The sequence below is a fragment of the Bradyrhizobium diazoefficiens genome (assembly GCF_016616885.1).
GTDB lineage: Bacteria > Pseudomonadota > Alphaproteobacteria > Rhizobiales > Xanthobacteraceae > Bradyrhizobium > Bradyrhizobium diazoefficiens_F.
In genome coordinates this window covers 2,619,190-2,734,532 of record NZ_CP067102.1, presented here as the reverse complement: position 1 = coordinate 2,734,532, position 115,343 = coordinate 2,619,190, and the positions used below count along the sequence as shown (strand labels likewise).

Here is a 115,343-nt window from a genome sequence, read left to right as displayed (position 1 = left end):
CGCAAATCAATGCGATGCTGGAGGCGACGGCCACACCGCGCCATCGGCTGTTGGGAATAGGGATTGCGCTCCAGGGTATCGTGAACGCGGACACCGGCCGGCATCTGTGGAGCCCGGCGCTGTCCGTCACCGACATCGATCTGGCGAAGCCGGTGCATCAGGCTTTCGGCACCGAAGTCGTGATGGCGAATGATGCCGTCGCGGTTGCGCTCGCTCTCGCCGCCGCGGAGCCGTCATTGGCGCAGGGCCTCATGGCCCTGATCCTGATCGGTCACGGCGTCGGCATGGGCATCGTGGTCGACGGCGAGGCGCGTTTGGGCGCCGGCGCCGGCAGCGAGATCGGCCACACCAAGCTGGGATCGAACGGCCCGCAATGCCGCTGCGGCCAGCGCGGCTGCATCGAGGCCCATCTCGCCGACTATGCGCTCTACCGCGACGCCCGCACCTTTCTCGACTTGCCGCCAGCGGCATCGCAGCAGCCTTCCGAAGCGCAGATGGCCCTTCTGCACGAGCGGGCACGGAGCGGGGATCCCCGTCTCGCGCACGTCTTCCAGCAGGCAGGTCGCGCGCTTGCCGAGGCGGTCGCGGCCACGATATCCGTGCTGCGCCCGCACCATGTCGTCCTGGCAGGACCCGGCCTGCAGGCATTCGACATGATGCGGCCCGCCTATGAGGAGCGGCTCGAGCAAGCGGTATTGCCATGGTTGCTCAAGTCCACGACGATCCATCTGCGTCCGAGCGAGTCGGCGGCCATTGTCGATGGCATGATGCGACGAACGCTGCGGGTCGTGGACCGAAACCACATGGACACAACCGAATAAGCGACGGTCCTAGCAACCGATTCCCGCCATGGCGGCGACGAAGCACGACAGCCGAAGCACAGGCAACCTCGCGATTCTCTCGGCCAAATTGTATCATCCGCGCATGAGAGAATCCGGCACCGTGGAAGGCGACGCAACACGCGTTCGCAAGATCATCCATATCGACATGGATGCCTTCTACGCGTCCGTGGAACAGCGCGACAATCCCGAGCTGCGCGGCAAGCCCGTCGCTGTCGGTGGCTCGGCCGAGCGCGGCGTCGTTGCCGCAGCGAGCTATGAAGCGCGCAAATTCGGCGTTCGGTCCGCAATGGCGTCGGTCACGGCGAAGCGGCAATGTCCCGACCTGATCTTCGTGAAGCCGCGCTTCGAGGTCTACAAGGCGATCAGCCGGCAGATCCGCGAGATTTTTGCCGAGCACACGGAGATCATCGAGCCCTTGTCTCTCGACGAGGCCTATCTCGACGTGACGGAGAACTTGCAAGGCATCCCGCTGGCCCGCGACATCGCGCTGCGGATCCGCGAGAAGATCAAGGCCGAGACCGGCCTCAACGCGTCGGCGGGCATTTCCTACAACAAGTTCCTGGCCAAGCTTGCCTCCGATCACCGCAAGCCCAACGGTCAGTTTGTAATCTCCCCTGAGATGGGACCCGCCTTCGTGGAGACGCTGCCCGTCGGCAAGTTCCACGGGATCGGACCGGCGACGGCTGCGAAGATGAACGCACTCGGCCTGTTTACCGGTCTCGACATCCGCAACCAAACGCTCGAGTTCATGAACGCGAACTTCGGCAAGTCGGGCGCCTATTACTACTGGATCTCGCGCGGCGTCGACGAAAGGCCGGTCCGGGCCAACCGGATCCGCAAGTCCATCGGCGCGGAGACCACGTTCTCGACCGACCTTGCCGAATTCGACGCGTTGGTCACCGAGCTTCGGCCCCTCGTCGACAAGGTCTGGCGCCATTGCGAGACGAGCGGCAACCGGGGCCGCACCATCACCTTGAAGATCAAGTTTGCCGACTTCGAGATCATCACACGCAGCCGATCCCTGCTCGCGCCGGTCGCAGGCCGGGACGAGCTGGAGCGCCTCGCCTGCGGCCTGCTCGAAGTCGAGATGCCGCTGCCCAAGCGGATCAGGCTCCTCGGTGTCTCGCTGTCGTCCCTCCAGCTCGGAGACGATGCGGAGCCGCAACTGACCTTCGAAATTTAATCCGAACCCCTGCGGCCATTTTCTCTCACCGACCCGGAATCAGGCCGCAATCTCTTCCGCCCCGGTCCTTCCCTCATCGCGCTTCGCGTTGATGAGGTTGAGGAGATGCGCGGCCGCGCGGGCGTCGCATAGGGCGCGGTGGTGGTCCTTGAGTTCGATATTGTAGGCACGGGTGAGCTTCCCAAGCCCGTAGGATTTGTGACCGGGGTAGTGCCGGCGCATGCCCGCGCAGGTGCAGAGTTTTGGAAAGCGGAAACGGCGTTCGAGGCGCTCGTATTCCGCGGCGATGAAACCATAATCGAAATTGACGTTGTGGGCGACGAAAACGCCGTCGCCCATGAACTGCATGAAGCTGTCCGCGACCTCTGCGAATAACGGCGCGTTCCGCACCATCTCGTTGGTGATACCGGTCAACGCGACGATCTTGGCCGGGATCGACCGCTGGGGATTGAGCAGCGAATGCCACTCTGCCACGACCTGATGATTGCGGATCTTCACGGCGCCGATCTCGGTGATGCGATCGCCGCCGGTCCAGCCGCCGGTGGTCTCGATGTCGACGACGACATAGTCCTGGTCCGGATCGAAACGGAAATCGGCGCGGCCGATTTCCGCGGGAATGCCGGCGTTGCCGAGCTGACGAAGCCGCGCCAGCTGGTTGCGCCTGATGACGTCGCCCTCGGCCTTCACTTCCATGAACGAGACGCTGCCGTTCGCCACGAGCATGAGGTCGGGGAAGCCATCGCGCATCGCGCGATAATCTTCACACATCAGGCGAAGGATGGTGGCGAGGCCAGCAGCACGCGCGCCTGCAAGCAGCGCGCGGAGTGCATCGATATCGACATGGTCCCAGGCGAACACGCCGTTCGGCTTCCCCCACTTTGCGGCGACGATCCGCAGAACCTGAGGGAGCGCGGCTTGCGAAGCGACGGCTGCAAGCTTGGTCTCAATCTGACTGGCAAAGAGCTGCGCGAAGGTTCTGTCCTTCAGGCAGTGCGGCATCCAATCGAAACCGCTGTGCAGCTGTCCGGATTCGAACAGCTCGTCCCAGAACAGCAATCCGAACAGGCAGTGCCAGAGCGTGTTTTCGGCGTAGAAAACCTCAAGGCCCTGCCGGCGCAAGACGCCCGCAATTCCTGCTTCCGGATTGCCGCGCCAGGTATCGTCGACCCGGAGCGTTCGCCCCGCCCGCAGCAGCTCGGTGCATAGTCCCGTCCGGCGTCCATCGAACTTCCGGGCATAGAAATCGCTCGCGAAGACGAATTCGTCGTCGCTGGCGGGATCGTCGATCATCCGACGCAGCAGCTCCTCGGCGGCGTCCTTGTCGCCTTCCGCGTAGAGCAGACGGGCGAGACGCTCGTGACATTCGGCCGAGGCGCCGGCGCGATAGAGCTGCACGGCCAGCCCGACCTCCCCCTTCTTCTCAAAGTGCAGACCCGCCTTGTGCACCGCGCGGCTCCGCAGATCGACAGCGTAGTCCGTGGGGCAGACAGGACCGCCGAGAACGTCGGCAATGGAATTGCGATACACATCGTCTGATTTGGTCTCGAACTGACGCAGCAGGCGGGCGTAGTGGAAGCATGCCCTCGCCTCATCCGCGTCGGCAAACCGGGCGCTGAAATCCGCCTGGTCGTTCGTGCGCAAGATGCCGAGGTCGCGCAACGCGAAGTTCTTGAGGGTGTTCTCGGTCTTGCCGAAATAGAGATAGAGCAGAAACTCCAGCGGCTCGGTGTCACCGAGCGCAATGAAGGCCTCGCCGCCGCAGTGCTGGAATGCAGTACCGAACGGCAGGTTGGCGAGACAATACTCCGTCAGCTTGCCCTTGGGCCATGAGGCCCGGACATCGTTCATGCCGGCGGCCTTTGCGCCGTCAAACAGCACCGGCTTTGCAAGACACGCCACGAACGCTGCGTAGTCCTTCTCGATCAGGCCCCGGACGCAGCCGGCAGCAGCAAGCTCCCCCAGCGCGCCGAAAAGGTCGGCGATCTCGGTGTACTTGAACGTGGCGGGATTGAAGACCGTGCCGTTCCGGTTGACCATCCGGATGAACAGGCACTGGGCGTCTTTGGACAGCGACGAGAAGCGAGCGACAAACGCATGATGCCCTTCGGTCAGCACCGGACCGTAGGTCTCGCAAACGAAGCCCAGCATCTCCGTGAAATGGTCGTGGTAGTAATAGACCGGCAGGACAGGCAGCGTCATCCGTGCTTCGCCCTCGGCACGGTGCAGGGGGATTCCGCTCTGGTCAGATTTGCGCGGGCGGCGGAGACACCGCCCGCCCCTGGGTGATGGACGGCCATGTTCGACTTCTGTTCTTTTCGTCCGACAGTGTCAAGCTCGGAACGTCGAAGCGTCGAGTATCACAGCGATCGGCAATTTCAGGGAAGCAAAACATCTGGCTGGGGCGGGAGGAATCGAACCTCCGAATGGCGGAATCAAAATCTGTTCGGTTATTCAACGATTTCAGAGCGCATTTGGAAAATATGACCGAATTGGCCTTTAATAATATCAATTGCTTAGCATGCATTTCCAAATAAGGAAGCGGTTCTCCCGGGGATCGCCTCTGAATAACGAGGAGCTTGCGCGCCTCAGTAGCGCGGTTGATCGAAGATCAGATGCATCCCGAAATGACTCCTATTCGATGGCGCCGCGACCGCCGAAGTAAACCTCTGTATATTCCAGGTTCCGCCAAATCCTGTGTTAAAGGTGCGCCTTTGATTTTACGGAGGGCGTATGAAAAAGTCCGACGTGACATGTCCGGAGTGCGGGGCGGGCTTTCGACGTCTTGAATTGCAGTTGGGACCCGGCGCCACCGGCGAATACCGCTGCCCTGTCTGTCATGAGGTCTTGGAGGAGTTTGAGGGCAACGCGCTAGTCGCCTATCGCATGACTATACAGCCGTCGATTAAAGGCATTCGAGATTAGGGTCGTCTCAGTGAGTGGCTTCACTGATCTTTGTGCGGCTCGCACTGAATCGGACGAAGCATCCGATTCAAGGCGATAGAGCGCCTACCCAAAAAGCCAGGCGACGGTGAATATGAGGCAGCCGGCACAAGCTCCGACGATGGTACCGTTCATGCGAATATATTGGAGGTCGCTTCCGACAACGAGTTCAAGGCGATCGGAAAGGGTAGCCGTATCCCAGTTTCGCACGACCTCCGCGAAGAAAGAGCCGATCTCGCTGCGCCACGCGATGACGGAATCAGCCAAGTGCTCCATCACTTCATCGATGTGCCGCTGCATCACAGTGTCAGTCGCCAGCGCCTCAGCTACAATCGAAATGGGCTTTTCGAGCCCTCGTCGAAGGCGCGATGATGGTTGCGCCAAGTCGTCGAGCATCGCCTGGCAGAGTTCGTCCCAAACCGATCTGACCCAAGCCTGCGCCTCGGGATGAGCCAGCAGACGCCTCACGCCCTCATTTATTTTTTCCCGCTGCTCCGGTGAATTGAGCATGTCGTCGATTGTCGAGGCGAGCGCCTCGCGAAACCTCGAGGAGATTTCGCTGTCCGGCTGAGACAAGCCGTCGAACAACTCGGTGACACCATTGATAATGGCGGTCGCAATCCGGCGATCGATGGCCTTCGGGATCCACCAGCGGCTGCGCGCGGCCACCACCTTTTCGATCTGGTCGCGGTTCTTCTCAAGCCGGTCGCTCGCGACCTCGCTGATGCGTTCGAACAGAGCATTTGCTTCCTCGCTCGCCGTAAGAAGACGAAGGCCGCGTGCAATCATCGGCGCGAAATCCGCCTGAAGAAGCTGGTCGCTCAAAATCCGCTGCACGAACTCATGAAAATCCGGGTTTCGTAGCGAGTGGATGAGATAGGGCAGCATTGCCGTGATCGAGTCTGCGATCAGGGGTGCAGTGCTTGGCGCCGCGAGCCAGCCTGCAAAGCGTGCCCCAACACCCATTTGGCGCAGCTTCGGCAGAAGCACATCCCGCGTCAGAAAATTGCGTTCGATGAAATGCCCGATCGTCCGGCCGATCCTGTCCTTGTTCTTGGGAATGATCGCGGTATGCGGAACAGGGAGTCCCAGCGGATGGCGAAAGAGCGCCGTTACGGCGAACCAATCGGCGATACCACCCACCATGCCCGCTTCCGCGCCGGATTGGATCAGCAGCGTCCCGAAGCCGGGCTCTGGAACCAACCGTGTCAAAGCGAATATACCTCCCATGCCGGCGAGCAAGGTGCTGGCTACGATCCGGTTTCGTCTTAACCGGTTGCGTGCCGCCCGGTCCGATTCGCTTGTCAATAGTGGGAGCGGGTTGCGCGGCGATGCCGGTGCGTGCTCTGGAGACATTTGGCTCTCGCTTCGGTGCTGCCTTCGTTACCCCCTGCATGTATGATCGGCTTTCTTGAGCTGCACCTGGACGCGATTGAACCGAGTGGAGGCGCGTGTCGAGATGACCCCAATTGCTACCATCCAGCATCAGATCCCGGGACGGCTGCGCCTTCGAATTCCAGCACGTCGCGGGGACGTCTCGTTCTTCCATGGCATAGTCCAGGCGCTCTCAAAGCTTCCCGGCGTCGAAAAACTCGATGCGATTCCCCTCACCGGAAGCATCATTATTCGTCACGATGGATCGGCGCAGGCGATTGCCGCGGCGGCCACCGAACAAGGGCTTTTCGAAATTGGACCAGAGGAGCCCAAAGAGGCTCCAGCTCCATCCACTCGCCGACGGCCCTGTTCCGGATTGCGCAGCACAGCGGCCACGGGATTGAGCGGATTGGCACTATTCCAGGTCGCAAGGGGCCAGCTGACCGGCAATGCTGCCGAGAATTTCTGGAACGCGTATGGAGCGCAGCGGATTCTCGGCCGTCCAGAGATCGCAGCAGGGTTTGTGCTGCTTGGCATTGTCCAAGTGCTAAGGGGCCAGTTGCTCGGGTCGGCCTCCTCACTCTTGTTCTATTCCCTGATCACGCGTCAGCTGGCGTCAGTCGATCGCGGTGCGACCGCATCCTACAACTCGGGGGTGACGGCCCCGAGCGTCTCGGGAGATCAGCAGACCGGCTATTAGGATTGCCGGACTTTCCGCATCCAGGGCGCTTGCCATTTGGCGTAGACCAGGTTCCCACTTGGGAGAACATCGGAACTAAGAAAAAGATAGGCTTCATGTCACATTAGATTCGTCAAATCGGGTGCAGTGTCCGGCCCGCCAGCGTGGCTTGCCAACGCTAAGGACCGCAGATCATGCACGCACTAACCCGGGCTTTCGTTGTCCATCGCACAGCGACACGCATTCGGATCAAAATACCTCAGCGGCGGCGACAGCAGGCTTATTTCGCTGCACTTGAGCGGGTTCTCGTCGAACATCCCGATGTTGTCCGCGTGCACTCAAATCCTCTCACGGCCGGGGTGATCATCGAGTGTCGGAAAGGATTCGACTTGACGGCGCAACACCGCCGGTTTCTCGGATTGGAAATGCACGAAACAAAGGGCGTACTGTCGACGGGCGGTCGTCTGGCCTCCATTGCGCGACCGAATGATGGAATTGACGCCCTCCCGGGGGCACTCACCTTCGCCTCGGTGACACTCAAATTTATTGTGGCGATCACCACCAAGCAGGTCGGTGTACAATTAATCGAATGGGTCATCGATGCCATCGTTCAAGCTGCAAGGCATGAGGCTCACCGACGCGCTATAGGTCACCAGCCGCTCCTCGTTGCACCTTCGGAATAGACAGCGACACAGCGGTGGCCCATTTCCACTCCAGTCGTTTAGCGACCTCCAATGAGGTCTCCGAACGACTATCGATATCAGGCCTGTGGAAGCGCAACCGTTTCAGCCCGGCGCGCGCCTCAGAGCTACGCATTTGCGCTATTGCGCTCGGCAGCACTCCGCCTGCAATCATGGCACCGGCATCTACCAAGCCGAGCGGTGCGACGTTAAGCGCGTTTCGCACGCCCGGAATGAGCATGGCCGCGAGTTGCGCGGCGACCGAGCCGGCAATGATCTGCACCAAACGTGACTGCGACCAGGGCGCACTTGGTTCGAGTGCGCTTGTCTTGGACGAGCGATAGTTGAGAGTGTGCAGAAGTTGGCCCACGGCCAAACTGCCAAAAGCCATTGTTCTCCCCTGCGGCGAGTTGAAGCCGTGACGCATCGCACCGAATACCGCCGTCCCGAACGCGCTTGCCGTGAGGACCGCGGCTTCGCTGCCGAGGCGGGAGAATTGGTCGGATCGGATTATCGGTTCATCGGCGGCGCGCGGTCCGCGCTCCATCACGTCGGGATCGATAGGCTCCATAGCGAGACCGATCGCGGGAAGGACATCGGAGATGAGATTGATCCATAGGAGCTGAATTGGCGAGAGCATCTCACCAAAGCCGGCAGCGGCCCCCGCCAGCATCAGCAGGATCTCGCTCGTGTTACTGCTGATGATGTAGTGAACCGCATTGCGGATACTGGTGTAGGTGCCACGGCCTCGCTCGATGGCGAGCGGCAATGACGCAAGATCGTCATTCGCAAAAAAGATGTCGGCGACTTCTCGTGCTGCTGCATCTCCGTTTCGTCCCATAGCCATCCCAACGTTAGCCGCACGCAGCGCCGGGCTATCATTGATGCCATCCCCGATCATCGCCACCACGGACCCCGCCTCCTGAAGGGCACGCACGATCTGAAGCTTCTGCCCGGGACTGATTCGTGCGAAGGCATGCGCCTCGCGCGCCTTGGCAGCGAGTTCGAGAGGCGCTATGTGGTTAAGGTCTGCCGTATCGATAATCCTGACCTGACCATCTGAACTAAGGCCAATTCGTTCCGCCACTGCGCGCGCCGTCGTACTCTGATCGCCAGTCAGCATGATGGTCTGGATGCCAGCGTGATGCAGCTTCTGCATCAGCGCGGGAAGGCCGGACCGCACCGGATCGGCAAGTCCGACAAGGCCGCTCCATATCAGTTCTTCTATTTGTATCTCGCCTGCCTCAAGATCGGCACTAGGCACCTGTAATTCACGGTACGCCATTCCCAGCACCCGAAGTGCCTGCTCAGCCATCTCGGCATTTTGAGCTTCGATCTGAGCGCGCCGTGCCGCGGTGAGAATTTGCCGAGTACCGTCAGGCAATGCTTCAAACGCGCAACGTGCCAACACCTCGCCGGGGCTGCCCTTCACCGCGATCAAGACGCGAGCTTCGTCAGCATGCGTCGTTGCCATGAACCTGTAGGCCTCGGTGCGATGCTGAATCGACCGCCTTACGTAACGGCGCCGCAGCTCGCTCACGTCAATGTCGTGATCGAGTGCTGCCTGAACGAGCGCAATTTCAGTTGCTGAGCCGCTGAGCTGCATTTGCCCGTCGCGCTCCTCTACCTCGGTCTCGCTGCAAAGAGCTCCGACCAACAGCAGCATACGAAGACGACGGTCCTGCTCCGGTCGGGCAACCAGCCCACTCTGGTCCACTAGGCCGTTCTCCCGTCGGCCGCAGACGCGGTCACCGATAGCGACGACTTCCAATGACATGGAGCCGTGGGTCAGCGTCCCCGTTTTGTCGAAGCAAATGACATCGACGGAGGCCAGCGTCTCCAGTGCTTCGAGCCGTCGGACCAGAATTCCCTGCTGCCGCATCTCCTCGACGCCAAGGGCGAGCGTCGTCGTGGCAACCATCGGCAGCCCTTCCGGAACAGCCGCGACCGCTACCGATAGCGACGAACGCACCAGCTGGAGGACCGCCAGCCCCCGCAGCCATCCCACACCGAATACGGCAGCGCTTGCTGCGAGTGTGGCCCAGACGAGTTGTTCTCCGAGCTCGCCGAGATGTCGTTGCATCGGAGTTTCGGGTGTGTTGGTTGCGCCGACAAGCCGCTGGATACGTCCGAGCTGGGTTCTCGCCCCGGTCGCCACAACGACAAACGTTCCACTCCCGCCTGTCACGATGGTCCCCCGATGGACCATGTTCATCCGGTCAGCGAGCGCCGCCCCGTGAGGGACAGTTTCGACTGATTTTACGACCGGCAAGCTCTCACCAGTGAGAGCAGCCTCGCTGATAGTGAGCGCGCGCGCGCTTACGAGTCTGCCGTCGGCGGAGACAACGCTCCCGCGCCGGAGAAGGACGAGATCGCCAGGGACGAGCAGGTCGGCGCGTACATCCATCTCCGATCCGTCGCGCACCACGCGCGCGGTCAGCGACGCGGGGGCTCCGAGGCTCCGGATGGTCTGCTCAGCCTGATTTTCAGTTGTAAACCCGATAGCGGCGTTGAGCGCCACGACAGCCATGATCGCCCCGGCCTCGAGCAACGTCCCGGTCACGACTGAAACGACGGCGACCCCGGCCAAGAGTGCCACTGGCATGCTCTGGAACTGATCGAGAAAAATACTGAGCTCCGAGCGCTGATGCAGCAGCGGGATTGAATTACCAAGCCCTTGAGCAAATCGTTCCGTCACCCGCGCGCTCGATAGGCCGTCCGAACAGGAGGTGTCGAGTTCGGACGCGATGGCTCCCGTCTCAATTGTATGCCACGGGAGCTCGGCCGGATCGTCTACGGCGGGCGTGATCTCGCCCAGGAGCAGTCCGCTTATCCGTTCGACGAGCTGATCGATCGAGATCGAGTCCTCGTAATGGATGAGGATGTTGCCAGTGAGGGCGCTGGCCGAGACGTCACGGATGCCAGACATCCCGGTGAATCCCCGCTCCAATAGGGTCGCAATTGCCGGCGCGCCACGCATACCTTCGATCTTCAGCCGAACGCGTCCGGCCACCGCCGTGTGCAGCGGCACGATCGAGATGGGCATTTGGGTTTGCGGGTTCCGCAACGACGGCGGAACTATCGCCCCTTCGTTTGATGGAACAACAAGACTCATCGCCCTCGGACCCGTAGCGTGCCGAGTGACACAACCCCGCTGCGCCGCGATCAAATCGCTGCATGCAAGCTGGCCGGGATTAATTCAATTCGAAAGCTACGTGCCCTGATGAGCAGCTTCCGACTTTCTCGACCTTTTCGATTTTTCCTCTTGGTCGGTTTGTTCGGCAAGCTCAGACCGAGCCTCGGCCAGCACGTCGCCGGTCTGCTCATTGAGCTCTGCCAATGCGACCCGACCTTGATCGTAGGCGACGAGCCCGGCCTTAATGACCGTTTTTGCGATCGGCCTGAGGACGGGGATAAGTGCCGGCGCCACGACTCCGGCGCCGATACCTATGGCCAGCCCGGTGACAATATTACCACCTTTGAAGATGTCCTCAAAAAAAGCCATGGGGATCCTCCTTTCACTGGCTGGATCGCCAGCGCACCTGCCCTCAGCTAACGTCAACGAGACGGCCAGGGCGAAGTTGCTGCGGGGCTGCTGAGATTGCGCTCCCTGATGTCAGAATCAAGCCTGATAATTTTTAATTTTGGCAAAAGACCTGCCGTTTCGCAGGAGACAACGCGCGGCCCAGGCGCGTTCAACCGGGGAGGCTCGTGCGGACGTTGCAGTTCAATGCGGAGACCCGAGAAGAGATTAGAGTTTCCCAGTGGTCAGATCCAAGGAGCAACGACATCACTCCACATTTTCCAGTGGAATTTAGGTGAGATCGGCGAAGGGAGAGCGACTCGCCCCCGAGCTATCCGCTGAGCGAATTGCGGCACGCGCCAATTGCGCACAAGTGGATCATTTCGATTGGTGTCCGATTTGTTCGCCGCAATATCCTATTCTACGATGAGGAGGTAACAGACCCGCCCCGAGTAGCTTTCGCGATATATGTTGGGATGAAGCCACGGAGGTAAGCTGATATATCATCAATATAATTGCATGACGCCGTTTAGCTCGATTCTGGACCGAGCGAAGCTCCGTTTCCAAACGCGTCCAAAAAACTGGCAGGAATAGAGCCGCTTACATAACGAACTCAGCAGCTTAATTGCTGGCTGGGGCGGGAGGGATCGAACCTCCGAATGGCGGAATCAAAATCAGTTTGATTATTCAATGATTTCAACGCGCGTTTGGAAAAACGGTCGAAAACACGCCCTAACAATCTCAATAGGTTGGCCGCCATTTCCAAATGAAGACGGCCTTGCAACGAGCGGGGCCGCAGCGCACCAATGCCCGAAGGCAAAGGTCACTCGGTCGACACAAGGACATCGTGTGACAGCCACAGCGTCGCGATACTCGTAGGCACCACACACCGCTAACGGACCGGCATAGTCTGCGAGATGCGGCCTCGCGAATTCGGCTGAGGCCGTGCATTCGATTGTTGGCGCTTGAAGGCTAACGTTAAGTTTACTGGCGCACGAGGCTCAACGAACGACATCCGTCTCCGGAAAGCCAAGCCCCCTTCGGCTTCCACCAACAAGCGGAGACTCACCATGATGAACCTGACGCTCCTGTCGACCGGCCTGATCGCGGTCGCCATGCTTTCGACTCCTGCCATCGCTCGCGAGCATCACATCGCTTTGCGGCGATCGTGTCCCAGGGAGTGGTGTAACTGGCGGTGGGACACCGCGCTCGCCGGCAAGGGCCGGACTGGTCAGCTGGCGATAGCCGGAAGGCTGACGGTTGGATCATCGCTCAACGGCGCGATGGTTTCCAGCGTCATGTAGCGGGCACGTTGGACGGCCCATTCATCGTTCTGCTCGAGCAGGATCGCACCGATGAGGCGGACGATGGCATCCTCGTTGGGGAAGATGCCGACCACCTCGGTGCGCCGCTTGATCTCGCCGTTGAGGCGCTCGATCGGGTTGGTCGAGTGCAGCTTGGTTCGATGCTGCGGCGGGAATGTCATGTAGGCCAGCACATCGGTCTCCGCTTCGTCGAGGAAGCCGGCCAGCTTGGGCAGCTTGGGGCGGAGTTGATCGGCGACCTTCCGCCATTGGGTTCGCGCGGCCTCGGCATCGTCCTGGGCGAACGCGGTGGCAATGAAGGCGGAGACGACGCGCCGCCCACTCTTGCCGGCATGCGCCAGCGCGTTGCGCATGAAGTGGACGCGGCAACGCTGCCAGGTGGCGTTGAGCACCTTGGCGACGGTGGCCTTGATGCCCTCGTGAGCGTCGGAGACGACCAGCTTGACGCCACGCAGGCCGCGGCGAGCAAGCTTGCGCAGGAATGCCGTCCAGAACGTCTCGGCTTCGGAGGGACCGATGTCCATGCCGAGCACTTCGCGGCGGCCGTCACTGTTGACGCCGACCGCGATAATCACCGCGACCGAGACGATGCGGCCATTTTGGCGCACCTTCACGTAGGTGGCGTCGATCCACAGATATGGCCAGTCGCCCTCGATCGGCCGGGCGAGGAAGGCCTTCACCTTGTCGTCGATCTCGCCGCACAGCCGGCTCACCTGGCTCTTCGAGATGCCGGTCATGCCCATGGCCTGCACGAGGTCGTCCACCGAGCGGGTCGAGACGCCCTGCACATAGGCTTCCTGCACCACGGCGGTCAGCGCCTTCTCGGCCATGCGGCGTGGCTCCAGGAAGCCCGGGAAGTAGGAGCCCTTGCGCAGCTTGGGAATACGCAGCTCAACTGCGCCGGCGCGGGTCTCCCAGATCCGGTCGCGGTAGCCGTTGCGCTGGGCCAGACGTTCGGGGTTCTTCTCGCCATAGCCCGCTCCGGTCTGGCCTTCGACTTCCAGCTCCATCAGCCGCTGGGCCGCAAAGCCGATCATCTCGCGCAACAGATCGGCATCAGGGGTCTTCTCCATGAGCGCGCGCAGGTTCATCATCTCGTCGGTCATCGGTGGTTCCTCGAATCAGGTTGGTGTCAGCAACCCGACCCTACCGACGAATCATCGATGACCACCGCAAAGCCGCCCGCCCGCTACGGCGCTATTTGACGGCGCGCGTGCGGGCGGCTTTGCTCTACCGAGCTACACCATCAATTGGGACACGACCCTTTGCGGCATTTCGCAGAACGCGCGAATGCCTCCACTTCGCCAGCCGCAGTGAACCTGGGCGGCCGTCCCTGCTATCCCGCACCGCGTGTCGGCGCATTTGCGACGGCGCCGTGGACCGGAAACAATGTCCCCTGCGAACCAGGACCCGGCGAGTACTGATACGTTCGGATCGGGGCCACCGATCGGCCATCAAAATCAACCGGTGGCCTTCGATAAGGTGCATTGGCCACAACGGTGCTCGCCTGGAATTCGTGCAAGTCGGACTGGAGGTTGTCCTCCAGTCCGATTTCTTGTCCCTACGGGACCTCCGGCAGCATAGAGATAACCGACAACGGTCACTCCGCCGTCGCGGATGATCTCACGGAGAGTGCGGACGAGTAGCAACATCTTGGTCCGTTTCATCAGCAGAGTGTAGCCCACCCGATGTACGTAGCGTCCACGATATGCATTGGCTTTAGAGCCATTATGGCTTTTGGTCCGCGGTTGGTTCAACCCTCTGATCGCTTCGCAGTTTTCAACGGCCTGTCGGATTAGCGCGAACTCAATCCCCGAGCCGGCCTTTAGCGCAATTTTCGCTAAGCCGACTTAATTTTAGCCAAGCCATTCGCGGCCATATGGCTAGGCTACCCTGGGCTGAAAAATCCAGGAGCCGCGCATGCCGACGCAGATTGTAATGGATCACACGGGCGACACGCGTCACGTCTTCGACGTGAACGACGTTGAGGCGCTCGCCAAAGCAGAAGAACGGTTCAAGGCGCTTGTCGGGAAGGGATTTACGCCCGCTGTTCGCGACCCGGCCGGCGAAGCCAGGGTTGCACGCTCATTTGGTCCGACTGCGCAAGAGATGCTGTTCTATCCGCGGCTCGTCGGCGGCTAACGGCGGCCGAACATGTTGCCGGATAGGCTTGTCACTGCGGCAAGGGCTATACGCAGGCGTTGGATAGTTGGGCGGGGTTTCTGCGAGCGCTGCGTCGCCCTAAGCCGTGCCCTCACCAGCAAAGACGTTCGCGAGGACCGCGGCATGACGCTCCTGAGAGAATGGCTGTTGCCTGAGCAGCGCGCGCAACTTGATGCTAGCAACTGGTTCGACGTTATCGGCTGCGACACTGGGAAGCGATACCGCATTCGTTACGGCCGGGCAGCGAACGTCGTTGAAATCAGCGAAGAACACTGCCCAGTAATCGGCTGGTGTTTTGTGCCCAGGGGATCGCTGGTCGCCGGCGACATCATGCTTGCGCAAAAGATCGCTTTGGAAACCGATGAACACACTGCGCTATCGGTGGCACAGCCGTTTCCCGTTCATGCCCCACTACACATACGGGGTCAATCTTCGCTCACTCACTGATCAGAGCGGAGAAATGATCCACGGGAAATCGCCGGTTTGCGACGAATGACTTGAGATGCAAGGGAGGTAATATGCGCGGATGTTCAAGCGCCTCGACGAAGCAGCAGCAAGCGGTCTGCGAGCTCGTCATGGAAGGATTTGGCAACAAGTCGAGTACACGGCGTAAGGTGGCTCGCTGTTAGAGCGATCCAGATCCATGGCGTTTGAATCGGCGAGCTGGAAAGCCTCCATGCGGATCAATGATGGAGTGGCTGACGGCGCCAATCAGCCACCGGCCCCCGCGCCTATTCACGAGCACGCTCGCGAGCTCTCCGACATCCCGATACCTCGGTTTGATTACGACAGCAAACGTGTCGATCCGGTCTCCCCCGGGTATAATGGACCTCGCGGCTCAATGGGCTACTACTCAGGCCTGATCACGATCAGCGACTGAACAGATCGGTCGAATTTCAAGGAAGCAGGAGAAGCCGATGAACGGCCTTGTGTGTGGACGCAATCGCATCAGACTGGACGATCTCGATCTCGATGCGGCGCGTACAGTGAAGCCGCCCTTCGATGAATGGGGCGCCGGCGTCTTGCGGGTCCGGAGCACACGATGATGGAGCCAGCTATCGAATTGCCTTGCCTGGAAGAACTCACGCTGCTGAACGAGCTCAGCCACAGGGTCAAGAACGAGTTTGCCTGTGTGATCGGCATCGTTGCTCACGCTGCAGTTCATTCCGACAACGAGGAGGTCAAGACCGCCCTGACAAGGGTCTCTGAACTGCTTCACAGGTTTGTCGACGTCCATCGCGCCATGCAGAGGCCGGAATATCACGCTTTCGTGGACGCAGCAGCGTATCTTGAGGAACTATGCGCGTCGATCCGCCGGTCCAGGCTCGATCATGCGAAGATAAAGCTGGTGCTCGCCACGTCGCCACTGCAATTGCAGTCGGACCAATGCTGGCGACTGGGTCTGATTGTCTACGAGCTCATAACCAACTCGGCCAGGCACGCCTTTGCTAACGGGAGCGGCGAAATTCGCGTCGAGTTGTACCGGGCGGGACCGTTCGCAGAATGCAGGGTGCTCGACAACGGATCGGCTCCAGCCATAATACAACCTGGCCGAGGCCTGAACGTCGTCCGCGAACTCGCCAAAACTCTTGCCGGAAAGCTCGATCACCAGTTTGGAACGGCGGGAACGAGATCAATTCTCACCTTTCCGTCGTGCTGCGAACCTCAGAGAAACGCGCACGAACGAATCCTGCCCATACAGGGCAGCCGTATTGCAGCGGAGTAGTCCCCGAAAAGGCCTTCCGCTACTTCGACTGATGCGGCAAAGATCAAGATGGTCCGAGCGTCGATCGCGGGCCGAACGCTGCCTAATCCAGACCTTGCAGGCGCGCTCGCGGCAGGATCGCGCGCGAGCACGTCAAGACAGGGGCACTACCGCAGGCACTGTGAACTGAAAAATGGCGCCTCGGGAAACGTTCGCGCTCGCCCACAAGCGGCCGCCATGGGCCTCGACGATCGAACGACAGATCGACAAGCCCAACCCCAGACCGCTCGGCTTGGTTGTGTAGAACGTCTCGAAAAGGCGATCGCGACCTGCTGGCGTCAGTCCCGGACCCGAGTCACATACGGTGACAAGCACGCCACCCGAGTCGGCGATCCCGCTGCTGATCGACAATTCGCGCGGCCCCTCACCGACGCCACTCATGGTCATGGCTTCGATTGCGTTGATGATCAAATTCAGGAGCACCTGTTGCAATTGGACTCTATCTCCCTCCACCATCGGTAGGCCGCCCGCGAAGTCCGTATGGACAGAGACGCTGTTCGTCGCCGTTTCGCCGCGAGTGAGCTCTATCACCTCGCTGACCGCGCCGTTGATCTCCCACCGATCCCGGCGGCTCGGCGCCTTCTTGACGAGATCGCGGATCCGGCTGATGACCTCGCCTGCGCGATTTCCATCTCTCACGATGTCGTGGAGGATCTGCCTTACCTCATCAATATTCATCATCGGACCATCAAGAAAGCGCAATGCGGCTTGCGCATTCGTCATGGTCGCGGCGATCGGCTGCTTCACTTCGTGAGCAATGGAGGCCGTGAGATGTCCCATTGTCGCCACGCGGTTGGCGTGGGCCAATTCCATCTGCATTTCGCGATTTCGGCGGTCGCTCTCGCGGGCTTCGGCCTCGGCCCGCTTTCGATCGGTGATGTCGCGCGCCAGCGAAATGGCCAACCGCTGGCCACCTTGGCTGAACTCTCGCACGTGGATCTCGACGGGGAACGTTGTTCCGTCCCTTCGGCGGCTGCGGCTCTCATACGTCACGATTTCCGAAGCCTCGATGCGCTCCCTCATGTGCCGCATAAATGCTGCGTTTGCATCTGGATCGAAGGCACTCGGAGCCATGCCGATTAATTCGTCGCGGCTATAGCCTAAGGCTTCGCACGCTTGGCGATTGACGTCCAGGATGGTTCCGTCGTCGCGATGCAGCATAAACAGGTCGGTCGCGTGGTCTACGAAGGTGCGGAAGCGCGCCTCGCTCGCTCTCAGCTCCTCCTCTGCCCGCTTGCGCTCGGTAATGTGCCGACCCACGCCGCGGTACCCGATAAAGCGCCCCGTCTCGTCGAAAACCGGGAGCCCCGAAACGGACACATAGCGCTTGCCGCCATCAGGCGTGGGACGCGCGAGCTCGAAGTCACGGAACGGCAGGTGGGCATCGAGCGTCTCCCGATGCTTGCACCACGCATCTTCATCAGGCTCCAAGTGGGGCACTTCCCAGCGCGTCTTGCCGAGTTCGGAGCCCGTCGCCGGCGCGTCGCTAACGCTTTCGGCGAATTCCTGGCGAATGAAGCGATGCTGCGCGTCGGTCTCCCAGTATGCGTCGAAGGAGAATTGCACGAGCGTGCGAAAACGCTCCTCGCTCTCACGCAGCTCCTGCTCGGACCGCCTGCGTTCGGTCAGATCGAGCACGAAGGCGACGAGCTGGCGTTCTTCATCGAACGCAGCCACACCCACCAGGACGGGGACGCGGCTGCCATCTTTACGAAAATACTCCTTCTCGAAGGGTTGGATGGTCCCGGTACTGTCAAGTTCAGCAAGCGCCAGTGCGGTTCGCTCGAGTGATTCGGGCGCTGTTAGATCCATCCATTGCACACGACCCGCGACCAGATCCTCGCGGTCATACCCGACGATCCTCAGAAACGCATCATTTGCCTCGATGATGCCACCATCCCGCGTCGAAATGCAGATTCCGATGATGTTGGCCTCAACCAAGCGCCGGATCTTCGCCTCGCGCAGCTCAAGATCGCGGTACAGCCGCGTGTTTTCCAGCGAGACGGCCGCTTGCGAGGCGAGCAGCTTCAGTACTGCAATCCGGGCCGGCGCAAAGACGCGGGGCGCGAGGTTGTTTTCCAGATAGAGTACCCCGCTGAGCTTGGCCTGGTTGATCAAGGGCAGACAGAGAATGGAACGCGCCTCGCGCTGACGGATGTAGGGGTCCGCAAGAAACGAAGGCTGAATCGCGGCATCGTCGACAATGACGCTCTCGCGGGTGCGCAGGACGTAGTGAAGAACCGTCTCCGGCAGCACAGATCCGGTTACGGGTGCATCGCGAATCTCCACGAGGATCGTCTCGCCCGAGGTCGTTGCTTCTGCCGCGATCCATTGCTCGGCCGCGTGTGACAGGATCAATAGGCCACGCTCGGCACCCGCCTGCGCGATTGCGGTACGCATGAGCGTGTCCAGCATTTTCTCAAGAACGATCTCGCCCGAAATGGCCTGCGACACCTTGATCACGGTCGCGAGGTCAAGGTGTTCGACCGGCGTTGCGATCGTGCCCGTCGGGCTGGGCACCGGCTCCTGCTTACCGAGCTCCGGATAAAGCTCGTCGAGCTGCCGCACCTTGCCGCCTGCTCCCCAACGCAGGAAGCAGTAGCGGGCGTCCTGCAAATACACACGGGAAATCTTCTCAAAACCACGCGCCGCATAGAAGCGGGCGGCGAGTTCATTGGCGAGCGCCTCGGTATGTAAAAATCCGTTGGCGCGCGCCGACTGAATTGCCTGTTCGTAGAGGTGCTCGGCATCCAGCTTGCGGCCCTCCAGGCGCGCCAGTTCGGCGCCGACAAGCGCCGCGCGGTTCTCGAAGTTCTCCGGGCAGTTCGCCGCCCAGACCTGGAGCTGCTTGTGATGTGCAGCCAGCGCGTCCAAGTGCTGCGCCCGTTCGTCGGCCGATGCGGAATCGCGGTAAGCGGCTTTGGCCAGCGCGCCGTAAAAGTGAAACTCGGCTTCCTCAAAGAACGAGGACGTGGTCCAAAGCAGCCGTTGCGCCTTCGATGCGGCATCGATGGCCGTCACGAAGTCGCCAGCTATATAGCGCGCCTGCAATTTTCGGATCCAGTACCAGCACGCAGCGAGCGCCAAGGCCGGATTGCGGGACAAATAGTCTTCGAAGCGAAGTTCATCGAACTGCCCGTCGTCAAAGCAGCCAAATTCCGGCGTTAGCCCGCGAAGCATCCGAATCAGCGCAAGTTGCGGTGTGATGTAGTCAATGACAGGGCCGAACCGCGCTTTCCCGGCGAATGCGAGGCTATTCTCGGCTTCGCCTTGCACGTCCAGCAGCGGTTCGCCGGCAAAGAGAAGATCCGAGTTGAGATTGTTGCACGTGTAGCCCGCATACATGAGATCTCCGATCCGGTTCGCCGCCTCGAAAGCGCGGCGCAGCAGATCACGGCAATCCCGCACGTGTTTCATCCAGGGCACAACGTAAACCGAGAAGCAAAGATAGGTGCTCGCCTCGAAGCGCCTTAGCCCGCGTCGTTCCACGAGTTCGTAGCCGAGCTGCCCAAAGCGAAATCCCGCCTCGTGGTCGCCGAAGCGCGGTCCGGCGATCCTGGCGAACCATACATATGTTAGACACGAAGCATCGCAGTTGCCGTGCTCGAGGCTGAGACCGACCGCCTTGCAGACCGAGAGGGAAGCCAAATTCGCGTCCGTAATCAAGGCTGACGGGAAGATCTTGCTCAGAACATCGACCGTCGCGAGGGACGCCGGGTCGGTCATCAAGGGCAGGTCGATAAGTTCCTCAATCGCGCGGCTTCCGAGTTGCGACCAAATCCGCTCATACTCACGGTGCGCTTCCTCGTCCTGCGGACGGGGTGACCACTCGATCCCGACATGCCGGAGATAGTCCAGACAGACGAGCACCGCCCGGTCGCTCTGATCGAGGGCCGTGCAGACATCTATGCGCAAGCACGCGACGAGGGCTTGTTCGACCGTTGTCGTAGCCCGACTCGACAGCGCCGCCAATCGCCCGTCTGCGGCGGACAATTGGCCGGTCAAAAATTCGCATTCCGCCCGATTCAGCTCCAGCGTGAAGGCAAGCTCACGCCTGCGCTCCCAGCTATCCTTCGCCAACAGAGCCACTCCGGCATTGAGATAGATGAGCGCCGAGGCGTAGGCCGTCGCCCCCTTCGCACGCCTGCCGGCGATCAGGTCGAGCGCGGCGAGCTCGTCCCGCTCCTCTCGTAAGGTGATCAGCGCGGCGCCGCGGTTGAGCTGACCAACGATCTCAAAGATCGCCTCCTCACGTCTCTCGGGAGGCGTTTGAGCCACGAGCAGACGACCTATCCGAAGATGCGCCTGGGCGCGCAATGGCTCCGGAATCAGCGAATAGGCGGCCTCCTGCACCCGGTCATGGATAAATTTGTAGGAGCTTTCGAGACGCACAACCAACTCGAGGCGGGCCGCCGGCCACAGCGCCGCGTGCAGACGTTCCTCCGAGCTCCCGAGAACGGTCGAAAGCAGCGCGCTCGCGGCAACGTTGCCGAGGCAGGCGAATTGCTGCAACGCCTGCTGAGTTTCGGCCGGCAAGCGGGTGAGCTTGGCGACCATGAGGTCCACGACGTTGTCGGTGTAGCTTTTGGCGCGTATGCGATCGAGCTCCCAGCACCAAGTCGCCGCCTCGTGGTCCAGGCGGAGCAAGTCCTCTTCCGCGAGCGAGTAAAGAAATTGAATCACGTAGAACGGATTGCCGGCAGTCTTCTGGTATAGAAGTTCCGCGAGGTCTGCGGCGCGTACCGACTCACAGCGAAGGGCGTCCGCGATAAGCTGCTCAAGGTGCTCTGGGGCAAGCGGGGCAAGCGCGATCTCCTCTACCTTCGCGCCTACGTGCTTCATTGCTTCAAGCTTTCGCCTAAGCGGGTGAGCGGCGTCGACCTCATTGTCCCGGTAAGCGCCGATCAGCATGAGGTGTTGCAGCTCCGATCGGCCCAGCAGATCCTCCAACAGGTCGAGTGTCGCCGCGTCGAGCCACTGCAAATCGTCAAGAAACAGGGCCAGCGGATGTTCCGGTCGGGCAAATACGCCGATGAAGCGTCGGAACACCGACTGAAAGCGGCTCAGGGCCTGCTGTGGCGCCAGTTCAGGGACCGGCGGCGGATCACCGATGATGAGCTTCAGCTCGGGAATCAACTCGGTTATGAGCCCTGCATTCGGCTCCAGTGCCTCCAAAAACGCACCTCGCCAGCTCGCCAGCTCGATATCGCTCTTGCCGAGAAGAGGCCGCACAAGGCTCTGAAAAGCCTGCACCAGCGTCGAATACGGAATGTCGCGTTTGTATTGGTCGAATTTGCCGGCTGCAAAGAGCCCACGCGGCGGGACAAGCACCTTCTGCAGTTCATTGACAACGGAAGACTTGCCTATGCCGGAATAGCCGGACACCAGGACCAACTCCGGCGCGCCGCTTTTGATGATCCGATCGAACGCTGCAACCAAAGTATCAACCTCGCTCTCCCGTCCGTACAGCTTCTCCGGAATCAACAGCCGGTCCGGCATATCGTGTTCGCAGAGCGAAAAATCCTCAATGTGGCGAGCCCGCTCCCACATGCCGAGACAGCGTTGCAAATCACGCTCAAGACCAGCAGCCGTCTGGTAGCGATCTTCGGCGGTCTTGGCGAGCAGCTTCATGACGATCTGCGAGAGCGGAGCAGGAAGACTCTCCAGCCGCTCGCCCGGCGACACCGGCTTTCTGGCGATGTGACAGTGCACCCATTCCATTGGGTCGGCGGCGGAAAATGGCAAGGCGCCGGTAAGCATCTGGTAGAGCGTGACACCAAGCGAATAGAGATCGCTACGGGAATCGATAGAGCGGTTCATGCGTCCGGTCTGCTCAGGCGCCATATAGGCCAACGTGCCGGCGATGGTCTCAGGGGGATCGAGCGACTGTCGCTCGCGAGGAAGCCGTGAGGCGATGCCGAAACCAGTAAGCCGCACCTCCCCGGTCCGGCGATCGACCACGATGTTGCTCGGCTTGATATCCTTGTGAACCAAGCCTCGTTGGTGAGCCTTGCCTAACACCGCGGCGATTCCGATAGTGAGGTGCAGGAAGCTACCGATCTCCATGGGCGCTCCGATCAGCCGCTCGAGCGGCTCACCGCAGGAGTCGTCGAGCACCAGCATGATAGAGGCGCTCTCGTGCAACAGCTCCAACGGCGGTACCGCCCAAGTCGCGTCCAGTTCATCCTTCAATGCGCATTCATGGGCGAAGCGTGCGAGGATGCCGGGGGATGGATGCTCCCCAGCAGGCACGACTACCAGCACAGCGCGCACCTTCTCATCGTCGTCCAACCGCCACCCTCGGCAGAACACGCGTTCGCCGTCCTGCCAAAGGATTTGCAGACCCTTGTTGTCATCAGGGCCCAATCCATTTTTTCGGGTCACTTGGTCCAAGTGGCGGGTCTCCGGACGTGCCGATGGCGCGGCGTTCAAGTGTCGTTCGAGTTGCCCTCGTGCCTCTTCAGCGCGCGATGCACGCAGTCGAGCAGTCGAGGTTCATCGAATGGCTTGCTCAAGAAGTCCACGGCTCCCGCTCTCATTGCGCGTTCTCGAATTCGCTCCTCCGGAAAAGCCGTTATGAAGATCATCGGCGTATTATAACCGTTTGTGACCAAGTACTCCTGCAGCTCAAGGCCGCTCATGCCGGGCATCTCCACGTCGGCAATCAGGCATGACGTTTCATGCAATCGAGGCGACAACAGTAATTCCTGAGCCGAAGCAAACGCATGTGCGGAAAATCCCAATGACCTCAACAATCTTGCGGTCGCGGTGCGCACCGAAGCATGATCATCGACGACCGCGATTGTCGGGACATTGTCCAGGCGACTTACCTTGGTTCGAGGGAAGGCGACCGGGATCGCACCCCGACTGTGGTGCCGCCTGAGTGCAGGATAGGGTGGAATTTGAGGTTGAGAATTATACTTGGGTATCGAGGGGCCGGCAGCGGCGCATCTTGAGGGACTATGCGGATCGATCAGCCGGTCTCAACGCATCAATCACGAGGCATGCTCCGAACCTGCGGACGCGCTGCGGCGATTAATCCATCCCGCGCTGATCATCCTTGAGTGGTCAGCAGGGTGAGCGGGCAGCACAAATTGAAAGACGGCGCCGTTCGAGCCGTTCGCAACCGCCCAGAGTTGCCCGTCATGCGCCTCAATGATCGAGCGGCAAATCGAAAGTCCCATTCCCATGCCCTGGCTCTTTGTCGTGAACAGCGGATTGAATATCCGATCGAGCTGTTTCGGATCCACTCCGGCGCCAGTGTCTGTCACCGATACGATGACACCGCCGGAACTGTGGACTTCCGACGTCACACCCAACACCCGCGGCCTCTCGTTGGCGGCCATCGAATCGATCGCATTCATGATCAGGTTCACGAACACCTGCTGCAGCTGGACCCGATCCGCATTCACGCGTGGCAGACGTTCGTGGGCTTGAACCCGGACCGCTATCCGAGCGGCCCGCAACTCTCCGATCAACAAGGCGAGGGTTTCCCGGATGAGCTCGTCGATATTGAGCGGCGATCTGGACCTGGCGTCCTTCTTGAAGATCGCCCGAATACTTTCGATCACCGCTCCAGCGCGGCGGCCGTCGACCACAATTTCCTGGAAAACCAACTTTGCTTCTTCAAGATCCGGCCTGCTACGATCCAGCAAGTGTGCTCCGGCGGCGGCGTTGGCCATCATCGCTGATAAGGGTTGCTTGATTTCGTGAGCGATAGAAGCCGACAGCGCGTCTGCTGTCATCAAGCGCGCCTGACGCTCTCGACGCTGGGCCAGCACCGCACGCAGCAGCCGTGCGTATAGAGTCGTTATCTCATACAACAATACAAATAGAACAAGGCTGCCGGATACCAGCCCGAATACCCGCCCGCCATACCAGCCAATGCTGTAGCGGTTTGGAGTAGGAAAAGAGATCAAACAAATCTCGATGACATACGCGCACATGATCACCACGAGCCACAGATCAAGCACCGAGCGTCGCCGCCGCCATAGCAGAGCGGCTGCGGAGAGGCTCGACAGGGACGCGAATCCGGCAGCATAGGGCCAGAAACCGGAAAGGTGGATTGTGTCGATCATGAGGTGGGGTAGAAACTCGTCGCCAGCTATCACGAGAAATGTCGCTGCACACACGGCGCTCGCAGTTGCAGCGACACTCGAAAGGATCGCCACACTGACTGAGCCCGTCGACAGCCGTTCGGCTGGATCGCGGTCCTTGAGTATCGTGTAGGCGATGACGAATGCCGGAAAACCGGCGTACCAGACGATGTAGAGCCACGCGGTAGTCTGCAGCCCGGCGCCAAGCAGGCCACTGGGCGCGAAGATGCCCGGAAATGTCAGCATCCATGGGACCAGTATAAGCGCCGTGAACAGATAACCGCTTGAGATCGCCAGGAGCGCGCGAGACCTCAATATGGAGAACTGGGCAAACAGCAAGACTGCGGTGATCGAGTCGTTCACCAGCATCGCAGCGGCATAGGCCGGGACGAACGCGTTGATCCGCGCCAGCTGAATGTGCGAGAGCGGTCCCGCCATGAGGATAAATCCAACAAGCAGGATCACTACAACGCCGAGCGCAAGCCGCTTTTGTGTCAGGCTCGGCGCCAGCTCCGAGAGGATGAGCTCCTGCTCCTCAGCGCTGCCCTGAGATGTGCTCATTTTTGCGGGCCTTTGGAAAGGCACCCAGCGGACGGCTCATGCTTGGGATCGCCCGGAGGGCCCTGTTGGACCAGCTCCCGCGGCAGACGTGGCTGATCGTCCAATCTGATCAAGGGTCGTTCGGGCGGTCTTGGCGCATCGCCAGTGCCCGCTCCACGCATTCGAGCAGCCGCGGCTCATCGAATGGCTTGCTCAAAAAATCGATCGCCCCCGCCTCCATCGCGCGTTCTCGAATCCGATCCTCTGGAAATGCCGTGATGAAGATCATCGGCGTGTTATGGCCGTTGGCAATCAGATACTCCTGCAGCTCTAGGCCGCTCATGCCGGGCATCTCCACGTCGGCAATGAGGCACGAGGTTTCAAGCAGTCGCGGCGATGACAGGAATTCCTGAGCCGAAGCAAACGCATGGGCTGAGAATCCCAGTGACCTCAACAACCTCGCGGTCGCCGTACGCACCGAAGCATCGTCGTCCACGACCGAAATCATAGGGCCATCAGTCACGCGACTTACCTTTGTTCGAGGGGAAGACGACCGAGGTCGCACCCCCGATAAACGGCGCCGCCTGAGCGTATGATACGGCTGATTTGAGAGATGAGAACTATACTCAGGTATCGAACGGACCGTATCTCAGTGTTGGAGCGTCGGAGACTTTACCCCAAGGGCTTCAGCCATCCTGACCAGATCGGCCACCGATCTGGCTTCCATCTTCTTCATGATATGGCTACGATGCACTTTCACCGTGATTTCGCTCAGATTGATCTGAGCCGCGATTTGCTTGCTCATCAATCCGCTTGCGACTAGAGCCATGATTTCGCGCTCACGAGCGGTGAGGGATGCGAAGTGCGCCCTCATGTCTGCGATCGCATGTTCATTTTCGCGGCGCTTCTTGTCGCGCTGGATCGCAGCCGCGACGGCATCCAGAAGGTCCTGGTCACGGAACGGTTTGGTGAGGAAGTCGATGGCACCGGCCTTCATGGCTCGCACTGACATCGGAATATCGCCGTGCCCCGTAATGAACACGACCGGAATAGGAAGGGCGGCCTCCGTCAATCCGGCTTGAAAATCAAGGCCACTCAGCCCAGGCAGGCGGATATCGAGCACCAGACAAGCAGGAGCATCCGGCCGCTCGGCCCCCAAGAACTCCTGGGTCGACGCAAATACTTCAACCTTCAACTGGACCGAGTAGAACAGCCGTGCAAGCGCCTCACGCATTGACGCATCGTCATCGATGACGAAGACGGTCGGCTCGTCCGTGCCTCCAGCCGGCTTCGTTGATGAATTCTGCCTCATCTTGGTCCTTCACCATCTGCAGCCGGTCCGATTAAGCAAATCACAACACTTCAGCGGCTCGGCCAAGCTGAGGTCAGATTGTAACGAAATCCACTGGACAGGCAAATCCCGCACGCTCCGCCGCCTGTTATTTGCCTGCTCCAGCCGGGATGGCTAATCCTGGCCTTCCCGGGTGTTCCAACGAGCGGTATGGTTGCGGAATTTCAGCCTCCAGGGCGAAAGCCGTCAGGAGGCTTTGGTCTCGGTAACGAACGTTGATGATGCGCGATCCAGTTCAGGAGGTGCTGCGGTTGTTGGTCGGCGTCCTCGCGCTGGCAGCACTAACATGGCTATGTTTTTGGCTGAACCTGGGCCTGGTGTCCGCGGCCTTCACATACCTGATTCTCATTGTTCTGCTGTCACTCTCCGGCGGCCTGATTTCTCTCATCGTTCTATGCTTCGCTGCCGTTGCATCCCTCAACTACTTCTTTGCGCCTCCCATCTTCTCCTTTCGAGTTGATTATCCGGAAGACTTCATCGCGTCGGCCGCGTTCCTGATCACCTCCCTGGTCATCACCGGCCTCGTAGGCAGGATGAGGGCGGGGCGAGACCAACTGGTACAGATCCTGGACGGGCTGCCTGCCCTGGTTTGGAACATGTCCTCAGACGGCACAGCTGACTTCTTCAATGATCGCTTCCTGAACTACACCGGCTTGTCCGCTCAGCAGTCGCGGGGCCCAGGCTGGCTGAATGTAGTGCATCAGGATGATCGCGCCTGTGAGGAGTGGAGCACCGCGTTCGCGACCGGGAAGCCGTTTGAAAGAGAAATACGCATTCGAAGCGCTGGCGGTGAATACCGTTGGTTCATTGTCCGCCTGGTACCGATCTTGGGCGAGCGGAATAATATCTTGAGATGGTGCGCCAGCGCCGGCGACATCCAGGAGCGCAGACGAGCGCTCGAGGCCTTGCGCGATAGTGAAGAACGGTGGCGCGCGGTGTTCGAGCACAATCCGACCATGTATTTCATGCTGGATGCTGCAGGAACTGTGCTCTCGGTCAATCCCTACGGCGCCGGCCAACTGGGCTACGAGGCGACCGAGCTGATAGGCTGTTCCGTGCGGGACGTGTTTCACGTATCCGATTGGCCGACAGTCCAGCGCAAGGCCGCCATCTGTCTGGAACGGCTTGGCGAGCCGACAAGCTGGGAAGCACGAAAGCGGCGCAAAGACGGAACCACCCTGTGGGTACGCGAAACGGCCAAGGGCATGCTAGTCAAACAGCAGCCGGTACTCTTGGTCGTCTGCGAGGATGTCACCGATCGCAAACGCGCCGAATATCTGGCTCAACATGTCTTTGACACGTTACCAGACGTCGTATCCGTGATCGGTAAGGATTACCGATACCGACGATCCAATCGGGCACATCAGCGAGTTTGGGGACTAACCGCCGACAAGCTCATCGGGATGCACGTTGCCGATGCCATGGGAGGGGACGCGTTCGAGCAACTGGCCAAACCGAATTTGGATCGGTGCTTTGCTGGGGAAGAGTTCAACTTCAGTCAATGGTTCGATGGTCCCGCCGGACGAAGATACTGGGTCGTGACCTATTCGCCGCTCCAGCTCGAAACAGACGCGGTCGACAGCGCGCTTGTATTGGCGCGCGACTTGACGGATCACATGCTGGCCTCCGAAGCCGTACGGGAGGCCCAGGCCGAACTTGCGCATGCAAATCGAGTGGCGACAGTCGGTCAACTAACCGCCTCGGTTGCGCATGAGGTCAATCAGCCCGTTGGAGCGCTGGTTACGAACGCCCATGCCGCCTTGCGCCTGCTCAGCGCAACGCCTCCTGACCTGGAGCTGTCCTCCAGGGCTCTCGAGGATATCATCAAAGACGGGCGCAGGGTCAGCGAAGTCATCAACCGGATCCGCGCATTGGTCAAAAAGACGCCAGCGCAGATCGACAAATTAGATATCAACGAGGTGATCACCGAGACGATGGCACTGACCCGCGGCGAGATTATCAAGAACCGGATATCACTGGAGGCAGACCTTGCATCCAATTTGCCGTTCGTTCGCGGAGATCGGATTCAGCTGCAACAAGTCATCATGAATTTGGTGATGAATGCTATCGAGGCCATGAGCAATGCCGACAACGACGGACGAGAGTTGCAGATTAGCTCCGCAAAGGACCGAGAGGACGGCATTTCGCTCACGGTTCGCGACTCAGGTCCGATATTGCGCCCAGAAGCTCTGGACCGTTTCTTTGAGGCTTTCTACTCCACCAAAACCAGCGGGATGGGTATCGGACTATCGATCTGCCATTCAATAGTTGACGCACACGGCGGCCGCATTTGGGCCACTGCGAATGCTAGCCGAGGCGCTACGCTTCACATCGTCCTGCCGGCGTTGCGGGAATCTGCGTCTCGAGATGTTTCGTGACCCCACAACCGTTCCCCACGGTCGGACGTCGGCTGGCCTGCACAATCACCCTAAGCTTCGGCGGTATTGCGTGGGAGTGATCCCTGTCGTCTGCCGAAATGCTGACGAAAATGAGCTCGTCTCGCTGAACCCCAGCGCGAGCCCGATGTCAGTCACTGACTGTTCCGGATCTCCCAGCAAGGCCTTGGCGCGCTCGATACGGCGATTGATGTGATACCGGTGGGGTGGCATGCCGAATGATTGCTTGAATGCGCGGCAGAAATAGTAAGAGCTTAGACGAGCGAGCGCCGCCAGCGCAGCGAGCGAGATAGGCTCGGCCAGGTGTTCCTCGATGTACCCTGTGACGGCGCGCTGCTGCCAGACAGCCAGCCCACCCCTCGCCAATGGTTTGCCGCGTGCAGAATCCCCGTGGTTCTGCATCAGCTCATGCGCGACGATCACCCCAAGCGCTTCACAATAGCGCTCGTTTTCACAGCCCTGGTCGATTGCCGCTGTCAGCTTGGCGGCGGCATCCCACAGCCCGCTATGTTCGAACAACAGTCGGGGTGCAGGTTGAGCATCCGGTGAATCCGCATCGATGGCAGAAATTTTGGCCGGATCAAGATAGAAGCAGGTCATACGACTGGGAACGCGCGGCTGCTGCCACTCGTGGTATTCGTGACCGGCGGGCACGAAGGTGAGCTTGCGCTTGAGCGTTCGCAGCTTCGAAAGCGGCAGAGTCCGAACGAACGTCTCGCCCTGGTCGCGAACACCTTCTTCATGGACAACCAGCAGATGGCACGGTGCACGGAATCGAAACTCGACCCTGTCATGTGCGACGCACCGGACGATCTCGACGGTGATCCCATCCCAGGCGATCGCCCGACGACTGACGGCATGAGCAGGAAATATCTCAAGAGCGTGGCGACTGGCTTTATGCGTCCCGGGGTCACGGGGCTGCTCACCGCGCCCGCCGCGCGGCAGATGATTGTATTCGAGATGCGGATGATCGATGCGCGGCAGCCTCGTCTCTTCCTGATGCTGGCGGTTGTTTAGAACGGAGACTTCGGAGAAGTCGGCGAGCCGTGCAGCGTTGACATCGAACGAGTAGGTCAGCATCGTTGCTCCCCTTGTGCGGGTCCATGCGGCCCCTGCTCCTCGACAGTCGTAGGGTTAGAACGGCGACCGCTCAATCGTAGCGAGGTTGACGCGACTAAATCGCTCGTTTCGGCAGCAGATACCCGTAGGTCGCGGCTCTCATACCTAGGTTGCCTGCCCTATACCTCGGTATGCAATGGAGGCAGATGGTGGGCCACAGCGGAGCCGATCGAATGACTTCGCGCAGAATATGGGTGAGCACGCTCGCCAAATGGGGAGCGGCTATCTTCCTTCGACCACCGGGATAGTAAACTGAAAGACCGCGCCCTGGGGATCGGTCGGACTCGCCCACAGGCGTCCGCCATGGGCTTCGACGATCGAACGGCAGATCGACAAGCCGAGCCCCAAGCCGCTCGGCTTGGTCGTATAGAAGGACTCGAAGACGCGATCACGCATGGATGGCTCCAGTCCCGGACCCGAGTCTCGCACTCTCACGAGCACGCCGCCCGGCTCGATTGTGCCGCTGCTGACCAGTAATTCCCGCGGTCCCTCGCCGAGGCCGCTCATGGCCTCGATCGCATTGATGATCAAGTTCAAGAGGACCTGTTGCAGTTGGACGCGGTCCCCATGAACAATTGGCAAGCCGTTCGCGAGCTCCGCGTGAATGGAGACGCTGTTCTTGACCGCCGCGCTACGGGTCAGTTCCAGCAGTTCACGAATCGCTTCGTTTATGTTCAAGCGATCCCGCCGGGGTGGCGCTTTTTTGATGAGATCCTGGATACGACTGACGACCTCTCCTGCTCGATTGCCGTCTTTCAGCATGTCGTTGAGTATCTGTCGTACTTCATCCAGATCCACCGTTGGGGCGTCAAGAAAGCGCAATGCAGCTCGCGCGTTGGCGACCGTCGCGGCGATCGGCTGCTTCACTTCATGGGCGATCGAGGCCGTTAGCTGCCCCATGGCCGCAACGCGGTTTGCGTGCGCCAACTCCATCTGCACCTCGCGATATCGGCGTTCGCCCTCGTGCGCTTCGGCTTCAGCCTGTTTGCCCTCCGTAATGTCGCGTGAAACTGAGAGCAGTTGCTCGGGCTGGCCGTCTGCATTGCAGATCGGGGTGGTGATGACGTCCCACCAGCGCGGAGCCCCCTTCGCCGATGGACAGAACGCCTGAAATTTCCCAATTCCGCCAGCCCTTGCAGCGGCGACGGCTTCGCTGATCCTTGGGCGGTCCTCCGGCTGCCAGAAATCTATCCAGCAGGCATTCATGTAAGTCTGGATATCGTCTATTTCGAGCAACCGCTGACCGCCGCTGCTCATGAACAGCAGGTTTGCATCCAGGTCCAGCACCTAGATGCAGTCCCTGCTGCTCTCGATGATTCTCCTCTTAAGCTCTTCGCTCGCGCGCAGCTCGTCCTCGGCCCGTTTGCGCTCGGTCAAATCGAGTACGAAAGCGACACCTTGCCGTCCGCTTTCTTCGAAATCAGCCAGACCGATCAGGACTGGCACACGGCTGCCGTCTTTCCTGAAAAACTCCTTCTCGAACGGGTGCAAGCGCCCCGTCCTCACGTACTCCGGCCCCCGTTGCACATCGCCTTCGAGCCACTCTGGCGGCATCAATTCCGTGCAACGCAATCGGCCCGCCGCAAGATCTTCGCGGTCATATCCCATGATGCGAAGAAATGCGTCATTGGCTTCGAGAATTCCGCCTTCGACCTCCCAGATGAAGATGCCGATAATATTGGCGTCTACCAGGCGCCGGATTTTGGCTTCGCGTAGTGTGAGATCGCGATCCAAGTGGGCACGTTGAATCGCAACCCCCGCCAGATGGGTGATCTGTTCTATGATCTCCTGATCGCGCGCGCTTGGGCTCCGCGGCTCGCTATAATACATGGCGAAGGTGCCAATCACCTTGCCTTCTGAGGACATGATGGGCGTCGACCAGACGGCGCGCAGCGAAGGAAAGAGAGGCAGAACATCGCGAAGCTCGTCAAATGACGGGTCGGTCGTGATATCGGAAACGATGACTTGTCTGGCGAAATACGCCGCGGGCCCGCATGATCCGACCTTGGGTCCAACCGCGATTTTTCCCTTGACAGCCTCGACATAGGCTGGAGGAAGGCTCGGCTTCCCCACATGCCTCAGCCGGCCGTCCTCGACCAGAAGGATCGCAGTGAGCGCATCCCGAGTATGCTCTTCCACCAGCAGGCAGAGGCAATCGAGGATATAGGGAAGCGATTCCCCTTTGGCCACCATCTCGAGAATGCGATTCTCTCCAGCCAACAGGGCCTCCGCCCGGTTGCGATCCTCGATGTCCGTCAGGATTTTATACCACCTCAGAATATTTCCTTGGTCATCGCGGAGCGGGACAGCGCGCCCTAAGAACCAACGGTATCCCCCGTCGGCAGCGCAACGGAAACGCGCCTCACCTTCGAACGGCTCGCCGGTGGCCAGGGACTCACGCGATTTGTGCAAATATTGCTCAGCGTCTTCTGGATGAATTGCAGCCTGCCAGCCCGAACCCACGGTATCCTGCCGAGATAGGCCGCAATATTCGGCCCAGCGCCTATTCGCAAATGCGTTGGAGCCGTCAGGCAACATCGTCCAGGCCATCACCGGAATGGTTTCGATGATGTCAAAAAGCTGCTTGTCACGCGGGCCTACGGCCTCCCCAGCACCATCCGATTTTGTAGCGGCGCCGTCCATATGGCGAAGTGGCGCCGCACCGCCCAAGTGCGGCCGGCGTTCGTCCGTGTAGGTCAACTCGCGTTCTTCGACTTGGGAAGGCTCGCCGTTAGTCATCGCGTGTCAACTCCGCCGCGTCGCGTGTGAACTCGACCGCTCCAGACGAGGCTTGTTCTTCACCGATAACAACAAATCGTGCCCTTTGCGCCGGCCAGCGAGAGCGAAACTCCGGTCAGCGGCGACCCGCCGGCGCCGGGCTGGACGAGACGCCAACATCGTTCACACAACCAAGCCGCATTCGAGAGCAGCGGGCCATGCCCACCCTCGATCTCACGGTATGCTCCGGGATGATAGCGCGGCGTTTATAGATGAGAACTATACTTGGGTATCTACAGCAGATCGCCGCTCACGCGGCAGCCGGAACAAAAGTCCACGTGCTGAGCGGACCCTGATTGCAAGGCTTGCGCATTTGAGTCGCGCCTATTGGAGGACCGCAAGGTCGAGTGACAGATCCGAGAGGGACCCGATGACAGGATTGACGCGAATAGCCGTTGCCGAAGTGGGCGGCGTTAAAAGGGCGAGCACCATACACCTTCGTATCGTTCCGTGACGCCTTTCGATGCCGGACGATAACCTACGTTCAATTGAGACACTGATCGCAATCGTCTTAGGCTGCATGCGTTGGACAAGCGCGCAGGCTCATGAAGTGCAGTGAAAACCGATGATCGACGTACAGCGATGCTGAAGCCAAGAGGAGACCACGATGCCCAACTGCTCCGAAAGTCCTAGATCCGGCAGAGCCGCGCGATGCGCGGTCTGTGATGGCAAGTTTGGTCTCGTCCGGCACTACTCGTGGCGAACTCCGCTGTGTTCCAAGACGTGTGTCGAGCGCTTCAGAGCTCGCAGGAAAAGTGAGCGCAATCGGGCGTTCGACCAGTTGCTGGAGAACCGTGGGAGGATTTCATGACGGTCCATATTTCACAACGAGGCAAGGAATATCTGGAGATAGCACGGACTTTGCTCCGCGCTGCCCAAACCATGACCGACACAGCGGTTGCCGGTCAGCTTAAGGCCCTTGCCGACGATTACCAGCGGCGAGCCGAAAAGGCTTCGCACGTTGATGCGGCCAATGCTCATCGTAGCGACCGGGTTGTCCTGTCATGATCAAGATCATCGCCGTGCTCTGCAGTCTTTCTTCTCCGGCAAATTGCCACGAGCAGACCATCACCACCTCGGACTTCGCTGACGTGTCGATGCAGTCCTGCCTGATGGGCGCGCCGCAGCTCGCTGAGTGGATGAACCAGCATCCGGCCGAACGCCTGGCCGCGTGGCGCTGCGTGATTGGCAAACAGGATGGCAAGCGAGCTTAGGGGCAAGCAGCTCCACCGGATGCTTTGAACTGCTCCACCGGTCATTCGATCGCACCTCTGCAACAACAAAGGGCAAATCTGGACGGCCTACGGTACGCGCATTCTGTCTCTAGGCGATCGCCGGACTGCTCCCACCGACTAGGATCGTGCTTCAGCAAAGAGCGATCGAAGTGCACGCGCAGCAGGCGGCCCGGCTTCGTCGTTGAACCAGAACGCCACGATAGTCTGTGGAAGCTGCATGCGTGCTGCGATGGCTGGACGCAATCGACGTGCACGTGCGGGTTGGCGAGCGCCCAACTTTTCAGCCAGTCACGCCTTTCCTAATTCCGCTAGCACCTTGTCCGGCGTAAACGGCACAGAACGCAGCCGCACTCCCGTTGCTTCGAAAACGGCACCCGCAATCGCCGAAGGCACGACGGCGCAGGCCGGCTCCCCGCCACCCCAAGGGACTTCTTCCGGCCGATCGATCAGGTCGATCACGATCTCGGGGATTTCCGGAAAGGTCAGGATGGGATAGCTCGCCCAATCGAGGCTCGTGACCATCGACCGATCGAATGTTACCTGCTCCTTCAAGGTGCGGCTCACCGTCTGAACGATGCAACCTTCGATCTGATTCCGTAACCCGTCAGGATTGATGATTTGTCCGCAATCATGCGCGACATAGAAGCGCTTGACCGCAAGTTGTCCAGTCTTGCGGTTGATCTCGACCTCGGCGACTACGCCGACATAGGTGCGGACCAATTCGTATTTGACATAGGCGAGTCCGCGTCCAGTCACAGTGTCCGCACCACGATCGCTCTTCGGGCGCTCACGCCATTTGCTTAATTTGGCGAGCCGCTCGAGAAGCTCCTTGCCGCGAGCGTCGGTGAGATGTCTCAGCCGAATCTCGAGCGGATCGGTGTCCGTTGCGGCGGCGATCTCGTCTAGAAAGGACTCGTTCGCAAACGTGTTCTGCAACCGCCCGGGTGAGCGGATCCAGGCCGGCCGCAACGGTGTCGATGCCAACCGGTGAGCCGTCGTCGTGACATTCGGAAAGGCGTAAGGGACTGCCAGGTCATTTAACACACCACCGGGGCTGAGCTTGCCGAGACTGTCGAGTCCGGCGAGTTCGGAGCCGACCAGTGTCACGAAACCGGCGGTTCCATCCGGCACGTAAAGCTCGGATTCCCAGGCCGCTACGGCTCCAACCTCGTCGATCGCGGCGCGCATGTCGAGAAGCGTAGGCGGTCCTTTTGGATCCCAGCCGTGCTCGTCCGCGCGCATCCATTGCACGCGCACCGGCTTGCCGACCGCGCGCGACAGCAGAGCCGCGTCGGCCGCGGCATCCTCATGTCCGTTGCGGCCGTAGCACCCCGCCCCTTCGACATAGATGCAGCGCACGTCTGCATCTGATATCGCGAGCGTGGCAGCGAGTTGCTTGCGCAGGTCGTGCGTTGCTTGCGACGCAGTCCAGCACGTCAGCTTACCGTCGGCGAACGTTGCCACGGCGCAGGAGGGGCCGATGGAGCCATGGGTATGGATGGCGAATTCGTAGGTTGCAGCAAGCTTGTTTGGTGTGCTTGCGAGCGCAGAACGAGAATCGGCAGTGCGGCTGGTGACATCGTCGCGGACGACCGGGGTGCTGCGCACGTGCTGCCATATTCTGCTTTGATCCGGCAACCCCTCCCACTTGGACCAGGTCACTGCCAAATTGCTGGGCGGCCCTGATTGCGCTCCACTCGCTTTTCGCAACGACGCCGAGAAAGTTATTGATGCGGACTACCTTGACGATGCCGGGGATGTCAGCGACTGACGATTCGTCACAGGACACGAGTGTGGCACCGAATCCGGACGGGCGTACCACCCGGCCGTGTAACATGTCCGGCAGCTTGAAATCCTGCATGAAGGTGAAGCGGCCGTTGACCTTGTCAGGAATGTCCAGCCGAGGCACGGCCTTACCGACAATCGTGTAGGCATGAGGGGATTTTTCCCGCACGTCTTTGGCGACATCGAGTGCCAATGTCGTGCCGTCCACGACCTCGCCAATCGGCAGCCGCCTGCCATCGCCGGCCGTTATGACGCCCTCGTGAAGCGACAACGTTGAAATGTCCCGCCGCAGCCGGGCGGCCGCCCGACGGAGGACAGCCCGGCGCGCAGTCGCGGCGGCCCGGCGCAACTGCATGCCGCCGTTCTGAATCGAGAGACTTCCTGATGTCACGCCCTGGTCGGGAGTCAGCGCCGTGTCGCCCTCGACGAGGGAGACGTGGCTCATCGGAACGTCAAGCTCCTCGGCAACGATCTGGATCAGCGCCGTCCGTACTCCGGTGCCGAGATCGACCTTGCCGGAGTAGACGGTGATGCGGCCGTCCCGCGTAATGGCCAGAAAGCCATCGACCCGATCCGGCGAGACGGTTTTCGGTCCAGAAACAGGCTTGGCCGTGCTCGAAGATAGCGGCAGTCCAAAGCTGACAACGAGCGCGCCGCCTGCCTGCAGCACCGAACGTCTATCGATCTGGTTCATGGGCCTGTCTCAGGTGCCAGCGGCGCGCAGGACCGCGCCCACGATGCGCAGGTGCGTGCCGCAACGGCATAGATTATTCGCCAATTCGGCTTTGACCTCTCCTTCATTCGGCTTTGGGTTGCGCGCCAGGAGCGCGGCGGACTGCATGATCATGCCGTTGATGCAGTAACCGCACTGCAGAGCCTGCTCCTGGACGAAGGCCTCCTGAAGCGGATGCGGCTTTGCGCTCGTGCCGAGCCCCTCGAGCGTGACGATCTTGCCTTTGACCGCAGATAATGGGGTAACGCACGAGCGGATCGCCGCTCCATCAACATGCACAGTGCAGGCGCCGCACTGGCCGAGACCGCAGCCGAAACGCGGACCATGCAGACCGAGTTCATTTCGCAAGATGTAGAGCAGTGGTGTGTCAGGGTCATCGACGGCTACCGAGACGGTTTTGCCGTTCACGTTGAGGGCCGTTGTCGCCACAGCATCTTCCTCTTGCTTGTCCCGATTGAGGTGGGGGAATGCGGCCGGCCACCGCACTACGGAGGCCAGCCGCGCCCAAGCCGGTTGCGACACGGGGGCGGGAGGAGACAACCGACCGACCAGAACGTATCGATCCGTTGGACGAGCGACTTTAGCTCTCTTGCTGCGGTCGTTGCGATCTTGCGCATTTGCGCTCCGCGGCGACATCTTCGCCGCAGTGCCTGCGCGTAAACCTGCGCTCGCGCCGTTGGGCAATAGCACGCAAAGCGCGGCAATCACCCAAAAGCATCAGATGAATTGATGACTATCTCGTATAGCGACTAATCAGGACAAGCTGCGATCAAACGCAGTGGGCAAGTACATTATGACCGAAAGTGAAAAGACCACCCTCCTGACCCGCCGCCGGATATTTGCGTCCGCGGTTGCGATAGCCGGCGCGATACGCCTAGCGCCCGTAACGCGAGCCGTTGCTGCACCCGAACGTCGCGCCGCTGACCTTCGCCTGACGGCCGAAACCAGAATCCTCTCCGTCAACGGCAAACCGGCACAAGTATTCGGCCTCAACGGCCCGAAGGGAAAACCTGGCATCGCCCTCTTGCCCGGCGAGCGCTTTCGTGTCGACCTGCTGAATCGGGCCGGCGCAGCCACTATCATCCACTGGCATGGCCAGTTGCCACCCTGGAAGCAGGACGGCTTTCCCTGGCCGCAGACGCCGCCGATCCCGGCCGGCGACACCCACGCCTATGACTACGCACCTATAACCGGCACGTATTGGATGCACTCGCATCACGGCATGCAGGAACAGAGATTAATGTCCGCGCCGCTGATCGTGCATAGCCCGGAGGATCTGCGCGCCGACCGGCAGGAGGTGGTGCTGATGTTGCATGATTTTAGCTTCCGCACGCCGGAGGAGTTGCTCGCGGGGCTCACCAACCCGAGCGCGACAGAGAAGAGCGGCATGCGCAGCAGCATGAACATGGGATTTCGAATGGGTGCCCTGAACACCAGCTCCGGCATGTCCGCCGTGGGCATGGGGTCCGGCATGAAGATGGACCTCAATGACATCGACTACGACGCCTTCCTCGCCAATGACCGCACGTTGGCCGATCCGCAAGTCATCCGCACCGAACCGGGCGGACGGGTCCTGCTGCGGCTGATCAACGGCGCGTGCTCGACCGAGTTCTGGATCGATCTCGGTGGGCTCACCGGGACCGTGATCGCCGCCGACGGCCATCCGGTTCGGCCGGTGCGCGGCACCCGTTTGCCGCTTGCCATTGCTCAGCGGCTCGACGTCATCATTGATCTTCCCGGCAAGGGGGCCTATCCGATCCTCGCGCAGGTCGAGGGCAAGCGGGCGCGCACCGGGATCATCCTTGCGGCGTCCGGCGCGCCCGTGTCACGCCTTGCCACGGAGGCCGCAGAATATGCACCGCCCGTCGATCTCTCGCTTGAACATCGCCTGGAAGCGGTGACGCCTTTGGCGCCGCGCGCGCCCGACGTAACGTACCGGGTGATCCTCGCCGGCGGCATGTCGCCGTATGCCTGGTCCATGAACGGCCAATTCTGGCCAGACGTAACCCCACTGATGGTCACCACAGGGCAGCGTGTGGTGATCGAGATGATGAACGCGTCGATGATGGAGCACCCAATGCACCTTCATGGCCACGCCTTCCAGGTGATCTCCCTAAACGGTACCCCAGTCGCAGGCGCTGTGCGCGACACCGTCCTGGTGCCGCCGATGGGCAGCGTCACCATCGCGTTCGACGCGAACAATCCCGGCCGCTGGGCGTTTCACTGCCATAACCTCCATCACATGATGACGGGCATGATGACGGAATTGCGCTACTCCGGAATCATTTGAGCTCTTGGCCATTCTTCGCTGCATTCAGACAGCCGGAGACTTCGAGCGCGATCGGGTCCGCAAGAACTCCGCAGTCTGAGCAAAGAGCGACAAGTTGGATCGTGATGAATCGCCTAAAACTTTCCGCGGCACCAATCGCGAGGTATTCACAACATGCGGAACACAATTGACACACTCCTCCCGGCGCTCGCCGTTGCCATAGCAACCGGGATGATGTTTGTCGTCTCATCGGCCAAGGCGACCGGCAACGCCACGGCGGGACAGCAGGTGTTCGCCCGGTGCGCCGGATGCCATTCGACGACGCCGGGCGAAAACAAGATCGGCCCGTCGCTGGCCGGCGTTTTCGGCCGCAAAAGCGGATCCGAGCCTGGCTACAACTATTCGCCAGCGCTGAAGGCAGCGAACATCACATGGGACGAACATACTCTCGATCAGTTCCTCGCCAATCCCGCGGCCGACGTCCATGGCACCAAGATGTTCATCAACCTCCCGCAAGCGGCAGACCGCGAGAATGTCATCTCCTACCTGGAGACGTTGAAGTGAGCACAAATGACAAAGATTGAAGTCAGCATCGGGATAGTCGCCACGCTCTTCTGCATGTCGGCCCACGGCCAGACCGTCAAAGTGCTGCTCCTCGATCAGACCGGTGCCCAGACAGTCCTGCAGGCCGCCGAGAAGACGGCGCAACAGCGGAATGCGCCGTCTGCCATCGCAGTTGTTGACCCCGCCGGCGATCTGCTTGCATTCCAGCGAATGGACGGGGTCCGCCCGGCAAGCGTCGATCTCGCCATCGGGAAAGCGCGAACGGCTGCGCGCCTGCAAAGGTCGACGGCGGAAATCGAGGACAGCATCAACCAAGGTCGGACGGCATTCGTTACCGCCGGTGTCATGGCGCTGCGCGGCGGCATGCCGATACGCGTGAATGGCGAAGTCGTGGGTGCAGTCGGTGTTGCTGGACTGAGCAAGGAGACCGACACCGACATCGCGAACACCGCTGCAGCGGTTCTCAGCCCCTCGTCTGCCGCACCTCAGCGCAATTGAGAGAGCTGCCGTTGGCGCGGACAGCGGCGTCACGGTGGATTCGACGCACGCGCGTGGCTACCGTTGCATGTACCCATCGCTAAGCGTCTGCATGAAGCTGACTAGTGCATCCTCCTCCTCGTCGGAAAGACCGAGGCGTCCGACGAACTTGGTGTTCATGTTGCGGGTGGATTCCGGGGCCGGCCAGCACGCAGTCCCCTCGCCCGGATCGTTGCGACCGCAGCGCGGCAGCACGTCACGCGTGTTGTAGAAATGCACGATCGACTTGAGACTCGTGAAATAGCCGTTGTGACCGTAAGCCTTGACGAAGTCCGGGTAAGGCCTCTTGTCGACGTTGCGCAGCGTCGGAACCTGAAAGCGGCCGACATTCGCCGGCGCGAGCGGGGCCCAGCGCGCATCGACGGATGAAGGTTGGCTAAGCAGATGATCGGCGACGAGAAAGCCGGCGACGCCCGGATCCACATACGATGAGCCTGCGGGATTGGCGCGATAGCCACGTGCGTCCGGTTGCTGTTCGGCGTAGTACGGAAGCCGCGGATTTGCGGGAGTGCCGATGTTGCTCGCTGTGAAATCGGTGAACAGCGGATCTTCGCCGGGCCCTCCGTCGCGGTGGCAATTGTTGCATTGCCCTTTGCCGCGGAACAGCGCGTAACCCGCCTGCTCCTGGGGCGTGAACTGCGCCTTCCCCGCCTGCACCGCATCGAACTTGGACGTAAGCGCCGTCACCTCCGCCGATGCTTCATAGCCGGAGATGGACTGCGCCATCTGGTCGAACGTTGTCGCGGCCCGGCCGCGATCTATCGGCGTCAGGTGAACCGGCGTCGGATCGTTCGCAGGAGGTGGCCCTGGTTGACTGCACACCTGCTCCACGTCACCGGGCCACTGGATGGCAAATGCCTGTAGACCCCAGACGGCCTCGAACAGGCCGCGATAGGGCCGTTGGGCGGCTCGATAGACCGCACAAGCGACATCGGGCAGGCCCATCTCGACGGGATTGGTCGGTGGCCCCTCTGCCTGTTCGGCCGCCGGGTTACCCAATCGGCGGCCCGTTGCGCGCATGTCCCAGAAATTGCCGCCGACGAGATCGCCCTGGCCGGGATTGTAATGCAGCACGGGCGAGAGCGGCGCGTAGGCGTGCGATTGCGGCTTGCGATTGCTGAATCGGGTGCGCACCGAACCCGGATAGGAGGCGGTCGTACGATTGAGCTCGGACACCGGCCCCGTGAAGCCCGTCTCAGGTGTGTGACAAAACGCACACGCCTCGTTGCGATTCACCGACAGCTCCTTGTCATACAGCATCAACTTGCCGAGCAGTTCGATCTGCTGCACCTGATTGTCAGGTGGCGCCGCCAGCCGCTGGAGGCTTTCTGCTTCGATCCGGCCGATCTCTGCCTCAACCCGCGCAATTTCCTTCAAGGCGGCCGGCGAAAGCGTTGTGCCTGTCTCCTGCGCCCACACGACGGCAGCCCCGGCACAGGTGAGCACCACAATCGCGGCCCTGATCGAGACGTTCATCCGGCGTGATCTCACAAATAGAATGTCCATTGGCATGCTGTTCTCGGCGACATCGGGACGGAGCGCTTGTTGGTAATTGTTTCAATCAGCGAGTTCTTGCCTGAAACAGCCCAGACGGCGTTGCGCACGAGCAAGCAGTCTCAGTTCAGAACGAGTGATCGCAGCAATCGCAATCAACAAAAGACAAGGGCTGTCAAGTTGATTTTCGCCGCGGCGACTAGCTTTGGGCATGTCGTCAACATCGGCTGCTCATATGCAACAAGTCAAGATCAACGGTGCTTTGCACAATATTGATGCCGATCCGCAGATGCCTTTGCTTTGGGCGATCCGCGACATTCTCGGGTTGGCCGGCACCAAATTCGGCTGCGGCATCGGCGCCTGCGGCGCATGCACCGTGCACATGGACGGACAGGCGGTACGCTCTTGCGTGACGCCGTTGTCGGCCGCAGCCGGGCATGAGATCGTCACCATCGAAGGACTAAGCTCCGATGGCACGCACGCCGTCCAGCGCGCGTGGCGCGCCAACAACGTGCCCCAGTGCGGCTACTGCCAGCCGGGCCAGATCATGCAGGCCGCGGCTCTCCTCAAGGAAACGCCAAAGCCGACGGATCAGCAGATCACCGATGCCATGTCAGGCAACATTTGCCGCTGTGGCACCTACGCGCGGATTCGCGCCGCGATCAAGTCAGCCGCGGAGACCATCTGATGACGAGGGTCGTAAACCTCAGCCGGCGCGAAGTCGTCGCGGGCGGCGCCACCGGCCTCGTTCTCGGCTTCACGATCGGATTCAGCAACTTTCCGGCTCTCGCGGCTCATGCTCATGCGAGCGGTGTTTTTGAACCCAACGTCTACCTGATGATCGATCAGACCGGTTTGGTGACGATTGTCGCGCATCGGTCGGAGATGGGCACGGGAATCAAGACGGGATTGCCCATGGTGCTCGCCGATGAGCTTGGCGCCGACTGGAGCCGCGTCAGGATCGTGCAGGCCCAGGGTGATCCGAAATATGGCGACCAGAACACTGATGGGTCCCGCAGCATGCGGCAATTCTATCAGCCGATGCGCGAGGCGGGCGCGTCAGCCCGGCAGATGCTCGAGGCGGCGGCTGCCCGTGTCTGGAACGTCAACGCAAACGATTGCCAGGCGCGCAATCACGTGATCGTTCACGTTCCAACGGGTCGGCAGCTGTCGTTCGGCGATGCCGCCAAGATGGCGGCGACAATGGAGATCGCGCCACTCGATCACATGGAATTGCGTTTCACGGCGGCGGACGAACGGCGCTACGTCGGCAAACCCGTTCCCATAGTCGATCTCGACGCAATCACGCGCGGCACGGCGACCTATGGCATCGACGTCACCCTTCCCGGGATGAAGTACGCGTCCGTCGAGCGCTGTCCAGTCTACGGCGGCAAAGCCTTGCACTTCGACGCCACGGACGCGCTGAAAGTCCCCGGCGTCGAGCAGGTGGTGGAGATTCCGGCCACCCCTATTCCGTCCGGCTTCTATCCCCTCGGCGGCATTGCCGTCATCGCCAGCAATACCTGGTCGGCGCAGCAGGGCCGCGCAAAGCTCAAGATCACTTGGGATTTTGGCGCCAATGCCGATCACGATTCGACGACTTATCGGGCTGAGCTTGAGGCAACGGCGAAGCAGCCCGGACGGGTCGTGCGCAGCCAAGGCAACGTCGACGTCGCCCTCGGCGAGGCCCATCGCCGCATCTCGGCGGATTATTTTGTGCCCTATTACGCGCATGCGCCGATGGAAGTACCGAACGCCGTCGCCCACTTCGCCGATGGGAAGTGTGAGATCTGGGCGCCCACGCAATTCCCGCAGTCCGCACGTACGACCGCCTCCCAGGTCCTCGGCGTGCAGTTCGAAGACGTCACCGTCAACGTAACGCTGCTGGGAGGCGCATTCGGCCGTAAATCCAAATCCGACTACGTGGCCGAGGCGGCACTGCTGTCACGCCGCATCGGCGCGCCGGTCAAGGTCACGTGGACGCGCGAGGACGAGATCCAGCACGATTATTATCACGCGATTTCTGCCCAGCACCTCGAAGCCGGGCTCGACGCCGAAGGACGCCCGTCGGCCTGGCTGCACCGAACCGTCTTTCCGGCCATCGAATCGACCTTCCAGCCAGACGTCACGTACGGCAGCGCCGGTGAGCTGCAGCAGGGCGTGACCGACATGCCCTACGCGATCGACAATGTCCGCTGCGAAAACGGCCAGGCGGCCAACCATGTCAGGATCGGCTGGTATCGGTCGGTCTACAACATTCCTCACGCGTTCGCGGTGTGCTCGTTCGCCGATGAGCTTGCACACGCGGCCGGCAAAGACCCGCTCGAATATCTGCGCGAGCTGTTGGGCCAGCCGCGCAAGCTCGACTTCGCCGCGATGCACGTCGATTATCCCAACTACGGCGCATCGCTCGATACTTATCCGGTCGACACCGGCCGACTACGAGGTGTCCTTGACCTGGTCGCCCGCAACAGTGGATGGGGCAGCAGCCTGCCGACACGGCACGGACGCGGCGTCGCCGTCCACCGCAGCTTCCTGAGCTACGCGGCAGCGGTCGCGCAGGTCGCCGTCGGTAGCGACGGCCAACTCACCATTCCCAGGGTGGATATCGGGCTCGATTGCGGTCTCGTCGTCAACCCGGACCGCGTGCGCGCCCAGCTCGAAGGCGCCGTGATCATGGCCATCAGCAACGCGCTCTACAGCAATATCAGCATCAAGCAGGGGCACATCGAGCAGAGCAATTTCAGCGACTACCTGGTCGCTCGTACCGATATCGCACCTGAAACTCACGTCCACCTCGTCGAGAGCGACGCGCCTCCCGGCGGGGTTGGCGAGCCCGGCGTACCACCGGTCGCGCCAGCCATCTGCAACGCGATTTTTGCCGCAACCGGTAAGCGAATTCGTGCGCTGCCGATCGACCCTGCGCAATTGAAGGTCACCTGACAGGCGGAACGGCCGCTTCGGCCAAGGGGACTGGAAAGGCATCGAGTAAGGAGCAAGCTTATGGCTGATGAAGCCAAGACCCTCGAAAACAAGGCACTCGACTACAAGGCTCCGGCGAGCACGCCTGTCCGAATCGGCATGGAGCGCGTCGAAATTCAGGGAACGCCGCTCCAGGTCTCACGCGTCGCGCTAGGGACGTGGGCCATCGGGGGCTGGATGTGGGGCGGCACGGATGAAGCGGAATCGATCAAAACGATTCAAGGGGCGGTCGAGCACGGCATCAACGTCATCGACACCGCGCCGGCCTACGGGTTCGGCCGTTCCGAAGAAATTGTCGGCAAGGCACTCGCAGACGGTGGTCTGCGCTCCCGTGTGCAGATCGCCACAAAGGTCGGATTGGAATGGAAGGATGGGCGCGTATTCCGCAATGCCAGCCGCGCGCGGATCCTGCGGGAATCGAAAGATTCTCTTCGTCGGCTTCAGACCGACTACATCGATATCTATCAGATCCACTGGCCGGATCCGTTGATCACGATCGAGGAGACTGCCGAGGCGATGCGCGACCTGTGCGAACAGGGAACAATCCGCGCAATCGGCGTCAGCAACTTCTCGGTCCTGCAGATGGAGCAGTTCCGGCGAATTGCGCCACTTCACGTGCTGCAGCCGCCCTTCAATTTGTTTGAGCGCGGCATCGAGACCGATATCCTGCCGTATTGCCGCGAGAACAACATTGCGACCTTCGGGTATGGCGCGCTGTGCCGTGGTCTCCTCTCCGGCCGAATGCGGCCGGAGAGCAAATTCGAAGGGGATGACCTCCGACGAACCGATCCGAAATTCCAGCAGCCGCGCTTTGCGCAATATCTTGCGGCCGTCGAGCAGCTCGATTTACTCGCGCAGCGACGCTTCGGCAAGCGAGTGATCCACCTGGCCATCCGGTGGATGCTCGACCAGGGCATCACGACGGCGCTCTGGGGTGCGCGCAATCCGGCGCAACTTCTCCCGGTCGACGAGGTGAGCGGCTGGCATCTGGATGAGACGGCCAGAGCGGATATCGATCGCATCCTGCACGACACGATTACCGATTCGATCGGCCCGGAGTTCATGGCGCCGCCGGCACGGAGTTCTGCAGCGCACTAGGCCCAAGGACCAGGCGTGGCGGTAAAGGCATTAGCTTCTTAGAAAGGAAACGGCATGAGCAGCACAGTGGCGGACCAATTCGTAAAGATCCTCGTCGCGGCTGGCGTCAAGCGAATGTATGGCATCGTCGGCGACAGCCTGAACGGGCTGACGGACGCGATTCGTCGCGACGGCAAAATCGAATGGATCCACGTCCGGCACGAGGAGGTCGCAGCCTTCGCGGCTGGCGCCGACGCTCACCTTACCGGCGAGCTCGTCGTCTGCGCGGGCAGTTGCGGGCCCGGTAACCTGCATCTCATCAATGGCCTGTTCGACTGTCATCGCTCCAGGGTGCCGGTCCTCGCCATCGCCGCGCAGATCCCGTCGAGTGAAATCGGCTCCGGATATTTCCAGGAGACGCATCCGGAGCAGCTGTTCAAAGAATGCAGTCATTATTGCGAGGTCGTCTCCGGTGCCAACCAGATGCAGCGCACGCTCGAGCTCGCCATTCGGCAGGCCGTCACAAACCGCGGCGTTTCCGTGATCGTCATTCCGGGCGATGTTGCGCTACAGCCAGCCGAAATGGGATCGGATCCGCAGCCCGCGAACCTGCTGCCGGCCCGACCGGCCGTGCCGGCAGCGAACGATGCCTTGGATCGATTGGCCGCACTGCTCAACGGAAACGGGCGCGTGACGATGCTCTGCGGCTCCGGCTGTCAAGGCGCTCACGAACAGGTTGTGGCGCTCGCCGAGCGCCTCAAGGCGCCTGTCGTTCACGCACTGAGAGGCAAGGAACATGTCGAGTGGGATAACCCATACGACGTCGGCATGACTGGTCTCCTCGGCTTTTCATCGGGCTATTACGCGATGCTGGATTGCGACGTCCTGCTGATGCTCGGGACCGACTTCCCGTATCGGCAGTTCTATCCGCGCGGTTCGGAGGTCAAGATCGCACAGGTCGATCTGAGAGCGGAGGTCATCGGGCGACGAACTCCGGTCGATCTCGCCGTGATTGGCGACGTGCGCGCGACGATCGACGCGCTTCTGCCGCTCCTCAAGGAGAAGCGAGACGGTAGTCATCTTGCCCAGGCGCGCGAACACTACGGTAAAGCACGCGAAGGGCTCGATGAGCTAGCTCGCAAGGGCAGCGGCAAGTTGATTCACCCGCAGCAGATCGCGAAGGCCGTTAGCGATTTGGCCTCCGATGATGCGGTCTTCACCTGCGATGTCGGACTGCCGACCGTCTGGGCAGCGCGATATCTCGCGATGAACGGCAAGCGGCGGCTGATCGGGTCATTCTGGCACGGCTCGATGGCCAATGCGATGCCGCAGGCAATTGGCGCACAAGCCGCTTTTCCGGGCCGACAGGTGATCTCGCTCTCGGGCGACGGGGGCTTCACCATGCTTATGGGCGACTTGCTCACACTCGTGCAGCACCGCCTTTCGACGAAGGTGGTGGTGTTCAACAACGGCGCACTCGGTTTCATCGAGCTCGAGCAGAAGGGCACCGGTTTCCTCGATTTTGGCACCGAGCTCAAGAACCCCAATTTTGCGGCCATGGCCGAAGCTGTCGGCATTCGCGGCATTCGGATCGAGGACCCCACCAAGGTGGAGGAGGGAATCGCCGCGGCGCTTGCGCATAATGGCCCCGTTCTCATCGATGCCGTCGTCAGCCGGACAGAGCTTGCGGTGCCGCCGTCGATAAACGTCGAGATGGCGAAGGGCTTCTCGCTCTACATGGTGAAGGCGATCATGAGCGGCAGGGCCGACGAGGTCATCGACCTCGCAAAGACCAATCTCTGGCGGTAAGGGCGGCGGCATCATGGAGATCACGGCGCTACTTCTGTCACGACTGCAGTTCGCGTTTACCGTTTCGTTTCACATCATCTTTCCGTCCTTCACGATCGGCCTGGCAGCGTGGCTCACTGTCCTGGAGACCCTCCATCTCGCGACGGGGCGCCCGGCGTACCGGGTGCTGTTCGACTTCTGGCTCAAGATCTTCGCGGTGGCTTTCGGACTCGGCGTGGTCTCGGGGGTCGTCATGGCCTTCGAGATAGGCACGAACTGGAGCGACTTTTCACGGATGACGGGACCGATCCAGGGGGTGCTTCTCTCGTATGAAACATTCACTGCTTTTGCGCTAGAGGCGGGTTTCCTCGGCGTACTTCTGTTCGGCCGACCGAAAGTCCCTCCGTGGTTCTACCTGTTTTCGACCGCAATGGTCGCCCTCGGCACCACGCTGTCGGCGTTCTGGATCATGATCAACAACAGTTGGATGCAAGTTCCGGTCGGGTATGTCGTCGAGAACGGAATGTTCGCGCCAAACGATTGGGCCAAGATCATCTTCAATTCGGTGGTCTGGTCGCGCTTTCCGCACATGCTTCTGGCAGCTTACCTGACCGGCGCATTCTGCGTGGCTGCGACGGGCGCCTGGTATTTGCTGCGGGGAATGTTTATCGCCGAAGCAAAAATTATGCTGCGTATGGGCTTGTATCTCGCGGCCGTGCTCGTTCCCGTCCAGATCATTTTCGGTCACCTCAACGGTGAATACGTTGTCCGCTACCAGCCCGCGAAGATGGCCGCCATCGAGGCGCGATGGCACAATGAACAGCCGGCATCCGAAGTGCTGCTCGCGTGGCCGGACGTCGCCAATCGGCGCAACCTTTTCGCGATCACTTTGCCCCCGCCTTGGGGCAGCTTGATCGACTCTGACAGCCTCGACGCCGCGGAAGTCGGGCTCGATAGCATTCCCGAGAGCGATTGGCCCCCGATACTCATTCCCTTCTTCAGCTTCCGAATCATGGTCGGCTGCGGCGTCCTTATGTTGGCTCTGGCCTGGGTCGGAACATATTTGAGCCGCAAAGGGCATCTGGCGCGGAACCGGACGGTGCTCTGGGCAACGTTTCTCAGCTTTCCTCTGCCCTTCGTCGCCACCTTGACCGGCTGGTTCACGGCGGAGGTAGGACGTCAGCCCTGGGTGGTCTACGGCGTGCTGAGAACCGCGGATGCAATGACGCCCTTCCTCACGAGGGGCACGGCAATGATTTCGCTCATCGTTTTTTGTGCGATCTACACTTTCATCTTTGCGTTCGGCATCTTCTACATCTACCGGCTGCTGCGTGCAGGACCGGTCGGTCGCCTCCTGCCGCCAACAGCCGTTCTTCCTAATCGGCCCCTGTCAGCCGTCGACCGGCCAGATGCGGCAGCAGCCCTCGTTCGCCTTCCGGCCGGAGAATAGCCATGGTCATGTTCTGGGTGACGATCCTTGCCGTTAGCATTCTACTTTATGTCTTGCTGGACGGGTTCGATCTGGGCGTCGGCATGCTGTTCGGGTTGGCTTCCGACGAGCAGCGAAGGCACGCCATGATAGGCGCCGTGGCGCCGGTCTGGGACGGCAACGAGACCTGGCTCGTCGTCTCGGGCGTGATCCTCTGGGGGGCGTTTCCGGTTGTCTATTCTGTGCTGATGTCGGCGTTCTATCTCCCGGTTGTGCTGATGCTGGCGGGTCTGATCCTGCGCGGTGTGGCGTTCGAGTTTCGCAGCAAGGCCGCGCGGATGCGGTGGATCTGGAACGCAAGCTTTGTGGGAGGCTCGCTTGTCGCAACATTCATGCAGGGCTTGATGGTAGGCGCTCTCGTGCAGGGCCTGCCGGTCTCCGGCGACCGGTATGTCGGCGGTGAATTCGGCTGGTTCAGTCCCTTTGCGATTGCATGCGGCATCGGTCTGTGTGTCGGCTACGCGCTGCTCGGTGCCTGCTGGCTTGTGCGAAAATGCGAGGACGAGGTCCGCGACCAGGCCTATCGCCTCATTCCCTATCTGGCAGCCGCGTTGCTTGTCATCTTGATCGTCGTGTTCGCCTACGCGTTAGCCGGAGATTTTGCAGTGATGACGCGTTGGCTTGACCGGCCATCCTTGTTCGTCTTCCCGGTCATTGGCATGTTGGCCGCGATCACGCTGGCCGCCAGCGTTCACCGCCATCAGGACGCGCTCCCCTTCCCCATGGTCGCTCTCATCTTTGTGGCCGCGTTCGGCACGCTGGCGATCTCGTTCTGGCCCTACATGATTCCGTTCTCGATCACGATCGAACAGGCGGCCGCCCCTCATTCGAGCCTTGCTTTCATGTTCTGGGGAGAGGGGCTCTTCGTATTCCCTCTCATGCTGCTCTACACCGTGATCAGCCTGACCGTGTTCAGAGGGAAAGTCGCAGCGTCAACAGACCATTACTAGGCGGGCGGGCCTCGCAAGCTTCGCCCTTCCACCAATTTGCCGCCCTCAGGCGCGGCCATTTCGAGACCACACAAAACGGAGCGATCACAAGATGACCACACCCGTCAGCAAAAAAATCGAACCGGCACTCGGCCACCCCACCAGCTACCAGTTGCTGCACGATCCGCGCCTCAACAAGGGCACCGCCTTCACCGAGGCCGAGCGCCGCGCCTGGGGTCTCGAAGGTCTGCTGCCCCCCGCCGTCACCAATATTGAGTTGCAGGTATCACGCCGGCACGCCGAGATCGCCGCGCTCGACAATGATCTCCTGAAATACCTTGTGCTTTCGGATCTGCAGGCGCGCAACGAGACGCTCTACTACGCGACCCTGATGTCCGACCCGGCCACCTATATGCCGCTGGTCTACACGCCGACGGTCGGCGAAGCCTGCCAGAAGTTCGGGCACATCTTCCGCCAGCCGCGCGGCATGTATCTGCCGATCAGCGCGCGCGGTCGGGTCAAGGAATTTCTTTCCAACTGGCCGGAAAAGGACGTGCGCTTCATCGTCGTCACTGACGGTGAGCGCATCCTCGGTCTGGGCGATCTCGGCGCCGGCGGGATGGGCATTCCAATCGGCAAGCTCGCGCTCTATACCGCTTGCGCCGGCGTTCCGCCGCAGGGCTGCCTGCCGATCGTTCTCGATGTCGGCACGAACAACGAGACCCTGCTCGATGACCCGCTCTATCTCGGGCTGCGGCAGCACCGCGAGCGCGGCGACGCCTATATGGCCTTTGTCGACGAGTTCGTAACTGTCGTGCAGCAGCTCTACCCGAAATGCTGTATCCAGTGGGAGGATTTCGCCAACATCAATTCCGTCCCGATTCTCGCGCGCTATCGGGACAAGATCTGCACCTTCAATGACGACATCCAGGGCACTGCCGGGGTGGCGTTGGCCGGCATCCTCGCCGCTTCCCGCCTCACCGGGAAGAAGCTTGCCGAGCAGCGATTCCTGTTTCTCGGTGCGGGATCGGCTGCAACCGGCATCGCCGAGCTGATCAGCCTCGCGATGACGCGCGAGGGCATGGATCCCGCCGAGGCGCGGCGGCGCAACGCGCTGTTCGACGTCCACGGGCTGCTGGTGACCTCGCGCACCGATCTGGCCGAATTTCAGAAGCCGTTCGCCCAGGACCGGGCGCCCGTCTCCACTTTCGCCGAGGCTGTTGAGTCAGTGCGACCGACCGGCATCATCGGGGTCAGCGCCGTTCCGAAACTGTTCAATCAGGCGGTGATCAGCGCGATGGCGCGCGTCAACGAGCGGCCGATCATCTTCCCCTATTCGAACCCGACCTCGCGCTCCGAGTGCACGGCCGAGGAAGCTTATCGCTGGTCGAACGGGCGGGCCATTTTTGCCAGCGGCAGCCCGTTCCCGCCGGTGGAGATCGCCGGCCGGCGCTTCGTACCGGGCCAAGGCAACAACGTCTACATCTTCCCGGCGCTGGGCATGGCGGTGTTTGCCACGGAGGCGACTCGGGTGACCGACGAGATGTTCCTGGTCGCTGCGCAAGCCGTCGCCGAGCAGGTCACCGAAGAGAACCTCTCGGTCGGACTGATTTATCCGCCGCAGAGCCGTATCCTCGAAGCATCGCTCCATGTCGCGGAGCGGATCGCGGCCTGCATTTTCGACCAGGGGCTGGCTGGCGTGAAGCGACCGGACGATATCAGCACGCTGATCCGCAGCCGCGTCTACCGTCCCGGCTATCTGGGGTGATGCGGATGGCCGACGTGTTGCAACGCGATCCCGATCAGGACTTCACTCGTGCAAATCCGCGCTCTGAGTCGGCGACGCTGCACCTTGGCGACCGCGTTGGCGACATGGCGCTGCACCGCATCGTCGTTGTGGGCGGCGGTGCAGCAGGGCTCGAGCTCGTCACCCGGCTCGGCGATCGCCTCGGCCGCAAATCACGGGCGTCCATTACCCTGGTGGAGTCGGCCCGAACCCATCTCTGGAAGCCGCTCCTGCACGCGGTGGCGGCAGGAAGCATCGATCCCGGCGAATACGAGGTGAACTATCTCGCGCAGGCGCATTGGCACGGCTTCAGATATCACTTCGGCGAGATGATCGGGCTTGATCGCACCAGCAAGGAAGTGCATCTCGCCGCCACCTTCGACGACGAGGGGCGCCAGATCACGCCGCCCCGCGCGGTCGGATACGACACATTGGTGATCGCTATTGGCAGCGTGACCAACGATTTCGGGACGCCAGGCGTCGCAGAACATGCCGTTCCCCTTGAAACCCCCGCACAGGCCGAGCGGTTCAACCGGCGACTTGTCAACGCCTGCCTGCGCGCGCAAACACAGCCGGGCCCGGTGCGGCCGGGTCAGCTTCACGTGGCGGTGGTCGGGGCTGGCGCGACCGGGACCGAATTAGCCGCTGAGCTCCATCGTACCACGCGCGAGGTGGTCGCCTACGGCCTTGACCACATCGACCCAGAGCGCGACATCCGCGTAGTGTTGATCGAGGCCACGTCGCGCATCCTGCCTGGCCTGCCGGAGCGGATCTCCGAGGCGACGCGCCGCCTGCTTGACCAGATCGGTGTCAAGGTTCGCACCGGCGCAAAAGTCAAGGAGGTGACGCCGGTGGGTGTCACGCTCGCCGACGGATCGTTCATCGCGTCGGAGCTCGTGGTATGGGCCGCCGGGGTCAAGGCACCGGAGGTATTGGGCCGGCTCGACGGCCTCGAGAACAATCGCATCAATCAGCTCGTCGTCGAGCCGACACTGCAAACGACGCGCGATCCCGCAATTTTCGCGATCGGCGACTGCGCTGCTTGTCCGCGCCCTGGCGCATCCACCCCGGTTCCACCGCGGGCGCAGGCCGCGCATCAAGAAGCGGCGCACATGGTGCGCCAGATCGAGCGGCGGCTGCGCGGGCAGCGGCTGCGAGCGTACAAGTACCGCGACTTCGGCTCGCTGGTTTCGCTCGGCAGATGGAGCACGGTCGGAAACCTGATGGGCTTTTTCGGCCGCAGCATCTTCGTCGCGGGCCTGTTTGCCCGGGTCATGTATCTCTCGCTGCGCATCATGCATGAGCGCGCGCTGGGTGGCACCTCGCGGGCACTCCTCGCTCTCGTCGCCCGCGCTCTGACGCATCGGACCGGCCCGCCGGTAAAGCTGCATTGATTTCGCAGCTTTCGGGGCAGTGATCCACGAATTCCGAAATCGCCTCTTCACGGAAGTCATGCCAAGGAACGAAGTAAACGCGCTGGAGCGCTCGGTCTCTAGTTGCACCGATCGCTGTGATCGTACTCACCATCGCATGCGGAGCTCACGATATCCGATGCTGAACCCAAATCGGAGAACAAAAGGGCCGATCTCTGCGTCGGCTTCGCGAATCCGGCAACTGCAATGACGAAGACATCGTTTCGATTGGTTCCGTCGTTGCTGACGCTCGCGGCCACCGGGTTTGCCGTGTTGCTCGGCTGGGCAATGTGGGAATCGTATATGGGGACGCCCTGGACACGCGACGGTACCGTTCGCACCTATGTCGTGACCATCGCGCCGGAGGTAGAGGGGCGTATTGTTCAGCTAACGGTGGGCGACAATCAGTTCGTGCACAAGGGCGACTTGCTGCTGGTGATTGATCCGACGAACTACAGGATCACGCTCCAGTTGGCTGAAGCAGCTGTCGCGCAGGCTCGGGCCACGGCCCAGAATGCGCAGCGACAGGCAGCGCGGCGCCGCATGATGACCGATCTGGCGGAGACCGTCGAAGACAGACAGACCTATGAGGCCAACGCCGCTGCGGCCCAGGCGCAATACCAGCAGGCTATCGCCAGCCGCGATCAGGCAAAGGTCAATCTGGAGCGCACCGAGCTCCATTCTCCGGTGAACGGGTGGGTAACCAACCTCTTGGCGCGACTTGGGGACTATGCCGGCGTTGGACGGAACACGATCTCGGTCGTCGACGCCGATTCCTTCTGGGTGGATGCATATTTCGAGGAAACGCAACTAGCCCTCATGCACGAAGGCGATCCTGCCAGTATCAAGCTGATGGGCTACAGGCAGGTCGTGCACGGCGAAGTCGGCGGCGTGGCGCGCGGCATCAACATCGCAAATGCGCAATCCGACCCGCAAGGGCTGGCTACGGTGAATCCGATTTTCACCTGGGTACGCCTCGCTCAACGCATACCTGTGCGCATCCGGATCGATCAGGTACCTGATGGAGTTCGGCTGGTCGCCGGCATGACGGCGACGGTCCAGATCGACCCGCGAGATAAGCCACGCAGGAACTGAGCACGGGCTCACCACACGGACTTCGGTTGCGCATCACCCGCGTCTGCAAGTGCCCGGCGAAGGACGCACCAGAGACGCTCGGCCGAGCCGCCGAGCTAAACCAGCGCAAGATCTCGCGCAATGCGGCAATAACTGCAAAGCCACGCCTTTCCGGCGCTGCTAAATCAGATGCGCCTGGTGACCTCATCCTCCCCCCAAACCAGGCTCGCTGCGGCCGTCCATTCGTCCCTAAGTGGACGGCCGCTTTCTTTTTTCTGCCGAACGCGCGCTCCGCGTGCCGCCGGCCGGTCGACTGCTCCAATGGAGTGCCAAAAATGCATGACATTACAAGACCAACCCGCCTTGTTGGCCTATGTGGGAGCTTGCGCAAAGCCTCCTATTCACGTGCGACCTTGTCGGGCCTGCATGACAATCTTCCGCTGTCGACAAACCTTGAAATCTGCGATCTGCAGCTTCCGCTCTATAACGAGGATGAGGATCGAGCCGATGGACCGGAGCAAGTGCGGCTCTTTCGAAAGGCCATTGGTGCCAGCGACGGCGTTGTCATCGTGACGCCGGAGTACAATCACGGCATTCCGGGCGTATTGAAAAATGCCCTGGATTGGGCCTCGCGCCCATTTGGAAAGTCCGTGCTGATCGACAAGCCGGTGCTGGTCATAACGGTCTCGCCTGCCTTTACTGGCGGAGTGCGAGCCCATGCGCAGGTCAACGAGACGCTCCTCTCGATTCCCGCCCGCATCATGGCCGGGCCACAGGTCGTTCTCGGGGGCATTGCAACAAAGGTCAAAGACGGCATCGTCGATACCCATTACCTCGCCTTCACTCTGGAAGCTATCGATCGGCTGGTCACCATGTCACGACAACGGACGTGACCGAGCGTTGGAGATTGCAAGATGAAGATCGGCGTCATCGGACTTGGTCAGATGGGCAGCGGACTGGCCTTGTCGCTCCTGCGGGCCGGCCATGATGTCACGGTCTACAACCGCACGGCAGCAAAGGCCGGCGAATTGCTGAAAAAGGGCGCTGTCGCGGCGCCGCGCATATCTGACGCGTGTAGTGGCGATGTTATCATGACCATGCTGGCCAATGATGCGGCGGTTGAGAGCGTCGTCTATGGCGCCGATGGGCTGCTCGCGAGCCTGCCTAAGGGCCGGGTCCATATCTCATCGAGCACGATCAGCGTGGCGCTTTCAGAGCGCCTTGCGGCTGATCACGCGAAGGCCGGCCAGCGGTTCGTCGCGGCACCGGTGTTTGGGCGCCCTGATGTTGCAGCGGCCGGAGATCTCTCCGTCATTGTCGGTGGCGACAACGACGCGGTCCAGGCTGCCGCACCTGTTTTCCATGCAATCGGGAAGCAGACGTTTGTGGTTTCCGACAAGCCCAAGACTGCCAATCTCGTCAAGCTCAGCGGCAACTTTCTCATCGCGTCCGTCATCGAGTCATTGGGCGAGGCCGTCACGCTTGTCGCCAAGGATGGCGTCGACCGCCAATCATATGTCGACATGCTGACGTCCACCCTGTTCGACGCGCCCGTCTACAAGACTTACGGCAAGCTGATCGTTGAGGGAAAGTTCGAGCCCGCTGGCTTTGCTGCGCCACTCGGCTACAAGGATATTCGGCTTGTGCTGGCGGCTGCCGGCGATTTGCGCGTTCCCATGCCGGTCGCAAGTCTGCTTCGCGATCGCTTCTTGACTTTGCTGGCTCACGACGGTGACAAGCTCGACTGGTCTGCGGTCGGAGCATTGGCTAGCCGAGATTCCGGCACCTCTTGATCCCTTAGCGGACCAACAATCCAATCCGCGGCTGGACGAACCTGCACTGCGCCGAGCAGCTTGCAGCAATGAGCGTTGCTGCGCTCGACTCCCGCATCCGCATCAACGGCAAGAATGACGCAGCACGAGCAATTTGCGCCAAGCCGCGCCGTGTTCATCACCTATTATTCGGAAGCAAGAAGGCCTTCGCCGGGCGACACCCGGCGCCGCGGGGAAGCACACCGGTGAAGATGACGGCGCGGACGTCGCAGCGGGGCGCTGGCTGTTGCTGTAGTTCCTCGCGACCGCACCCGCGAACCATAAGGATGGAAAGAAATGCAGCACGCTACGATAACGGAAGCGAGTTTCAGGCCCGAAGCAGCCTCGGCCCTCGAGGCCGGCGTTCATCCGGTTCACCGGATACTAACGCCGTTTCCAGTCGCCTATTTTACGGGAGCACTCGCAACTGATCTCGCCTATTGGCGGACTGCGGACGTGATGTGGGAAGATTTCTCGGCCTGGCTGATAACGGCCGGCCTGATCGTGGCCGGCCTGGCGCTCATCACCGCCGTGATCGAAGTTGCAACCGGCAGGCAAAGGGCAGCTTGGGCGCGCGTGACTGGCTATGTACTCGCAGTCCTCCTCGCGCTGGTGAATATCTTCGTCCACAGCCGTGACGCGTACACCGCCGTTGTGCCGACGGGCCTGATGCTCTCGGCGCTCGTCGTCATCATTCTGTTGGCCATGGCCCCAACCGGTTGGGTCCTCACCTCGTCCCGTCATGTTGGAGCAGACACGTGATGCCGATCCTCAAGACTGCCCGCGCGGCGAACCTGCCGCGTCTTGCCACCGTCTTTGTCGCGGTTGCCGGCCTGGGGCTCGCGAGTTGCGAAGACGGCGGCGGCGACCCACGAAGCCAGATCGGCGCGCATCCCACGCTGCCCGCGTTGCAGCAATATCTGCTGCCGCCAATCCGCATTGCGGACCCGGTCGGGTGGGAAAACGGTGAAAAGCCGACCGTGCCGCAAGATTTGCAGGTCCAGGCAATGGCCACCGGCTTGGCGCATCCGCGCTCGCTTTATGTCCTCCCGAACGGTGACGTGCTGGTGGTTGAGAGCAACGGTCCGAAGGCGCCGATTTACCGTCCCAAGGACATTATCACTAGCTGGGTAAAGTGGTTCGCCGGCGCCTCAGCAAAGGACGCAAACCGCATCACGCTGCTGCGCGATGCAAATGGCGATGGCATTCCCGAAGTCCGGACCGTCTTTCTGGACCATCTGAATTCTCCTTTTGGCGTAGCCCTCGTCGGTAACGACCTTTACGTCGCCAATACCGATGCCATCGTCCGCTATCCCTACCAGGAAGGACAGACCAGCATCACGGCCGCGCCGACCAAGCTGACTGACCTTCCCGGCGGTCCGATCGATCATCACTGGACGAAGCCGCTGTTAGCAAGTCCGGATGGCTCGAAGCTTTATGTCGGGATTGGCTCCAACAGCAACATCACCGAAAACGGGATCGGAGCCGAATATGAGCGGGCCGCGATCTGGGAGGTCGACCGTGCATCCGGCGCCCATCGCATTTTCGCCAGCGGAACGCGCAACCCGACCGGCCTTCAGTGGGAGCCCGAAACAGGCAAACTCTGGGCCATCGTTAACGAACGCGACGAGATCGGACCAGACCTGGTCCCGGACTATCTGACCGCGGTGCAGGACAGAGGCTTCTATGGCTGGCCCTACAGCTATTACGGCCAGCACCTGGACCCGCGAGTTCAGCCACAGCGCCCGGATCTGGTGGCCACAGCGATTGTGCCGGACTACGCCCTAAGCTCCCATGTGGCGCCACTCGGCGTAGCAATGTACGCGGGCGGCGATCTCCCTGCCAACTATCGAAGCGGTGCCTTCGTCGGCGAACACGGAAGCTGGGATCGAACTCCACTCAACGGTTATAAAGTCGTCTTCGTGCCGTTTACCGGCGGAAAGCCCAGCGGGCCGGCGCGGGATGTCGTCACAGGATTCCTTGATCAAAACAATCACGCCCGCGGACGGCCCGTTGGTCTCGCGATCGATCGCGCCGGCAGATTGCTGATCGCCGACGACGTTGGAAACACGGTTTGGTGCGTATCGTCAGTTCGCCCAGGCCCCAAGCCAGCCACTTAGCAACAGACGGTCCACGCTGCGGCACCGGTCGCGAAATCGTTTCAAGACCCGGCATGCGCCGGGTCTTTGTCGTTGCGTGTTTTCCGGTGCGTGCATCACGCTTCTGTTCTGCTCGAGCGCGCGCCTCGTTCAGTCTGATGAACGCAAGTATAGTGGAGAGGCTCGTTAAACATTCCCATCTCCTGCCTGTCGCGAGGCTTGTGGCCTTCCTCGGCCATGCCGGCCTTGGACAACGCCTGTGGGCGGATAACCCGCCCCCTTGAAAGGAGAATGTTATGAGAAGACGAATGACGACGATTATGGCAATTGCGCTGCTCGCCGGCAGCCTTGTGGCCACTGCCGCGCAAGCCCGCGGCGGCGGTGGTGGTGGCGGGGGACATGGGGGCGGTGGCGGATTTGGTGGAGGCGGCCATATGGGCGGCGGCTTCGGCGGCGGAGGCCATCTCGGTGGCTTTGGCGGAGGTCACATGGGCGGCTTTGGTGGAGCCCACATCGGCGGGTTTGGGGGGACTCACTTTGGAAGTCACGTCGGTGGCTTCGGCGCAGGTCACATGGCGCATGTAGGTCGCGCCCACTTTGGACGACGCCGTTATGCTCACGGCTTTTACGACTATGGCCTCGATTGCCCATATTACCGGCCATACACCGGGCGATACCCCTGCAACTACGACTACTACTGATCGGGTTGATCGGCTCGACGCGACAGCAGACCGCAATGAGGAACTTCATTGCGGTCGCTCTGACCTTTTTGCAGCCAGACTGGCGGTCACCGGGGCCGAGCAAACAGCACACGCGTATTCCACACTCGCGCCACTTCGATACCGATGTACATAAGAAGATACCAAGTTGCGATAACACCAAACCCGAGTGCAATACGAGGACTAAGCGATCTCCGTTACCCTCGCACCAAACGACTGGTCCAAAAGCTGGTCGGTCTCGGTGCTCGCCCCAAAGGCGCGGCTGAAACGGAGAATGCCAATGAGATCCTCCCTGATTGCCGCGGCACTTCCGGCACTCCTTTTCTGCAACGTTGCCATCGCGCAGGGAATACCGGCGCCAACCCCGAGCCTGAGCCCGACGTCGCCGCTTGGCCTGGGAACGGGTTCGACGGTTTCCCCGACCATTCCTCTCGGCGCCACCGAACTCGCGTCCCCCGGAATCAGTCCGGCTCCGACAGGTGTAACGGGCACAATCGCGATGCCCGGTAGCACCACCTCATGTTCAACGGTCGGGATCTCACCATCGACGATGTCCGGATCGACCTCCACTTACGACGGCGGCGGATTGGCCGTTGGCGGTGCAACGCCGGCCGCCGCCGCAACGTCTGGAATGTCGACGTCGGGCATCTGCGGCTCCGGCTCGGGAAGCGTCGCTGCATCGTCGGCTCCAACGCCAATGTCGCCCACAACGACGGGAGGCCTCGCTCAAACCGGCATTCCGTTGGGATCCACCGAAATCGGCAATCTCGGAGTCAGCTCCGCAGTACCAGTGCCGATAACAGGAGTCTCGCCCACCACGGGTAGCGTGACGACTAGCGTGGCCCCAATGGCCCCCTCTGTGTCGTCGCCGCCCTAGGCCTCAACGACCGACACAAAAGGCACGATCGGAACGTCAATCCTTCCAGGCCAGTGAGAGTGATCTCTCACTCGCAAACGAGAGCAAGCATGAAAAAGAAGGTCATCGTTCCCGTTGCCTTGCTGATCGCCGCTGTTGCGGCGGGCGGCCTCCTCTTCTTCACACGCGCTGACCCAGTCGAGGCTACCGCCACGCCCGCGGCTTCGCCCGCGGTGCCGGTCGTCGGCGGCGTAGTCGCCCAGCATGATGTTCCGATCTATCTAAGCGGCGTCGGGACCGTGATCGCGTACAACACCGACGTCGTGCGTGCTCAGATCCAGGGAGAACTCCTCAGCATCAACTTCACTGAAGGTCAGGCAGTTCGTGCCGGCGATCTGCTCGCGCAGATCGACCCGCGTCCTTACCAGGCGATGGTCGAGCAGTACACGGGTAACCTGCAGCGGGATCAGGCGCAGCTTGCAAACGCCCAGGCAAACCTCATCCGCTACAACGCGTTGGGCAAGAACGGCTGGGCCACGCCGCAACTGATTGAAACTCAAAAGGCGCAGGTCCGCCAACTCCAGGCGGCCATCAAAACCGATCAAGCGTTGATCGATGCCGCGAACGTGCAACTCGGCTACACCCGCCTCACCTCCCCGATCGACGGTGTCGTCGGGATACGTCAGATAGACGTCGGCAACATCATCAGCCCGTCTACCACGAACGGACTCGTCGTCGTCACGCAAATCAATCCGATCTCGCTGATCTTCACGCTTCCCGAGACTGTCCTCCCGCAAATCCAGCAGCAACAGCAAAGGACCAACGCCCCGCTCCCGGTCCTTGCCTACAGCCAGGACAATACAATCTTGCTCGATCAAGGCGTGCTTGGCCTTGTCAACAACGAGATCCTGCAGACAACGGGTTCGATTCAACTCAAGGCGAATTTCCCCAACCAATCGCACCGGCTCTGGCCCGGCCAACTCGTCAATGCCCGACTGCTTGTCGATACAAGACACAACGGCCTGACCGTTGCCGCCTCGGCTGTTCAGCAGGGGCCGAACGGATCTTATGTCTACGCCATCAATTCCGACAGCACGGTCCAGATCCGGCCGGTCAAGGTGACGCAGATCGGCGGCGGCCAGGCGCTCATCGATTCCGGTCTTACGGCAAACGAGCAGGTCGTGGTCGACGGACAATACAGGCTGCAACCGGGCACGCGTGTTACGCTGCTGCACGGAACGGCGGCGGATGAGGCTATCGCACAGACCGCCCAACAGGCGCCGATTCCATGAACATATCCGCGCCGTTCATCCATCGGCCGATCGCTACCGCTCTTCTGATGGTCGGATTGCTGGTCGGAGGCCTGGTGAGCTACCCACTCTTGCCGGTGGCCTCACTGCCCAACGTCAATTTCCCGACCCTCCAGGTCACGGCGCGATTGCCAGGCGCTGATCCGCAGACGATGGCGTCTTCAGTGGCGACGCCGCTTGAATTGCAGTTCGGTCAGATCCCGGGCCTCACCCAAATGACGTCGGCGAGTGCGCTTGGCTTTGTCCAGGTCACGCTGCAGTTCGATTTGAGCCGCGCCATCGATGGAGCAGTGAGCGACACGCTCTCGGCGATCAACGCTGCGCAAGCGCAGCTACCCCTGAACATGCCGTATCCGCCCACGATCCGTAAGGTCAATCCGGCCGACACGCCAATCCTGGTACTCGCCCTGACCTCTGACAGCCTGCCGCTGACGACAGTTGACGCCTATGCAGAAAACATCCTGCTGCAAAAGATCTCGCAGATATCCGGCGTTGGTCTCGTGGGTATCGCAGGTCAGCAGAAGCCCGCCATCCGCGTGCAGCTCGATCCGCAGGCGCTCGCTGCTCGCGGCATCAGCCTTGAGGACGTACGCACGGTACTAGGACAAGCCAACGTCGATTTGCCCAAAGGCACCCTTAACAGCCCGCGCCTGACCTACACGCTCAATACCAACGATCAGCTGCTCAAGGCCGACGACTACGCCAATCTGATCCTCGCCTATCGCAATGGAGCGACGGTTCGCGTCCGTGACGTCGGCCGCGTGATCAGCGCGGCCGAGAACGACCTGATCGCAGGCTGGTACAACCAGGACCGGGCGATCATCCTGCCGATCCAGCGCCAGCCTGGCGCCAACGTCATCGAGACCGTCGAGAATATCAAGAAAATGATGCCGACCCTCCAGGCCTCGATCCCGCCGGCTATCAAAGTCAGTATCATTACCGATCGGACCGAAACCATCCGTGCCTCGGTGAGCGACGTCCAGTTCACGTTGCTGCTCACCATCGCGCTGGTGGTGATAGTGATTTTCGTGTTCCTGCGCAATTTTTGGGCGACGATCATTCCGGCGGTGACGGTGCCGCTCTCGCTGGTCGGCAGCTTCGCGGTTCTCTATGAGCTTGGCTACAGCCTTGATAACCTCTCGCTGATGGCATTGTCGATCGCCGTCGGCTTCGTGGTCGACGATGCCGTCGTGGTGATCGAGAACATCGTGCGGCATATGGAGCTCGGCTCTTCGCCGTTCGAAGCGGCGCTGAAGGGTGCCGGCGAGATCGGCTTCACCATCGTATCGATTACGTTGTCCCTGATTGCCGTCTTCATTCCGCTGTTCCTGATGGGCGGATATGTCGGCCTGTTGTTCCGGGAATTCGCGATCACAGTTAGCGCGGCTCTGGTGTTGTCGCTGCTGATCTCGCTGACGCTTACGCCGATGATGTGCGCATATCTACTCAAGCACGAGAGCAAGCAGCACGGACGGCTCTACCGGCTTTTCGAACGTGGCTTCGATGGCTTGCTCAACCTCTATGAGGCCGGCCTCAAGATCGTGCTGCGTCACCGGTTCATTACCCTGATGACGATGCTCTGCACTATCGCGCTAACCGGATATCTCTACGTGATAATCCCCAAAGGCTTCTTTCCGCAGCAGGACACCGGATTGATCATAGGCCTGTCCGAGGCGGCACAGGATATCTCATTCCAGGGGATGGCCGAGCGCCAGCAGGCGTTGCTGAACGCCGTAATGCAGGATCCTGCGGTCGCCTCGGTCGGGTCGGGCGTCGGCGCCGGCGGCGGCAACACGACAGTCAACAACGGCCGTGTTTTCATTGCGCTCAAGCCCCAGACTCAGCGCGCCAGCATGGACCAGGTGATCGCGCGGCTGCGCACCAACCTCGCCAAGATCCCGGGGATCACGCTCTACATGCAGGCCGCGCAGGATATCACCATCGGCGGACGGATATCGAAGACGCAGTACCAGTACACATTGGCGGATGCCGACCCGGGCGAGCTGAACCATTGGGCGGCGCTCTTTCTAGAGCGGATAAAGGCTACTAAGGGCGCAGCCGACGTCACCACCGATCAGCTCAATGCCGGACCGATGCTCGATATCTCGATCAAGCGTGACGTCGCCTCGAGCTACGGTATCCAGCCCTATGCAATCGACAACACGCTCTCCGATGCCTTCGGTCAGCGTATTGTCTCAACCATGTTTACGACGCTGAATCAGTATCACGTCGTCATGGAGGTTGATCCCAAGTTCCAGTATGGGCCCGAGGCCCTCAACGGCATCTATGTCAACTCATCGAGCGGGCAGCAGGTGCCGCTGTCCACCCTGGTCGATAGTGCCGTGACGGTCGCTCCGCTCGTGGTCAACCATCAAGGCCAATTTCCGTCGGTGACCGTCTCGTTCAATCTTATGCCGGGCACCGCGATCGGCCAGGTCGTCGGCGCGATCCAACAGGCTGAAAGGGACCTGCATAAGCCGCTCTCGCTTCAGACTAGCTTTCAAGGCAACGCCCAGGCATTTGGCGCAGCGCTTTCGAGCACGCCGATCCTGATCGTCGCCGCGCTCTTCGTCATCTACATCATCCTCGGTGTGCTCTATGAAAGCCTGATTCATCCGATCACCATCATCTCGACCCTGCCGTCGGCCGGCCTCGGTGCGCTGCTGCTGCTGATGGCGGTTCACTTCGATCTGAGCGTGATCGCGATCGTGGGCATCATCCTGCTGATCGGCATCGTCAAGAAGAATGGCATCATGCTGGTCGATTTTGCTCTGCACGTCGAACATGAACAAGGGTTGACCGCCGAGGAGTCCATTTATCAGGCCTGCATCATGCGTTTCAGGCCGATCCTGATGACCACGATGGCGGCGCTCCTTGGCGGTGTTCCGATTATGCTCGGCAGCGGGAACGGATCGGAGCTTCGCCAGCCGCTCGGCTATGCCATTGTCGGCGGCCTCGCTCTGTCGCAACTGCTCACGCTCTATACGACGCCGGTTGTCTATATCTATCTCGATCGGCTGCAGACCAGGCTGTTTGGCGGGAGGAAGCCGGCCGCCGCAAGCCAGGCTGCCCCCGCGCCTGCTGAATGAACGATGATGACGAAAGGGCTCCGATCAGTGGCACGACCTGACTCCCACCCTGATGTAACGCGGATTTCGTATGCGGCCCATCGCTGCTTTCTAAATCCCGCCTGTTGCGCTTCGTCGATCCAGATCGTTCGTTTCAGGCGTCGGTCTCTTGACGGACGGGGCAGCTGAGATGAGCGCAGAGGAGAACAAGGATCGTTGCGGACTAACCACTCGAAGCCTGAATGCACCTTCTGCCGACAACCGCGGTTCAGGCTACTTCGCTGACATTCGACGCTTCTCATTGCTCGAGCGAGAACGGGAATATCAGCTCGCCAAGCGCTGGCGAGACCATGGTGATCGTGATGCTGCGGACCAAATCGTCACCAGCCATCTGCGGCTGGCCGCCAAAATCGCGATGAGATATCGCGGCTATGGTCTGCCGACCTCGGAATTAATATCGGAAGGCAATGTCGGCCTAATGCAGGCCGTTCAACGCTTCGAGCCCGATATGGGATTTCGTTTTTCCACCTACGCAATGTGGTGGATTAAAGCCGCGATACAGGACTACATCCTGAGATCCTGGTCGTTGGTGAAGATCGGCACGACTGCGAACCAGAAAAAGCTGTTCTTCAAGCTACGGTCGGCCAAGGCCAAGATCGCCGCTCTCGATAACGCCAGTTTGCGCCCTGAACAGGTGACGGAAATTGCAACGACGCTGGGGGTGACGGACCAGGACGTGGTAGATATGAATGGACGCCTCGCCGGCGACACATCGCTAAACTCACCGGTACGCGAAGGAGAACAGCCCAGCGAATGGCAAGACTATCTCGTTGATGAGAGCCCATCTCCGGAAACCATCGTCCTTAACCACGACGAAATGGATCACCGGCAAGAAGCGCTCGCTCGCGCTATCAGCGTACTCGATCATCGAGAGCGGCGCATCTTTGAGGCGCGTCATCTCATTGATGATCCACCAACGCTGGAGGATCTTGCACTCGAATTCAACGTTTCGCGCGAGCGCATTCGCCAGATCGAGGTGCGCGCCTACGAGAAGGTACGGATTGCAGCGAGGCGATCATTGGAACGAACCCTGCAAGGAGCAATGCACGCGTAGCGACGATCGTAATCCGCGCAAATTTTCACCAAACGCCGCAATCTCGGCCGAGTGCTCCTAACCGGGAGCTCGCATAATGAGTGCTCCGACCGCGATTCCCAAGGGGCACCATGAGTACGACCGCCATCCATATCGTAAGCCCAGCTCAGTTTGATTCCGGAACAGCTCAGACGCCTGGCTCTCAGCGTCGTGCGGCTATCGCTCCAGAACTGGCTATCGCTTCGGCAATCTGGGGCGGTCTGTTCGAAGTGGCCCCTGGACTGCGTACGGGACTCCACCACCACGGACAGCAGGAGACTATCGCCTACGTCCTTTCCGGCATCTGTGAAGTGCGCTGGGGTGAAAGAGGCGAATTCGTCGCACATGCGAAGGTCGGCGATTTCATTCACGTCCCGGCTTTCCTGCCGCATATGGAAATCAACCCTTCGAAGCTGGAGCCGTTTCGGTGGGTTGTCGTACGTAGCACAGCGACGCCCATCGTGGTCAACCTGCCGGACGACACCTGGACCTAGGGTCAAACGCTGCGGCCGTGCATCGGCCGGACTGGGCCGCATTCGGGCGGGGGAGCTTATATGAACTACGACGCATTCTTTGCCGGCGCCCTGAGCCGGTTGAAGCACGAGCAGCGCTATCGTGCCTTCGCGGACCTTGAACGCATCGCGGGTCGCTTCCCGCACGCCATCTGGCATTCTCCCGGCGGACCGCGCGAGGTGGCGATCTGGTGCTCGAACGACTACCTCGGAATGGGCCAGCACCCGAAGGTGATCGAGGCCATGGCAGCGACCGTGATGCGCCTCGGCGCCGGCGCCGGCGGGACACGAAACATCGCCGGCACCAATCATCCCCTGATCGAGCTGGAGCATGAACTCGCCGAGTTGCACCGCAAGGAGGCGGCTCTCGTTTTTACGTCGGGTTACGTGTCAAACCAGACCGGAATCGCGACCATCGGAAAGCTCATTCCGGACTGCCTGATCCTCTCCGATGAACTCAACCACAACTCGATGATCGAAGGCGCGCGTCAATCCGGTTGCGAGAAGAAAATCTGGCGGCACAACGACGTCGATCATCTCGAACGGTTGTTGCAAGTGGCCGGACACGACCGGCCGAAGCTGATTATCTTCGAAACCGTCTATTCCATGGATGGCGACGTGGCGCCGATGCACCGCATCTGCGACCTCGCCGAATACTACGGTGCGATGACCTATGCGGACGAGGTGCACGCCGTGGGCATGTACGGCGCGCGCGGTGCCGGCGTGGCGGAACGCGATGGGGTGATGGATCGGATCGACGTCCTGGAAGGCACGCTCGCCAAGGCATTCGCCTGCGTGGGCGGATACATTGCGGGAAACAGCATCTTGATCGACGCCGTGCGCTCGTATGCACCGGGGTTTATATTTACCACCGCTTTGCCGCCTCCGATTTGCGCCGCTGCCACCGCCGCGATCCGACACCTCAAGGCTTCCAATTGGGAACGCGAGCGACATCAGGAACGAGCTGCGCGCGTCAAAGCCGCGCTCACTGCTGCCGCGCTGCCGGTTATGCCGAGCGAGACCCATATCGTACCGGTACTGGTCGGAGATCCCGAGAGGTGCAAGGCGGCCTGCGATTTATTGCTCGCCGAGCACGGCATCTACATCCAGCCAATCAACTATCCCACGGTACCGCGCGGAACCGAACGGCTGCGGATCACACCAACCCCCTACCACGACGACATGCTCGTGGATGCTCTCGCCCACGCACTGGTGGATGTGTGGGCAAGGCTAGAGCTTGCGCCAAAGGGCTCGTCGGCAGCAGCTGATTATGCGGCTCGTCTTTGCGCCCAATAACCAGTGGCCCCTAGGTCAGCGCCCGCCCCCGCGCAGATAGAAGCAACTCCGGCGCAGTCACGGCAATAGAGCCACAGTCGTCCCAAACAGAAAGGCTACATCTGCTCCAGCCAGTCTTTCGCAAACGCAGTTATGCAACAGACGAGCTTGCGAACAGAAACGGGCAGCCGCACCAGCGGCACCGTTGCCGGCTAACTAACGCCTCGCATACAGGAGCATTTCGTGGCCAAACGCCCTACCCTCACCACAACCAGCGGCATGCCGGTCGCCGACAACCAGAACAGCATCACCGCCGGCCCACGCGGCCCGGTTCTGATGCAGGACTTCCATCTCCTGGAGAGGATGGCGCACCAGAATCGCGAGCGTATTCCAGAGCGCACCGTGCATGCCAAGGGATCGGCTGCCTACGGTACGTTGACCATCACAAATGACATCACGAAGTACACGAAGGCCAAAGCGCTACAGAAGGGCAAGAAGACCGAGGCTTTCCTGCGCTTCTCCACGGTGGCGGGCGAGCGTGGCGCGGCTGACGCTGAGCGCGACGTGCGGGGCTTTGCCCTCCGCTTCTATACTGAGGAAGGCAACTGGGACATCGTGGGCAACAATACGCCGGTGTTCTTCCTTCGCGATCCGCTGAAATTCCCCGACTTCATCCACACCCAGAAGCGGCACCCGCGGACCAACATGCGATCGCCGACCGCGATGTGGGATTACTGGTCGCTATCACCTGAAAGCTTGCACCAGGTGACCATCCTGATGTCTGACCGCGGCTTGCCCCAGAGCTATCGGAATATCGATGGCTTCGGTTCGCATACCTATTCGTTCATCAACGACCGGAATGAACGCCATTGGGTCAAGTTTCACTTCAAGACCATGCAAGGCATCAAGAATTGGACCAACGCCGAAGCGGCCCAGAAGGTCGCCTACGACCGCGAGACCCATCAGCGCGATCTGTTCGACTCGATCGAGAAGGGCGATTTCCCGAAATGGAGGTTTTCCGTGCAGATCATGCCGGAGAGCGACATCGACAAGCACTGGTACAATCCGTTCGACTTGACCAAGGTGTGGCCTCACGCGGACTATCCACTGATCGAGGTCGGCATCCTCGAGCTCAACCGCAATCCGACGAACTATTTTGCCGAGGTCGAGCAGGCGGCGCTCGCGCCATCGAACATCGTACCCGGCATCGGCCACTCGCCGGACAAGGTGCTGCAGGCCCGCATCTTTTCCTATGCGGACGCGCATCGTTACAGGGTCGGCATCAATGCGCACCAACTTCCGGTAAATCGGCCGCGAGCAGAGGTGAACGATTATCATATCGACGGCACGATGCGGCTCGAGGGCAAGCCTTATCCCGACGCTTACTACGAGCCGAATTCGTTTGATGGCCCGCTTGGGGACCACAGCTTCCGCGAGCCGCCGCTCAGGATCACGGGAGATGCCGCCCGCTATGATCATCGCGACGGCAACGACGACTATCGGCAGCCGGGGGAGCTATTCCGGCTGATGACGGCCGATCAGAAGCAGCAGCTGTTCAACAACATCAAGGAAGCGATGGACGGCGTGCCGCCAAAGATCGTCTACCGTCAGCTCGCTCACTTCTACCGCGCCGATCCCGCATATGGTGCCGGCGTCGCCAACGCCCTCGGCGTCGATTTCAAGCCTGGGATGGTCGCCGCGGAGTAGGCCTGCGCTTTGTCGGCCGGCGGCGCTTCCGCGACCGCCGGTCAAGCCATAACGTTCCGCAGCGCCAAGCGATCGCGCCAAGCGGTCATTCCGTTTCCGGAGAGAGCAATGTCCTACAGAATTGCGTCCAAGCTCCTAGCGGAGTTCGTCGGCACCTTCTCGTTCGTATTCATCGGTGCAGGCGCCGCGGCGATAGTCGGCACCGGTGTCGGCCTGCTCGGCGTCGTTGCAGTTGCCTTTGCACACGGCTTGACGATCATGGCGTTCGCCTTCGCGTATGGCTCCCTGTCGGGCGGGCACATGAACCCCGCCGTCACCGTCGGCGTGCTCGCCGCCGGCGCGATGCGTGTCGGCGAGGCGGTTGGCTATATCATCAGCCAGCTCATCGGAGGTATCGCAGGCGCACTGTTGCTGCGGACCGTCTTAGGTGGTTCAGCCACCGGCCTCGGCATGCCGACGCTCGCTCACGACCTCGCGCTCGGCGCCACGACCCTCACGATCACGCCCACAGTCGGCTTTTTGATCGAGGCCGTGCTCGCCTTCTTCCTGGTTACAGTGGTACTCAGCACGGCGGTTGCGGGTCGCGCCGGCAGCCTCGCGCCGCTTGCGATCGGAATGACGCTGACCCTCAACATCCTGATGGGTGGGCCGCTCACTGGCGCCCCGTTCAACCCAGCGCGGGCGCTCGGCCCGATGGTCGCCACCGGCAACTACGGCGATGTCTGGCTGTACTTGGCCGCCCCTATCGTGGGTGCCATCATCGCCGCTATTCTGCATACCGTTATCGCGTGGCTCGCCCATGAGGACGCAGCATCCGCGCCGGGCAGGACCGGACAGGCACCCGCCGAATGACCCCGTCTCTCAAGACTCATTGTTCACGGCCGACCCAAATTCCGCCAAGGCCGGTCGGCCACAACGCGCCGCGGCTCGACAGCTCAATATGAAATCATTCGATCAGCTTACGGAGCAGGAGATCCTCGCGCTCGCCATCAGCAGTGAGGAAGAAGATGGACGGATCTATGCCGACTTCGCGGAAGATTTGAGAGACGAACATCCCGACACGGCGCAAGTCCTCTCCGATATGTCTGTGGAAGAGAACGAGCATCGGCGCGCATTGATCGAACTCTATTGTTCAAGATTTGGAAATCACATTCCGCTCGTGAGACGACAGGACGTCCGCGGCTTCGTGCAACGAAAGAAGCTTTGGCGCGTCCGCCTCCGGGGCATCGAAGCCGTGAGGCAGCAAGCAAGCCAGATGGAGCAAGATGCCCGGCGTTTCTACGACCTGGCCGCTTCCCGAACGATCGATGCTTCTATTCGCATATTGCTCGGCGACCTGGCGAGAGCAGAATTGCAACATGAACGAACGGCAGGAGAAATTGCGGCCAAACGCCTACCGCAGGAGGCCAGAGGCGTTGAGGACGAGAACGCCCGGCGCAGTTTCATCCTCCAGATCATTCAGCCGGGACTCGTCGGACTGATGGATGGATCGGTTTCGACGTTAGCCCCGGTGTTTGCAGCCGCGTTTGCCACGCACAACTCGTGGAATGCCTTTCAAGTCGGCATGGCCGCGTCGCTCGGCGCCGGAATTTCAATGGGATTTGCAGAAGCTCTCGCCGATGACGGAAAGCTGTCAGGTCGCGGTACGCCATATTTGCGAGGACTTGTTTGTGGTCTCATGACAGTCGCAGGAGGCATAGGGCATACGCTTCCATACTTGATACCAGACTTTTTCACTGCGACCGCGACAGCCGCAGCCGTTGTTGTGGCCGAGCTGCTCGCGATTGCCTTCATTCAATGGAAATACATGGACACAGCGCCGATCTCCGCCGCCGCCAAGGTCATGCTCGGAGGCGGACTTGTTCTCGCGACCGGCGTTCTCATTGGAAACGGCTGATCCAACCGCCGATCTGCCATCTGTTTCGCGCCTTTCAGCACCGTCCGCCTGAAAGCAGCTCCCCTCATTCGATCACGTCATCTGTAAAACGCCCTGTTCGCGCAGGAGTGATGTCCGCGCGCTTGGCTTTGTCGGATGCACTTGCCACATCGTCGTTGCTTAGAAACGTCCGCAGGAAACAGACCAACCAGAGCAGCGGTTATCGCGGCGCGAATTGTCCGCACAGAAAGCAAAACGGAGAACGATTATGACTGCATTGAAAGCTTTGGTCGCGGCAACTCTATTCTCGACGATCACCATCACGTCTGCAAGCGCCCAGCTCCCCGTTTGGGCCATCCAGAATCCAGACACGTTTCAGGCCGAGTACCCGAACCGTGACGTCCTGAATGGAGGCGCGCCAACGCCTGCAGGCAGAGCGGGTATGGAGCTGCCTGATGGCGGCGCTCCTCCCGGTTATCGGGCGCGCGGTGCTTATGCGGCCATGGTTGGCGCGCCTTCCTCTTCCTGCGCTCGGCGCTATCGCTCCTACGATCCCGCATCTGCCACCTTTCTCGGGCGCGATGGTCGGCGCCATGCCTGCGAGTGACGCGAACAGCCTCCTGATATGGATCGGGAATGCGACCGCCACTCGGCGGCGCGTTCACGCTCTGACAACGTTACTGGTGACGAGCACGACCTGGTCCAGGGCGTGGACTGATAAAATCGACGCGAATGACCCATTGCGGACGAGCACCTTCCGCACCGAGCGCTACGGTGACACCGATGAAGGTGGAGGCTTGCCATGCTCGACGACGCCATGATCGTCTGGTTCGCGCTGACAGCGGGCAGCGTCGTCTTCGTCGTCTGGGACTCGATTTTCAATGGCGTCACCAGCTGGGTGCAGCGCATCGCCTGGATCCTCGTCACGATCTATACGGGGCCGGTCGGCGCGTTCTTCTACCTGCTCGCCTGCCGCAGGCCCCTGCCGGGCACCCATGATGCCTTCACCGCGGCGAGGTGGAAGCAGTCGCTCAACAGCGAGATGCACTGCCTGGCAGGGGACGCCACCGGCATTGTCGTCGCAGCCTCCATCCTGCCGGTCTTCAGTCTCACCAACGGCTGGGACGCGACCATCGAATACCTGGCGGGCTTCGTCTCCGGCCTGTTCATCTTCCAGGCGCTAATGATGGTCGGCATGTACGAGGGCGACTACTGGAAGGCAGTGCGCAAGACTTTCTTCGCCGAGACCGTGTCGATGAACATGGTGATGACCGGCATGATCCCGGTCATGCTGATCCTCGGCACCCACTGGGCAGGCTCGGAGGAGCCGCAGGCCCTCTCGTTCTGGTTCCGTATGAGCATCGCGACGATCGTCGGCGGCGTCGTCGCCTATCCGATCAACCACTGGATGGTTGCGAATCGCCTGAAGCATGGCTGCATGACTCTGCCGGATGCAGATAGACCCGCACCGGACCTGGGCCACGCCTCGCCCGAGCCCTCGAAGATGATGGATCACGCCCAGATGCATCACGCGGAGGGAACGGCCGGCGCGATGTATCACCACGATCACGCGATGAACGAGCTACCCGCAGGCCGCGCCGCGGTCATCATCGCCGTAACCTTCGCGGTTCTGCTCGCTGCGGTTTGGCTGACGAGTTTCGTAGTTCCGGTGAGGTTTTAACGAGACGTTGCTCAGTTCAGCTGAATGACGAACGGATACTATTCAGTCGGTATCCGACGCGGTCACGGAAGCTTTCCACTCCGATCCCAGCGACGCCTGCAAAGAGAACTGCTTAATATTCATCACGGTTCAGGACAGCCGGGCGGTACCCCATTCGTATCAAGCCACGCTCGGAATCTCGATCTATGAATACACGCCCTAACAATCGCGACAAATGCCGTTGATCATGCGATCGAGTGCGGCGTTCTCCTGATTTACCGGGTCGTTTGGATCCATCAGGTTCTTCTCCGACGGCACCTGGTCGGCACGCGGCTGGCGATGTCCCACCGGCGCCTCCGGGAGGGATCGCCGCTCCGCGTTCATCGAAGGTGGCACGGACGAATTTGGCAAATCACGAGGCCGCGCTACCGCCATCGAGCTACCGATGACCGCGGCCAATGCTACTGTGGCAATCAACTCACGCATAACTGGCTCTCCAGGTGATCCTCGCTCACCCCCAGAATGGTGCGAGAAAACTCGATCGCAAGCTGCCAAGGCTCACGTTTGGTTCAAATCATCGCGGCGCGGGTGAGTGCCGCGCGTACCGTCGCGATGATCGCACTGCGATTGCCACGCTGGCGACTCCAAGTCCCTGTCCAAGGGCAGCTCCCGCCGGCGCGCTCGAGCCGGTGGTGAATGGCACTCGTCAGCTCTCGAGGACGATTGAACATCGGCCTGTGACCGAGTGATCGGCGCGATCAGGCCTCCCTCCATTCTCGTTTAGATCGCGTGCCGAGGTGCCGCGCGCCGATCCTGTTGTTCGAGCAATTTCGGGCCAAAAAGGGCAATGGCCGCGCAGCGGATAACGCGGCGGCTGCTAAACTTTATGTCAGCCCGAAGTTGGAGTTCTTGTTAGATGCTATCCCCGTCCAAGCCCGTCTTATGGCTGGCGATCATGGCGTTATGGGCGCTGTGCTTGACCACCAGCACCCGCGCTCGCGATCTCGGACAGTGGGAGAACGCCGATCCACAGGTCCGCGGTTGGTACCAGAGCCTGATGATGCCGGATGTCCCGACTGCATCATGCTGTGGCGAGGCAGATGCTTACTGGTGCGATGACATCCACGTCAAGGATAGTAAGACCTTCTGCACCATCACCGATGACCGCGACAACGCCAAGTTGAGGCGCACGCCAGTCCCGATCGGCACTGAGATCGAAATACCGGACCACAAGCTAACCTGGAAAGACGGGAATCCGACCGGCCATAGCGTCGTGTTTCTGAGCACCGGGGGGCTAGTCTACTGCTTCGTGCAAAACGGCGGGGTATGAATGGCGAAGAGCCCTAGCCTCCAGTCTAGACGTACAGGACGGAGTTCGACATGCGCGCGCGAAACTCATCTCGATCTTATGGTGCTATCGCGATGGCTCTTCACTGGGCCGTTTTCGTATTTGTTTTGGGCGCATGGATGTCGGGACAATTCGGCGCGGAATTGCCGCGCGGGGCACGCGAGACCGGCTTGTTCGTGCATATCTCACTGGGTCTCGCGATCCTCGGCTTCGTGATGGCTCGCCTCGCTTGGCGTGCCGCTGACCCAGTGCCTGCACCGGTAGACTCGCCGCTGGGATTGTGGGGAGAGCGCGCAGGGCAAGCGGTTCACTACATGCTCTATGCGCTGCTGATCGCGGTGCCCATTGCCGGCATCGTGGTGCAATTTGCAAAGGGCCACGCGCTGCGGATCTTCGGCCTGTTCGAGATCGTGTCGCCCTGGACGGCCGATCGCGCCTTTGGGCGGGATACCAGGGAAGTGCACGATTTGCTTGCGAACGGGACGATGACTTTGATCGGCCTGCATGCCGCTGCAGCCCTCGTCCATCACTACATCTTCCGCGACCGAGCGCTTCTGCGAATGCTACCGTGCTCGCGATCCTGAGCTTCAACAGACGCGAGGCAGACGTGGACGAACATGTCATCCGATCAATGCAACACATCCCGTAACCTGCAGTCCTCGCAATCTGTAGCGGCTTCACGATCAGTCAGATTGGAGGGATCAGCGGCACATGCCTGCCATCACCGGCCGCGGTGGTCCTGTCGCCCGCGAAGGGTACCGCCGCCCCTGGTCACAGCCACCGGATTTCGGAAGCGCGGATCCAATTCAGGTTGCGTGCTCGTGACGGTACGGGAGTCGGGTCCGGCTTGACGCCAGCAGCTCTCGATCGCGTCTTCGAATGTCTCCACACGATTATAGCGATCGGCACGGGTCGGGGCTATCGATCTGCCGTGCGCTCCTCGAAGCCCACCGCCTGGCTGATGGTACCGGAACGTGCCGGCAGGACTGAACGCGATCGTCGCGTGGTGCGGGGACGAAGGCGCCGATAGCGCGTCAGGCTCATCCCGCCGCAAGGGTTCATCAAAAACAGCAATCCTCACACAGTCATATCCGCCGGGCATGACTACCTTTCAATCGACTGAAGAACGGAATGCACTCGGAGGCAACCAGTGCGTTTGCAACGTCGAGCTCGGATCATTTTGTTTTCACACTTGGTGCATTCATGGCCGCGTCTGTTCGTGTTTCCCGTGACCGGCGTTGGCTTCAATCACGCTCGCCGCGAGCATTCGAGTGAATACCAAATGTCCGCGATCATGGAGTGACACATGCGAATTGGGCTCTTCGTTCCCTGTTATATCGACGCATTCTTTCCGCAAGTCGGCATCGCGACACTCGAGCTGCTCGAGCGCTTCGGTCATGAGGTCGTGTACCCACGCGATCAGACCTGCTGCGGACAACCAATGGCCAACAGCGGGTTCAACACCGACTGCGCCGCCACCGAAGCCCTGTTCGTGCGCAATTTCTCTGGCTTCGACTATGTCGTAGGTCCGTCCGGCAGCTGCGTTCACCACGTGCGCGACAATTTCGACGCTATCGAGCAGACCGCCGACGTCAAGGAGGTTCGGTCGCGAACCTATGAGCTCGTCGAGTTCCTGCACGACGTCCTGAAGGTCGATGCATTTCCGTGGGCGAGGTTTCCGCACCGGATCGGCCTGCACAACAGCTGTGGCACCCTGCGTCGGCTCAAGCACGCAACACCATCAGAGCTACACGAGCCATTCTTCTCCAAGCCAATGGATCTGCTGTCCAAGGTCGACGGCATCGAATTCGTCAAGCCGGCGAGACCTGACGAGTGTTGCGGCTTCGGAGGCACCTTCTCGGTCTTCGAGGAAGTCGTTTCTACCAAGATGGGGTACGACAAGGTCAGCGATCACGCCCGGGCCGGTGCCGAGTACATCGTATCGGCGGACAGCTCCTGCCTGATGCATCAGCAAGGCTGCGCCGAGCGCATCGGCGTGCCGCTCAAATTCATCCACATCGCCGAGATATTGAACGGAGCCAACGCATGACGAGCTCTGCTGAGCCGCTGCCCGGCCACGCCATGCTGCATCCTGAGATGGTGGGAGCCGAGGACACTCAAGCCATCTACCGCGATGGTCACCGCCTCGATCACGCCGAGGGTGCCTCCAAACCGTTGCGTTCGCGGCCGGAACCGCAGCCGCGCGGTGCAAAAGTCCACGGCAATCGTCCGATCGACCAGGCGGAAGCGGCCGCACGCTTCATTGCCTCGCCAGAGCACGAAAAGATGCATGACGAGCGCCTTTGGGATCTTCGCCAGAAGCGCGATCGGGAAATGCACCATATTCCCGAATGGGAAGAGCTCCGTTCCCTCGCGTCAGCCATCAAGGAGCACACGCTCACCCATCTCGACGAGTACCTCGATCAGTTCGAGGCGCGTGCGCGGGCGAACGGCATCCATGTGCACTGGGCACGCGACGCCGCCGAGCACAACCGGATCGTCCACGGGATCCTCAAGGACCACGGCGCGAAGTCCCTGATCAAGAGCAAATCGATGCTGACTGAGGAGTGTGGCTTTCGCCCCTACATGGCCTCCGCCGGGATCGAGGTGATCGAGACCGACCTCGGCGAGCGGATTCAGCAGCTCGACAAGGAAGATCCCAGCCATGTCGTGGTTCCGGCCGTGCACAAGCTCCGGACTGATGTGGCGAAGGTATTCGCCGACACGATCGGCACGGACCCCGACAACAGCGACGTCCACTATCTCGCGGAAGCGCAGCGCGAGGCGACGCGCCCGCTGATCCTCGCCGCTGATGCCGGCATGACGGGTGGCAATTTCGTGGTCGCGGAGACCGGCACGTTTGTTGTCTGCACCAACGAGGGTAATGCCGACCTGTCGGGCAACGTACCGAAGCTGCACATCGCCTCGATCGGCATCGAAAAGATCATTCCGCGCCTGGAGCACCTGGCGGTGTTTGTCCGCCTGTTATCGCGCAGCGCTTTGGGTTCGCCGATGACCCAATACACCTCGCACTTCCGCAGCCCGCGGAAAGGCGGCGAGATGCATGTCGTGCTGGTCGATAACGGCCGCTCCGAACGGCTCGGCCTAGAGGAGTTCTGGACCTCGCTCAAATGCATCCGCTGCGGGGCCTGCATGAACACCTGCCCGGTGTATCGGCGTAGTGGCGGCTTGAGCTACGGCGCAACCTACTCTGGACCGATAGGCCTCATCATCGATCCGACCTTCAACGCGCGAAAATACAGCAACTTGCCCTTCGCCTCATCGCTCAACGGCAGTTGCACCAACGTCTGCCCGGTGAAGATCAATATCCACGAGCAGATCTATGCCTGGCGAAGAGAGCTGGTGAAGCGGCACGATGTGCCCCTAGTCAAGAAAGCCGCGATGAAGGCCGCCGGCGAGTTGCTGTCCCGGCCCGCGGCTTATCGAGTGGCGATCGCATCAGCCGATGTTGCACTCGCGCATCTGCCTCGCTTCGTCATCTATAACGGCCTCGACGCCTGGGGAAAGCACCGCGAGGTGCCGCATCCGCCGAAGCAGACATTCCACAACTGGTACAAGGCGAACCGCGGAGGCGAACAGTGACAAGCCGCGATGATATACTGGAGTCGATCCGGGCGAACCTGCCGCGAGTCGATCGGCCGGTGCCGCATGTTCCGATGTTCGACGAAGACCCGCCGGCATCGCTTCTTTCTGCGTTCAAGGACAGCCTGGAACGCATGGGAGGGATATTTCTCGCTCCGCCGGCTTCAGGCGATGTCCTCGCGCCGGTGCGGGTGAAGATCGCGGGCGCGAAAGTCGTGTGCTCGACGGTCCCGGAGCTCTCCGGCAGCCGCGATATCGCAACAGTCGGCGCGACGCAGGAACTGGCGGATGTGGATTTCGCGATCGTGCGCGCTTCCTTCGCCGTGGCCGAGACCGGCTCGGTGCTTTTGAGCGAAACGGACCTGAACATCAACGCCCTCGCTTACCTCGCACAGCACCTGATCGTTCTGCTGGATCCGGCCGACATCGTTGTCAATCTGCATCATGCCTATCGCCGGCCGGAATTCCGAGAGCGGCACTATGCCAGCTTCCACACCGGCCCCTCCGCCACTGCAGATATCGAGGGCGTGCTCATCCATGGCGCGCAGGGTGTCCGCTCACTCTCTGTTCTGCCCATCCCGCGAAATCACCAACCGCAGCCGACTTCACCCCAGGAGAAGAAGCATGACTGAACGAGCAAAGATTACCGCCAAGACCAAGCCGGTGGAGGTTCCGCACGGGGCTGCGTTTCTGGGTGACCCCACGCGCAACAAGGGTACGGCCTTCACTTTGGAGGAGCGCAGGCTCCATGGGCTCGAAGGTCTTCTACCGTATTCGGTTGACAGCATCGAGCATCAGGTCGAGCGCGTGCTCGGGCATCTGGAAGCCAAGCCGACCGACCTCGAGCGATACATCTATCTTATCGGCCTGGAGGAGCGGAATGAGACGTTGTTCTACCGCACTGTGATGTCCGATCCTGCACGCTTCATACCGATCCTCTATGACCCGACCGTTGCCTACGCCTGCCTCACGTTCGGCCATATCTACCGGCGGGCCCGGGGCATGTACATCAGCCGCGACATGAAGGGCCGCATCGCCGAGGTTCTGCGCAATTGGCCGCAGCGCGACGTCCGCTTTATCTGCGTCTCCACCGGCGGGCGCATCCTCGGCCTCGGTGACATCGGCGCAAACGGCATGGGCATCCCGATCGGGAAGCTGCAGCTCTACACCGCGTGCGCAGCGGTGCCGCCTACCACCCTGCTTCCGGTGCTGCTCGACATCGGCACGACCAACGATGCGTTACGCGCCGATCCACTCTATCTCGGTATGCGGGAGAAGCCGCCGTCCGATCAGGAGCTCAACGAACTGACCGATGAATTCGTCGACGCGGTTCAGACAGTTTTCCCGGACTGCTGTATCCACTTCGAGGACTGGAAAGGCACTGACGCCATTCGGATGCTCAAGCGGTATCGAGACAAGGTGCTGTGCTACAATGATGACATCCAAGGCACTGCCAGCGTCTCCCTCGCAGGGCTGATAACTGCATTGCAGATCGTTGACGCGCCGCTAACCGAGCAGCGTATCCTGTTCCTGGGGGCCGGGTCGGCGGGCATCGGCATCGCCGGTCTCATAGCTGCCGCGATGCAACAGAAGGGCCTATCTCCGGACGAAGCGCGTAGCCGCATCTCGATGTTCGACATCAATGGGCTAATCGAGCCGTCTCGCTCCGATCTCTCGGATGCGCAGAAGCTGTACGCGCACAAGGCTGCGCCGTCGAAGGATCTTGTCCAAACCATCGAAGCGTTCAAGCCGACCATCCTGATTGGCGTCAGCACCAAAGGCGGCGCGTTCACTCAAAAGGTCGTCGAGGCGATGAGCCGGATCAACGAGCGACCCATCATCTTCGCGCTCTCTAACCCGACCGAAAAGGCAGAATGTTCGGCCGAGCAGGCCTACACATGGTCAAAGGGCAAGGCGCTGTACGCGGCCGGCGTCCAGTTTCCGGACGTGACGGTGAACGGCAAGACCTATCACCCCGGTCAGGCCAACAACTTCTATATCTTTCCAGCAGTTGGCCTTGCAACCTATGTGGCACGGCCGAAGAGGCTCACCGACGCCTGCTTTATCGCGGCGGCCCAGGCGTGCGCCGATCAGGTCGGCCCCGAACTGCGCGCCAAAGGCATGCTCTATCCAAGCCAAGCCGACATCCTGGAGTCGGAAGTGACGACCGCGGCTCGCGTGGCGGAGTTCATGTTTGATCATGGCCTGGCGCAGGTGGAGCGGCCGCGCGACATCCGCGCCTGGATCGAAGAGCAACTTTACAAACCAGAATACTGACGCGGTACCCGGGCGGCCAATCGGGGCCGCCCGGCCCCACACGGAGCGCAAAATTCATGATCGCGACCATCCTTAGCGGCCTGCTGCCGATCCTGTTCGTCGCCTTCCTCGGATGGCTCGCAGGGCGCATGGGCCTGTTCGGCCCCAAATCGACCACCACGCTTTCCACTTTCGTCGTGAGCTTCGCGTTGCCACTATCCCTGTTCCTGGCGGCAGCCCACGCCAAGCCAGAGCAGCTGACCGACGCCGCCTATGCGGGAAGTCTGGCTGCCGGACTGCTCGGTACCTACCTGCTCGGCATACTCCTTGGTCGCCTGGTATTCCGGCATGACCTCCGGTCGAGCACGCTCGAAGGACTGTCCTGCGGCTTCCCCAACATGGCTTATTGCGGGCCGCCTGTGCTCACGGCGGCGGTGGGTGCGCAGGGCGTGCTCGCTGTCATCGTAGGTAATCTCATAGTCACCATCATCATGGTGCCGCTCACGATGGTGATGCTTCAACTCGCGATTCCGTCAAAAGGAAACGCGAAGGAAAGCGAGATGCTGCTGGTCGAGCGCAGCCTTTTCAGCGCAGTCAAGCAGCCACTCGTTTGGCTCCCGGTGCTCGGCGCCATACTTGCGATTGCAGGCGTGCAGCTTCCCGATCTGATCGACAATTCGGTCGAGCAGATTGGACAGGCCGCCGGCGGCGCAGCGCTGTTCACGCTTGGCCTGATGCTCGCACAAAACCCGATCCGGCTCGGCCGCGATGTCGTGGCGAACGTTGCGCTTAAGAATCTAATTCAGCCCGCAATCATCTTGGGGGCGGCGCTGGTGTTTCGGCTCGACTCCACGCTGACCAAGGAAGTTTTTCTGATTGGCGTCATGCCGTCAGCAACTGCGGCCTCAGTGCTGGCGCAACGGTACGGCGCCTATGCACAGGAGGCTGCCGCAACGACTGCGGCCAGCACGTTCTTCGCCATCATCTCCATCAGTCTCGGCCTGGCCATCGCCGCGACCCTCTAAACCATGAAAGGAGCTATCCTATGAACGATCAAACACCCATCCTGCAGGACATCCCGATCGGCATCAATGCGACCGGTAAGCGCCATGAAACCGATTCGATGGGCGGCATCGACGTGCCGGCCGACCGCTATTGGGGCGCTCAGACCGAACGCAGCCTCGTCCATTTTTCGATCGGCAATGACCACATGCCGAAGCGGGTCTACCACGCCTACGGATACGTGAAGAAGGCGGCGGCGCTGGTCAACGCCGCGGCCGGCCGGCTGCCGCAGTGGAAGGCAGATGCCATCGTCCGAGCCGCCGACGAAGCAATCGGCGGCAAGCTTGACGAGAACTTTCCGCTGTACGTCTGGCAGACGGGATCTGGCACCCAGTCGAACATGAATGTCAACGAGGTGCTGTCGAACCGCGCCATCCAGCTGCTCGGCGGCAAGATCGGCAGCAAGTCACCGATCCATCCCAACGACGACGTCAACATGGGACAGTCCTCGAACGACAGCTTCCCAACCGCGATGCACATTGCCGCGTTGCTGGAAGTCGAAGAGCATTTGCTGCCGCACGCGGAGGCCCTGGCTGACGCGATCGAGGCCAAGGCAAGAGAATGGAACGATGTCGTCAAGACCGGCAGGACGCATCTGCAGGATGCCGTGCCGCTGACGGTGGGACAGGAATGGTCGGGCTACGCGCGTCAGATCCGCGACGCGCTGGAGCGCATTCGCGTCTCCGAGGAGGGACTTCTCGAACTGGCGGCAGGCGGCACCGCGGTCGGCACCGGGCTGAACGCGCCGGCCGGCTTCAGCCGGGAGATCGCGGCCAAGATCGCGGAGTTGACCCGCCACCCCTTTGTCACCGCGCCCAACAAATTTGCGGCCCAGGGCTCGCTCGATGGAATGGTCGCCGCGATGGCGGCGCTGCGAGGGCTCGCAGTTTCCTTGATGAAGGTCGCCAACGATATGCGCTGGCTCGCGTCCGGCCCGCGCTGCGGACTTGGCGAACTGCTGCTGCCGGAGAACGAGCCGGGCTCCTCGATCATGCCAGGCAAGGTCAACCCGACCCAGTGCGAAGCGATGGTGATGGTCTGCATCGAGGTGATCGGCGAGGACACCGCGGTCGCGTTCGCCGGCAGCCAGGGCAATTTTGAGCTCAACGCGATGCGCCCGGTCATCATCAACAACTTCCTCCATTCCACCGGCATCCTCGGCGATGCCTGTGACAAGTTCCGGCGCTTCTCGGTTGAAGGCACGCGTCTCAATCGCAAGCGCATCGACGAGGCGGTCGGCCGCTCGCTCATGTTGGTCACCGCGCTCAGCCCGGTCATCGGCTACGACAAGGCCTCCGCGATCGCGCACAAGGCCAATGACGACGATCTGACCCTGAGGGAAGCCGCGCTTCAGTCCGGCTATATCGACGGGAAGCGCTTCGACGAGATCGTCGACCCCAAGAAGATGATCGGGCACGGTCTCGCCGGAGCATAGCTCCGGCGGCGACATGCTCGGTTCGGGACGTACCAGCTTCGCTGAGGAGCGCATGCGATGAGCAAACTAACAAGGCTGTCCTTGTGGGACGTGGTCTACGCCTTGGACATGGCCATCGCATGCGCGATCTCGTATTGGGCCATTACCCATCTCCTTCATCCTCTGGCCGACAAGGATTCCGATTTGCTGGGAGGGATGTGGGCTGTGGCCGCGACGGTGTTCGTGTTCCGCGAAACGCGCCAGGACAGCGTCTCCGCCGGAGTAGCGCGTCTGATTGCCACATGCGTGAGTTTTTCGCTCTGCCTCCTCTACTTGTGGTTCTTTCCATTTACCCCGCTGGGAATGGCGGTCCTGCTCGGAATTGGAACCCTGGTGATGATGCTCTCGAATCGGCGCGGCGACATTGTAACGACCGGCATAACGACTGCGGTCGTCATGGTGGTCGCGGGCATGTCGCCGATGAATGCGTGGCATCAGCCATTGCTGCGCCTGATCGATACCGTCGTCGGAATCGCCGTCGGTGTTGCATGTAAGTGGATCGCCTCGGCTGTCTTCTTCAGGATCACCGGGGAGCCGGTACGATGATTGGTGACACTTGCAATCGTCACCGAGAAAACGTCCGAGCTCCTGCGTGTACTCGTCAGGAGACGGCACATGTTTGAACGCGTGACATCCAATCTCGGGCCTCCGCTAGTGGACGAGTCCCTCGCTGCAAAGCTGCTTCCGGGCGTCCTTAGCCTGATCGCCGGCAGTACGGACGTGATCAGCTTTCTCGGGCTCGGCGGCCTGTTCACCGCCCACATCACGGGCAATCTCGTCATTCTGGCCGCGCACGTCGTCGCCGGAGGCGAAGCACCATTGGCTCTGATGATTTCGGTTCCCATATTCATTGTCGTGCTTGCCCTGACGCGATTCCTCGCAGCTGGATTGGAGTGGATGTGCGTCGCCTCGCTTCGACCTCTGCTCCTTCTCCAATTCCTGTTGCTTGCTGGTTTTCTAGCGCTTTGCGTAGGTGCCGGTTCGCGGCTCGATTCAAACGCTGCAAGAGGGATAGTGGCGGGGATGCTGGGCGTCTCCGCTATGGCGGTGCAAAACGCTCTCGTGCAGATTTCCCTGAAGGGCGCGCCGTCCACTGCAGTGATGACGACCAATGTTACGCGCTTCGTCATGGACCTCGGGGAGGTTCTGCTCGGACACAGTCCAGGTGATGTGACGAACGCAAGCCGGCGCGCGCGGCGCAGCGAACTTGCGATCGTTGGCTTCGTCGTGGGCTGTGGCCTCGGCGCTGGGTGTCTAGCCCTAGCTGGGCTGTGGTCGCTGGCGCTACCCACCGGCCTTGGGCTAGTGGCGCTGGTCATGGCGGCTGCGGCCAAGCTCGACGGCGCTCACGGCCACCTCCTGATTCCGGGTCTCGCTGCCGAGACGAGGCCGGAACGGAGCGACTCGCACCGCGCAAGCGCATCAGAGACAGCTTCCAATGCCGGGCGCGCTTGACGAGCCCGGCAGGATCGGTGCGAGGCGCTTTGCGGCCCGATCAGGCACGCTGACAAGCGCGGTCGCGGCCGCGGGTCCGCCGTTGCTCTTTGGTATTCGGCTGTGGGCCTCCGTCTGCCTCGCCCTCTATGTCGCGTTTTGGCTGCAGCTCGACAATGCGTATTGGGCCGGCACGTCCGCGGCGCTGGTGTGCCAGCCCTTTCTCGGCGCGTCGCTGCGCAAGGGATGGTTCCGCATGATCGGGACTTTGGTGGGCGCGGTCGCGATAGTGACGCTGACGGCCTGCTTCCCGCAAGAGCGCGCAGGCTTTCTGGTCGGCTTGGCGTTGTGGGGCGCAGCCTGCGCGCTCGTGGCCACGTTGCTGCGCAATTTTGCGGCCTATGGTGCAGCGCTGGCCGGCTACACGGCCGCGATTATCGCAAGCGACGAGCTTGGCGCGACCGGCGGCACAGATGGCCTCGCCTTCACTTTCGCTCTCGCGCGCGTCACCGAGATCTGGATCGGCATCGCATGCGCTGGGATCGTGCTCGCCGGGACCGATTTCGGCGGCGCCCGGCGTCAGCTTGCCGCGCTGCTCGCCGGCCTGTCAGCCGAGATCGCTGCCAGGTTCAGCTCCGCACTGACACAGGCCGGATCGGCATTGTCGGAGATGCAGCCGGTTCGCCGCGAGCACATCCGCCAGGTTATTGCGCTCGACCCTGTCATCGACCAGGTAAAGGGGGAGTCCTCGATCCTTCGCTATCATTCGCCGGTGCTGCAGGCGGCGGTGGATGGCCTGTTTGAAGCGCTGGCCGGTTGGTGCGCAGTGGTATGGAGGCTCGCGCGCTTGCCGGATGACACTGCTCGGCGGGAGGCCGATGCCGTGCTGCGCAGCGTTCCAGCGGAGCTGCGTTCGGCTCTCTTGCAGGCCGATCCGCTCCCCTGGACAACCGACCCGATCGGAATGCGTCGACTGTGTGACGGGGCGGCCCGGGCGCTGATCGCCATACCGGCCGGTGCGCCGTCGCTGCGGCTGCTGGCGGATCAAACCATCCGGGTGCTGACCGGCTTGTCCGATGCGCTCGGCGGACTGGCGTTGCTGGTTGCCGAGCCCGCCGGTCGCACTCCTCCCCTTCGCAGCGTCAGACCTCACGTGCCCGATTGGTTGCCGGCGCTCATCAATGCCGCCCGGGCGTTCGTCACCATTGGTGCAGTCGAGCTGTTCTGGATCATGACCGAATGGCCAAACGGGGCGGTAGCCATCACCTGGGCAGCCATTTCGGTCATCCTGTTCGCGCCGAGAGCCGACGAGGCCTACGCGCGGGCCGTCGACTTCACGATTGGCACCGGCCTTGCCACGGTTTGTGCCGCGGTCGTTGCGTTTGCGATATTGCCAAACGTAGCAACCTTCGCCGGCTTGAGCATCGTCCTGGCGCTCTATCTGATTCCGGTGGGAGCCCTGATGGCCCAACCATGGCAGGCCACAATGTTCGCTCCCATGGCCGGCAACTTCGTGCCGCTGCTTGGGCCCGCCAACCAGATGAGCTACGACACAGTGCATTTCTACAACAATGCTCTGGCGATCGCCGCAGGGTGCGGCGCTGCGGCGCTTTCGTTTCGCCTGCTCCCACCGCTCTCTCCGGCACTACGAAGCCGACGGCTGATCGCGCTGACCTTGCGCGACCTGCGTCGCCTCACCACCGACGCCGGCCGGCTACCGGGGGACGATTGGGAAGGCCTCATTTACAGCCGCCTCGAAGCTCTGCCGGACCAAGCCGAACCGCTGCAGCGGGCACAGCTCATCGCGGCCCTTTCGGTCGGGACCGACATCATCCACCTCCGCCGCCTCGCGCCTCGACTGGGCGTGGTCCAGGAACTCGAGGCGGCGCTCGCGGCATTTGCGCAAGAAGACAGCGCCGCTGCAATCGCTGGGCTGACCGCGTTCGATCACCGTCTTGCATCCCTCGGCGAGACTGGCCCAGAAGATTCCGTTGTGCTTCGAGCGCGCAGCCGGGTTCTTGCAGTCTGTGACGCCTTGGTCCGGCATGGCACTTATTTCGAAGCACGAGCATGCGGATGAGGTTCGTCGAGATCAACCTGCTGGGCGTCTACGTCGCACCGATCTCCCTGCTGATGGTAGCGGCGTGGCTCGTCACGATCGTGCTGCGCAGGATCGCGGTCCGAACCGGCTTGTTGGTGCACGTCTGGCACCCGGCGCTCTTCGTGTTCGCGGTGTATGTCATCGTGCTGTCCTCAGCTGTACTCGTAATCGCACGCTGAGCTCGCACCCGCGCCCAGCATTGTTAACCACGAGGAGCGTCATGGACGAGAGTATACGAAGCAAGCGACACCAGCTCTCCGGCCAAAGGCCGAAGAGCTGCGCGCGTAGTATCATCTTTGACGAGAGGCTCGCCGCACTTCAGCAAAGAGATAGGCGTTAGATTCAAGCCCTTCGTCTTGCAGCCGGCGTTGCTCGGGTCGAAAGAGGTCTACGGTTTGGAAGCTTGGCCTCCCGCCCCTGTAGTTTGATCGACCTCGGTAATGGCCGTTACCGAATCCGGATTCACGACCATCATCACAGGATTGCCATCCTGGTCTTTGGCGCGCACCAGAAACGAACTCGGCATGATTTGTATGTTGGTAAAGCCGGCTGCCTGCAGATTATTCTGGATCTTGGTGCCAATCGGCGCCTGATTCTGCATCGAGCTCTGCTGCGATCCTGAACCGGAGGGCGGTGTGCTACTCGAATTTGCGCTCTGCGCAGAGGCTGCGGAAGCTGCCATCAACGCGGCGGCGACGACTACAAAAGCGGTTCGCATGTATTTGCTCCTTTGATGCGCCCCCCGAGCTCAAGTGGTTTGACAGCGCAGAGCTGCAAGTTTGCGGACGGTTTTTGACGCAAACGCTCACAAGCGATCGCAATTTTCGACTAGTGTCGTTGACCGCTCGCGCGCCCGCCTTCGATGCTCAAACGTTGGGACTTTGTTTAACGTCCCTGACCCCGAAGAGCTACCTTCGTTTCGAGCCCCGATACAAAGATACCACGTGGACGAACCTCTGGATCATTCAGCTTCTCGCTTTCATTCCATAAGCTTCTTCCACCGACGACGAAGCCAACCAGCTGGAAGGATGAAAGAGATGCCTGATAACGATGCCATCGTTGCCGTCTTCACCGATCATCAGGGTGCAGAGGCGGCCACAAAGAAACTGGCCGAAGGCGGTTTCGACTTGAAGAAACTCACTCTGGTCGGCAAGGGCTATCACAGTGAGGAAAAGATCATTGGATTTTATAACACAGGCGATCGCGTCAGATTCTGGGGCAAGTACGGCACATTCTGGGGCGGTCTGTGGGGTTTGCTCTTTGGCGGCATCTTCGTGACCGTCAGCGGGGTGGGGCCCGTCGTTGTCCTTGGATACCTCGCCGCTGTGATCCTGTCTGGCATCGAGAGCGCGATCGTAGTTGGAGGTGTGAGCGCGCTGGGAGCCGCGCTTTACAGCATCGGGATTCCGAAAGACAGCGTACTCAATTACGAGACGGCTGTGAAGGCGGACGGATTTCTGGTCATGGCCCATGGCACGGCCGAAGAGATGGCACGGGCGAAAGCTATCCTCGACACCAGCAATCCCTCACGTGTCGACGTACACGAAGACTTGCCTGAGCCGCCTCCTGCCGATCATTCCGCACACGCGGCTGTATGACACCATTGAACCTTCGCCATTTCGCGAAGGTTTCGCGGACCGGATCGGTTTAGTTTCCCACGAGGACAAGGATTACTCGGTCTTGACGCTCTTGGCGACTTACGATGTCTGACAAAGTTGGGCAACACGAGACCGGCGGCTTCGCTACTCTAATGGTGGCGATAGTGGTGCTGTTTGCCGGCTTGGGGATCTGGCAACTTCAGCATCGGATCGAGGAGCACGCGCTCCTTGCGGCCCTCGGTGAACGCGTTCGCGCAGCGCCCGTGCCTTTGCCCGATCCGTCGCAGTGGCACGCGCTGGCGGCGGAGACCGACCAATTGCGACGCGTCAGCTTTACGGCAACCTATGAGTCCCGTCTGGATGCAATGGTTTACAGCTCTGCCTCCGCCGAGCGCGCCGATATTGCGGGTCGCGGCACATGGGCCTTTCTTCCCGCCCGCCTGTCAACCGGCCAAATCGTGGCGATCAACGCGGGGTTCGTCCCGAACGCGACTCAGGACCGCGACCAACAGGATCGCGCGGTGGCCCACCTCATTACCAACAAGCCCGTCATGATGACCGGCTACATTCGTTTTCCAGAGCGGGCCGGCGCGTTCACGCCAGACGTAGAGCGCGATACTCGCCTGTGGTTCAGCCGCGATCACCTCGCAATGGCACAGGCGCTCGGCTGGGGGGAGGTCGCACCATTCTACATCGATTTGGAAGCGCCGGTGCCGGCGAGCGGCGTCCCGAAGCCCGGACCGCTTCGGGTCCATCTGGTCGACCATCACCTGCGATATGCGATCATCTGGCTTTCGCTTGCAGCTTTAGTGCTGTTGGCGTTTGTGGTCTCGCTGCGCAGCCGTCGGAGCCGTCGACCTCTATGAACGATGCGCCTGTCGGATGGTATTGGGCTCGTTTCATCTCGGCTGCGACTCCTGATCACGTGCTACCCGGACTGACATCTAGATCGCAATTTGGCGTCCGATCTCGACCACCTGGTCATTAGGAAGGTCGAAGAACTCGCCTACATGCTGCGCATTGCGCTCCATGAGCGCGAAAACCCGCTCTTGCCAAGCCGGCAGGCCCTTGCCGTCCACGCGCCGGATCACCGTCTCGTGCCCGACGTAGTAGGTCACGTCCGAGAAATCGACGGTGCATCCCAGTACCTTGCTCTGGGCGAGCAGTTCGGCGAAATGCGGCCGTTCCATGAAACCGTAACGGACTTCGGCGCGCCAGAAGTTGGGCGCACTTTGCTCGATTCTGATCCGGTTCGTGATGGACACCCAGGGTACCGACAGCACCTTGAGGCGCAGCACGAGAACGTGCTCGTGCAAGGCGCGGTTATGCTTGTCATGCCACGCCATCACCGGCGGCGTATCGCGTTCGGTCCGAGTCAGAAACACGGCGGTGCCCGGCACTCTGGGCACTTTCCTTGCAGCAATCTGTGCCATGAACTCCGGGACCGGAATGAGCGCGTCATGTAGTCGCTGTGAAACCGCGGCGGCGCCGCGATGCCAGATCCACATAATACCGTAAGCCGCCAAAGCAAAGATCAACGGCACGTAGCCGCCCGAGGCGATCTTGACGAGATTGGCGAGGAAGAAAGTGCAGTCAACGACAAAAAAGCAGCCGGCGACCGAACCGGCCGCCAGCATGCTCCAACTCCAGATCTCGCGCATCGCAATGAAAAGCAGGGCAGACGTCGACAGCATCGTCAGCGACACCGCGATGCCGTAAGCGGCCGCCAGATTCTCAGATTTTCCAAACCCGATGGTCAACCCGACTGTCACGATCATCAGCAGCCAGTTGACCACGCCGATGTAGATCTGCCCAAAGCCCTGTGACGAGGTCTGCTTGATCAGCAATCTCGGCAGCCAACCAAGCTGGATCGCCTGTCGCGTCATCGAGAAAGCTCCGGTGATGATCGATTGGCTGGCAATGATGGTTGCGATGGTCGCGAGCAGTATCAGCGGCAGCAGCAAAATCTCAGGGCACAGCCTGAAGAAAATATTGCCATCGGTCGGCGCGCCGTCGAGCACGAGAGCGGCCTGCCCAGCATAGTTCAGGATCAGGCTTGGAAACACGATCGCGAACCAGGCAAACCTGATCGGTCCGCTGCCAAAATGGCCAATATCGGCATAAAGCGCTTCGGCACCCGTCACGTAGAGAAATACAGCGCCTAGCACGAGAAAGCCGGTCGTACCGTTCGAGAACAAATACGACAGGCCGTAGACCGGATTCAGCGCGGCAAACACCGCCGGATGGCTCGCGATGCCGAAGATTCCCATCACGGCCATGGTCATGAACCAGATCAGCATCACGGGGCCGAACAGTTGGCCGATGGTCGCCGTGCCATGCGACTGGATAGCAAAAAGTGCGAGCAGGATCGCCACGGCCGCCGGAACGACATAGGGCTGAAGCGCCGGCGTCACCATGTTCAGCCCTTCCAGCGCCGACAGCACCGAAATCGCCGGCGTGATCGTGCCATCGCCATAGATCAGCGCTGCCCCCAACAAGCCGATGGCCACGATGGCCGGTCGGTGTCGTTTCTTCACGCCGATCAGCGCCATCAGTGCGAGAATGCCGCCCTCGCCGCCATTGTCGAAGCGCATGGCAAACAGAACATATTTGACGGTGGTGATGATGAAGAGCGTCCAGAGCACCAGCGAAAGCGCACCGAGCACGACGTAGGGAGACGGCTCGGCCGTGCCGAGAATGGTCTTGAAGGTGTAGAGCGGACTGGTTCCAATATCGCCGAACACGACTCCAAGCGCGGAGAGACTGAGCACGCGAAGTGCGCCTCGTGCGCCGAGCTGCCCTCTATCGCTGGTCACTGGTGCCCAGTCTCTGCGCATGCAACTTCCGTTTGGATCAGACAAACTTCTCGGCTCCTTCCGGCCCTCCAGGTCGCTGCACGGCAACAAACGTGCCGAGTCGCGGTGATCGTCCATCAAGTGGTGCTTGGTGGTTGCGCCATGCTCAGCGTCACAGAGCCAGTTCGGCTTCCGAATTGAACGGCGACGGGCCGGCATGTTTTCGGAATGACCGAGCCTCTCTGACTTTCTCATCGCTGCCCGCGGATCGCATTGCGCCAGACAACCCGACGCTTCGCTTCGCGCTTTCGGGGCACGAAGGGAAGTGGCCGTCGGGGCGAAGGGACGGCCGCAGCGCGCCTGGTTTTCGGGGCTTATGCGAACCAAGCGCATCGAGCGTAGCAGTCTCCGCAAAGTAGAGTTTTGCGATTGTTGCCTTTGTCCGCGTGATCTTGCGCTCGTTCTATCAGAGGCAATGGCTCCTGCCCACACCGCACCATCTCCAGCAACAACGCGGCAGTCAGAGCAATCCCGAGCAAGCGTCGCAACTCGGTGTGTTGAAGATAGCGGATCAACCTGGCCGCGCCTTTGATCGCTGCTTTAGAGCTCTGGCATTGTGGGCAGGGCCCGTCACATGCCTGCGTACAACCACTGCGAGGGAAACGTGCAACCTGTATTCTCCTTGGGATCCGGCAAACTTTCGTTGGGTTTCGCCGGCACATGCCTGGCCATCTTTATGGCAGCATCAGCGCCGGCAGCTGCCTTTGAGTGTCCAGTCGCACATGGACGTACCAGCAGCTCGGCGATCAAGGAAACTCAGACCCAGATAGCGCAGCTAACGAGAGAATTGGAGGGCGATGAGACAGGCAACACCGCTATGGCCACGATTTTGGAGCTTAAGTCCAAGTATCCCAAAGCTGGCTTCAACGAGATCGTCAACTACATGGTCACGGCCTATTGTCCGATTGTTGCGCAGAACGCTTCGTTGGGGGACGATGAGAAGAAGGACCGCCTAATGCGCTACTCGCAGCAGATCGAGGCACTCGCGATTCAATAGCGACCTCCCCGCGTCCGGGGCACGGTTGCCAGCGTAGCTGGAAGCACTCTGATCGACGGACACTTGATCTCGCGAAAATCAGCCGCCCCGCAAGAGCTAGCGGCGCCCGTTGGCAGGCGCGGCTGCGGAATGGGGCCGCAGAGTGATTGGAGAGCTGGTGAATCGGTGTCAATTCGTCGATGAGCGGTTTGACGAACGCGAACGACACGGGACGCGAACCGGAGCCAAGATCAATCAAATGTGGGCAATCCCCACACATTCATCTCCGACGATGATCGATAGTCTGATCAATGTACAGAGATGAGCAAAAGGATGGGCGTATCGCTTGGCGTGAGGGACGGATGGGATACGGTCCTTAACAAATCATAGCTAAAGCTCTTTTTTGGCTCCTGCTATCGATCGCACGGCGAGGCAGGCTTCGGCAATACAACCGCGCAAAAGGGAATTCCCAGTGCCGCTCGGAGAACTTGCCCAACCGAAAGCCCTACAGCCCCTCAACAAGCCACCATTTCCTGGCTTTCTCGGCTATGTGGCTATTGGATTGCTAATTGGAATTGCGGCGCAGGAATTCCGCTGGCGAAACTGGGACATGGCACCACCATATCAACTGGCGCAGGCGGAGCATGATGCAAACGCTGGTGATTATCGGGCAGCAGTGCAGTTGTTCGATGGTCTCGCGAAAAAGAATGATCCAGTCGCCGAGTATTGGATAGGGCATCTTAATGAACTTGGTCTTGGCGTGGCGCGCGATCCGGCCAAGGCCATCGAGTTCTACACCAGAGCCGCAGCCCAAGACGTCGCTCCGGCTGAGCTTCGGCTCGGAGAGCTATATCTGCATGGGAACCTTGTGTTGCCGGACTTCGAGAAGGCCAGATCCTACCTGGAAAAGGCGGCCTATCGCGGCGAACCTCAGGCCGCGATGTTGCTGGGCCAAATGTATCGTGATGGCATTGGAGCGCCCGCCGATCAAACCCAGGCCTATGCCTGGTCAGAAGTGGCCACGCTGGAAGGGAGCGCTTTCGCACAACGTGATCGGGATGTGTCAGTCCGTGACTTGAATGCTGTCGATCAGAAAGGCGCAATAATCCGCGCGCGGGAAATCCTCGACGCCGTCAAGAAACAGACGCCTCGGGTCAAATCACCGACAGTGAATTGAAGAGTCGGACAACATCTCCGGGACACAGCTCCGTGCTCAGCTCGAGCAGGAGCTGGCCGAACCCGTCTAATGCCAAAGAGAGCAAAGGATTTCTGCACGGACGGCGCGTGCCCAGGGCGAGGTAGGAAATCCGTCTCATTCCATGCGGCTCATTCCGCAAAAGCCACGGGTGAAATGGCATGCTTCGCGCGCATTGGTCGTCCGATTTGCTCGCTGGAATACCCTATTTTACGATGAGGGCGTAACGGGCCCTGCCCCGAGCCGTCTCCGCGGTTTATGTTGGGATCAAAGCTATGGAGATAAGGCAATGGACTGCGTGAAACACAAAGCAGTTTAGTTCGATTCTGCACCGCGCTTCACAAGCTCTATTCCGAGCGCGTCCAAGAATTTCGCGGGAGTAGAGCTGTTTATGTCGTGAACTCAGCAACTTGAGTGCTGGCTGGGGCGGGAGGGATCGAACCTCCGAATGGCGGAATCAAAATCAGTTTGATTATTCAATGATTTCAAGAGGCGTTTGGAAAAAATGCGAAAAATGGGCTGTTAGTAGTTTCAATAGCTTGGCAGCCGTTTCCAAATGAAAACAGCACTTTCAGGCATATGCCCCTGAGACGGTGCCGCATCTGCGCCGACGTTGCAAAGCGTCTTGCTATCCGAGTGCGACACTCGAAAAGCCAAGACTCTCGCGAATGCCCGTCTGCCAAGCCGCCAGAAGTCTATCTCCGATCTCGCGATGAGCAGAATTCTCGCCGAAATACTTCGTCATCTCCGGTGCCAACTTCGCCAGAACATCAGCGGCTTGCTCAATGACCTTGTTGATCGCCGGCAGGGAGAGATCGCAGCGGGTTTGACCAAGACGCACCAACGCTTTGCGGTCTGGCCATTTGGTCGAGCCATTCAATGTAAGCGCCATGCCGTCCTTCGGCAAATAGGGCACCGTGCTGACGAGATCATACACCGGCGCAAGACGTGCGGGACCAGTGACATCTTCATAGATGACGCCGAAGTTCTTCAGATGTGCGTCACCATTGCGAAGAGCGCAATTGAGGACGAACAGCTTGAACATATCCTCTAGCGCGTTGCGCTGTCCGGCCGGATCAATGAAATCGCGGGCGCGCTTGAATAAGCGTGTTTCGTAGCCACCGTTATATTTCTCGGTAGTGGGTACACCGTTGAGGACGCAAAAGTCCTCGTAGCCCAGATAAGTGCCATCAAGCCGCAGATCGAAACGCTTCAAAACGATGGCGGTACCGTTGTCTGAGAGCTGGAAATCCGGAACGGTCAATCCCACGGCCCTTGCGGCCGACAGGCAGAAATATTCGTTGGCAGCCAGTTCGGGATATTCGTTCGGGTCCCAGAACTTTACGATGTGCGTAGCGCTGCGGAAGCTCTGGGATTGGCGATCACCTGCACCTGTTCCCGCGTCCTCGACAGCGCGGATCATTACCTTCGGCTGGATGCCCGAAAGCCCTGAATGGACCGCGAACTTCTCAAGAAGATAAGCGAACAGCTCGCCACCGCGCTTTGCACTGAGGATCTCGTCGATGGATTGGAATGGAACGTCCTCATTTAGCTCGGCATCGAGATCAGAGTAACGGATGCGCCCGATCTGGCTTCGTCCAACAACCGCCAGCAAATCGAAATCATCAAACGTTCCGGTCGCCTTGGCAAAACTGCGCACAAGGTACGCCCGGAGCGCCCCCTCCGGGAGATTCATGTCGAATATCGGCGCAAGACTGTGTTGCATATTCCAAGATGCCGTCCGCACTGGCATCGTGATCGAGACTGCACGTTCGGCTGCCACTTTCGGCTCGTAGACGAAAGCTGTCCCTCGCGGTCCATGGCGGTCCAAATGTCCAGCGGACTGCTGATCTGTCCAGACCCGGAGCATTAGCGAGCCTCCTCCGCTGCCAGATCCTCAAGTGTCGGGCGACCGCGATTAAGCTGCGTCAACCTCAGGTCGAGATCCAACGCATTCAAGATACGAAGCAGATTTTTGATGCCCATTTCCGCAAGGCGGGCATTCTCAAGCGCCTCCAGGCGTGCGCGACTGATGCCCGCAGTTTGCGCCAGCTTGGTCTGCGACCATCCCTTGGATTTACGGGCCGCCTTAACACGCTCACCGAGTTCCATAAGGTCCATATTGCAGCCTATAATACTCATCTCTCCGATTTCGACCGCATTTGCCTATTATAATTGTCACAACGAGCCTGGCGCAATGCCTTGTATAGAAGTTAGTTTATCAAATATTGGCAGGAACGTCTCTTTAAGTAGGCAGATCTGGAGTTGGCAAGATATTGGCCGGTGAAGACATTGACTAAATAGAACCAATAGGGAACAGATTCAAGCCAGCCAACCGATCTCGCCCGCGACGGACGCTCCGTGCTGCCCTCACAGCGACAACCGTTGTCATTCGACGAGCCGCGCCGCATGGCCACCGCCGCGATGCCGACGAAGGATCTCACCATCGCCGCTCGTGACAGGACACCGAACGACAACCAATGGCTATCTGGGATTCTATAAATCAGGTGTATTTCGAGGACCGAGATAGCACCGCAGGCTGCAGCGTGTGGGAAAATAGACTAGCCTATCGCGCAGGTTGCGGATCTCCGTCGGAATATCGAGAAGGCTGCCCATGCAAGCCGTAAGCGATTCGGCCGAACTTTTCAGGCACGTCAGCGCCGAAAAGGCCTACTTTTATCGCTGCATCATGGACGTTTTCGCCGCAGCCAAGCGGCAGTACCGGCTGCAGCTAAGACCGGACGAAGTGCTTGCCGAAGCTCGATGGCCAGCCAAGCTCCCTGAGATTGAAGAAGTCAATGCCGCGCTGACCCAGCTCACGGTCTGGGGCAATCTGGAGTCGCATCCTGACACTGCGCGGGTGTCCAGTCTCAGTGATTTCTACCGTGCTCGCTATCTCTATCGGCTCTCGCAAGGCGGTGAAGCCGTAGAATCGGCGCTGGCGCTTTTCGTGCAGACCCTAGAACGTCGCGCCGAACTGCAAAGCATAGCCCTCGAAGACATCGCGAGCCGGCTCGAAGCTCTGCGGGCGCTGGCTGCCGAGACCGAGCCGGATGTGGCCAAGGTCCATGAAACGCTTCGAGATCTCGTCCGCGTTTTCGAAGGCCTTGCCGAGAATGCACAGGCGTTCATGGCCGGCGTTGCACGGAGCATTGAGCTGCAGCAGGCACAGGCCGGTGCAGTGCTAAACTACAAGCGACAACTCATCGATTATCTGGAGCGCTTCATCGGCGATCTGGTGCGCCGGTCCGACACTATCGCCGGCTTGATCGATGCTCTGGAGCCGAGGATCGATGCGATGCTGCAACAGGTCGCCGCGCGCGAAGGGCGCGATGCCGCTCCAGGCGAGATCCAGGATCAGATCGACGCGCAAACCCGTTACCGGGAGGGATGGCGCGAGCGCTGGAGGGGGCTGCGTGGCTGGTTCTTCCGCTCCAGCCACGAACCATCGCAAGCCGAGTTGTTGCGAGCGAGGGCACGATCGGCCATTCCGCAGCTTCTGGCCGCCATCGCGGCACTCAACGAACGGCGGAGCGGCCGCAGCGATCGCTCTGCCGACTTCCGCGTTCTGGCCGGCTGGTTTGTCGCCTGCGCCGACGACAACGAGGCCCACCGACTTGCCCGCGCCGCCTTTGCGCTGAATCCCGCGCGGCATTTTTCGCTCGACATCGATGCGGGGATTGACGTGCCGGCCACCACCCGCTGGGCCGACGCCCCGCCCTTGGTGATTCACCCTCGCTTGCGCGAATACGGCGAAGCCGCTCCAAGAGGGCCTCTGCCGCGCGTGCGGGATCGTACGGAGGCCCGCACACGCCTGGCGCGCGAACTCGCGCAAGAATCTCAGCAAGTCGAGGCGGCTCGCAAGCGTCTGGCGACCGGACAGCCCACGTATCTCTCCAACCTGGGCGAACTCGACACACACGCCTTCAGCCTGTTCCTGGGATTGCTTGGCGAAGCTCTGTCCGAACAGGCTGGTCCAGAATCCGTGGCAGAACGGCCGACAGGTGACGGTCCATTGCACGTTCATCTGAAGCCGCTCCCTCCCGACAGTTATGCCGAAATCAATACACCGCGGGGCATTTTCGGCGGGCGCGACCACGTGATCACAATTACATCGACACAAGACGTGCAATGAAGACAAGTCGTCAGAGATCCAGGGACAGCCGCAGCATCGGCCAGCAACAGCGCCAGTTCCAGCGCGAAGAATTTCGCGGCGCTCTCCGCGCCTTGTTGATGACGCCGTTGATGAGTCCAATGCATGAAGACTTTATTGCAGTGCGCCGCCAGGCAAACGCCCTGCAAGAGTGGTTTACCCGCGAAACCGGATGGCCGTTGCAGATCGGACGGGAGGGCGCGCGTCTCTACAAGCGGCCCGCAGATCTCAACAACTCCACTCGCGGCCTGCCCGACTATGATCGCCGCAAGTATGTGCTGCTCTGCCTTGCCTGCGCGGTGCTCGAACGCGCCGACCCCCAAGTCACCCTTCGCATTCTGGTAGAAAGATTGCTCGGTCTTGCCGCCGAACCAGGACTGACGTCACTCGGCTTCACCTTCAGGCTTGGCTCCCATCACGAGCGACGTGAACTGGTAGCGGTATGCCGTACCTTGTTGAGCCTGGGCGTGCTGCAGCGTGTTGCCGGCGATGAAGATGCCTTCGTGCAGGGTGGAGGCGATCAGGCAGATGCGCTCTACGACGTGCATCGGCCAGCGCTCGCCGGCATGCTGGCGGCCGTGCGGGGCCCGTCGACCTGGCCCGCCGAAGAGGCGCCCGACACACTGGACCAGCGGTTGCACACCCTGCTCGATGAGCACGTCGCGGACAGCGACGAGGGTCAGCGCACGGCGTTGAGACACCGGATCGCGCGTCGCCTCCTCGACGATCCGGCGGTTTACCTTGAAGACTTGAACCCGGAGGCCCGCTCCTATTTCATAAACCAACGCGGGGCGATGGCCGCCCGTCTGTGCGACGCGACAGGTTTGGTCGCAGAGCAGCGAGCCGAGGGGCTGGCCCTTGTCGATGAAACAGGCACGCTAACGGATATCGCAATGCCTGCCGAAGGCACCGATGCACATGTGACATTGCTGGCTGCAGAATACCTCGCCACGGACTATAGGCAGCAGGCCGATACCGCCGGCCGAAGGCAGCCCTTCGTCAAGCGCGAGCACGATATCGTCGACCTCCTGCGTGACGCCAAGGGCCGATATGGTCGCTATTGGCGGAAATCGGCACGTGAACCAGGCGCCGAACGTGAGCTCGCGAAGGTTGCGATAGGGCGTCTTGAGAAGCTCCAGCTAATTGTCAGGAGCGCCGACTCCATCCTGCCGCTTCCGGCGCTTGCGCGTTTCGCACTGGGCGAGGCCGAAATCCGCCAGGAAACACCGGACATGCCAATCCCCGTCTCCGACTCTCTCTTTTCCAGATGAAGACGATGTTGGCCTTGCTTTCGCTACCGCACGAAAGACCGAATCTACCGGTTCCAACGCGGCCGCGCTGGCAACCCTTACGGCTCGGGGTCATAGAGCTGTTTCATTACGACAGTGAGGAATTCTGGTTCCGCGACGGCCACTTGCTGTTGCGCGGCAATAACGGCACCGGCAAGTCGAAGGTGCTGTCGTTGACCCTGCCCTTCCTGCTCGACGCACAGGTGAAGCCATCGCGCATCGAGCCCGATGGGGACAGCGGCAAGAGGATGGCCTGGAATCTCCTGATGAACAGCCATGATCGTCGCAATGGTTATGCGTGGATCGAGTTCGGTCGCCTCGCCGAAGACGGCACGCCGCGATATCTGTCGCTCGGAGTTGGGCTTTCCGCGGTCGCCGCCCGCCCGCAGGTGGAAAGCTGGTTCTTCCTGATCGAGGAGGCAGAGCAAGCGCAGCGCATCAATCAAGACATCTGGTTGATGAGCGACCAGCGCGTCGTATTGACCAGGGAACGCCTTCGCGACGCGCTCCACAGCCACGGCCAGGTCTTCGACACCGCGACCAGCTATCGTCGCGCGGTCGACGAACGGCTGTTTCACCTCGGCGCCAAGCGTTACGATGCATTGATGGACACCCTTATCCAGTTGCGGCAGCCGCAACTTTCGAGGAAGCCGGATGAAACCGCGCTCTCGAACGCACTGACTGAGGCCTTGCCGCCACTTGCGCCGGAGTTACTCGGCGATGTGGCCGAAGCGCTCGGCCAACTCGAGGAGGACCGCCGTCAGCTTGAAGAATACCAGGCGCTGGCCAAGGCGGTCGCGCAATTCGACCAACGCTATCGCATCTACGCCGGAACGCAGAGCCGCCGGCAAGCGCGCGCGCTGCGTCAGGCCCAGACTGAATTCGACAGCGCCAGCCGAGCGCGCAGCGAGGCTCAAGTCCGGCTTGAAAACGCAAGGAGCGATGAGGCAATAGCCCAGACCGCGCATCACGAGACGGAGGTCGCGCTGGCCAGCGAACGCGCCCGCCTCGAAACGCTGCGTAGCAGCCCGGCGATGGAAGATGCTAACCGCCTCGAATTGGCCGTGAAAGAAGCGGACGCGCGTGGACGCACAGCGCAGGGAGCAGCTTCAACCCTCGAGGAGTCGATCAGGCGATCGGAGCGCAGCACGAAGGACACGGAATTCGCCAATCAACGCGCGCTCGCGGCCGAACGCAGCATGGCCGGATTGCGCCAGGACGGCATGGTCCATGCCGAAGCGGCGGGTATTGCCAGCCTTCACGCAAAGAACCCGCTGTCAACGCTCACGACCGATGCACTGGTCGAACTGGCGCAAAAGACGTTCGACGGCGCATCGGTCGCGCTGCGGGAATTGGTCACCGGACGACGCGAGCAGATCGCGCTGCTCCGCCAGCGCCACGCCGACATGGCGCTCGTCGAAGTCGAGCACGCGCAGCGCTTGGGCGCACGCAACGATAGACAGGATGCGGTCGAAGCCGCAGTGCATCAACGTGAGTTGGCGGATGCCGACGTCGAACGCAAGGGCACCGATCTTATCGAGGCCTGGGAGCGATACTTCGCCGGCCTGAAACAACTGCAAGTCGGCTCCGACGATTGTCTTGCGGCGTTGGCAACCCTGGGCGACTGGGTCACAACTCTGGATGGAGATAATCCGACGCGCCATTTGCTGCAGGCAGCCCCGATGCAAGCCAATCAGCGGCTTGCACAACGTCGCGTCACGCTCGACGGCGAACGCCAGGTGCTGGAGGTTGAGCGCGAGACCCTTGAACACGCGCGTAGCTGTCTCGAAGCCGGCATCGACACGATGCCCCCCGCACCTTACACGCGAAGCTCCGATGCGAGGGCTGCTCATACCGGCGCGCCACTCTGGCAATTGGTCGACTTTCGCGATGCGGTGACCGGCCCGCAGCGCGCCGGCCTCGAAGCTGCGCTGGAAGCTGCTGGCCTGCTCGATGCATGGGTTTCGCCCGGTGGCCGGCTGCAAACCAAAGACGGCGGCACCGCGCTGCACGATACGCAAATCTTGCCGCGGCGACCGCATCCGGCATCACTTGCCGATTGGCTGCAGGCTGCCCTGCCGGACCACAGCACCGTATCGGCTGATGTCGTCGAGCAGGTGTTGGCGGCAATCGCCTGCAGCGACGATGATCCTGTCGAAAGCGAGGTCTGGGTGGTTCCCGACGGCCAATTCCGCCTTGGCAGTCTGGCAGGCGCCTGGGTTAAACCCGCGGCGGTCTATATCGGATACGCCGCTCGCGCCGCCGCCCGCGAGCAGCGGCTGACCGAAATTGCCGAGAGATTAGTGTCAATCGGCCACGAACTCGCGACCCTGCAGGCGAAGACCGGGCAACTCGCCAGCGATCAGCACGAGGCAGACGCCGAATGGCGGCAGGCTCCGCCCGATGACCTCCTTCGAGAAGCACATCTCGCCGGCACCGCTGCTGCCCGCGACGCCCAACTTGCCCGCGACCGGCTGGTCGAGGCCGACGCTCCATACCGGAAGGCGGAAGAAAACCTGCGGAGGGAGCGTGAACGGCTTTCCGCCGATGCTATCGATTTGCGTTTGCCAATATCACCTGCTGCGTTGCCTGCGATCGAAGCGGCGCTGAACAACTATCAGGATTCGCAGATCCGGCTCACGCAAGCCATCCATGAGCTGCGCCTGGCGCTCGCAGATCTACACAGGCAGCGCGCCCGCGAAGCTGAAATGCTTGACGACGTGAAGAGGCATCAAGAGCAGCGCGATGCGGCTCGGATCGAGGCGGAAGAAGCATCATCCCGGCTTGTTGTATTGCGCGAAGCAGTAGGTGCAAGAGTCGAGGAACTGCAGCAGATGCTCAGTGAGGCGCGTGCCGGCGTCGAACGGTGCGAGACAGGATGGAAGAAGGCAGGGACGGCCTTGCAGAAGGCCGGCGAGGCGCGTGCTGTCGCCGATGAGCAGTCCGCAACCGCTAATGCGGCGTTTGAGCGCGGCAGCGAAGCGCGTGCACAAGCCATTTCGAAGTTCCGGCAATTCACCTTGGCAGGTCTGCTGTCGGCCGCATTGCCAGACCTGGAGGTACCGGACGCGAGTAGCCCCTGGACGATAGATCCAGCGCTGACGCTGGCCCGCCGTGCCGAACATGCCCTATCCAGCGTGACGGATGACGACGAGGCGTGGACGCGCGTCCAGCGGCAGATTGGCGAAGACTTTACAGAACTGCAACGTTCCCTCAGTGCGCTCGGCCATCAGGTGCTTGCCGAACAGAGCGACTGGGGCCTCATCGTAAGCGTCATCTACCAGAATCGGTCCGAACGCCCGGACCGCCTCGCGACACGGCTTGAGGCAGAGATCGACCAGCGCACCGAACTGTTGAACGCCAACGAGCGCGCTGCGCTGGAAAATCATCTTCAAGCCGAGATCGCCTCCGAAATTCAGCGTCTGCTGCAGACAGCGGAGGCGCAGCGCGACGCGATTAACAAGGAACTGTACAGTCGGCCAACATCGACGGGCGTCCGCTTTCGCCTGTTGTGGCCGCCTCTGTCGGAGGAAGAAGGCGCCCCAGTCGGCCTCGAGGCTGCGCGTAAGCGTCTCCTCAATACCAACGCGGACCTGTGGTCGTCCGAGGACCGTCGGGTTGTCGGTGCGATGTTGCAGCAGCGCATCGCAGCCGAGCGCGAGCTCGCCGAAGCGGATGGCGGTAGCCTGATCGACCAGCTTTCGCGCGCGCTCGATTATCGACGCTGGCACAGATTCCGTGTCGAACGCTGGCAAGACGGTCAATGGCGCAAGCTTTCCGGACCGGCTTCCAGCGGGGAGCGGGCCCTCGGCCTCACCGTGCCGTTGTTTGCCGCTGTCGCCAGTTTCTACAGCCAAGGCAGCTACGCGCTAGCACCGAGGTTGATTTTACTCGACGAAGCTTTTGCCGGCATCGACGATACCGCACGCGCTCATTGTATGGGCCTCATCCGGGAGTTCGATCTGGATTTCGTCATTACGAGCGAACGAGAGTGGGCCTGCTACGCCGAACTGCCTGGCGTATCGATCTGCCAGTTGCAGCGCCAAGAGGGCATCGATGCAGTGTTCGTTTCGCGTTGGACCTGGGACGGAAAGGCAAGAGTACGCGAGGCCGATCCCGACCGCAGGTTTGCGCCGGCATGACCGATGGGGCCGAAGAACGCCTTCGACGCCTGCTCGGCGGCAACCATCTCGCCTCCCTGCGCAAGCGCCTGCGTCGGCGCTTCGAACGCGTGCCGTTGAATGGCGTGGTCGAGAGTTTTCGTATCGGCGATTTGACGGCGCCGGAGCACGCTGCGCTGGCGTCGCTGCTCGGTCGTCCGCAGCACTATGCGAATTCGCTGCGGATCGATGTTCGCCAGATCGACGCGGCCTTCCGGAATTCTGGCATCGCTTCCTCGCTGCGCGACGCGCTTGAGCGGCTTGACGGCCCGATTGCCAACCTCGCCAGCGAGCGGTTTCATTCACAAGTCCTTTGGTCGGACGTAATCGGGAGTTGCAATCACCCCGGACTCGTCGGATTGCTTGGGAATCCGGCAGGCATGGGCCTGCTCAAACGCCTCGCCAAACGAGAGCCTTCGGCCGCGAGCCAAATATGTCGCCGTGCTGAAGCGGTCCTGCAATGTCTGCCGGCCAACGGCATCACGCGCTCGCAACTGGCTGCCGAGGTCTTGGGCGACGCCCATGCGCTGGATAGCGGACGGCCAACGGTGACCATCGTGATGGCTGTCTGCCGCCAAGCCTTTCCGCGAGCCTGCGATGACTCCATGGAGGAGAGCGCGGACGAAGAAAGGCAAAACGGAGAACGGGACCGCGACATCTGGGCGAAGGTGGGTGTTCTCGTCAATGAACTGGCACGCCCAGCCCTCTTCCTGAATCTTCCCACGAGCGAAACGGAAAGCTACGGAAGGCCGCCGGGAGAGCCGGCCTACGCGTCGCTGCGCGTATTGCTGCGTTCAGCGCCCACATGGAACGTCGCCGGACGCGAAGTGTACGTTTGCGAGAATCCAAACCTGCTTTCGATCGCTGCCGACCGCTGGGGCGCCCACTGCGCACCGATGGTTTGCACCGACGGCATGCCGGCCGCCGCGCAGCGATGCCTCCTGTCTCAGCTTACGTCCGCTGGCGCGCGACTTCGATATCATGGCGATTTCGACTGGCCGGGATTGCGCATCGGCAATCACGTCATGCGGGAACACGGCGCGCAACCGTGGCGTTTCCGCGCGGAGGATTACGAGGTTGCCCTCCGGGCGGCCTCGGCCATCGCAGCGCCCCTCGCGGGAAAGGTGGTCGACGCGGCCTGGGATCCGGCGTTGACGAAGGCTATGCAACATCATCGAGTCTCTATCGCCGAAGAAGGCCTGGCGGCCTCATTGCTCGTCGATCTGGGCGACTGCTAACCTTCCAGCGCCTGTGACAGATCCAGAAGACTCCGCAACTCCCGAGTCCGCCAGTTCATGCGCTCTTGGGTATTCAGTCCGGCTGTGAAAAACGGACAACATCTTAGAGTTGGGCTCAGTCGAGATGCATCATTTCGACGGATTGTCCGATTTGTACGCCGTAGTACGCAATTGTACCATGCGGGCAGAATAGACCTGTCGGCGTGGCCTCCCCGCGGTATATGTTGCGGATGAAAGCCACGCAGATAGGCCAATATGCTCGATGTAATGCATGACGCCGCTTTGTTCGATTCTGGGACCGAGCATTGGAAGCTTCATTTCCAAACGCGCTCAAGAAATTGGGCGGGAATGGAGCTGTTTATATCGTGAACTCAGCAACTTGAGTGCTGGCTGGGGCGGGAGGGATCGAACCTCCGAATGGCGGAATCAAAATCCGCTGCCTTACCGCTTGGCTACGCCCCATCAGGCGACGAAGGGAACGGTGGAAGAACTGGCATCCGCAGATTCCCCTTGGTCGCAGCCGGTCTATAGGGAGCGGCGCGGCATTTCAACCGCTGGAGGGGCAAAATACCACAGACCGGAGGCCGGCCGGGCGACACACTATTATAGGCCCGATCCTCGTCCCTCCCGCCCATTGAGACCTCCCGCGTTTCATGGGAATACGGCGCCAAACCTGTCCTCGGGGAGTGAGCCATGACCTACCGCGCGCCGATCTCTGACATGCTGCTGTCGCTCAACCACGGCGCCGGCCTCAAGGCCGCCGTGGAAGCCGGCCATTACGGCGATTTCGACGGCGACATCGTGTCCGCGGTGCTGGAGGAGGCCGGCAAATTCGCGACCGACGTGCTGGCGCCGCTCAACAAGGTCGGCGACCAGCACGGCATCAAGCTCGACGACGGCAAGGTCACGACCGCACCGGGCTGGCCGGATGCCTACAAGCGCTGGACCGAGGGGGGCTGGAACGCGGTTTCGGGGCCGCAGGATTTCGGCGGCCAGGGCCTGCCGCTGGCGATCAACGCCGCCTGCACCGAGATCTGGAGCGCCTCCAACGTCGCCTTCGGCCTCTGTCCGCTGCTGACGGCTTCCGCAATGGAGGCGCTGGAGGAGCATGGCAGCGAGGAGCTGAAGACGATCTATCTCGAAAAGCTCGTCTCCGGCGAATGGACCGGCACGATGCAGCTCACCGAGCCACAGGCCGGCTCCGACGTCGGCGCGCTGCGCACCCGCGCCGAGAAGCAGGCGGACGGCACCTATCGCATCAAGGGGACGAAGATCTTCATCACCTATGGCGAGCACGACATGACCGACAACATCGTGCATTTCGTGCTGGCTCGGCTGCCGGATGCGCCGGCCGGCACCAAGGGGATCTCGCTCTTCCTCGTGCCGAAATTCATGGTCAATGCCGACGGCTCGCTCGGCGCGCGCAACGACATCTTTGCCTCCGGCGTTGAGCACAAGCTCGGCATGCACGCTTCGCCGACCTGCACCATGACCATGGGCGACCATGGCGGCGCGATCGGTTTCCTGATCGGCGAAGAGAACCAGGGCATGCGCTGCATGTTCACGATGATGAACCAGGCCCGCCTCGGCGTCGGCCTGGAGGGCGTCGGCGTTGCCGATCGCGCTTATCAGCAGGCGCTGGCCTATGCGCAGGAGCGCAGGCAGGGCCGCGCAATCGACAAGAAGGGCGACGGGTCGGATGCGATCTTCGTGCATCCCGACGTCAAGCGCATGCTGATGCGGATGCGGGCGCAGACCGCGGCCGCGCGCACCATCTGCTATGCGACCGCTGTCGCGATCGACGTCTCGACGCGCGCCAAGGACCCGAAGGTGCGCGCCGATGCCGCCGCACGCGCCGCGCTGCTGACGCCGATGGCAAAGGGCTATTCCACCGATATCGGCAACGAGGTCGCCTATCTCGGCGTGCAGGTGCATGGCGGCATGGGCTTCATCGAGGAGACCGGCGCAGCGCAGCATTATCGCGATGCGCGCATCACCGCGATCTACGAGGGCACCAACGGCATCCAGGCGATCGACCTCGTCACGCGCAAGCTCGCCGCCAACGGCGGCGCGTCGGTGTGGGCGTTGCTCGACGAGCTGTCCGCCACCGTCAAGCAGGTCGAAGCCTCGAACGATCCAGCCTTCGGCACTACGGGCGTGAAACTGCGCGAGGCGCTGGAGGCGCTGGCGCGAACGAGCAAGTGGCTGCTGGACCGCGTCACGTCAGCGCCGAACGAGGCGCTCGCCGGCGCCACGCCGTATTTGCAGCAGTTTGGCGCGACGCTCGGCGGCTGCATGCTGGCCACCGAGGCGCTCGCCGCCAAGGCCGACGGCAGCGCCGAGGCCGCACGCTACGTCTCGCTCGCGCGCTTCTTCGCCGAGAACATCACCGTACAGGCCGGCGCGCTCGAGCGCACGGTGACGGAAAGCGCGGAGTCGGTCGCAGCAGCGGATGCGGTGCTGTTGGGGTAAGCGCCCTCCTCGCTGTCATTCCCCGCGAAGGCGGGGAATCCAGTATGCCGCGGCTTCTCAATGAACCGCAGAGGTCTCGGAGTACTCGATCGCCCGATCAAGTCGGGCGATGACACCGATTATGTAGTACGCGCGTGCCATACGTCCGCCCTACGAAGCCACCGTCTTCACTCCTCTCCCTGGCCGCCACAGCACGATGCCGGCAGCGATGACGTCCAGCACCACGCACATGGCAAATGCCATCGTGTAGTCACCGCTCACGCTGCGCACGAGGCCGATGAGGCCCGGGCCGAAGGCGCTGACGATGCCGCTGATCGACGTCCCCAGCCCCATCGCGGCCGCGAAAGCCGCGCTGCCGATCTCGCGCTGGATGATCAAAGGCGGAAATGTGATCATGTTGCCGATCGAGAAGCCATAGACGGCGCAGCACATGAGCAGCACGGTCGGGCTTTGGCTTTGCAGGAGCACAAGCAGCGCCGCCGCCTGGCTGGTCATCGACGCCGCGCAGGCAAGCCGCGGATCGAGCCGGTCGACGAACAGGCCGAGCGACAGCCGGCCGACCACCGCCATCGCCGCCATGATGGTGACGGCGAGGCCTGCACTGGCGCGGCCGATCAGCGGCTCGAGAAACGTCACCTGGTGGATGATGAATCCCATCTGCGCCAACAACGCGATCGCGATCGGCAGCACCATGGTCCAGAATGACGCGTTGGCGAGCAGTTCCTTCCGCGAATGACGCGCCACCTTGCCGCCAGAGACATCTGCGGCATTCGGCGACGCGTCGACCGGCCAGCTGGTGAAGACGACGACCACCGGCAGCACCAGCACGACCATCACGATGGTGGCTGCCAGCATGGCTGAGCGGAAACCGATGCTGCTGCTCAGCGCCAGCAAGACCGGAACGAGGATGATGCCGCCGAATGTGGCGCCGTTGAAGGCGAGGCTGAGCGCGAGCCCGCGGCGCCGCGCGAACCACGCGTTCAGCACCGTCGCGATCACCACCGAGCCCATGCCGGTCCAGCCGACCGACATCAGCGCATAGGCAAGATAGAGCTGCCAGGGCGCCTGCATCAGTCCCAGCAGCGCGGTCGATGCGCCAAGCGCCGTCAGCCCGCACAGGATCAGCCCCCGCAGCCCAATGCGGGCGAGCAGATCGTCGGTGAAGATGACGAAGACGGAGGTCAGCAGGAACGAGAATGTGCTGGCCGCGGACACCAGCGTACCGGGCCAGCCATGGGCGCGCTGGAGCTCGGCGAGATAGACGCCCTGGCCGTAGAGGCCAAAGCCGAACATGAAGAAGGCCATCAGGAAGCAGGCCAGCACCACGCGCCAGCCACGGTAGTGAAGCGAGGATTCATCAGCACCCGTTGCGGCGATCAAGTATCGGCCTCATGGAACGAGACGGCTGATCGTGACGCACAACCACCGGTTTTTCAAATGAAACATTGTAGCTGATTGTTGCAATGCGCAAAACGCCGCAGGATGTGTGATGCACCTACCGCGAGGTTCCCGGCGAACGCCATCATCGGACGGGTGTGATGCAACCGCTTACGAGCGTCACCGCCGAAATGGTTGAACCGCAGGATTGGCACGCGTGCCGGATCATGTAGGCTCAGTCTCGCAAGACTCGCCGATGGCAGGCGCCGCGGCGGCCGCAGGGAGTCCTCATGCCGAACGGCAATATCATCGTCACCGAAGACCGTGGAACGCGCGTCATCACCCTGCGCCGCCCGAGCAAGAAGAATGCGATCACCCTGGACATGTATCGCGAGATGAGCCGCGCGATCGACACCGCGCAGAACAATCCCGATATCCGCTGCATGATCATCACCGGCGGCTCCGGCGTGTTCACGGCCGGCGACGACATCGACGACTTCATGCACGCCGACACCTCGCGCCCGGAAACATTGTCGGACGGCGCAAAATTTCTCTATTCGCTCACCCTCAACGCCAAACCGATCATTGCGGCCGTGGACGGCGCCTCGATCGGCATGGGCACGGTGATGCTGTTCCACTGCGACTATGTGCTTGCCTCGAATGCTGCGACATTTTCAGCGCCCTACATCCATCTCGGGCTCGTGCCGGTCGGCGCCGCCAGCCTCTTGATGCCGCACACGATGGGCTATCAGCGCGCCTTCGCCATGCTGGTGATGGGGCGCACTTTTACCGCCGCCGAGGCCCACGCCGCAGGCTTCGTCAACACCGTGGTCTCGCCGGGACATACCGAGGTCGAGGCCCGCAAGGTGGCGCGCGAGATCAGCCGGCTACCGGCCGAAGCCGTCGCAACCTCGCGCAAACTGCTGCGTGCCCCGCCGGAAGAGCTCACCCGCCGCATCGACCGGGAAGCCCATCTGTTCGGCGAGCGGCTGAAATCGGACGAGGCGACGGCCGCATTCAATGCGTTTGCGAACAGGAAGAAGCGGTAGGCAAGAGAACTTTCGTGAAATCTTCGCGCGGAATGACTAATCTTGTTCCATGCGACATCTTCTCCGCCTGACCAGCTTCGCCCTCGCGCTCGCCGCCCTGCCCGCCGCGGCCCAGACCGTGGCGCCCGTCGAGCTGCGTATTCTCGCGATCAACGATTTCCACGGCAATCTCCGTCCGCCGCCGGGCGGCATCCGCATCAATGACCCCGAGGACAAGAACAAGAAGGTGATGGTCGCCGCCGGCGGCGCCGAGTACATGGCGACGCTGGTGCAGCAGCTCCGCGAGGGACACAAGAACACCATCCTCGCTGCCGCCGGCGACCTGATCGGGGCGAGCCCGTTTTTGTCGGCGATGTTTCACGACGAGCCGTCGGTCGAAGCGCTTTCGATGATGGGGCTTGCGATTACCTCAGTCGGCAACCATGAATTCGACGAGGGCAAGACCGAACTGCTCAGGATGCAGAACGGCGGCTGCCATCCGGAAGATGGATGTCAGGGACCACGTCCCTTCACCGGCGCGAAATTCCACTATCTCGCGGCCTCCACCATCGAGACCGCGACCGGCAAGAGCGTGTTGCCGCCATACGAGATCCGGGAGTTCGAAGGCATCCCGGTCGCCTTCATCGGGTTGACGTTGAAGGAGACCGCCGGCATCGTCTCTCCGTCAGGCATTGCCGGGCTCGAATTCCGCGACGAGGCCGAGACGGTGAACGCGCTTGTGCCGCAGTTGAGGGCACGGGGTGTCGAGGCGATCGTGGTGCTGATCCACCAGGGCGGCGAACCCTCGGGCGACTACAACGAGTGCCCCGCAATCACAGGCCCGATCGTCGACATCGTGAAAAAATTCGACCGCGCCGTCGACGTCGTTGTCAGCGGCCACACACATCGCGCCTATGTCTGCCAGATCGACGGCCGGCTGGTGACCAGCGGCGACAAATACGGCACGCTGGTCACCGCGATCGACCTCAAGCTCGATCCGGCAACACGCGACATCGTCAGCGCCAGGGCCGAGAACGTTATCGTCGCCAACGCCTCGCTCGCCAAGGATCCCGAGCAGACCGCGCTGATCGACGCCTATGACAAGCTCTCGGCGCCGATTGCCAACCGGCCGGCCGGATCGGTGATGCAGACGCTGTCGCGCGTCCCGAACGACGCCGGCGAAAGCGCGCTCGGCGACGTCATCGCCGATGCACAGCTTGCCGCCACCAAAGACGCCAAGGATGGCAGCGCTGTCATCGCGCTCACCAATCCTGGCGGCATCCGCACCGACATCATCCCGAAAGAGAACGGCGCGGTGTCTTACGGCGAGCTGTTCGCGAGCCAGCCATTCCGCAACCGCCTCGTCACCATGACGCTGTCAGGCAGCCAGCTCAAGGACATGCTGGAGCAGCAATGGCTCGATCCGAAGCGGCCGCGGATCCTCCAGGTGTCGATCGGGTTCAGCTACAGCTGGGATGCATCAAAGCCGTTCGGCGAGCGCGTGATCGTCGACAAGATGACGCTCAATGGCAAGCCGATCGAGCCGGCCACCGGCTACCGCGTCACCGTCAACGATTATCTGGCGGTCGGCGGCGACGGCTTCACGGTCGCGAAACGGGGCGCTTCGCCGCAATATGGCGGCTATGACGCCGATGCGCTGTTTGCGTTTTTCAGGGCGCATGGTCCGATCGGCCCGCTGCCGCCGACTCGCATCCTGCGCGTGAATTGATCCGGATCAAACCTGGGCGGAACGGGACAGCCCTTTGCCATTCGCGGTGGAACCCCTAGATTGGGTTTTGCATTGCGTTTTGGCGCCGGATGCGTCAAGCGACGCCGAGAGTTCGTTCCCAGTGAGGCCGACCTGATGAGCACGCTTCTCCTTTCCCACAAGGCCTGCCTCGACCACGTCACGCCGCCGGGACACCCTGAAAGACCCGACCGCCTGCGCGCGGTGGAGGAAGCGCTTGCGGTTGAGCGCTTCCAGTTCCTGGCGCGTGATCTCGCGCCGGAGGGCGATCTCGATCTCGTGACGCTCTGCCACAACGAGGACTACGTCACCGAGCTGCGCCACATCGCGCCGACCAGCGGCCAAGTCTATATCGATGGCGACACGTCGATGTCCCCGGGCACGTGGGAAGCGGTGATGCGCGGCGTCGGCGGGGCGGTGGCTGCGACCGAAGCGGTGATGAACGGCGAGCATCGCAACGCCTTCGTCGCGGTGCGCCCGCCCGGCCATCACGCCGAGATCGGCAAGCCGATGGGCTTCTGCTTTTTCGACAATGTCGCGATCGCCGCGCGCCATGCACAGCGCAAATACGGCATCAAGCGCGCCGCCATCGTCGATTTCGACGTGCATCACGGCAACGGCACCCAGGACATCTTCTGGTCGGACCCGACCGTGATGTATTGCTCGACGCATCAAATGCCGCTGTTTCCAGGCACCGGTGCCAAGGGCGAGCGCGGCGATCACGACACCATCGTCAACGCACCGCTGGCCTCGGAAGACGGCGGACCCGAATTCCGCTCGGCGTTCGAGAATTTGATCCTGCCGCAACTCGAAAAATTCAGCCCCGAGTTGCTCATCATCTCAGCGGGCTTCGACGCGCATTACCGCGATCCGCTGGCCTCGCTGAATTTGCGCGCGGAAGACTATTCCTGGGTCACGCGCAAGCTGATGGACCTAGCCGACAAATCCGCAGAGGGCCGCGTTGTTTCTGTGCTCGAAGGCGGCTACGACCTGCAAGGACTGAAAGAATCTGTTACGGCGCATGTCGGCGCCCTGATGGGTGCTTGACCCACTCGCCACATTAAGCCCGCAAAACTCTGCTGTTTTACACGAGTAGCGAATCGGGCAATCGGAAACGGATATGGCCGAAAATACCCAAATCGACATCTCCCGGCTCACCTTCGAGCGCGCGATCGAGGAACTCGAAACGATCGTGAAGCGGCTCGAGGACGGCAAGGTGCCGCTCGAGGAATCCGTCACGATCTACGAGCGCGGCGAAGCCTTGAAGCGGCGCTGCGAGGAGCTGTTGCGTCAGGCCGAGGCGCGCGTCGACAAGATCACCACCGATGCCAGCGGCCAGGCCACCGGCACCGCACCGCTCGACGTGCAGTAAGGCACGGCGCCCCAAAGCCGCCCGTTTCAAGCATCGGCCACCTGCAATTTTCAAGATCGCACGCCGCTGTCGCCGCTCGCGGACCGGGTGGCGGGGCAGCAGAATTGGCGAATTCCCTCGCCGCTGCGTTTTGACCCGGCGAATCACGCCAAAATAGCTGTTCTTATGCCCAGAATCCTGCCAAGGAACCGGGCAGAATTGGAACCTCCCCTCCGGCGCCGAGATTAACCAAATTAGCCCGCCGGTTGCACCTGCATACCCGTAGTCGGTCGGGCGGGTTGGCTTTGGCCCAAGCTTTGGTGTAAAGCTGCGCGGAGTGTGGCTTTTTGTTAGCTTTGACGTGGGGACCGATTTCCGACGACAAGCGCTTCAAATCGCTAATGAAATTGGCTGGGACGGACGAAGCCGATCTACGTGACAGGGATCACAGAGACTGAACCGGAGCGCACTTAAGCTCACCTAAGCTTGAAGACGGGGCTTTGCCCCATGCAGGTGGCTCCGACGGTTTAAGGACTCGCGCTGCGCCGACATTGTGCAAACCCATCGCGCACCGGAACAATCTTCCGGTGCTGACAAATTGGAAATCGCCGTGAACGCATACAGTAAAACGCCGCTTCTCGACACTATCCGGACGCCGGACGACCTGCGCAAGCTCAAGGTCGAACAGGTTCGCCAGGTCGCCGACGAGCTGCGTCAGGAGACCATCGATGCCGTCTCGGTGACCGGCGGTCACTTCGGCGCGGGCCTCGGCGTTGTCGAGCTCACCACCGCGATCCACTACGTGTTCGACACGCCGCGCGATCGGCTGATCTGGGACGTCGGCCATCAGGCCTATCCGCACAAGATCCTCACCGGACGCCGCGACCGCATCCGCACGCTGCGCACCGGCGGCGGCCTGTCCGGCTTCACCAAGCGCAGCGAGAGCGACTACGATCCGTTCGGCGCCGCGCATTCCTCGACCTCGATCTCGGCCGGTCTCGGCATGGCGGTCGCGCGCGACCTCGCTGGCGGCAAGAACAACGTTATAGCAGTGATCGGTGACGGCGCGATGTCGGCGGGCATGGCCTACGAGGCCATGAACAACGCGGGCGCCATGAACTCGCGCCTGATCGTCATCCTCAACGACAACGACATGTCGATTGCGCCGCCGGTCGGCGCCATGAGCGCCTATCTCTCGCGCCTCTACTCCGGCAAGACCTATCGCACGCTGCGCGATGCGGCCAAACAGATCAACAAGCGCCTGCCGAAGATCCTCGCCAACCGCGCCAACCGCGTCGAGGAATATTCCCGCGGCTTCATGATGGACGGCGGCACGCTGTTCGAAGAGCTCGGCTTCTATTACGTCGGCCCGATCGACGGCCATAATCTCGACCATCTCCTGCCCGTGCTGAAGAACGTCCGCGACATGGAGACCGGCCCGATCCTGGTCCACGTCGTGACGCAGAAGGGCAAAGGCTACGGCCCGGCTGAAGCGTCCGCCGACAAGTACCACGCCGTCGTCAAGTTCGACGTCGCCACCGGCACCCAGGCGAAAGCCAAGCCGAACGCGCCGGCCTACCAGAACGTGTTCGGCCAGAGCCTGGTCAAGGAAGCCGAGAAGGACGACAAGATCGTCGCCATCACCGCGGCGATGCCGTCGGGCACCGGCGTCGACATCTTCAACAAGGCGTTCCCGGATCGCACCTTCGACGTCGGCATCGCCGAGCAGCACGCGGTCACCTTCGCCGCCGGTCTTGCGACCGAAGGCTACAAGCCGTTCTGCGCGATCTACTCGACCTTCCTGCAGCGCGGCTACGATCAGATCGTCCATGACGTCGCGATCCAGAGCCTGCCAGTCCGCTTCGCCATCGACCGCGCCGGCCTCGTCGGCGCGGACGGTGCGACGCATGCCGGCTCGTTCGACAACGCCTATCTCGGCTGTCTGCCGAACATGGTGATCATGGCGGCAGCCGACGAAGCCGAGCTCGTCCACATGGTGGCGACCCAGGTTGCGATCAACGACCGTCCGAGCTCGCTGCGCTATCCGCGCGGCGAAGGTCGCGGCATCGAGATGCCCGACGTCGGCGTTCCCCTCGAGATCGGCAAGGGCCGCATGATCCGCCAGGGCAGCAAGATCGCCCTGCTCTCCTTCGGCACGCGTCTGGCCGAATGCGAGAAGGCGGCCGACGAGCTCGCCGCCCATGGCCTCTCGACCTCGATCGCCGATGCGCGCTTCATGAAGCCGCTCGACACCGAGCTGGTGCTCAAGCTCGCGCGCGACCACGACGTCCTGATCACGGTGGAAGAAGGCTCGATCGGCGGCTTCGGCTCGCATGTCGCGCAGTTCCTGACCGATCAGGGCGTGCTCGACACCGGCATGCTCAAGTTCCGCACGATGGTCCTGCCCGACGTGTTCCAGGATCACGACACGCCGAACGCGATGTACGCCCGCGCCGGTCTCGACGCCAAGGGCATCGTCGCCAAGGTGTTCGAAGCGCTCGGCAAGGACGTCAAGACCGAGACGGTCAAGCTCGCCTGAGGCTTGTTCACCTCTCCCGCTTGCGGGAGAGGTCGAAGGCGCGGGTGAGAGGGCTCTCTCCTCTAGGGGATTGTCCCGTTGCGGAGACACCCTCTCCCCAATCTTCCCCCGCGAGCGGGGGAGGGAGCGCAGTTTTTGCCGCGGTTCGCAACTCGCCTGATTTCTCCTGAGCAGTTCTCATGAAAATCTATCTGGCAGGTCCCGACGTGTTCCTGCCGGATGCGGTCGGGATCGGCCGGCAGAAGGCCGCGATCTGCGCTGCTCACGGGCTCACCGGCCTCTATCCCCTCGACAACGCCATCGACCTCTCCGCGCCTGATGCGTCGCGGCAGATCTTCCGCGGCAACGAGGCGATGATGGACGCGGCCGACGCCATCATCGCCAATCTCACCCCGTTCCGCGGCGCCGGTGCCGACCCGGGTACGGTCTACGAGCTCGGCTACATGGCCGGCCGTCGCAAGTTTTGCCTGGCCTATTCCAACGATGGGACCACCTATGCCGACCGAGTCGGCCGTTACATGGCCGTCACCTCCGAGGACGGCCGGCTGGTCGATGCGCAGGGACTGACGGTCGAGGATTTCGGTCTCGTCGACAATCTCATGATGATCCATGCGCTGGAGCTGCACGGCTGCCCGCTGGTGACGCCGGCAGAACCGCCGGCCGACGTCTGGCACGATCTCGCCGCGTTCGAGACTTGCGTCCGGATGGCGGCCGCGCGATTGATCGCTACATAGACGTTTCAACCGTCTCCGGAGAGATCATGCCCCCTGCCCGCAAGCGCGCGGATGTTCTGCTGGTCGAGCGCGGCCTGTTCGAGAGCCGGGCGCGGGCGCGCGCGGCAATCGAGGCCGGCCTCGTCACGGCTGACGACAAGCAGGTCGCAAAACCCTCGGAGACGATCGCCGAGGACGCGGTGATCCAGGCCGAGCCTGCGCACCCCTACGTCTCGCGCGGCGGCGTCAAGCTCGCAGGTGCCCTCGAGCGCTACCCCATCGAGATCGAGGATCATGTCTGCCTCGATGTCGGTGCATCTACCGGCGGCTTTACCGAGGTGCTGCTGGCGAACGGCGCGAGCCTGGTATTCGCCATCGATGTCGGCACCAGCCAGCTCCATGCCTCGCTGCGCGATCATCCCAGGATCGTGTCGATGGAGGAGACCGACATTCGCAGCTATGAGGGCAAGCGACTGCCAGCGCGGCCCGATATCGTCGTCATCGACGTCAGTTTCATTTCGCTCAAGATCGTGCTGCCCGTGGCGCTGTCGCTGGCAGCCGCCCCGATGAGCCTGCTGGCGCTGATCAAGCCGCAGTTCGAGGCCGATCGGAAGCACAACAAGAAGGGCATCATCCGCGACGCCGCGGTGCATCAGGAGATCTGCGACGACATCGCAGCCTTTGCCGCGTCGCTCGGCTGCACCGACATCGCCGTGTTTCCCTCTTCGATCGCGGGCGGCGACGGCAACATCGAATTCTTCCTGGGTGCGCGCCGTGGTTGAACGCATCACGATCGATCATGTCGGCCATCGCGGCGATGGCGTCTCGCTCACGACCGGCGATGCGGTCTACGTGCCCTACACGCTTGGCAGCGAGAGTGTCGAGGTCGACCATGTCGGCGGCCATCCAGACCGCCGCAAGCTGCTCGCGGTCGACGTCGCAAGCCCCGAGCGCGTTGAGCCGTTCTGCCCGCATTTCGGGGTCTGTGGCGGCTGCGCGATCCAGCATTGGGCGGCGGAGCCCTATCACGCCTGGAAACGCAACATCGTGGTCGAGACGCTGGCCCAGGCCGGCATCGATTGCGAGGTGGCGCCGCTGGTCGATGCCCACGGCGCGGGCCGTCGGCGCGTGACGCTGCATGGCAGGTTCGGCACGCATGACGTGCTAAAGGTCGGCTTCTCGGCGGCGAGCTCGCACGACGTCATCCCGATCCATCGCTGCCCGATCCTCGATCCCGCGCTCGACGGCGCGCTCGATGCCGCCTGGGCGCTCGCAGAGCCGCTGACATCGAAGATGCCGGTGACGAAACCGCTGGATATCCAGGTCACCGCGACGGCCAACGGTCTCGATGTCGACGTGCGCGGCTCCGGGCCGTTGCCGACGCCGCTGGTCACGGCGCTGTCGCGCGTTGCCGAGCAGCATCGCCTGGCGCGGCTGACGC

General features: G+C 61.3%; 90 protein-coding genes, 1 tRNA gene and 1 pseudogene (2 of these 92 only partly in view). 66 read left to right on the top strand and 26 right to left on the bottom strand.

Going from position 1 to position 115,343, the window contains the following annotated elements; all coding sequences use genetic code 11:
- Together JJC00_RS12400 and dinB are read left to right on the top strand one after the other, a co-directional pair.
- Positions 1 to 821, top strand: the 3' portion of a protein-coding gene (locus JJC00_RS12400) for an ROK family protein (protein WP_200472825.1). It extends 448 nt beyond the left edge of the window; 821 of the gene's 1,269 nt are visible here — the last part of the coding sequence; its start codon lies beyond the left edge, outside the window; it ends in the stop codon at positions 819 to 821.
- A gap of 103 nt (positions 822 to 924) precedes the next feature.
- Positions 925 to 2,025, top strand: coding sequence for a DNA polymerase IV (dinB, locus tag JJC00_RS12395; RefSeq protein ID WP_200474095.1), 1,101 nt, complete (start codon positions 925 to 927; stop codon positions 2,023 to 2,025).
- A gap of 39 nt (positions 2,026 to 2,064) precedes the next feature.
- On the opposite strand, the gene JJC00_RS12390 is transcribed toward dinB, so the two are convergent.
- Together JJC00_RS12390 and JJC00_RS12385 are read right to left on the bottom strand one after the other, a co-directional pair.
- The gene (locus JJC00_RS12390; protein ID WP_200472824.1) at positions 2,065 to 4,224 is read right to left on the bottom strand and encodes an exonuclease domain-containing protein; all 2,160 of its coding nucleotides are present in this window, start codon (positions 4,222 to 4,224) and stop codon (positions 2,065 to 2,067) included.
- An 807-nt stretch (positions 4,225 to 5,031) separates the two neighbouring features.
- Complete coding sequence (locus tag JJC00_RS12385; protein ID WP_200472823.1) at positions 5,032 to 6,321, bottom strand: DUF445 domain-containing protein; 1,290 nt, start codon at positions 6,319 to 6,321, stop codon at positions 5,032 to 5,034.
- Between the two features lie 103 nt (positions 6,322 to 6,424).
- On the opposite strand from JJC00_RS12385, the gene JJC00_RS12380 reads away from it, so the two are divergent.
- Together JJC00_RS12380 and JJC00_RS12375 are read left to right on the top strand one after the other, a co-directional pair.
- On the top strand, positions 6,425 to 7,039 hold the full coding sequence (locus JJC00_RS12380) for an HMA2 domain-containing protein (protein ID WP_200472822.1): 615 nt from the start codon (positions 6,425 to 6,427) through the stop codon (positions 7,037 to 7,039).
- A 173-nt stretch (positions 7,040 to 7,212) separates the two neighbouring features.
- The gene (locus JJC00_RS12375; protein ID WP_200472821.1) at positions 7,213 to 7,701 is read left to right on the top strand and encodes a hypothetical protein; all 489 of its coding nucleotides are present in this window, start codon (positions 7,213 to 7,215) and stop codon (positions 7,699 to 7,701) included.
- On the opposite strand, the gene JJC00_RS12370 is transcribed toward JJC00_RS12375, so the two are convergent.
- The 3 genes from JJC00_RS12370 to JJC00_RS12360 form a co-directional block, all read right to left on the bottom strand.
- On the bottom strand, positions 7,661 to 10,744 hold the full coding sequence (locus tag JJC00_RS12370; RefSeq protein WP_200472820.1) for a cation-translocating P-type ATPase: 3,084 nt from the start codon (positions 10,742 to 10,744) through the stop codon (positions 7,661 to 7,663). The two genes, JJC00_RS12375 and JJC00_RS12370, sit on opposite strands and share 41 nt — an antisense overlap.
- A gap of 165 nt (positions 10,745 to 10,909) precedes the next feature.
- A complete protein-coding gene (locus tag JJC00_RS12365; protein WP_200472819.1) occupies positions 10,910 to 11,203 on the bottom strand; it encodes a DUF5132 domain-containing protein in 294 nt (97 codons plus the stop codon).
- 1,249 nt (positions 11,204 to 12,452) lie between these two features.
- Positions 12,453 to 13,652: an IS256 family transposase gene (locus JJC00_RS12360; RefSeq protein WP_200470730.1), complete on the bottom strand. Its 1,200-nt coding sequence runs from the start codon at positions 13,650 to 13,652 to the stop codon at positions 12,453 to 12,455.
- Positions 13,653 to 14,466: 814 nt separating this feature from the next.
- Here JJC00_RS12360 and JJC00_RS12355 point away from each other — a divergent pair.
- From JJC00_RS12355 to JJC00_RS12340, 4 genes are all read left to right on the top strand, one after another.
- Positions 14,467 to 14,688 (top strand): hypothetical protein, encoded by a 222-nt coding sequence (locus JJC00_RS12355; protein ID WP_200472818.1) that lies wholly within the window; start codon positions 14,467 to 14,469, stop codon positions 14,686 to 14,688.
- Positions 14,689 to 14,832: 144 nt separating this feature from the next.
- Positions 14,833 to 15,156 carry a hypothetical protein gene (locus tag JJC00_RS12350; RefSeq protein WP_200472817.1) on the top strand — a complete coding sequence of 108 codons (324 nt, stop codon included), beginning with the start codon at positions 14,833 to 14,835 and terminating at the stop codon, positions 15,154 to 15,156.
- Positions 15,157 to 15,352: 196 nt separating this feature from the next.
- On the top strand, positions 15,353 to 15,589 hold the full coding sequence (locus JJC00_RS12345; protein WP_200472816.1) for a hypothetical protein: 237 nt from the start codon (positions 15,353 to 15,355) through the stop codon (positions 15,587 to 15,589).
- A 162-nt stretch (positions 15,590 to 15,751) separates the two neighbouring features.
- The gene (locus tag JJC00_RS12340) at positions 15,752 to 16,435 is read left to right on the top strand and encodes a sensor histidine kinase (RefSeq protein WP_200472815.1); all 684 of its coding nucleotides are present in this window, start codon (positions 15,752 to 15,754) and stop codon (positions 16,433 to 16,435) included.
- Positions 16,436 to 16,567: 132 nt separating this feature from the next.
- Here JJC00_RS12340 and JJC00_RS12335 read toward each other — a convergent pair whose 3' ends face one another.
- The 5 genes from JJC00_RS12335 to JJC00_RS12315 form a co-directional block, all read right to left on the bottom strand.
- Complete coding sequence (locus tag JJC00_RS12335; RefSeq protein ID WP_200474094.1) at positions 16,568 to 22,816, bottom strand: PAS domain S-box protein; 6,249 nt, start codon at positions 22,814 to 22,816, stop codon at positions 16,568 to 16,570.
- 86 nt (positions 22,817 to 22,902) lie between these two features.
- Positions 22,903 to 23,250 carry a response regulator transcription factor gene (locus JJC00_RS12330; protein ID WP_246774186.1) on the bottom strand — a complete coding sequence of 116 codons (348 nt, stop codon included), beginning with the start codon at positions 23,248 to 23,250 and terminating at the stop codon, positions 22,903 to 22,905.
- A gap of 219 nt (positions 23,251 to 23,469) precedes the next feature.
- The gene (locus JJC00_RS12325) at positions 23,470 to 25,131 is read right to left on the bottom strand and encodes a sensor histidine kinase (RefSeq protein ID WP_200472814.1); all 1,662 of its coding nucleotides are present in this window, start codon (positions 25,129 to 25,131) and stop codon (positions 23,470 to 23,472) included.
- A 109-nt stretch (positions 25,132 to 25,240) separates the two neighbouring features.
- Positions 25,241 to 25,606, bottom strand: coding sequence for a response regulator transcription factor (locus tag JJC00_RS12320; RefSeq protein ID WP_433996503.1), 366 nt, complete (start codon positions 25,604 to 25,606; stop codon positions 25,241 to 25,243).
- Positions 25,607 to 25,759: 153 nt separating this feature from the next.
- Positions 25,760 to 26,422 carry a response regulator transcription factor gene (locus JJC00_RS12315; RefSeq protein ID WP_200472812.1) on the bottom strand — a complete coding sequence of 221 codons (663 nt, stop codon included), beginning with the start codon at positions 26,420 to 26,422 and terminating at the stop codon, positions 25,760 to 25,762.
- A 257-nt stretch (positions 26,423 to 26,679) separates the two neighbouring features.
- Between JJC00_RS12315 and JJC00_RS12310 the strand changes: the two genes are divergently transcribed.
- Positions 26,680 to 28,839 (top strand): PAS domain S-box protein, encoded by a 2,160-nt coding sequence (locus JJC00_RS12310; protein WP_200472811.1) that lies wholly within the window; start codon positions 26,680 to 26,682, stop codon positions 28,837 to 28,839.
- Positions 28,840 to 28,884: 45 nt separating this feature from the next.
- Here the strand turns inward: JJC00_RS12310 and JJC00_RS12305 are convergent, their stop codons facing one another.
- The 3 genes from JJC00_RS12305 to JJC00_RS12295 form a co-directional block, all read right to left on the bottom strand.
- Positions 28,885 to 29,937 (bottom strand): helix-turn-helix transcriptional regulator, encoded by a 1,053-nt coding sequence (locus JJC00_RS12305; RefSeq protein ID WP_200472810.1) that lies wholly within the window; start codon positions 29,935 to 29,937, stop codon positions 28,885 to 28,887.
- Positions 29,938 to 30,198: 261 nt separating this feature from the next.
- Complete coding sequence (locus JJC00_RS12300; RefSeq protein ID WP_246774185.1) at positions 30,199 to 31,263, bottom strand: ATP-binding protein; 1,065 nt, start codon at positions 31,261 to 31,263, stop codon at positions 30,199 to 30,201.
- Positions 31,264 to 32,715, bottom strand: coding sequence for a PAS domain S-box protein (locus JJC00_RS12295; RefSeq protein ID WP_200472809.1), 1,452 nt, complete (start codon positions 32,713 to 32,715; stop codon positions 31,264 to 31,266).
- 846 nt (positions 32,716 to 33,561) lie between these two features.
- On the opposite strand from JJC00_RS12295, the gene JJC00_RS12290 reads away from it, so the two are divergent.
- Positions 33,562 to 33,762 (top strand): hypothetical protein, encoded by a 201-nt coding sequence (locus JJC00_RS12290; RefSeq protein WP_200472808.1) that lies wholly within the window; start codon positions 33,562 to 33,564, stop codon positions 33,760 to 33,762.
- A complete protein-coding gene (locus JJC00_RS12285) occupies positions 33,759 to 33,968 on the top strand; it encodes a hypothetical protein (protein WP_200472807.1) in 210 nt (69 codons plus the stop codon). Before JJC00_RS12290 ends, JJC00_RS12285 begins: the two co-directional genes overlap by 4 nt.
- Before the next feature lie 309 nt (positions 33,969 to 34,277).
- On the opposite strand, the gene JJC00_RS38745 is transcribed toward JJC00_RS12285, so the two are convergent.
- The 3 genes and pseudogenes from JJC00_RS38745 to JJC00_RS12275 form a co-directional block, all read right to left on the bottom strand.
- A complete protein-coding gene (locus JJC00_RS38745) occupies positions 34,278 to 35,651 on the bottom strand; it encodes a xanthine dehydrogenase family protein molybdopterin-binding subunit (protein WP_349643540.1) in 1,374 nt (457 codons plus the stop codon).
- Between the two features lie 385 nt (positions 35,652 to 36,036).
- Positions 36,037 to 36,468 (bottom strand): annotated as a pseudogene (locus JJC00_RS38740) (molybdopterin cofactor-binding domain-containing protein); the annotation flags it as partial.
- Between the two features lie 9 nt (positions 36,469 to 36,477).
- Positions 36,478 to 36,936: a (2Fe-2S)-binding protein gene (locus JJC00_RS12275; RefSeq protein ID WP_246774184.1), complete on the bottom strand. Its 459-nt coding sequence runs from the start codon at positions 36,934 to 36,936 to the stop codon at positions 36,478 to 36,480.
- A gap of 364 nt (positions 36,937 to 37,300) precedes the next feature.
- On the opposite strand from JJC00_RS12275, the gene JJC00_RS12270 reads away from it, so the two are divergent.
- The 3 genes from JJC00_RS12270 (at position 37,301) to JJC00_RS12260 (ending at position 39,838) form a co-directional block, all read left to right on the top strand.
- On the top strand, positions 37,301 to 38,797 hold the full coding sequence (locus JJC00_RS12270; protein ID WP_200472806.1) for a multicopper oxidase family protein: 1,497 nt from the start codon (positions 37,301 to 37,303) through the stop codon (positions 38,795 to 38,797).
- A 210-nt stretch (positions 38,798 to 39,007) separates the two neighbouring features.
- Positions 39,008 to 39,340 (top strand): c-type cytochrome, encoded by a 333-nt coding sequence (locus tag JJC00_RS12265; protein ID WP_246774183.1) that lies wholly within the window; start codon positions 39,008 to 39,010, stop codon positions 39,338 to 39,340.
- Positions 39,341 to 39,346: 6 nt separating this feature from the next.
- Positions 39,347 to 39,838 carry a GlcG/HbpS family heme-binding protein gene (locus JJC00_RS12260; protein ID WP_200472804.1) on the top strand — a complete coding sequence of 164 codons (492 nt, stop codon included), beginning with the start codon at positions 39,347 to 39,349 and terminating at the stop codon, positions 39,836 to 39,838.
- 57 nt (positions 39,839 to 39,895) lie between these two features.
- On the opposite strand, the gene JJC00_RS12255 is transcribed toward JJC00_RS12260, so the two are convergent.
- Positions 39,896 to 41,353: a cytochrome-c peroxidase gene (locus JJC00_RS12255; RefSeq protein WP_200472803.1), complete on the bottom strand. Its 1,458-nt coding sequence runs from the start codon at positions 41,351 to 41,353 to the stop codon at positions 39,896 to 39,898.
- Between the two features lie 253 nt (positions 41,354 to 41,606).
- Between JJC00_RS12255 and JJC00_RS12250 the strand changes: the two genes are divergently transcribed.
- The 13 genes from JJC00_RS12250 to JJC00_RS12190 all read left to right on the top strand — a co-directional run bounded on the left by JJC00_RS12250 (position 41,607) and on the right by JJC00_RS12190 (position 57,839).
- Entirely contained in the window at positions 41,607 to 42,059 is a 453-nt protein-coding gene (locus tag JJC00_RS12250; protein ID WP_200472802.1) for a (2Fe-2S)-binding protein, read from the top strand.
- Complete coding sequence (locus JJC00_RS12245; protein WP_200474090.1) at positions 42,059 to 44,314, top strand: xanthine dehydrogenase family protein molybdopterin-binding subunit; 2,256 nt, start codon at positions 42,059 to 42,061, stop codon at positions 44,312 to 44,314. Before JJC00_RS12250 ends, JJC00_RS12245 begins: the two co-directional genes overlap by 1 nt.
- 60 nt (positions 44,315 to 44,374) lie before the next feature.
- Positions 44,375 to 45,451 (top strand): aldo/keto reductase, encoded by a 1,077-nt coding sequence (locus JJC00_RS12240; protein ID WP_349643539.1) that lies wholly within the window; start codon positions 44,375 to 44,377, stop codon positions 45,449 to 45,451.
- Positions 45,452 to 45,505: 54 nt separating this feature from the next.
- On the top strand, positions 45,506 to 47,239 hold the full coding sequence (gene poxB, locus JJC00_RS12235; RefSeq protein ID WP_200472801.1) for a ubiquinone-dependent pyruvate dehydrogenase: 1,734 nt from the start codon (positions 45,506 to 45,508) through the stop codon (positions 47,237 to 47,239).
- A 13-nt stretch (positions 47,240 to 47,252) separates the two neighbouring features.
- Positions 47,253 to 48,668: a cytochrome ubiquinol oxidase subunit I gene (locus JJC00_RS12230; protein ID WP_200472800.1), complete on the top strand. Its 1,416-nt coding sequence runs from the start codon at positions 47,253 to 47,255 to the stop codon at positions 48,666 to 48,668.
- 2 nt (positions 48,669 to 48,670) lie between these two features.
- The gene (cydB, locus tag JJC00_RS12225) at positions 48,671 to 49,657 is read left to right on the top strand and encodes a cytochrome d ubiquinol oxidase subunit II (protein ID WP_200472799.1); all 987 of its coding nucleotides are present in this window, start codon (positions 48,671 to 48,673) and stop codon (positions 49,655 to 49,657) included.
- A gap of 91 nt (positions 49,658 to 49,748) precedes the next feature.
- Positions 49,749 to 51,404: an NAD-dependent malic enzyme gene (locus JJC00_RS12220; RefSeq protein ID WP_200472798.1), complete on the top strand. Its 1,656-nt coding sequence runs from the start codon at positions 49,749 to 49,751 to the stop codon at positions 51,402 to 51,404.
- A 104-nt stretch (positions 51,405 to 51,508) separates the two neighbouring features.
- Positions 51,509 to 52,816, top strand: coding sequence for an NAD(P)/FAD-dependent oxidoreductase (locus tag JJC00_RS12215; RefSeq protein WP_200474088.1), 1,308 nt, complete (start codon positions 51,509 to 51,511; stop codon positions 52,814 to 52,816).
- Between the two features lie 225 nt (positions 52,817 to 53,041).
- Positions 53,042 to 53,929 carry an efflux RND transporter periplasmic adaptor subunit gene (locus tag JJC00_RS12210; protein WP_200472797.1) on the top strand — a complete coding sequence of 296 codons (888 nt, stop codon included), beginning with the start codon at positions 53,042 to 53,044 and terminating at the stop codon, positions 53,927 to 53,929.
- A 26-nt stretch (positions 53,930 to 53,955) separates the two neighbouring features.
- A complete protein-coding gene (locus JJC00_RS12205) occupies positions 53,956 to 54,801 on the top strand; it encodes an NADPH-dependent FMN reductase (RefSeq protein ID WP_200472796.1) in 846 nt (281 codons plus the stop codon).
- Between the two features lie 21 nt (positions 54,802 to 54,822).
- Complete coding sequence (locus tag JJC00_RS12200) at positions 54,823 to 55,701, top strand: NAD(P)-dependent oxidoreductase (protein WP_200472795.1); 879 nt, start codon at positions 54,823 to 54,825, stop codon at positions 55,699 to 55,701.
- Between the two features lie 315 nt (positions 55,702 to 56,016).
- Positions 56,017 to 56,481 carry a DUF2231 domain-containing protein gene (locus JJC00_RS12195; RefSeq protein WP_200472794.1) on the top strand — a complete coding sequence of 155 codons (465 nt, stop codon included), beginning with the start codon at positions 56,017 to 56,019 and terminating at the stop codon, positions 56,479 to 56,481.
- Complete coding sequence (locus JJC00_RS12190) at positions 56,481 to 57,839, top strand: PQQ-dependent sugar dehydrogenase (RefSeq protein WP_200472793.1); 1,359 nt, start codon at positions 56,481 to 56,483, stop codon at positions 57,837 to 57,839. Before JJC00_RS12195 ends, JJC00_RS12190 begins: the two co-directional genes overlap by 1 nt.
- Before the next feature lie 95 nt (positions 57,840 to 57,934).
- Here the strand turns inward: JJC00_RS12190 and JJC00_RS12185 are convergent, their stop codons facing one another.
- Positions 57,935 to 58,399: a hypothetical protein gene (locus JJC00_RS12185; protein ID WP_200472792.1), complete on the bottom strand. Its 465-nt coding sequence runs from the start codon at positions 58,397 to 58,399 to the stop codon at positions 57,935 to 57,937.
- Between the two features lie 321 nt (positions 58,400 to 58,720).
- Complete coding sequence (locus JJC00_RS12180; protein WP_200472791.1) at positions 58,721 to 59,107, bottom strand: hypothetical protein; 387 nt, start codon at positions 59,105 to 59,107, stop codon at positions 58,721 to 58,723.
- Between the two features lie 396 nt (positions 59,108 to 59,503).
- On the opposite strand from JJC00_RS12180, the gene JJC00_RS12175 reads away from it, so the two are divergent.
- The 10 genes from JJC00_RS12175 to JJC00_RS12130 all read left to right on the top strand — a co-directional run bounded on the left by JJC00_RS12175 (position 59,504) and on the right by JJC00_RS12130 (position 71,954).
- Positions 59,504 to 60,685 (top strand): efflux RND transporter periplasmic adaptor subunit, encoded by a 1,182-nt coding sequence (locus tag JJC00_RS12175; protein ID WP_200472790.1) that lies wholly within the window; start codon positions 59,504 to 59,506, stop codon positions 60,683 to 60,685.
- The gene (locus tag JJC00_RS12170) at positions 60,682 to 63,792 is read left to right on the top strand and encodes an efflux RND transporter permease subunit (RefSeq protein WP_200472789.1); all 3,111 of its coding nucleotides are present in this window, start codon (positions 60,682 to 60,684) and stop codon (positions 63,790 to 63,792) included. Before JJC00_RS12175 ends, JJC00_RS12170 begins: the two co-directional genes overlap by 4 nt.
- Positions 63,793 to 63,961: 169 nt before the next feature.
- On the top strand, positions 63,962 to 64,885 hold the full coding sequence (rpoH, locus tag JJC00_RS12165) for an RNA polymerase sigma factor RpoH (RefSeq protein ID WP_200472788.1): 924 nt from the start codon (positions 63,962 to 63,964) through the stop codon (positions 64,883 to 64,885).
- Between the two features lie 110 nt (positions 64,886 to 64,995).
- Entirely contained in the window at positions 64,996 to 65,397 is a 402-nt protein-coding gene (locus JJC00_RS12160) for a cupin domain-containing protein (protein ID WP_200472787.1), read from the top strand.
- Between the two features lie 60 nt (positions 65,398 to 65,457).
- Positions 65,458 to 66,711 (top strand): 5-aminolevulinate synthase, encoded by a 1,254-nt coding sequence (gene hemA, locus JJC00_RS12155; RefSeq protein ID WP_200472786.1) that lies wholly within the window; start codon positions 65,458 to 65,460, stop codon positions 66,709 to 66,711.
- A 258-nt stretch (positions 66,712 to 66,969) separates the two neighbouring features.
- Positions 66,970 to 68,397 (top strand): catalase, encoded by a 1,428-nt coding sequence (locus JJC00_RS12150; protein ID WP_433996525.1) that lies wholly within the window; start codon positions 66,970 to 66,972, stop codon positions 68,395 to 68,397.
- A gap of 108 nt (positions 68,398 to 68,505) precedes the next feature.
- Positions 68,506 to 69,249 carry an MIP/aquaporin family protein gene (locus JJC00_RS12145; RefSeq protein WP_200472784.1) on the top strand — a complete coding sequence of 248 codons (744 nt, stop codon included), beginning with the start codon at positions 68,506 to 68,508 and terminating at the stop codon, positions 69,247 to 69,249.
- An 88-nt stretch (positions 69,250 to 69,337) separates the two neighbouring features.
- Entirely contained in the window at positions 69,338 to 70,294 is a 957-nt protein-coding gene (gene mbfA / locus JJC00_RS12140; RefSeq protein WP_200472783.1) for an iron exporter MbfA, read from the top strand.
- A 247-nt stretch (positions 70,295 to 70,541) separates the two neighbouring features.
- Complete coding sequence (locus tag JJC00_RS12135) at positions 70,542 to 70,880, top strand: BA14K family protein (protein ID WP_200472782.1); 339 nt, start codon at positions 70,542 to 70,544, stop codon at positions 70,878 to 70,880.
- A gap of 195 nt (positions 70,881 to 71,075) precedes the next feature.
- Positions 71,076 to 71,954: a DUF4396 domain-containing protein gene (locus tag JJC00_RS12130; RefSeq protein ID WP_200472781.1), complete on the top strand. Its 879-nt coding sequence runs from the start codon at positions 71,076 to 71,078 to the stop codon at positions 71,952 to 71,954.
- Between the two features lie 198 nt (positions 71,955 to 72,152).
- Here JJC00_RS12130 and JJC00_RS12125 read toward each other — a convergent pair whose 3' ends face one another.
- A complete protein-coding gene (locus JJC00_RS12125; RefSeq protein ID WP_200472780.1) occupies positions 72,153 to 72,419 on the bottom strand; it encodes a hypothetical protein in 267 nt (88 codons plus the stop codon).
- A gap of 490 nt (positions 72,420 to 72,909) precedes the next feature.
- Here JJC00_RS12125 and JJC00_RS12120 point away from each other — a divergent pair, with 490 nt between their 5' ends.
- The 12 genes from JJC00_RS12120 (at position 72,910) to JJC00_RS12065 (ending at position 85,390) form a co-directional block, all read left to right on the top strand.
- Positions 72,910 to 73,263: a hypothetical protein gene (locus JJC00_RS12120; protein ID WP_246774182.1), complete on the top strand. Its 354-nt coding sequence runs from the start codon at positions 72,910 to 72,912 to the stop codon at positions 73,261 to 73,263.
- A 137-nt stretch (positions 73,264 to 73,400) separates the two neighbouring features.
- The gene (locus tag JJC00_RS12115; protein ID WP_433996502.1) at positions 73,401 to 73,865 is read left to right on the top strand and encodes a cytochrome b; all 465 of its coding nucleotides are present in this window, start codon (positions 73,401 to 73,403) and stop codon (positions 73,863 to 73,865) included.
- A gap of 722 nt (positions 73,866 to 74,587) precedes the next feature.
- A complete protein-coding gene (locus JJC00_RS12110; protein WP_200472778.1) occupies positions 74,588 to 75,331 on the top strand; it encodes a (Fe-S)-binding protein in 744 nt (247 codons plus the stop codon).
- Between the two features lie 32 nt (positions 75,332 to 75,363).
- Positions 75,364 to 76,884: a lactate utilization protein B gene (locus JJC00_RS12105; RefSeq protein WP_200474086.1), complete on the top strand. Its 1,521-nt coding sequence runs from the start codon at positions 75,364 to 75,366 to the stop codon at positions 76,882 to 76,884.
- On the top strand, positions 76,881 to 77,516 hold the full coding sequence (locus JJC00_RS12100) for a LutC/YkgG family protein (RefSeq protein ID WP_200472777.1): 636 nt from the start codon (positions 76,881 to 76,883) through the stop codon (positions 77,514 to 77,516). Before JJC00_RS12105 ends, JJC00_RS12100 begins: the two co-directional genes overlap by 4 nt.
- Positions 77,509 to 79,161, top strand: a complete 1,653-nt coding sequence (locus JJC00_RS12095; protein WP_200472776.1) for an NAD-dependent malic enzyme — start codon at positions 77,509 to 77,511, stop codon at positions 79,159 to 79,161. Before JJC00_RS12100 ends, JJC00_RS12095 begins: the two co-directional genes overlap by 8 nt.
- A 56-nt stretch (positions 79,162 to 79,217) precedes the next feature.
- A complete protein-coding gene (locus JJC00_RS12090; protein WP_200472775.1) occupies positions 79,218 to 80,165 on the top strand; it encodes an AEC family transporter in 948 nt (315 codons plus the stop codon).
- A 20-nt stretch (positions 80,166 to 80,185) separates the two neighbouring features.
- On the top strand, positions 80,186 to 81,637 hold the full coding sequence (gene fumC / locus JJC00_RS12085; protein WP_200472774.1) for a class II fumarate hydratase: 1,452 nt from the start codon (positions 80,186 to 80,188) through the stop codon (positions 81,635 to 81,637).
- A gap of 57 nt (positions 81,638 to 81,694) precedes the next feature.
- On the top strand, positions 81,695 to 82,222 hold the full coding sequence (locus JJC00_RS12080; RefSeq protein ID WP_027533525.1) for an FUSC family protein: 528 nt from the start codon (positions 81,695 to 81,697) through the stop codon (positions 82,220 to 82,222).
- A gap of 69 nt (positions 82,223 to 82,291) precedes the next feature.
- Positions 82,292 to 83,131 (top strand): YoaK family protein, encoded by an 840-nt coding sequence (locus JJC00_RS12075; protein ID WP_200472773.1) that lies wholly within the window; start codon positions 82,292 to 82,294, stop codon positions 83,129 to 83,131.
- Complete coding sequence (locus JJC00_RS12070; RefSeq protein WP_200472772.1) at positions 83,115 to 85,190, top strand: FUSC family protein; 2,076 nt, start codon at positions 83,115 to 83,117, stop codon at positions 85,188 to 85,190. The genes JJC00_RS12075 and JJC00_RS12070 overlap by 17 nt, the downstream gene beginning before the upstream one ends.
- Positions 85,181 to 85,390 carry a DUF1656 domain-containing protein gene (locus tag JJC00_RS12065; protein ID WP_246774181.1) on the top strand — a complete coding sequence of 70 codons (210 nt, stop codon included), beginning with the start codon at positions 85,181 to 85,183 and terminating at the stop codon, positions 85,388 to 85,390. Before JJC00_RS12070 ends, JJC00_RS12065 begins: the two co-directional genes overlap by 10 nt.
- A gap of 209 nt (positions 85,391 to 85,599) precedes the next feature.
- Here JJC00_RS12065 and JJC00_RS12060 read toward each other — a convergent pair whose 3' ends face one another.
- Entirely contained in the window at positions 85,600 to 85,929 is a 330-nt protein-coding gene (locus tag JJC00_RS12060; protein WP_156947250.1) for a hypothetical protein, read from the bottom strand.
- A 319-nt stretch (positions 85,930 to 86,248) separates the two neighbouring features.
- Here JJC00_RS12060 and JJC00_RS12055 point away from each other — a divergent pair, with 319 nt between their 5' ends.
- Positions 86,249 to 86,809: a DUF1269 domain-containing protein gene (locus JJC00_RS12055; RefSeq protein WP_156947248.1), complete on the top strand. Its 561-nt coding sequence runs from the start codon at positions 86,249 to 86,251 to the stop codon at positions 86,807 to 86,809.
- A gap of 104 nt (positions 86,810 to 86,913) precedes the next feature.
- Complete coding sequence (locus JJC00_RS12050) at positions 86,914 to 87,675, top strand: SURF1 family protein (protein WP_200472771.1); 762 nt, start codon at positions 86,914 to 86,916, stop codon at positions 87,673 to 87,675.
- A 78-nt stretch (positions 87,676 to 87,753) separates the two neighbouring features.
- Here JJC00_RS12050 and JJC00_RS12045 read toward each other — a convergent pair whose 3' ends face one another.
- Positions 87,754 to 89,742: a potassium transporter Kup gene (locus JJC00_RS12045; RefSeq protein ID WP_433996501.1), complete on the bottom strand. Its 1,989-nt coding sequence runs from the start codon at positions 89,740 to 89,742 to the stop codon at positions 87,754 to 87,756.
- Between the two features lie 526 nt (positions 89,743 to 90,268).
- Between JJC00_RS12045 and JJC00_RS12040 the strand changes: the two genes are divergently transcribed.
- Entirely contained in the window at positions 90,269 to 90,661 is a 393-nt protein-coding gene (locus JJC00_RS12040; RefSeq protein WP_200472770.1) for a hypothetical protein, read from the top strand.
- 451 nt (positions 90,662 to 91,112) lie between these two features.
- The gene (locus tag JJC00_RS12035; RefSeq protein WP_200472769.1) at positions 91,113 to 91,817 is read left to right on the top strand and encodes a tetratricopeptide repeat protein; all 705 of its coding nucleotides are present in this window, start codon (positions 91,113 to 91,115) and stop codon (positions 91,815 to 91,817) included.
- 646 nt (positions 91,818 to 92,463) lie between these two features.
- On the opposite strand, the gene JJC00_RS12030 is transcribed toward JJC00_RS12035, so the two are convergent.
- The gene (locus JJC00_RS12030) at positions 92,464 to 93,705 is read right to left on the bottom strand and encodes a type II toxin-antitoxin system HipA family toxin (RefSeq protein ID WP_200472768.1); all 1,242 of its coding nucleotides are present in this window, start codon (positions 93,703 to 93,705) and stop codon (positions 92,464 to 92,466) included.
- Positions 93,705 to 93,977, bottom strand: a complete 273-nt coding sequence (locus JJC00_RS12025; RefSeq protein ID WP_200472767.1) for a helix-turn-helix domain-containing protein — start codon at positions 93,975 to 93,977, stop codon at positions 93,705 to 93,707. The genes JJC00_RS12030 and JJC00_RS12025 overlap by 1 nt, the downstream gene beginning before the upstream one ends.
- A 472-nt stretch (positions 93,978 to 94,449) precedes the next feature.
- On the opposite strand from JJC00_RS12025, the gene JJC00_RS12020 reads away from it, so the two are divergent.
- From JJC00_RS12020 to JJC00_RS12005, 4 genes are read left to right on the top strand one after another with little or no spacing between them, the layout of a single operon-like run.
- Positions 94,450 to 95,970, top strand: a complete 1,521-nt coding sequence (locus JJC00_RS12020; RefSeq protein WP_200472766.1) for a TIGR02677 family protein — start codon at positions 94,450 to 94,452, stop codon at positions 95,968 to 95,970.
- On the top strand, positions 95,967 to 97,259 hold the full coding sequence (locus JJC00_RS12015) for a TIGR02678 family protein (protein ID WP_200472765.1): 1,293 nt from the start codon (positions 95,967 to 95,969) through the stop codon (positions 97,257 to 97,259). Before JJC00_RS12020 ends, JJC00_RS12015 begins: the two co-directional genes overlap by 4 nt.
- Positions 97,260 to 97,264: 5 nt before the next feature.
- Positions 97,265 to 101,419, top strand: coding sequence for a TIGR02680 family protein (locus JJC00_RS12010; protein ID WP_246774180.1), 4,155 nt, complete (start codon positions 97,265 to 97,267; stop codon positions 101,417 to 101,419).
- Positions 101,416 to 102,675: a TIGR02679 family protein gene (locus JJC00_RS12005; protein WP_200472763.1), complete on the top strand. Its 1,260-nt coding sequence runs from the start codon at positions 101,416 to 101,418 to the stop codon at positions 102,673 to 102,675. The genes JJC00_RS12010 and JJC00_RS12005 overlap by 4 nt, the downstream gene beginning before the upstream one ends.
- A 387-nt stretch (positions 102,676 to 103,062) precedes the next feature.
- Here the strand turns inward: JJC00_RS12005 and JJC00_RS12000 are convergent.
- Positions 103,063 to 103,137, bottom strand: a tRNA-Gln gene (locus JJC00_RS12000).
- Positions 103,138 to 103,368: 231 nt separating this feature from the next.
- Here JJC00_RS12000 and JJC00_RS11995 point away from each other — a divergent pair.
- Positions 103,369 to 105,147, top strand: coding sequence for an acyl-CoA dehydrogenase (locus JJC00_RS11995; protein ID WP_200472762.1), 1,779 nt, complete (start codon positions 103,369 to 103,371; stop codon positions 105,145 to 105,147).
- A 150-nt stretch (positions 105,148 to 105,297) separates the two neighbouring features.
- Here the strand turns inward: JJC00_RS11995 and JJC00_RS11990 are convergent, their stop codons facing one another.
- Positions 105,298 to 106,527, bottom strand: a complete 1,230-nt coding sequence (locus JJC00_RS11990) for an MFS transporter (RefSeq protein WP_200472761.1) — start codon at positions 106,525 to 106,527, stop codon at positions 105,298 to 105,300.
- Between the two features lie 287 nt (positions 106,528 to 106,814).
- On the opposite strand from JJC00_RS11990, the gene JJC00_RS11985 reads away from it, so the two are divergent.
- The 8 genes from JJC00_RS11985 to JJC00_RS11950 all read left to right on the top strand — a co-directional run.
- A complete protein-coding gene (locus JJC00_RS11985) occupies positions 106,815 to 107,573 on the top strand; it encodes an enoyl-CoA hydratase-related protein (RefSeq protein ID WP_200472760.1) in 759 nt (252 codons plus the stop codon).
- A gap of 49 nt (positions 107,574 to 107,622) precedes the next feature.
- Positions 107,623 to 109,281 (top strand): bifunctional metallophosphatase/5'-nucleotidase, encoded by a 1,659-nt coding sequence (locus JJC00_RS11980; protein WP_200472759.1) that lies wholly within the window; start codon positions 107,623 to 107,625, stop codon positions 109,279 to 109,281.
- A gap of 135 nt (positions 109,282 to 109,416) precedes the next feature.
- Positions 109,417 to 110,346 carry a histone deacetylase family protein gene (locus JJC00_RS11975; protein ID WP_200472758.1) on the top strand — a complete coding sequence of 310 codons (930 nt, stop codon included), beginning with the start codon at positions 109,417 to 109,419 and terminating at the stop codon, positions 110,344 to 110,346.
- Positions 110,347 to 110,419: 73 nt separating this feature from the next.
- Positions 110,420 to 110,671 carry an exodeoxyribonuclease VII small subunit gene (locus tag JJC00_RS11970; protein ID WP_007594646.1) on the top strand — a complete coding sequence of 84 codons (252 nt, stop codon included), beginning with the start codon at positions 110,420 to 110,422 and terminating at the stop codon, positions 110,669 to 110,671.
- Between the two features lie 589 nt (positions 110,672 to 111,260).
- Positions 111,261 to 113,189, top strand: coding sequence for a 1-deoxy-D-xylulose-5-phosphate synthase (gene dxs / locus JJC00_RS11965; protein ID WP_200472757.1), 1,929 nt, complete (start codon positions 111,261 to 111,263; stop codon positions 113,187 to 113,189).
- A gap of 179 nt (positions 113,190 to 113,368) precedes the next feature.
- Positions 113,369 to 113,923 carry a nucleoside 2-deoxyribosyltransferase gene (locus tag JJC00_RS11960; RefSeq protein ID WP_200472756.1) on the top strand — a complete coding sequence of 185 codons (555 nt, stop codon included), beginning with the start codon at positions 113,369 to 113,371 and terminating at the stop codon, positions 113,921 to 113,923.
- 26 nt (positions 113,924 to 113,949) lie between these two features.
- On the top strand, positions 113,950 to 114,684 hold the full coding sequence (locus tag JJC00_RS11955) for a TlyA family RNA methyltransferase (protein WP_200472755.1): 735 nt from the start codon (positions 113,950 to 113,952) through the stop codon (positions 114,682 to 114,684).
- Positions 114,677 to 115,343, top strand: partial view of a class I SAM-dependent RNA methyltransferase gene (locus JJC00_RS11950; RefSeq protein WP_200472754.1) — the 5' portion only. It continues 578 nt past the right edge of the window; the window shows 667 of its 1,245 coding nt (coding positions 1-667); its start codon is at positions 114,677 to 114,679; its stop codon lies beyond the right edge, outside the window. The genes JJC00_RS11955 and JJC00_RS11950 overlap by 8 nt, the downstream gene beginning before the upstream one ends.

Bases quoted from the DNA above. Each gene is read 5' to 3' on its own strand.
- JJC00_RS11955 (WP_200472755.1), top strand. From the start codon at position 113,950: ATGCCCCCTGCCCGCAAGCGCGCGGATGTTCTGCTGGTCGAGCGCGGC.
- JJC00_RS11970 (WP_007594646.1), top strand. From the start codon at position 110,420: ATGGCCGAAAATACCCAAATCGACATCTCCCGGCTCACCTTCGAGCGC.
- JJC00_RS11975 (WP_200472758.1), top strand. From the start codon at position 109,417: ATGAGCACGCTTCTCCTTTCCCACAAGGCCTGCCTCGACCACGTCACG.
- JJC00_RS12005 (WP_200472763.1), top strand. From the start codon at position 101,416: ATGACCGATGGGGCCGAAGAACGCCTTCGACGCCTGCTCGGCGGCAAC.
- JJC00_RS12290 (WP_200472808.1), top strand. From the start codon at position 33,562: ATGACGGTCCATATTTCACAACGAGGCAAGGAATATCTGGAGATAGCA.
- JJC00_RS12385 (WP_200472823.1), bottom strand. From the start codon at position 6,321: ATGTCTCCAGAGCACGCACCGGCATCGCCGCGCAACCCGCTCCCACTA.
- JJC00_RS12060 (WP_156947250.1), bottom strand. From the start codon at position 85,929: ATGCGAACCGCTTTTGTAGTCGTCGCCGCCGCGTTGATGGCAGCTTCC.
- poxB (WP_200472801.1), top strand. From the start codon at position 45,506: ATGAGCAGCACAGTGGCGGACCAATTCGTAAAGATCCTCGTCGCGGCT.
- JJC00_RS12315 (WP_200472812.1), bottom strand. From the start codon at position 26,422: ATGAGGCAGAATTCATCAACGAAGCCGGCTGGAGGCACGGACGAGCCG.
- dinB (WP_200474095.1), top strand. From the start codon at position 925: ATGAGAGAATCCGGCACCGTGGAAGGCGACGCAACACGCGTTCGCAAG.
- JJC00_RS12295 (WP_200472809.1), bottom strand. From the start codon at position 32,715: ATGACTAACGGCGAGCCTTCCCAAGTCGAAGAACGCGAGTTGACCTAC.
- JJC00_RS12145 (WP_200472784.1), top strand. From the start codon at position 68,506: ATGTCCTACAGAATTGCGTCCAAGCTCCTAGCGGAGTTCGTCGGCACC.
- JJC00_RS12090 (WP_200472775.1), top strand. From the start codon at position 79,218: ATGATCGCGACCATCCTTAGCGGCCTGCTGCCGATCCTGTTCGTCGCC.
- JJC00_RS11960 (WP_200472756.1), top strand. From the start codon at position 113,369: ATGAAAATCTATCTGGCAGGTCCCGACGTGTTCCTGCCGGATGCGGTC.
- JJC00_RS12305 (WP_200472810.1), bottom strand. From the start codon at position 29,937: ATGCTGACCTACTCGTTCGATGTCAACGCTGCACGGCTCGCCGACTTC.
- JJC00_RS12170 (WP_200472789.1), top strand. From the start codon at position 60,682: ATGAACATATCCGCGCCGTTCATCCATCGGCCGATCGCTACCGCTCTT.
- JJC00_RS12270 (WP_200472806.1), top strand. From the start codon at position 37,301: ATGACCGAAAGTGAAAAGACCACCCTCCTGACCCGCCGCCGGATATTT.
- fumC (WP_200472774.1), top strand. From the start codon at position 80,186: ATGAACGATCAAACACCCATCCTGCAGGACATCCCGATCGGCATCAAT.
- JJC00_RS12095 (WP_200472776.1), top strand. From the start codon at position 77,509: ATGACTGAACGAGCAAAGATTACCGCCAAGACCAAGCCGGTGGAGGTT.
- JJC00_RS12380 (WP_200472822.1), top strand. From the start codon at position 6,425: ATGACCCCAATTGCTACCATCCAGCATCAGATCCCGGGACGGCTGCGC.
- JJC00_RS12370 (WP_200472820.1), bottom strand. From the start codon at position 10,744: ATGCCCATCTCGATCGTGCCGCTGCACACGGCGGTGGCCGGACGCGTT.
- JJC00_RS12185 (WP_200472792.1), bottom strand. From the start codon at position 58,399: ATGCGCCATGTGACCTGCGCCGAAGCCACCGACGTGACTTCCAAAGTG.
- JJC00_RS12220 (WP_200472798.1), top strand. From the start codon at position 49,749: ATGACCACACCCGTCAGCAAAAAAATCGAACCGGCACTCGGCCACCCC.
- JJC00_RS12115 (WP_433996502.1), top strand. From the start codon at position 73,401: ATGTCGGGACAATTCGGCGCGGAATTGCCGCGCGGGGCACGCGAGACC.
- JJC00_RS12325 (WP_200472814.1), bottom strand. From the start codon at position 25,131: ATGAGCACATCTCAGGGCAGCGCTGAGGAGCAGGAGCTCATCCTCTCG.
- JJC00_RS11995 (WP_200472762.1), top strand. From the start codon at position 103,369: ATGACCTACCGCGCGCCGATCTCTGACATGCTGCTGTCGCTCAACCAC.
- JJC00_RS12285 (WP_200472807.1), top strand. From the start codon at position 33,759: ATGATCAAGATCATCGCCGTGCTCTGCAGTCTTTCTTCTCCGGCAAAT.
- JJC00_RS12195 (WP_200472794.1), top strand. From the start codon at position 56,017: ATGCAGCACGCTACGATAACGGAAGCGAGTTTCAGGCCCGAAGCAGCC.
- JJC00_RS12340 (WP_200472815.1), top strand. From the start codon at position 15,752: ATGATGGAGCCAGCTATCGAATTGCCTTGCCTGGAAGAACTCACGCTG.
- JJC00_RS12075 (WP_200472773.1), top strand. From the start codon at position 82,292: ATGTTTGAACGCGTGACATCCAATCTCGGGCCTCCGCTAGTGGACGAG.
- JJC00_RS12375 (WP_200472821.1), top strand. From the start codon at position 7,213: ATGCACGCACTAACCCGGGCTTTCGTTGTCCATCGCACAGCGACACGC.
- JJC00_RS12125 (WP_200472780.1), bottom strand. From the start codon at position 72,419: ATGCGTGAGTTGATTGCCACAGTAGCATTGGCCGCGGTCATCGGTAGC.
- JJC00_RS12045 (WP_433996501.1), bottom strand. From the start codon at position 89,742: ATGGACGATCACCGCGACTCGGCACGTTTGTTGCCGTGCAGCGACCTG.
- JJC00_RS12240 (WP_349643539.1), top strand. From the start codon at position 44,375: ATGGCTGATGAAGCCAAGACCCTCGAAAACAAGGCACTCGACTACAAG.
- JJC00_RS12350 (WP_200472817.1), top strand. From the start codon at position 14,833: ATGACGCTCCTGAGAGAATGGCTGTTGCCTGAGCAGCGCGCGCAACTT.
- JJC00_RS12160 (WP_200472787.1), top strand. From the start codon at position 64,996: ATGAGTACGACCGCCATCCATATCGTAAGCCCAGCTCAGTTTGATTCC.
- JJC00_RS12130 (WP_200472781.1), top strand. From the start codon at position 71,076: ATGCTCGACGACGCCATGATCGTCTGGTTCGCGCTGACAGCGGGCAGC.
- cydB (WP_200472799.1), top strand. From the start codon at position 48,671: ATGGTCATGTTCTGGGTGACGATCCTTGCCGTTAGCATTCTACTTTAT.
- JJC00_RS12010 (WP_246774180.1), top strand. From the start codon at position 97,265: ATGTTGGCCTTGCTTTCGCTACCGCACGAAAGACCGAATCTACCGGTT.
- JJC00_RS12015 (WP_200472765.1), top strand. From the start codon at position 95,967: ATGAAGACAAGTCGTCAGAGATCCAGGGACAGCCGCAGCATCGGCCAG.
- JJC00_RS12250 (WP_200472802.1), top strand. From the start codon at position 41,607: ATGCAACAAGTCAAGATCAACGGTGCTTTGCACAATATTGATGCCGAT.
- JJC00_RS12365 (WP_200472819.1), bottom strand. From the start codon at position 11,203: ATGGCTTTTTTTGAGGACATCTTCAAAGGTGGTAATATTGTCACCGGG.
- JJC00_RS12135 (WP_200472782.1), top strand. From the start codon at position 70,542: ATGACTGCATTGAAAGCTTTGGTCGCGGCAACTCTATTCTCGACGATC.
- JJC00_RS12310 (WP_200472811.1), top strand. From the start codon at position 26,680: ATGATGCGCGATCCAGTTCAGGAGGTGCTGCGGTTGTTGGTCGGCGTC.
- mbfA (WP_200472783.1), top strand. From the start codon at position 69,338: ATGAAATCATTCGATCAGCTTACGGAGCAGGAGATCCTCGCGCTCGCC.
- hemA (WP_200472786.1), top strand. From the start codon at position 65,458: ATGAACTACGACGCATTCTTTGCCGGCGCCCTGAGCCGGTTGAAGCAC.
- JJC00_RS12390 (WP_200472824.1), bottom strand. From the start codon at position 4,224: ATGACGCTGCCTGTCCTGCCGGTCTATTACTACCACGACCATTTCACG.
- JJC00_RS12020 (WP_200472766.1), top strand. From the start codon at position 94,450: ATGCAAGCCGTAAGCGATTCGGCCGAACTTTTCAGGCACGTCAGCGCC.
- JJC00_RS12070 (WP_200472772.1), top strand. From the start codon at position 83,115: ATGCCGGGCGCGCTTGACGAGCCCGGCAGGATCGGTGCGAGGCGCTTT.
- JJC00_RS11980 (WP_200472759.1), top strand. From the start codon at position 107,623: ATGCGACATCTTCTCCGCCTGACCAGCTTCGCCCTCGCGCTCGCCGCC.
- JJC00_RS12190 (WP_200472793.1), top strand. From the start codon at position 56,481: ATGCCGATCCTCAAGACTGCCCGCGCGGCGAACCTGCCGCGTCTTGCC.
- JJC00_RS11985 (WP_200472760.1), top strand. From the start codon at position 106,815: ATGCCGAACGGCAATATCATCGTCACCGAAGACCGTGGAACGCGCGTC.
- JJC00_RS12210 (WP_200472797.1), top strand. From the start codon at position 53,042: ATGACGAAGACATCGTTTCGATTGGTTCCGTCGTTGCTGACGCTCGCG.
- JJC00_RS12055 (WP_156947248.1), top strand. From the start codon at position 86,249: ATGCCTGATAACGATGCCATCGTTGCCGTCTTCACCGATCATCAGGGT.
- JJC00_RS12260 (WP_200472804.1), top strand. From the start codon at position 39,347: ATGACAAAGATTGAAGTCAGCATCGGGATAGTCGCCACGCTCTTCTGC.
- JJC00_RS12065 (WP_246774181.1), top strand. From the start codon at position 85,181: ATGCGGATGAGGTTCGTCGAGATCAACCTGCTGGGCGTCTACGTCGCA.
- JJC00_RS12200 (WP_200472795.1), top strand. From the start codon at position 54,823: ATGAAGATCGGCGTCATCGGACTTGGTCAGATGGGCAGCGGACTGGCC.
- JJC00_RS12105 (WP_200474086.1), top strand. From the start codon at position 75,364: ATGCTGCATCCTGAGATGGTGGGAGCCGAGGACACTCAAGCCATCTAC.
- JJC00_RS12025 (WP_200472767.1), bottom strand. From the start codon at position 93,977: ATGAGTATTATAGGCTGCAATATGGACCTTATGGAACTCGGTGAGCGT.
- JJC00_RS12345 (WP_200472816.1), top strand. From the start codon at position 15,353: ATGGCGTTTGAATCGGCGAGCTGGAAAGCCTCCATGCGGATCAATGAT.
- JJC00_RS12230 (WP_200472800.1), top strand. From the start codon at position 47,253: ATGGAGATCACGGCGCTACTTCTGTCACGACTGCAGTTCGCGTTTACC.
- JJC00_RS12080 (WP_027533525.1), top strand. From the start codon at position 81,695: ATGAGCAAACTAACAAGGCTGTCCTTGTGGGACGTGGTCTACGCCTTG.
- JJC00_RS12245 (WP_200474090.1), top strand. From the start codon at position 42,059: ATGACGAGGGTCGTAAACCTCAGCCGGCGCGAAGTCGTCGCGGGCGGC.
- JJC00_RS12150 (WP_433996525.1), top strand. From the start codon at position 66,970: ATGCCGGTCGCCGACAACCAGAACAGCATCACCGCCGGCCCACGCGGC.
- JJC00_RS12360 (WP_200470730.1), bottom strand. From the start codon at position 13,652: ATGACCGACGAGATGATGAACCTGCGCGCGCTCATGGAGAAGACCCCT.
- JJC00_RS12265 (WP_246774183.1), top strand. From the start codon at position 39,008: ATGATGTTTGTCGTCTCATCGGCCAAGGCGACCGGCAACGCCACGGCG.
- JJC00_RS12215 (WP_200474088.1), top strand. From the start codon at position 51,509: ATGGCGCTGCACCGCATCGTCGTTGTGGGCGGCGGTGCAGCAGGGCTC.
- JJC00_RS12175 (WP_200472790.1), top strand. From the start codon at position 59,504: ATGAAAAAGAAGGTCATCGTTCCCGTTGCCTTGCTGATCGCCGCTGTT.
- JJC00_RS12110 (WP_200472778.1), top strand. From the start codon at position 74,588: ATGCGAATTGGGCTCTTCGTTCCCTGTTATATCGACGCATTCTTTCCG.
- JJC00_RS12050 (WP_200472771.1), top strand. From the start codon at position 86,914: ATGTCTGACAAAGTTGGGCAACACGAGACCGGCGGCTTCGCTACTCTA.
- JJC00_RS12355 (WP_200472818.1), top strand. From the start codon at position 14,467: ATGCCGACGCAGATTGTAATGGATCACACGGGCGACACGCGTCACGTC.
- rpoH (WP_200472788.1), top strand. From the start codon at position 63,962: ATGAGCGCAGAGGAGAACAAGGATCGTTGCGGACTAACCACTCGAAGC.
- JJC00_RS12030 (WP_200472768.1), bottom strand. From the start codon at position 93,705: ATGCTCCGGGTCTGGACAGATCAGCAGTCCGCTGGACATTTGGACCGC.
- JJC00_RS12255 (WP_200472803.1), bottom strand. From the start codon at position 41,353: ATGAACGTCTCGATCAGGGCCGCGATTGTGGTGCTCACCTGTGCCGGG.